The sequence below is a fragment of the Nocardiopsis kunsanensis DSM 44524 genome (genome assembly GCF_000340965.1).
Lineage (GTDB): Bacteria > Actinomycetota > Actinomycetes > Streptosporangiales > Streptosporangiaceae > Nocardiopsis > Nocardiopsis kunsanensis.
Genome location: NZ_ANAY01000023.1, coordinates 1 through 98394, shown reverse-complemented (window position 1 = coordinate 98394; position 98394 = coordinate 1). Strand labels below are relative to the sequence as shown.

Sequence of the window (98394 nt, the reverse complement as noted above, 5' to 3'; positions counted from 1 at the left end):
GACTTACCGGCGTCGGGGTGGGAGATCACCGCAAACGTCCGCCGCTTGGCAGCCTCATGTGCCGCGGTGGCACCCTGCCGTGCCGCGTCCGCCGTGTCCACGCTCATCGCCGCTCGCCCTGTCCCGCTCATGTCGCTGTCGGTCTTCGGCCCCGTCCAGCCTAAGTGCGACGGTTCCCCTCACGGACCACCGACCTCGGTCGCGGCGGCCCGGTCGCAACGCCGTACCCCCGCCGGCCGTCCTGTCCCCACTGCTCCGCTCGGGACGCCTCCGGCGGGACGCCGTCCGGAGCGTTGGAAGAGGCGGAGCACCCCGGCCCTCAGGTGGCGTCGGAGTCCAGGGCGGAACCGATCCGGCGCAGCACTTCTCCGTTGTCGGTGCCGCTGGGGTAGAGGGCGACCAGGACCCGGTCCGACTGCGCACCGGCCCCCGGCTCCAGGAGCGGCCTCGCGGCAGTGCTGACGTAGGCCATCGCGTCGTCGAAGCGCGCCCACACAGCGTCCACACCCTCGTCCGGGTCGCGCAGCCAGGAACGCAGCACGTGGTTGTGGGCCGCGATCACGGACGCGGCCACCACACCCGAGGCCAGGGAGAGCCCGGTGCCGACTCGTTCGGTCAGGTAGTGGCTGAAGGCCGACTGGTAGCGGGCCGTCATCGCCACCTCCCGGTCCCGCAGGCGCGGGTGCGCCCGCACCAGGTGGTAGCGGGGCAGGGTGATCCCGGGGTCGCGCAAGTACCCCTGGAAGACCATGCGCGCGGCCGAGCGCACCGCGCTGAGGGGGTCGTCCGGGGATGCGTCGAGGTAGCGCACCACCGTGGTGAAGAGCTCGTCGTGCTCGGAGAAGAGGATGTCCTCCTTCGAGCCGAAGCGCCGGAAGAGGCTGCGGCGGCTCACCCCCGTCGCGGTCGCGATCCCGTCCATCGTCGTGCGTTCGAACCCGTACTCGGTGAACAGGCCGACCGCCGCGAGGACGACCTCCCGCGTACTCACCCGCGTCTGAGCCACGGCCACCTCCGTTCCACCGCCAAAGAGTATTACCGCGCCACCGGTGTACTTCACACTTTTCACCTCCTATCCTGGCACTGAATGCCATGATTCGGCACGCGGTGCCAGACGGAGGAGAACACGATGAGCGACTTCGATCTGTTCAGAACCACGGAGGAACACGAAGAGCTGCGCGAGGCGGTGCGCGCGGTCTCCGAGGACAAGATCGCTCCGCACGCCGCCGACGTGGACGAGCAGAGCCGCTTCCCGCAGGAGGCACTCGAGGCTCTCGTGTCCACCGACTTCCACGCCCCCCACATCGAGGAGCAGTACGAGGGCATGGGCGCCGACGCGCTGGCCACGTGCATCGTCATCGAGGAGGTCGCCCGGGTGTGCGGCTCCTCCTCGCTCATCCCGGCCGTCAACAAGCTCGGCACCATGCCGGTCGTCCTGGGCGGCTCCGAGGAGATCAAGCAGCGCTACCTGCCCGCGGTCGCCCGTGGCGAGGCGATGTTCTCCTACGGCCTGTCCGAGCGCGAGGCCGGCTCCGACACCGCGAGCATGCGCTCCCAGGCCACGCCCGACGGCGACGACTGGATCCTCAACGGCCAGAAGTCCTGGATCACCAACGCCGGCGTGAGCGATTACTACACCGTGCTCGCCGTCACCGACCCCGAGGGCAAGCGCGGCGGCAACATCTCCGCGTTCGTCCTGCACGCCGACGACGCCGGGTTCACCCTGGGCGAGCCCGAGCGCAAGCTGGGCATCAAGGGCTCCCCGACCCGCGAACTGTTCTTCGACGACGTGCGTGTGCCCGGCGACCGCATCGTCGGTGCCCCCGGTGAAGGCCTCAAGATCGCCCTGCGCACCCTCGACCACACCCGCGTCACCATCGGCGCGCAGGCCGTCGGTATCGCCCAGGGGGCTCTCGACCAGGCCGTGGCCTACGTCAAGGAGCGCAAGCAGTTCGGCAAGTCCGTCGCCGACTTCCAGGGCGTGCAGTTCATGCTCGCCGACATGGCGATGAAGCTCGAGACCGCCCGCCAGATGGTCTACACGGCCGCCGCCAAGTCCGAACGGCACGACGACGACCTGCCCTTCTACGGTGCGGCCGCCAAGTGCTACGCCTCCGACGCGGCCATGGAGATCACCACCGACGCCGTGCAGCTGCTGGGCGGTGCCGGCTACGTGAAGGACTTCCCGGTCGAGCGCATGATGCGCGACGCCAAGATCACCCAGATCTACGAAGGCACGAACCAGATCCAGCGCATGGTCATGGCGCGCCAGCTGCTGAAGTAGACCGCCCCAAACACGAAAAGCCCTGTTCACGGCCGGTCTCTGACAAGACCGTGAGCCGTGAGCAGGGCCGGCGGTCATGTGCCTTCGGAGCGACCTCGGACGCTCCTGTGAAGGGCTTGTCCCGTCTGTGTTCCGTCAGAGGGGCGCGGACCCCGGTCCAGGCGCTCGTCGATGGCCCTTCGGGCCCGCCCGTCCGAAGGGACACAGGAGGACCCCCGGGGTCCGGCGCAGCTCCGGGGGTCCTTATCTCATGCGGTCTCCTCGCGGATGAACTTGGCCACCGGCCCGGGGTCGCGGCCCAGTGCCGCGCGCACGTCCTCGGTGACCTCGGCGGCCCGGCCCGCGACGGCGGCGGCGAACCGCTCGTTGAGGGTGTCGATGTAGCGGTCGCCCCAGCCGCGGTTGCGTGCCCGGAAGTAGAACCCGGCCTCGTCGATCTTCTTGAAGCGCCATACGGGGCTGTCGGTGCCCTTGGTCATGCGCACGAACTGTTTGAAGGTGACGGGCTCGGGCCCGGTGAGGGTGTACTCGCGGCCGGCGTGGTCGCCGACGAGCGCGGCCACGGCGGTGTTGGCGACGTCGCGGGCGTCCACGAAACTCACCGCGGTGTGTTTCCTGACGGGTAGTTCGAGGCGACCGTTGCGCGAACGGGCCAGGCCGGCGAACGTGCCCTCGGTGAAGTCCTGGTGGAGCCAGTTGGGGCGCAGGACGGTCCACTTGTCGAAGACCTTGCGGGCCCGCTCCTCGGCCACGCGCTGGTCGGAGTCGGAGGGTGCGTGCTCACTGCCCATGGACGACATCACGACCGCTTTGTCCACACCCTTCTCGGCGGCCTTCTCGATGAAGCCGGCCACCCGGTTCCCGAGGGAGCGTCCGATGGGTGTGACCACGAAGACGCTCTCGACACCGTCGAGGACCTCGTCCCAGTCGGAGGTGTCGGTCCAGTCCAGCCGCACCTCCGACGTACGTGAGGCACCCGCGGCGGTGATGCCGCGCCTGCGCAGTTCGGTCAGGACGCGTCGCCCGACCATTCCGGTGGGGCCGGTGACCAAGACACTCATGGGCTTCACGGTACCGACGCCGGGGCACGGCCAGGACGCGAACCGCCCGGGCCGGGTCCGGCCCGGCCCGGGTCAGGAGGCCGGCTCGAAGGACTCCGAGATGTGGTCGAGGAGCTGGTGGTTGACCTCCGGCTCCTCCGGGCTCACCAGGAAGAGCGCATATCCCTTCTCGTCGGTGTGGAAGCCCCGGTTGATGGCGTGCCTGTCGCCGTCGGAGAAGGTGAACTCCCAGTCGGCGGCGCTGTTGTAGTCGTCGGCCCACTCGGCGTCGACGTCTTCGATACCGATGAGGGAGTACCCGTCGAAGTTGCCGCTCGCTGCGGGCTCGAGGTCGCGCCAGTCGTCGCCCGCGTCGTCGTTGGGGGCATCGGTCTGGTCGACCATGAGGTAGCCGCCGTCGGGGTTGTGGAAGTAGACCATGTGGCCCTGGCGTTCGATCTCCCAGCCCTCGGGCACGTCGACGGAGAAGCCGCTCTCGTCCTCGTGGCGTTCGAGGAAGTCCCACTCCTCGTCGTCGGAACCGTCCTCCTCTCCGGCCTCGTCCTGGCCGTCCTCGTCCTCCTCGGTGGCTCCGGCCCCGGGCTCGGACGTACTCTCCGCCGGTTCATCCTCCGCTCCCGTGGGCTCCTGGGGTGCTTCGTCCGCCGACCCGGCCTGGCCGCCGCCGACGAGCTGTTCGGTGTCGTCGCGGTTCATGCTGACCAGGGCGGAGGTGACGGCGCCGGCGACGAGCACCACGAGGGCGACCGCGGCGATGACGAGGTTGCGGTTGCGTTTGGAGCCCCGGTCACCGTCCGCCGCGCTCCCTGCGGTTGCACCGGCAGCGGCCACGGCAGGGGGGCCCTGGGCGGATGCGGCGGTCCCGGTGGCGACGGGTTCCGGGGCGGGCCCGGGCACCGGCGCGGGGGCGGCGGCCGCACCCGTCGGCCCCGCCTCGGCGGCCTCGTGAATCTCCCGCAGCCGGGCACGCACCCGGTCACTGGTGGGACGGTCCTCCGGCTCCTTGGCGCAGAGCTCGGCCAACAGCGGCGCGAGCGCCCCGGCTCGGGTCGGCTCCGGCAGGTCCTGGGTGACGATCGCGGTCAGGGTCGACATCGGGGTGGGGCGGTCGAAGGGCAGTGTGCCCTCCACCGCCTGGTACAGGGTCACCCCCAGGGCCCACATGTCGGAGGCGGGGGCGGCCGAGTAGCCGTGGGCGACCTCGGGGGCCAGGTAGCTGGGCGAACCGATGAGCAGGCCCGTACTGGTCAGGTGTGTGGACCCGTCCAGGTGGGCGATACCGAAGTCGGTGAGGACGGCCCGGTCGTCGCCGGCGATGAGCACGTTCCCCGGTTTGATGTCGCGGTGCACGATGCCGCGCCGGTGGGCCTCGGACAACGCCGCGGCCATCTGCTCGCCGATCTCGGCGGCGCGGTGGACCGGCAGGGTGCCCTCGTCGCGCAGGAGGGTACCCAGGGAAGGGCCCCGGACGAGTTCCATGACGATCCAGGGGCGCCCGTCCTCGTCTGCGACGTCGAAGACCGTGATGATCGAGGGGTGGCTGAGCTGGGCTGCGCTCCGGGCCTCCCGGATCATGCGGGTGCGCAGGACCTCGACCTCGTGGTCGGGCAGGCCCGGGGGCGTGGTGAGTTCCTTGACCGCGACCGGACGGTCCAGGAGGGTGTCGGTTCCCTGCCAGACACGGCCCATCCCTCCGGTGCCGATGACGTCGTCGAGACGGTAGCGGTTGACCAGGACACGACCGGGGTCGGCTTCCGAACTGTTCATGCTCGAGTGAGATCCTCTGCGGAGGGAGGGGTGGGCGAAGGGACGAGGGGCGCCGCTCCGACCGGGCACGGGCCGGGCCGCAGCCGGGCCGGAGTCCACTCACACCATAGAGCGCGCGCGGCGGGCACAGGATTCCTGCGCGGCGGAAGGCAGCCACCGGACACACCCTAGGATTCCCCAGCGGGCCCCGGGGTTGACCGCCGAAGACCGGTTCCTCATCACACGTGGCCTCTCGGCGGCCTTCGCCCATGACCTGCGGGGACCCCGCCGGTACCGTTCGCGGGGACGGTTCGCACGGCGGGGCCCGGGGCCGGGCGTTTCCTCACCCGGCACACACGTCAGTCCACTCGCACCGGCAGCGTCCTCACCCCGGAGACGATGATCGACGGCATCGGCTCCAGGTCGGCGTCGCCGACGGCGATCCGGATCTTCGGGAAGCGCTCGAACAGGCGCGGGATCAGTTCGTTGACCTCCATGCGGGCCAGGTTCGCCCCCAGGCAGTAGTGGCGCCCGTGGGAGAAACTCAGGTGGGAGGTGTCCTCGCGTGTGATGTCGAAGACGTCGGCGGTCTCGCCGTAGCGCTCCTTGTCCCGGCCGGTCGATCCATAACCCATGAGCAGGGCCTCGCCCTGGGGGATCCGCACACCGGCCAGTTCCATGTCCTCGGTGGTGTAACGCATCGGGACGTACTCGCCCGGGGAGTCCCAGCGCAGCACCTCCTCGGTGGCGTCGGCCCACTCGGCACGGCCGTCCAGGAGCAACTGGAGCTGGTCGGGATGCTGGAGGAGGGCGCGCACCACGTTCGGGATGAGGTTCATCGTGGTCTCGTAGCCCGCACTGATGAACAGCACCAGTGCCCAGATCAGCTCGTCCTCGGTGAGTTTGTCCTGGTCGTCGCGTGAGGCGATGAGGCCGCTGGTGAGGTCGTCGCCGGGCTGCTCCCGCTTCTCGGCCACCAGTTGGGTGAGGACCTCCCACAGACGGGCGAAGGACTGCATCGCCTGCTCGGGGGTGGTGGACTGGTCGAAGAACGTACTGACCAGGTCGTGCATCTCGCTGCGGATCGCGACCTCGACGCCGAAGAGTTCGCTGATCACGGTCAGCGGCAGCGGCATCGCGACGATCTCCTTGAAGTCGACAACGCCGTCCCCGCTCTCGGCCGCCTGCGCTTCCAGGTCGTTCAGCAGGCGGTCGACGATCCCCACGATGTCGTCGCGCATGAGTTCCACGCGGCGCGGGGTGAAGGCCTTGGAGATCAGTTTGCGCAGCCGGGTGTGGGTCTCCCCGTCCTGCGAGAGCATGTTCTCGTTGATGATCCAGGACATCAGCGGCCAGTCCGGCGGGACCTCACCGGCGTTGAAGGCCTTCCAGTGCTTGCGGTTCTTCTGGATGCGGGGATCGGCGAGTGCCTCGGTGACCCCGGCGTGGGTGGTCACGACCCACGCAGCAACTTCCCCAGGAAGGACGACAGGGACGACAGGGGAGACCTCCCGGAGGTGGGCCGCTTGGGCGCGGAGGTTTCCCGGGGCGATTCGGACGGGCTCCAATGGGTTCCTTCCACTGTTGCGTGGGACAGGGGGGCTTGTGGTTCGAAAACCGTCGGAAGACTGACCGGGACCCAGGAGAGCCCGGTCAGGTTCCACCGCAGTTCCTCCGGGGGAACGGCGAGGCGTAGCGAGGGGAGGCGGTGCAACACCGTACGCACCGCCGCTGTGGTGATGGTGACGGCCTGGTCCCGGGCCGGGCACCGGTGCGGACCGGCCCCCCACGCGACGTGGGCACGGTTGGCCGACTCGGCGATGTGGTCGGCGTTCTCCTCGGCGAAGAAACGGTTCGCGGCCGCGAAACCGAGGAGGATCGGCGAGCCCGCCTCGATGGTGCGGCCGCCCCCGGCGGGCACGTCCACGCGCGGGTAGATCACCGGATAGTTCGTGATCGGCGGGTCCTGCCACAGCACACGGTCGACGAGGGCGCCCAGCTCTCCGTCGGTGCGGTACCGCTCGGGGTTGCGGTCGGGCTCGGTGAGGGCGGCGCGCAGCGTGGAGTTGACGAGGTTCGCGGTGGGTTCGTTGGCGGCGGTGACCATGAGGAGCATCTGCATGATGACCTCCTCGTCCGTCAACGCTGCCCGGTGCTGGACGAGGCGGCTGGTGACGTCGTCGCCCGGAGCCCGGTGCTTGTCGCTCACCGTCTCCGACAGGGCCCGCTCGGCCTCGGCGTTGGCGCGTTCGGCGTCCACACCCGTCCACAGGTCGCGGCTGGCGCGTGCGAAGCGCAGGGCACGCTCCTCGTCCATGCCGAACACCACACTCATGACCAGCAGCGGCAGGAGACGCGCGAACTCGTTGAGGAGGTCGCTCTCCCCGCGCTCACAGAAGGTGTCGACGAGGGAGTCGGCGACCTCACGGGTGACCGATGCCAGGTGCTGTTCGCTGACCGCCCCGAAGCTGTCGGAGATGGCCCGCCGGTAACGCTGGTGCTCGGCCCCGTCGGTGAACAGGGCGTTGGGGCGCGGCGCCATCATGGGCACCACGGCCGCGGAGTCGTCGATGCGGCCTTCGGCGTAGTCCTTCCACAGGCGCGGGTCGTGGGTGAAGCCGGTCGTGTCCCGGCACCAACTGATGAGGGTGTTGTAGTCGGTGACCAACCAGCCGCGCACCCCGGGTTCCAGCTCCACGGGGACGACGGGGCCGTACTCCTCCCTCATCTGCGCGTACACGGCGTAGGGGTCGGGGTGCGGCTCTTCCTGGTACAACTTCGCGTAGGGGCATCCAGATGACACGGGCGCCTTACCGGGGTGGGGGGTGGGGCAGGGTCGGGTCGCGGGTCCGTCCGTCGCCGGGCGGGATGTGGTCCGCGCTCACCCTAGCGCCCCGTCCCCTTTCCGTCACCGTGGGGTCTCGCGCTCTCCGCGTTCTTGCAAGTCCACGGCCTTCCGGTCGCGAGCGCCCCGGCAGGATCACGGTGTCCGGCCGGTTTCCTCCAACGGACGGAACCGGCGCAGGCGCTGGCTGTTGGTCACCACGAACACGCTCGAGAGCGCCATCGCCGCGCCGGCGAGCATCGGGTTGAGCAGCCCGGCGGCGGCGAGCGGGACCGCCGATGCGTTGTAGGCGAAGGCCCAGAACAGGTTCCCCTTGATCGTGGACAGTGTCCGGCGGGAGAGCCGCACGGCGTCCGCGGCTGTGCGCAGGTCCCCGCGCACCAGGGTCAGGTCGCCGGCCTCGATCGCCACGTCCGTGCCGGTACCCATGGACAGCCCCAGGTCCGCCTGGGCCAGGGCGGCGGCGTCGTTGACCCCGTCACCGACCATCGCCACGGCGCGCCCACCGTCCTGCAGGCGCCGGACCACGTCGACCTTGTCCTCGGGCAGGACCTCGGCGATGACCTCTTCGATCCCGACCTCCTCGGCGACGGTGCGTGCGACCGTCCGGTTGTCGCCGGTGAGCAGGATCGGCGTCAGGCCCAGATCACGGAAGCGGCGTACGGCCTCGGCGCTGGTCGGCTTGACCGCGTCGGCGACCACGAGCACCCCGCGGGCCCGGCCGTCCCAGCCGACGGCGACGGCGGTCCGTCCCTTGCCTTCGGCCTCGGCCATCGCGGACTCGAGGTCGGGCGGCAGCGGCTGCGACCACTCCTCCAGGAGCGCGCGGCGTCCGACGAGGACGGCGTGTCCGTCCACGGTCCCCTGCACCCCGAGGCCTTCGATGTTGGCGAAGTCCTCGGATGCGGGGAGGTCACCGACCCGTACGAGGGCGCCGGAGGCGATGGCGCGGGCGATGGGGTGTTCGGAAGCGTTCTCCAGGGCGCCGGCCAGGCGCAACAGCTCCTCCTCGTCGGTGCCCTCGGCCGTGAGTACCCCGTCCAGAGCCATCTTCCCGGTGGTGACGGTCCCGGTCTTGTCCAGGACGACGGTGTCCACGCGCCGGGTGTTCTCCAACACCTCGGGGCCCTTGATGAGGATGCCGAGCTGCGCCCCGCGTCCGGTCCCGATCATGAGCGCCATCGGGGTGGCCAGGCCCAGCGCGCACGGGCAGGCGATGATGAGTACGGCGACGGCGGCTGTGAAGGCGGCCGTGACGGGGTCGCCGGTCCCCAGCCAGAAGCCGAGCGTGGCAACGGCGACCATGATGGCCACGGGCACGAAGACCCCGGAGATGCGGTCGGCCAGGCGTTGCACGGCGGCCTTGCCGTTCTGGGCGTCCTCGACCAGACGCGCCATCCGGGAGAGCTGGGTGTCCGAACCCACTCTGGTGGTACGTACGACCAGGCGGCCGCCGGCGTTGACGGTCGCCCCGACCACGGCACTGCCGGGTTCGACCTCCACGGGCGCCGATTCGCCGGTGAGCATGCTCATGTCGACGGCGGAGCTGCCCTCCTCGACGGTGCCGTCGGTGGCGATCTTCTCCCCGGGCCGGACCACGAACCGGTCGTCGACGGCGAGCTCACCGACGGGGACGGAGACCTCGCGTCCTCCGCGCAGTACGGCGACCTCCTTCGCGCCGAGCTCCATGAGGGAACGCAAGGCCGCACCGGCCTGCCGTTTGGACCGTGCTTCGAAGAACTTGCCGAGGAGGATGAAGGCGGTGACCCCGGCAGCCACCTCCAGGTAGATGTTGGCGGCCCCGTCGGTGCGGGTGATGGTGAGTTCGAAGGGGTGGGTCGTCCCCGGCTGCCCGGCCGTGCCGAGGAAGAGCGCGTAGAGCGACCACAGGAACGCGGCGCTCACGCCCAGGGAGACGAGCGTGTCCATGGTCGCGGTGCCCAGCTTCAGGTTCTTCCATGCCGAGACGTGGAAGGGCAGGGCTCCCCAGACCACCACGGGTGCGGTGAGGGTGAGCGAGGCCCACTGCCAGTGGGTGAACTGCAGCGCGGGGACCATGGACATGACGATGACGGGGGCCGCGAGCAGCAGGGACACGACCGCGCGGGTCCGCAGCGCGCGTACGGGATCGTCGGCCACGGTCCCGGCCGGTGCGTCCTCGGGTGCGGGAGCGGGCGGGGCAGCTGTGTAGCCGGCCTTCTCGATCTGGGCGACGAGGTCGTCGACGGCGGCGGCCCCGTCCTCGATGGAGACGCGGGCCTTCTCGGTCGCGAAGTTGACGGTGGCGGTGACCCCGTCCATCTTGTTCAGGCGCTTCTCGACACGGTTGGCGCAGGCAGCACAGGTCATGCCACCGACGTCGAGTTCGACGGACGCGGGGGTGTCCTGCACTGGCCGGGTACTCATCGTGTTTCCTCTCTGCCACCGTTTCCGCCGGTGTCGGCCGTACTGTCCTGGAGCTGTTCCACCGAGTGCTCCGGGGCGCTCCCCGGGAGCACGGGGCCGACCAGGGAGCCGACCCCGAACATCGCGCCGAACACGGCCACGAGCCCCAGGGCGTAGAGCCCGAGCTTCGTGGTCACCCCCATGTCAGCCCCTGACCTCGTACCCGGCCTCGTCGATGGCGGCGCGCACGGCGGCGTCGTCGACGGTGCCCTCACTGGTGACCGTGACCTTCTTGCCCTCGAGGTCGACGGCGACGTCGGTCACCCCGGAGACCTCGGTGACCTCTTCGGTGACGGCGTTGACGCAGTGGCCGCAGCTCATCCCGTCGACGGTGTAGACAGCGGTGGTCGTGGTGGCCATGTCGCCTCCTGTGTGGTGTGCGGAAGGTTTCCCCAACACGTGAACTATACCCCCGTAGGGTATACAGAAGTCAAGCGTCATGGGCATCCTCCGAACGCCGAAGACCACGTCAGGCTACCCCAGGGGGGTAAAAATCCCCGCACAGAGCCCCCATGCGCGACCCGTCCGCGCACCCCACCCGACACACGAACGGGGCCGTGGGCCGCCTCCGCGACCCACGGCCCCGCGGGGATACCCTCCCCCCGTTCCGTGAGGGAGCCTGTCATCCCTCCTTGAGATTCAGCCGGGCCACCGTGCGTTCACTCGTGTGGTGCTGGGCCAGGCCGAAACCGGCTCGGCGGAACATCTCCACCGTCCCCGTGTAGACCTCGGCACTGGGTGCGCGCCCTCCCGCGGTGTCGACGGGGTAGGCCTCCAGGACCCGTGCACCCTCGGCGCGGGCGTACTCGATGGCCCCGTCCAGCAGACGGCTGCCCACGCCCCGGCGCCGGCGCCGGGGCGGCAGCCAGAAGCACACCAGCGACCACACACCGGGTTCGTCGGGGTCGGCCGGACGCAGGGAACGCGAACGCGACAGGCGGACGTAGTCCTCGCGCGGGGCCACCGAGACCCACCCGCAGGGGCCGTCCTCGTCGTAGGCGAGCAGCCCGGGGACGCGGCCCTCCAGGGTCACCCGGCGCAGTTCCGCCTTGTTGTCCACCCCGCGCATCGACCGGTCGCAGGTGGTGCTCGCCGTGTGGTCCTTGGCCCTCCTACGGAAGAACGTGCACCAGCAGTGACCGTAGGCTCCGGTCGGTCCGAACAGGTTCTCCAGGTCCTGCCACCGCTCGGCGGTGGCGGGCTCGATCGAGACGATGGACATCTGACTCCCTCACCGAGACGCACGACTGGCCGCCACAACTGTGATCCAGAACACTAGCGTTGATCCGCCGTGACCGAAAGAACACAGATGCCCCAAAGATGACCTTCTGTTGAACTTTTTCGTTTCTGGGCCCCGAGCCGCCCAGGGAGGCCCCCCGCAACAGAAGCGGGGCCGGCCCCTGACCACTCGGGTCGGGAACCGGCCCCGCCTGCACGCGAGGCGCCGCGGAGGATCAGCTCGTCGGCCGCTCCTGCGCGCTCTGGCTCGGTGCCTTGGGCTCCCAGCACTCGATACCGCGTACATCGGGCAGACGGTCACGGGTGAAGACGGGATCGAGCCCCTGGCGCCGCTGGTCGTTGTAGTCCTTGAGCAGGCGGCAGGCGATCACCGTCAGCGGTGCGATCGCGATGAGGTTGACCATCGCCATCATGCCCATCGTGGTGTCGGCCAGGGTCCAGATCAGGGAGATCTCACCGAGGGAGCCGAGGAAGGTCGCCACGAGGAACACACACTTGTACACGAACAGCACCCGCTCGTTCGAGGACAGGTACTCGATGTTGGACTCGCCGTAGTAGTAGTTGCCGAGCACCGAGGTGAAGGCCACCAGGAGGATGATGACCGTCATCAGGTGCAGCGCCCACGGGCCCAGCTGAGCGGTGAGCGCGAACTGGGTCAGGTCGCTCTGCAGCTCACCGTTGATCTCCTGCTGCCCGAGCAGGATGATGAAGGCCGTGATCGAGCAGATGACGAGGGTGTCGAGGTAGACGCCCAGGGTCTGCACGAGGCCCTGCTTGGCGGGGTGCGTGACCGAGGCGCTCGCGGCGGCGTTGGGCGCCGACCCCAGACCGGCCTCGTTGGAGAACATACCGCGGCGCACGCCCTGGATGATGACGACACCGAGCGCGGCACCGGCGAACTCCCGGACCCCGAAGGCGTGCTCGACGATGGTCGTGAACATGCCCGGGACCTCGCGCCAGTTCACCGCCATCAGAATCAGCCCGATGACGACGTACAGGCCCGCGAAGAACGGGATGAGCGCCTGGGCGGTGTTGGCGATGCGCCGCACACCACCGAAGATGACCAGAGCCGTCAGGACCACGATCCCCGCGCCGACGACCCCGGCGAACAGCATGCTGTCGCTGGCCTGCATCCCGATCTGGTCACCGGAGTTGGCCAGGGCACCGCTGATGGTGTTGCTCTGCACCGCGTTGAAGACCATCGGGAAGGTGAGGATGAGCACCACCGCGAAGACCACGGCCAGCCAGCGCTGTCCGAGCCCCTTCTCGATGTAGTAGGCCGGACCGCCGCGGTAACCGGCCGGGTCACGGACCTTGTAGAGCTGGGCCAGCGTGGACTCCACGAAGCTGGCGCCGCAGACCACGAGCGCCATGACCCACATCCAGAAGACCGCGCCCGGGCCGCCCAAGGAGATCGCGATGGAAACACCGATGATGTTTCCGGTGCCGATCCGCGCGGCCGCCGAGATCATGAAAGCCTGCAAGGAAGAGACGGCCTTCTTACCGTCCGGTGCGATCTCCGGTTTACTCCTGATGACCCGGAACATCTCCGGGATCATCCGGAACTGCACACCGCCCGTGCGGATGGTGATGTAGAGGCTGACGATCGCCAACAAGGGGATGATCAGCCACAGCCAGAAATAGTCGTTGTTGAAAACACCGATGGCGTCGGTCAGACGATCGACACCGGTGGCTTCCTCTGCCAGTAGCACGTGTGGCGCTCCTCGGTTCGGGTGGACAATCGCTGGCCCTTACCCGCGAAGAGACACAAAACACGCTGTCCGCGGGAACCTACCCCGTCCTGTGTGCCGCCCGCGTCCGGACCGTTATCGACCATCCCACCTGCGACGACCAAGCGTGGCGAACCGGGTGCCGACGGTGTTCCGCCTGGTCCGGAACCGCCTCACCCCTGGTGCACGAGATCGCGGTAGTCGGGGTTCCGTTCCACGAAGGCCTGCGCGAACGGGCAGATGGGCACGACCTTCAGACCCTGCCGCCGAACGTCGTCCAGGGACTCGCGCATGAGCGCGGAAGCCACCCCCTGCCCCTCGAAGGCGGGATCGACCTCCACGTGCGGCAGAGCAAGGACCCCGTCCTCGAGCAGGTGGTAGGCGGAGAAGCCCACCGCCTTCCCGTCCACGCTGACCTCGTACCTCGACCGCTCGGGCGCGTCCTCGACCTTCAGATCCATGATTCTCCCAGTCACTGGTGTGCGCGGTGCAGTCCCTGGACACCACCGCTTGCGGACTGCCACCAGTATCCCCGCTCGGCCCCGGGCCCCCAAGGGGCCCCGGTCACCTCGATGCCCCGCATCTCCCGGGGCGCTCGGGACTGAGAGCACGGGGACGTGCACGGGCGGTTCAGCGCCGGTCCCCGTCGAGGTCCTCCCGACGTTCCGGCTGGGGCTCGCGCGGCGCCGGGACGCGCCCCTCGGCCGCCTCGGCCACGCGTTGCGGTGTGCACTCGCCGTTGCCCTCCGGGGCGCCCTCCCCATCGTTCGGGCCCTGCGCGTCCATGTGCCGGACGGCCCCTCCGGCCGGCTGCTCCCCCGGGGACGGCAGGGTCAGGGAGACCGCGTCCAGGACACGCGCGTACGGGGTGCCGTGCTCCCGCAGGGCCGCGCCGAGCAGTTCCAGGCCGGGACGGAACCGCAGCAACAAGTCGTGCCCGGCCTCGGACCCACCGCGGGCGGAGAACTCGAGGAGCACCGCGAGGTGGTCGGGCAGCTCGCGCGTGGGGACCTGCCAGCCCGCATCGGTGTAGGCGCTCCTGACGTCGCTCAGGGCGGGGCCGTGGCCGTCGGTGTAGTAGGTCATCCGCAGGGCATGGCGGCGGTGGATGTCGAACACCTCGGCGTAGTGCCGGCACAGTTCGGACTCGGGTGTGCTGGAGGCGTGTTCGCAGAACTCCATGAGCGCGGTGCGTACGTTCCCACTCGGCAGTTCGGCGGCGGCACGGGCGGCCAGCGGCAACCGTTCGAAGAACACCTCGTCGGGGTAACCGAGCAGGACCGAGGCGGCTTGGCGGGTGACCGCCCTGCGATGGGCGCTACGGGCGGCGCGGCCCGCGCCGAGCCAACCGGGCCGTCCTCCGGAGTCGGTGGTGGTACTCACGTGCAACCCCCTCATGCGGTGCTCGGGGCCGTCCCGGCACCGCTGTCGTCGACGTCCTTCCTCTACCCCGTGGGAAGAGGGCCTCGCAGACCTCGCGGCGGGGCGCCCAGGCCTGCCGCCCGTGGCGGGACGGCCCGGAGGGCGCCGTACTCGGAGAAAACGTGGCGGCGGCCCCTCCCGAACAGCACACAGTGCGCGTCCGGACGGCGGCCGCGTGCGGAGAGCGCGTGCACCCGTACAGGTCCCGGAGGAACGTGGCGGCGTACGGGGAACGCGCGGTCCCGTGCGCCCCGGGGAGGGTTCCCCTACCGGGGGTTCCGACCGGGCGGAGCGGTCTCCCACACACGGGAGTGCTCCGGTGGCACCTGCGTCCTCGCCCCGAGCCGCCATGGCGAATACACCCCGTTCGTTCACGCGTTGCCCGATGCACACCGACCGAAGTTCTTCCGTGAACGCGTCCCGTTCCGAACATGCCTCGCGCGGAGCAGAATTCACATACTCCACACCGCATTCAGGAGAAATCGTCACAGGTCGCAGAACCGGTCGAGCGTGCTCGGGCCGTGCCCGCACGGCCCCGTTCGGACACAGCGTGGCTCAGGGGGCGACGTCGCGGGCACGCACGAGGGCCCCGGAGCGGGTTCCGACCTTGACGCGCTCCAGGGCGTGCACACCTTCGGGGAGCCCGATCCGGCGGGTCTTGGCGGTGATGACGACGACCGCGTGCCGGGGCAGGACGCCTCCCAGGGAACGCAGCATCGCGCCGACAAGGTCTGTGTCCGGGGCCCGGCCGCCCCAGGTGGTCATCTCGCCGTAGGGGATGTCGGTGACCACCACGTCGGCGTCGACCGGGTCGGTCAGGCCGAACACGTCGGCGGTGAAGGTCTCGTGGGACAGGTCACCGCCCTGCGAGATGAGGCCGCACGCGAGTTCACGTGCGGCCTCGGCGCGTTCGACGTACTCCACCCGGCCGAAGTCGCGCGCCGAGCGGCGCAGTTCCTCCTCCCGCGCGGCGAGGCCGTCGGCGGTGAGGAGTTCGAGGTTGCGGGCGGCCAGCACCACGGCCTCCTCGTCGACGTCGGACACCCGCACGTGGGAGAGGCGGTCGCGGTGCAGTAACCCCAGGACGGTCGCGAGATAACCACTGCCGCCACAGGGGTCCCAGAGCCGCACCGGAGACCGGCCCTGGTCCGTGGTGTGCGCGAGCGCGCGTTGCAGGAGCTCACTGGCGAGCCGGACCGGGAACCCCGGGAACCCGGGCGCCGAGCGCAGCACTTGCCCACTCGCAAGAGCAGAATGGTCGGTCCGCTCGGTGGCGTACCGGTATGCCACGACCAGTCCCCTCGTCCGATCCCCAGTCAAGCCGAAGGCCCGGTGCCTGTTGATGACACCGGGCCTCCACTGTGCGGTCCTGACGGGATTTGAACCCGCGGCCTCCACCTTGACAGGGTGGCGAGCACTCCTAACTGCTCCACAGGACCTCGCTTGCTGCGGTTACTACTCTAACCCGACTTCGGAGTACTTCGAACCATGCCGGCCCTAGAGTGGACGCAGAGGCCACGAGAGACGAGGAGGACGCAGGCGTGAGCGATTCCCGGCCGGCCCTGCCGAACGGCCCCGACAGCACCCGGATCGACCGTTGGTTGTGGGCCGTCCGCCTCACCAAGACCCGCTCCGAGGCCGCTCAGGCCTGCCGTGGCGGGCATGTGCGCATCAACGGGCGCTCCGCCAAGCCGGCCACGGGGGTCAAGGTCGGCGACGAGATCCGGGTACGGCTGCACGGCACCACCCGGCTCGTGGATGTGAGCCACATCATCGTCAAACGTGTGGGAGCACCCATCGCGGTGCGGTGCTACGTGGACCGCAGCCCGGTCCAGCCCGGACCCGAGGCGCGCGGCCCCGTGCTCAAGCGCGACCGGGGTGCGGGACGGCCGACCAAACGGGACCGCCGGCAGCTGGAGAAGCTGCGCGCGGAGCTGCCCACCGAGCTGTGACCTGACGCCCCGCAGGCGCCGGGCAGGCCCGCTCGTGTGCCGGGCGCCCAGCACAGCGGGGGTGTTTCACGCCGGGAGCGGATAGCGGGCGAGGAAGTCGAGCACGGCCTCGGTCGCCTTCGGGTGCCCCTCGTGCAGGTAACCGTGCCGCAGCCCGGGCAGCACCAGTAGTTCGGCCCCGGGGACCCGGGTGGCCAGTAGTTCGGCGTTGCCGACGGGGGTGAGCTGGTCGTCCTCACCGTGGACCACCAGCGTGGGCGACCAGATGTGCGGGAGCAGGTCCCATCCGTCGTGGTCGGTGCTGGCGGCGAAGTGCAGCCGCAGCGCGCGCAGCGGCCCGCGCGGCAGGATGCGTGTCACCTGGTCGGGGTTCCCGGACGCCCACTCCGGTGTGTAGAAGAGCTCCGCGATGAGGTCGCGCCCCTCGTCGGTGGCGGCCTTGCGCAACGCGACCGTGGAGGAGTGCGCACGCGGGACCTCGTTCTCCCCGCCGGGCGCGGTCGCTCCCAGGACGAGGGAGCCCACACGCTCGGGCGCGGCGTGCGCGAGCGCCTGCGCGACCTTGCCGCCCATCGAGAAACCGTAGACGTGGGCGCGTGTGATGCCGAGGTCGTCCAGGACCGCGAGGGCGTCGTGTGCGAACAGCTCCAGTGTGTAGGGGTCCTCGAGCGGGACGTCGCTGCCGCCGGTACCGCGGAAATCCATCCGGACCACCCGGTGGGCGCGTGCGAGCTCCTCCCGCACGCCGTCCCACATCTCGAGGTCGAGGGCCTGCCCGTTGAACAGGAGCAGGGGTTCGCCCTCCCCGAGGACGTCGTACCGGATCCGGGTGCCGTCGGCGGTGGTCGCGTACTTCACGGCATCGGACACTACCGGAGGAACCCCCCGCCTGCCGTGGTGTACTGCACAGTCCGCCCATGACGGCCGTGCTGCCCGGGCGTCATTGCCAACCTCTGGGGGAGTCCCGCCACAGTCGCTCCGCCCGGGCCGCGGACACCGCGATCAGCGCCACGCCCGCCAGCGCACCCCACGGGCCCGGCCCCGCGCCGAGAGCCCCTTCGGTGTCGGAGTGGGCGATGGCCCATCCGAGCAGCCACAGCACCGGGAACGCAGCAGCCGCGCCCAGGACAGCACGGAAGGCCCATTGCCGCTGCACCACGAGAGCGGTGCCCGCCAGAGCCGACAGCGCGAGCACCCCGATCCCGGCGAAGGCCGTCCCTGGGACGGTCCCGGTGAACAGCATCTCCCAACCCGAGAGGGGCGACCTGTTCCGGGAGGCCTCTCCCGAGGACTCCCACACGAGGTACAGCGACATGAACAGCACCGCGGCACCCGCGGAGAGGCCGGCCGTCACCGCGCGGGAGGCCAGCTCGACCTCGTGGCGCAGGGCCAGCCGTGCCTCGATCCGGTTGATCCGGTGGCGCAGGTCGTGCAGGTCGCGGGGGTCTACGGGACCGCGTTCGTGGCTCATGGACACTCCGGGGGCAGGTGCGGGACACAGCGGCACACGGCGCCGGACGGCTCCGGCCGCGGAGAGAGGTACTCCACCGGGTGGAGACGCCCGTGCGGCACGCCTGGTTCGACCCGGAAAAGGGCCGAGTTCGTCGGGACCGCGCGGTACCGTGCCAACGAGTTCCCGATCCCGGTCGTCCCCGGCCGGGTCCCACAGGTCGGGACAGGAGAGAGAAGGAACCGGATGAGCGCTTCCTGGTACACCCGTCCCCTCGCCGCATTCGATGTCGAGACCACCGGCCTGGACGTCACCGGCGACCGCATCGTCACCGCGGCGCTGTGGCACATCGATCCCGCGAGCGGCACCAAGGAACCCCTGACGTGGATCATCGACCCGGGGGTGCTGATTCCACCCGAGGCGAGCGCCATCCACGGCTTCACCGACGAACGGGTCCGGGCCGAGGGCGTACCGGCCCCGAAGGCGGTCCCGGCGATCGGTGCGGCCCTGGAGAAGACCGCCGCGGACGGACTCCCGCTCGTCGTCTACAACGCCCCCTACGACCTGGGCATGCTGCACCACGAACTCGTCCGGCACGGTGTCGACGCCGCGCCGCTGGCCACGTTGCACGTCGTGGACCCGTTGGTGCTGGACAAGCAGACGGACCCGTTCCGCAAGGGCGGGCGCAAGCTCACGGACGTGTGTGCCCACCACGGGATCCCGCTGGCGGCCGACGATGCACACGGTGCGGCCGCCGACGCGCTGGCGGCCGGGAGGCTGGCCTGGCGCCTGGGTGCGAGCCATCCGGAGCTCGGGGAGCTCTCCCCCGCCGAGCTGCACGACTCCCAGGTCCGGTGGAAGGCCGAGCAGGCGGCCTCGTTCCAGTCCTACTTGCGCCGGGCCCGCGACCCGGAGGCGGTCATCGACGGGACCTGGCCCTACGCGGGCAGCTGAGCCCCGCCGACCCGACGCAGAAAAAGGCCCCGGCACCTGTTTTCCCAGGTGTCGGAGCCTTTTCGCATGTCTGCGTACTGTGGCTGGGGACGGGGTCGAACCGCCGACCTTCCGCTTTTCAGGCGGCCACACCGGCACCTGAGGCACCCATGGTGACCTGCATATTCTTCGGTAAGCGGCGTGTGGCCTCAGAACTTGGCCGTGTATTGGACGTAGAGCGTCCCCGGAGAGCGCTCAACCCCATGGCTAGCCATTGGGGGTTGCCCCTGGTACCGGTCTCTTTTTAGAGAGTTAGAAGAACTAGCCTCCGTAGACTCCGCAACGGCGCTAGAACCACTCTTGAACTGCGAGAACGGTTCGGAGGCTGAGTGGTTTTCTCAGTCTCCGCTCAGCATCCGCAGGCTCCGCGTCAGTCTCCGCACAGCAGTAGAGCCCGAGGCGAACCTCGGGCTCAATGACAGGGGCACAGGTGGCCTACCTCAGGAAGTCCATCCCAGGTCGGTCAGCGCAAGTGCTCGGGCTTCCACGATGGCTACACGAGCGGCGAGTTCGGCCTCGTCGACGTGTGGTGCTGCTGCCGTGACCTGACCCTCCCACTTCCGGTAGAGCAGGCCGACTTCCGTGGTGAACCAACCCTGGCTCACCGCATCGAGAGCCAGGAGAAGACCAGTGTCCTCGGACGCGGGGAGGGCCATCCACCCGCCGAGGGCCAGGAGAAGTTCGCGGCGCACGCACAGGGTGGCCGGATGGACCGGGGACCGATGGTTGTTGGCCTGCCAGCTGCGGAGAACGCTGCCCTGGCCGAGGACGCCCTCCTTGGGGTCTCCCGCGAACCCACGCGTCTCACCGTCCGGGTGGAGGTCGAGGACCCTCGACGTCGTCCAGCCAACATGCGGGTTCTGGGTGAGAACCTCGATGTCCCGTGCGAGTGCACCAGGGGTGAGCTGGTCGTCGGCGTCCAACACCCGCACGAGTGAACCTTCGGCCCGGGGCAGCGCAAGGGTGCGCGCCATGCCGGCACGTCCGGAGCGCCCCTGTCCGAAGGAGATGCGGGGGTCATCGGGGACGTGGGGTTCCACTTCTTCCGTCTGGCCGTCCTCCTGCACGACCCACTGCCACTCCCAACCGTCGGGAAGCTCCTGCTTCCACAGCGACTCATAGGCATCCGGCAGGAAGTGCGCACCCGGGGCATGAACTGCGGTCATGACGGTGATGACGTTCTCAGCACTCATGGTTACCACCGCTCCAGCTTCGTGGTGAATACCGACGCTGTCCGGTCACCGGGCAAGACCACCTCGGACCAGTCGGCCACACGGTCGTGGGTGTCGATCGAGCTCTTCTCGATGACCATCACAGCGATGCCGGCGCTCAGATCCAACTCCTCGGACTCTTCGGCAGTCGGCGGCCGTGCGGTCACTCGCTCCACGACACGGTCGAGCTCGATGCCGACGGTGTGGAGCTGACTCTGGGTCCCGCCCGGCCATGGCTCGTTCGCCTCATCCAACAGGTCCGGGTTTCCTTCGATCAGCTCGACAGGCATGTATGAGCGGACCAGGTTGAACGGAGCCCGTTCGTCCTGGTGGCGAGTGCGGTAGATGCGCTCCAGAAGCGCGGCCCCCTGTCCGACCCCGAGAGCTTCCGCGAGTTCGGCGTCGGCCTCCACACGCGTGTACTTAGCGCTGAACACCAACGCGTCGACATCCAACCCCGTGTCGCGCTCAGTGGCCCCGGTGGAGCTGCGCTCCTCCAGTTCGGACCTGACCCGGTCCTTCTCCCACTGGTGACGGTCGTTCGCGCGGCTGACCAAGCGCCGGGGCCGGCGGACGAAGTTGCCCCGGCCGTGCTCCTTCTCGATCATCCCCTCCGCCTGGAGCAGGGCAAGCGCCTGTCGGACGGTGGGAACGCTGGTCGCATGCTCCTTCGCGAGCTTGGTCTCCGATGGGAGCTTCTCCCCCGGTGACAGCTCCTCGGTGCGGATCTGTGCACGTAGGTCGTCGGCGATCCGCTCGAACTTTTTTCCCGTGGCCATCAGCCGCTCACCTGCCCCTTTCTCGACACACCCCGACCCTACTCCTCAAGAGGTGTTGACAACTTCAGCCCCTCCAGGCCATAGTCTCACTCAACTCCTAAAGAGGAGTTGAGGAGTAGACCTCTTCAAGAGCGTTCGGCGCTCTCGGCCTATTCCGGCTTCTTGAGAACTCAACAGCGTGCTTTGCCCCGACCCCATCCCGAGCTGACAAGGGACGGCGACGGGCCCGGCCACGGCACCTGGCCAGGTGCACCGCCTTCACCAGGGCGGTACGGAATGGCCGGCTCGACCGCACCCCTGGGGTGCCTGTCCCCTCCCGACCACGCACCACGAGACCGGGAGGAGGCAGGGACCACCCGGGTCCTCACCCCCGCCCAGCACCACCGGAAGGACCGCAATGAACCACGCACTCACTGACCACTACGCCCCGGTCGACCACCCCGGCACCGACGTCCCCGACCACCTGCGCAACTGGAACATTCCCTGGCCCGGCTACCTGCCGGTGGACATCACCCCTCCCGAGCTGCGCCTCCCGGCGCTGGTCGGCACGGTCGAGAACTGGATCACTGACACCGCCGCCTCCCCCGACCAGATCACCGACTGGGCCCAACGCCGACAGAACGCGGTGGTGCCTTTCCAGGTGAGCGCCCAGGGTTGGCCGCTCAACCCCACCGGCCGTACTGGCCGCTGGGGCAGGAACCTCGGTTCCTGGGGCGAGAACGCCGCCGCCGACCCCGTGGTCGTCGCCGGGGTCGGAGCCCAGCGCCACCTCCTGCTGATCCAGCGCGGCGACATCGGCGTGTGGGCGCTGCCCGGCGGGATGGTCGACCCCGGCGAGACCGCCCCGGCCGCCGTGGTCCGTGAATTGGCCGAGGAAACCGGGGTCGATCTGTCCAGCCGGGCCCCGGACACCATCCTGCGCCGCGGCTACGTAGCCGACTGGCGCAACACCGACTGCGCCTGGGTGGCCAGCACCGCCGCCCTGTACGAGCTGGCGGACATCGTGCCGGCCACGGCCGCCGACGACGCCGTCGCTGCCCGCTGGGTGCCCTTCACCGACATCGACCAGCTCGACGCCGACCTCGCAGACGAGGGCGGCCTCTATGCCGCACACCGGCCGATCCTGGCCGCCGCTCTGGACCACCTGAACTGACCCGTCCCGCCCGTCCGTGTGCTGGCGGTGCCGCCCTTCGGGGCGGTGCCGGGACCACACGGCCCCACAGAAAGGCACACCACATGAAGACCTTCACTACCCCTACCGAATACCTCGACCTCCTGGAGATCCGGGCCGCCAACCTCGAGGTGACCGTGGAGACCGAAGAGAACCTGACTGAGGCAGTCATCGAGCTGACCGGGCCCGAGGAGATCCTCGCCGGGTCTAGCGCCGAACGCACCGCCACCCGGTGGACCCTCACGATCCCGGCCCCTGAGCCCACCATGGTCTCCGGCAGCGGAAACGTCGGAATCGTGGCGGGCAACATCGTCGGCGGTTCGGTCACCATCTCCTCCGGCGATCTGGTCGTCGGCGGAAGCCGGGTCACCAACACGGTGGCCTCCCCCGGTGCTGGCAAGCCGGTCCGGGGCACCATTCGCGTCCCTGCCGGAACCGACCTGACGGTGCCTGACCTGGCCCACGGCTCAGTCACGGCCCCCGGCACCTACGGAGCGGTCAAGGTGAGCAGCGCCAACGCCGAGATCGACATCGGTCACGCCCGCGAGGTCGAGATCGAGGCCACCAACGGTGACGTTGCCATCGGGTCGGCCTCTGAGCTGATCGATGTGAGCACCACCAACGGCGACATCGACACCGGGTCGGCCCCCCGCTCGCGGGCCACCTCCACCAACGGCGACATCTGGGTCCTCGCCTACGGCGACCACCGCATCCGCGCCCGCACCACCAACGGCGACATCGACATCGCTCGCAACGGCCACGCCCGCGCCGAGATCAGCACCAGCACCACCAACGGCCGCGACCGCGTCCGCTGACCAATCACACACCTCACGGAGGCGCCCCCATGACCAACACCCACCTGCACCAGGAACTGCGCGACTGGGCCGACGGACGCAGCGACGACGTGGCCGCGGTCGAGCTGCTCATCGGACACGGCGTCTGGCTCGAGCGCAAGGACTTCGCCCCTTACATCGAGCGAGTCCTCGACCTCAGCGGCCGGCCGATCACTGTCATCGACTGGGAGGGCCTCTCCGAGGTCCGCACCAGCGGCCTGACCGCGTCCACCTCCGAGGTGGCCATCCTCGACACCGCCCTGTCCCTCGCGACGGGCAAGCCGATCTCCCTGGCCGAAGTTCTGGGGCTGGACTCGACCAACACAGCCGCGGTCGCCACCGCCCTCGTGCGGGCCGCACAGCACACCGACACGGTCACCGTCACCCTGGCCGACCCCGACCGGCCCCCATCTGTGTGACGGCGGTGCCGCCCCACGGGGCGGTGTCGGGGCCACACGGTCCACCATCGATGACCCACCACACACCCATCATCACGGCACCGCGAGCGTCGGTGCCACCACAAAGAGAGCCCCGCCCGGTCGCGACCCGGGCGGGGCTCTTGCACACCCAACAGAACTGGAGAAAAGCAGGTGCACCCCACCATCGTGGCGCCCGCCGAGCAGGACGCAACCGCCGACGACCTCACCGCCCTGTCCCCGGCCGCGCTGGATGCCCTCGGCATCACCGACCACGACGATCTGTTCGCCGTGGAACTGGAGGAAGAGACCGCCCAGGAACAGCAGGCCCGCCTGGCCGCCGCCGAGGACATCCTCGACGACCGGCTCACCGAGATCGCCCACCAGACCCTGACCCCCGAGGTCATCGAGGGGTGGATCGCCCGATGAGCTTTCGCACCCTGACCGAGATCCTCACCGGCCGCCGCCCGATCACCATCTCGCGCCGCACCACCACCGGGACCGAGCCCGTGGTCACCGGCCGCCTCCTGCGCGAAGATCCCGGCCGCCTGGTCGTGCTCGACGAGGCCGAGGCCGTGCACCACATCCACACGCACGCCGACCTGATCGTCGGGAGGCCCTGATGCAGCACTTCAACGCGGCCGCCCTCTTCGGCCTGGCCCCACTCGCCCTGGCCTCCATCCTCCTCCTGGCCGCCCTGGCCCTGCACACCTGAAGGGAACGCCCACATGCGCAAGAAGCACCAGCAGGAGCACCTCGACCAGGATGCTCCGGTCACCGCCGACCAGATCCAAAAGACCGTGCAGGACGCCAAGACCCTGGCTTCCATCCCGGACCAGAAGCTGCTGGAAGACCCCGCACTCAACCCCGCCACCCGACAGCGCTACGACCAGCTCACCGCGGACCGGCTGCAAGCCACACTCGATCTGGAGCACCGCCGCAAGCTCCGGGAAGCCGAAGAGGCCGACCGCCGCGAGGAAGACCAAGCGGAGGTGGACCGCGTCATCTCCTCCGCCCGACAGGCCACCTCACCGGCCCGCACGATCCTGACCATGAGCCGCCACCAGACCCGGTTCGGCCGGGTCACCCTCGCTGCGAGCCTGGCCCTGTCGATCGGATCCGCCGTCGGGTTGGCCGCCCTGGTCGCCGAACATGGCGGCCCCCAGCCGGTCGGCTACCTCGCAGAGATCGGACTGACAGGGTTGTCGACGACGGTGATCGTCTGGCGGGGCATCCTCGCCCGTGCCGGCACCGTCATCGACCAGAGCACAAGCCGCCTGTTCCTCACGCTCATGGTGGCGCCCCTGCTGGTCTCGGTCGTCGGGTCCTCCCTGGGGGCCGGGCCAGTCGGCGCCGCGTGCTCGGTGGGATCGGCGCTCTTCGCCGGACTGACCTACCTGATCAACACCTCGGCCTCGGACGCGATCAAGCAGTCGATCACCAAGATCGACCAGGCCGACACCCCGCCCGAGAGCCCATCCGAGCGTGGCGCTCACACCGGCACCGACCGTGCGAGCACCACGTCCGATCCCGAGCCCGCCGACGGCCTTGACGTGGTCGCTGACGCCCTGGCCGACCAGGCGGCGGACTTCCTGCGCTCACACGAGAGCCCGTCCGAGCGCTCGCACGGAAGCGACCGCTCACACGGACCGGACGAGACTCCCACCCAACCGGAGAGCGGGCAGGTTGGAGCGTCTGAGCGCCCGTGGGAGCAGCACCGCTCACACAAAGCCGAACCGGGCCCGCTGACCGCCCAGGAACGCCGACGCCTGGAGGGTCTGCAGAACCGCAAGAGGGTGGCCAACTTCCTGTACGAGCACCCCGACGCCACGGCAACCGAAATCGCCGACGCTCTCGGGCTCGGTGAGTCCACCGTCCGCCGCATCCGTAAGGAACTCGACACCAGGGGCGGCACATGATTCGGCACCGGCCCGAAGCTGTCCTGCCGTTGCTCGGAGCGCCACTGTCCGCTCCGGCGGATGCGCCCCCGCTGAGAAGGAGACACACCTTGTTCCGCGCTGCCATCGAAATCGTTCTGCTGACTGTCGCCGCTGCCCTGCTCATCGCGGGGATCGCGGCCTACCCCGACATCCCGGTCTGGGTACTGGCCACCAGCATCGGCGTGGCCGTGCTGCTGATCGCCCCAGTCGGGGCCGGCCACCGCACAGCCACTCCCGTGGAGGTGAAGTAATGGCCGCCATCACCGAATGGGCCCAGCAGGTGCTGCACCGCGAGTGCGACACCGTCATCGACTACTACGACCGGGCTCGGCAAGCCTCAGCCTCCGCCCACCACGAGGCCGAACAGGCCCTGGCCGCCGAACGCGAGCGCGTGGCGCGCCTGGAAGGCGCCCTGGCTGCGCATCAGGCGCGCGCCGACCGTGCCGAGGCGGCTCTTGCTCGGTCCGACCGGGATCAGGGGGTGGGCGCGTGAGCGTGCTGACCCTCGCCACCGCCACCGTCTGCCTGGCTTTGGCCGCCCTGTCCACCGTTTTGACCTGGGCCGCTCTCCGGTTGGCCCGTCCCCAGACGAAGGAGATGCCCTGATGGCCTCGACAACCCGTCACCCCGCCAAGAAGCCCCTGATGGTGGTGACCGCGGTCGCCACCCTCTGCCTGACCGTGGCCGTGCTGTTCGGTGCCGGCAACGCGGTGGTCTACCCCGTTGCCGCGCTCGCGCTGGCCAGCGTGGGCGCGGTGATCTACCTGACCCAGAACGCCAAGCACTGACCGCTACCTGCACAACCCTCTGGCCGGAGCCGCCCGTCGGCTCCGGCCCGATCTGGAAGGAGCTCACCAGATGGACGCCTTTTTGGCCGCCTGCATGTTCACTGCAGCCTGGTGGATCAACCGGCAGAAATTCAAAAAGAGCGGCCTGCTCGCACTGATCATCGCTTTTGGCGGCAGCATGCTCTTCTACCGCAGCCCGGCCTCGGAGACCGCGCTGGGCTGGCTCAATGACTCCTTGATCGCTTCGGTCTCGGACATGGTCGGCGGCATGCTCGGTGACCCACTGCACTCCTCGGTGGTCTGGGCCGTGGTCTGCATCGCAGGTTTCGCGATCACGATTATGGACTTGGCCAAGAACCACCATTACAACGCCTGGGCCATCGTGGCGCTGGTCATCACCCCCATCGCCGCGCACGGGGCCGGGTCCGGGGCGATTCCCGGCCTGATCGACGGGCTGCACAGCGGGGGCGCCCAGTTCGTCTCCGGGATCGTCGGCGGTGCTCTGGGCACCTGAGGCCGCCTATCCCCTGACCTGTTGTTTTTGCGGGGCCGCCCGAGGAGGCGGCCCCTCACTCGTTCCTGGAGGAACACCGCGATGTTTGAGACCCAGATGCCCGCCCAGCGCCGCCACCTGGCGGCCGTGCCCGATGAGCCCTGCACAGCAGAAGACGGTACTGCCGTAGGTCTGGTGTGGCCCCCGCAGGAGGAAACTGAGCGTGCGCAGGCAGACGAGACCGGCACCGAGGATCCTGCTCCCGCGCTGGGACGGGTGTTGGCCCCCACCGAGACCGACACCTCCCTGACTCCGGCCCAAGCGAGCACAGCCCAGCTCACCGACCGTCTCAAGGCGAGCCTGGAAGCGGCCCACACTTACGCCCTGCTGGCCTGGTCACGGCGGTGGGAGGTGGCCATGGACTACGTCATGGACCCCCAGGTACGCGAGCAGATGCTGGATGCGGCCCAGGAGGAGCTGGAGAGCAAGACCGCCGAGGCCGAGAAGGCCGTGCGCCGCTCGGTCAAGCCCGAGGACACCGCCCGGGCCAACAAGCGCCTGGCGCGGATGCGCAAGCGCGAGATCTCCACCCTGGAGGTCGACGCCCGGGTGCTGCGGGCGCGCACCGCCCGCCTGGCGGGCCGGTGCGTGGTGCCGGCCGCGGTCGTGGTGGGCCCGGTCCTGTTGGCTACGGGCGGGGTCTGGGCCGGGCTTTTGGCCTGGCCCGCTGCCTGGGGCTGGCTCGCGCTGCAGGGGCGGGCCATGGCCCGTGCCGAGACCACCACCACCGTCACCGAGAGGCAGCCCACGCCCGTCGAGCAGCGGGCCCACGCTCTGGCCGAGGCCGCCACCGGTGCGGCCGTGGCTGCTACGGCCGTGGGCGCCACTGAGGAGGAGAACCAGATCCTGGCCCGGCTGGCCCAGTGGCGGGAGGCAGCCCCCCGGCGGGGCCTGGACGGCACCGCTGCGGGGGACCCGACCCTGAATGAGACCGGCCTGCAGGTGGTGCTGACCTGCTCAGGCCGTCTGACCCCCGCCGACCTGATCAAGAAGACCTCCGCGGTGCGGGCACTGCTGGGGGTGGCCGCCGGCACCGCCCTGAACGTGGTGGCCGGAGAGCGCGGCGACCAGGCCGTGGTGCGCATCCGTACACGCACGCCCGAGCGGGACATGACCTGGTACCCGGGCCGCAGTGGTATCGGGGTGGACGTGTCCACCGGCCAGGAGGTGGACCTGCAGGTCTACCACCGCATGCTCATCGCCGGGGCCTCCCGGTCGGGCAAGACCGTGCTGCTGCGTGTGCTCATGGCCAAGGTCGCCGCCGACCCCAACGCCCACCTGGTGCTCATCGACGCCAAACAGGTCGAGGCGGCCCGGTGGCGGCATGTGGCCCGTACCGCCTGCACCCCGGGCGAGATCAGCGCCCTGGCGAACGAGCTCAAGCAGGAAATGGAGGAGCGCTACCGCGAGATCTCCCGGACCGGTCAGGCCTGGAGTCCCAGCCCCGCACACCCCCGCCTGGTCGTGGTCGTCGACGAGGGTGCCGAGGTCCTGGCCATGGACGAGGATGACACCCCGATCATGGAGGATCTTCGCTCCCTGGCACGGATGGGTGGCGAAGCCGAGATGCACCTGTGGTGGTGCACCCAGAAGCCCACCAAGTCCGGTAAGGCCCCCGGCATCGACACCGTCATCGCCGGACAGATGAGCGGGGCGCTGGTGTGCCTGCGCACCGCCACCGCCGGGGAAGGGCGCACCGTGCTCGGAGAGGACTCCGGCGGAGGGGGTTGGTTGCCCCACGAGCTGGAGCGGGCCGGTCTGGCGCTGATCCGCGACGGCGAGCGCGGTCCCGACCCGGTCGCGGTCTGGGACCTGTCCGACGAGAACAAGGTCCTGGACCTGCAGCCGCAGCCGACCTGGTCACGCCGATCCGGGCGCGCCTCCAGCTCGCCCGGGCCCGAGGTTGAACAGGACGAGGAAGCCGGTGCCAAGGGCGCCGGCGCCGATGACTGGATCGGCGCCCAGGGCGCGGTCATGGGCGTGCTCACCGCTCAGGGCCCGCGCACCCTGCCACAGCTGATCGATGAGACCGGCTACTCCAAAACGATGGTGCACAACGCCCTCAAGCAGCTGGCGGGTGCGGGACGGATCCAGCAGATCGGGGGCCGGGGCTCGGCCTGGCAGGCACTGTGAGTGACCAGCGGGGGTGGGGAGTTCACTCGGTTCACCCCAACCGACACCCACCCCCCTCACCCACAGTCACCAGCGAAAACGCGGGGAAGTTCATTGAACCCGCCGTGGGTGGTGAACCAGTGAACGAACCCGCGTTTTCGCAGTTCAAGTGCTATTCACAGCGGTGGACTCGGGTGGTGAACCGCAGTGCACTGGTTCACCACCCGAGTCCACCGACTGAACCACACTCTCGGTAATTACCCGGGTGGTGGCTCTGCCTGCTCCGCACCTCTGCGGGGCGGGCGGGGGGACCGCCTGGTCCATCCATACACAACGACGGCCCCACCCAGTGCCTGCAAGCGGGGGTGGGGCCGTCTCTCTCCACAGAGAGGACCACATCCTATGCGACGCGTCACCCCTCGCTCTCTCCTGTCCCTGCTGATCGACCGGGCCCTGTACCCGGCCGGGGTCATCGTCCAGTGCCCGGTCTGCGGGGCCCACTACGACCCCTCCGACATCCAGGGCTCCTACCCGCACAACAACCACTAGCTCAGCAGCTCGACCCGAGTGGGCGGGCGTGTCACAAGCTGGCACGCCCGCCCCTTGTTCCTGCCGACCACCTCACGCACATGGAGCCCTATGGCCTTCGCACCCGTCGACTATGCCCTAGCCGCCGCACGCCGTGGCTGGCCCGTCTTCCCCCTGACCCCGCGCTCCAAGATGCCGCCCCTGGTGCGGAACTGGGAACAGGTCGCCACCACCGACCCCGACCGCATCCGCTCCTGGTGGCGCCAGTGGCCCGAGGCCAACTACGGCATCGCCACCGGTCCCGCCGGTCTGGTCGTGGTCGACCTCGACACCCCCAAACCCGACCAGGAGGCGCCCGAACGTTGGCAACGGCCCGGCATCACCGACGGAACCGACGTCTTGGCCACCCTCGCCGAACGAGCAGGTGAGCCGCTGCCCCTGGACACCTTCACCGTCCGCACGAGGAAGGGCGGCCTGCACCTGTACTTCACCCACCCCGAAGGGGCCCGGCTGGGCAACACCACGGGCTTCCTCGGCTGGCTGATCGACACCCGCTCCCATGGCGGCTACGTGGTCGGACCCGGCTGCCCTGTCACCGCACCGGACGGCAACGGCAGCTACCAGGCCTTCACGCGCCAGTCCGCTGCTCCGTTGCCGGGATGGATAACGCGCCTGCTCCGCAGGCCAGATTCCCCGGAGAGGCCCACCGCCGCACAGACCCCGCCTACGACGGGCGAAGCGGATGTGCTGTCGGCGATCACCACCAACGACCGCCGCCGCACCGCCTACGTGCGGGCCGCGGTCACCGGCGAGCTAGCCAAGGTTTGCCAGGCTCAGCCCGGCACCCGCAACGAGAACCTCTACATCGCCGCCGCCAGCCTCGGACAGTTCGCCCGCCAAGGCCTGCTCAACCCCGACTGGATCGCCACCGCCCTGCACGGTGCCGCTCTGGAGGCCAACGCCGCCGGAGAGGCGAACAGCCCCGGCGAGATCGAGGCCACCATCCGCTCCGGCCTGAACAAGGGCCTGCGCGAGCCCCGCCGCACCCGGACCCCGACGACACGACTTGGAAGGACCGCCTAAATGAGCGGGAACAGCGACGAGAAGAAACCCTCGCAGGCCACCCTCCTGATCGAGATGGCCAACCGCCGGGTCGACGTGGTCGCCGGCGGCGACGGGCGCACCTACGCCGTGCGCCGCGGCGGGCCCCGGGTCGCGTTCCCCCTCCTGCGCAAAGACGGCCTCCGTGTCCAACTGGCCCAGCAGTACTACGCCGAGCACCACTCCGTGCCCAGCCAGAGCGCACTCACCGATGCCATCTCCGTCCTGGAGGGACGAGCTATGAACCAACCCCCGCAGGACATCCACCTGCGGCTGGCCAATCACCGCACCGAAACCGGCGAACAGATCGTCATCGACCTGGGCATCCCGGAAGGACGGTGCGTGGTCGCAGAACCCGACGGGTGGCACATCACCGACCACTCGCCGGTGCTGTTCCGCCGCACCAAGCTCACCAGCCCGATGCCCGACCCCGGAGAACCCGGCCACACCGACCAGGGCCTGGCCGCCCTGCGCGACATGCTCAACGTCGATGAGGACCACTTCCGGCTGATCGTGGGGTGGCTGGTGGCCGGGATGATGCCCGACATCCCTCACCCCATCCTGGCTGCCAAGGGCGAACAGGGCACCGGCAAGTCCACGGCGCTTGCCATGCTGATCAACCTGGTCGACCCGAGCCCAGCACCGCTGCGTTCACTGCCCAAGGACATCAAGACCTGGGCCACCGTCGCCTCCGCATCCTGGGCAGTGTGCCTGGACAACGTCTCGGTCATCCCGCCGTGGCTGTCCGACACCCTGTGCAAGGCCGTCACCGGCGACGGCATGGTGGACCGGGCCCTGTACTCCGACGACGACGTCTCGGTGCTGAGCTTCCGTCGGTTGATCGCGCTCACCAGCATCGACACCGGATCCCTGGCCTCGGACCTGTCCGAGCGGATGCTGACCGCAGAGTTCCTGCCCCTCAAGGGCGACCAGCGCAGAACCGACAGCGAGGTCAAGGCCGCCTTCACCCGCTCCGCACCGAACATCCGGGCCGCTCTGCTGGACCTGCTCTGCAAGGTGCTGGCCGAACTACCCCGCACCCACCTGGCCGAACTCCCGCGCATGGCCGACTTCGCACGCATCCTCGGGGCCCTGGACACCGTCATGGGATGGCAGACCCTGGACACCTACCGGGCCGCCTCCCAGGTCGGCGCTGGAGACCTGCTGGACGCCAAACCGTTCACGAGCGCGGTGGCCGACTTCGTCGACGAGAAGGGCAGATGGACCGGCTCCATCAGCGAACTGCTCGAGCTGATCCCCGCCCCCGAGACGCGGCCCCGTTCCTGGCCCATCGACGCCACCCGGGCCTCCGGCCAACTCAAGCGCGACGCGCCCGTGTTGCGCGACATCGGCATCACCTACGACAAGGCCGGCCGCTCCCACGACCGGCACCGCAGGCAGCTCTACACCTTCACCGCCCTGCCCACCGGCCCCGAGCCTCCGCACACGCCACCGGCGACGGAGGACGTCGTGACCGGGCAGGACGATCTTTTTTTTGCCCACCGAGTCACATCCGACCCTGCGGAGGCTGGCGGCACAGTCCCCGCAGGCTCCGCACCAGCCACCGCGCAGAAACCCAGCTCACACGAGGCCCTGGAGCCTGCGGAGGGTCCGGAGGCTGACTTCTCCGCACTCTCTGGTGACGAGACCCCGCCGACCGAGACCGGTACCTGCACCGCATGCGGCAAGCAGTTCCGACGCTTCGAGAGCACCACGCACCCGAGCGTGTGCACCCTCTGCGCTCATCGCCACCGCACCTGACACGAGCGGCCCCGGGGACGCCTGCCAGCAAACCCCCGGGGCCGTGCCCCAACCAACGAAGGAGAGGCACCACCAGCATGACCGACACCCGCAAACCCCGTCTGGATCTGGCCAAGGTCCGCGTGATCGGCCCACCCGAGGTCGTCGACCACGTCGTGGACGCCATCACCACGGCGGTGCCGGCCGCCAAACCGTCCTGCCCCTACCCGAGCCATAAGAACCCGGGCCACGTCCGCGTCTACCTGGAGGTCAGTCCCGAATGAGCATCAAGACCCCCAAGATCCCGGCACAGCGTGGCCGCGGGTGGCTGACGGTAGACGAGTTCTGCGAGGAGCTGCTGATCAGTCGCGACACCTTCTACGACTGGCGCAAGAAGGGGCGTGCTCCCAAGTGCGCGAAGCTCCCGAACGGGAGCCTGCGTATCCGCCGGAGCGAGTACGAGAAGTTCATGGCCACTGCCGAGGAAACCGCTTGATGATCGAAACCGAAGACCTGAGCTACAAGGTCGGTGTCTGGAAGGTGACCACCTACAAGGGTGCCCGGGGGACCACGTACCGGGTGCGGTGGAAAGTCGACACGGAGGAGTTCAAGGAGCCGTTCAAGAAGCGTGCACAGGCGGATGCCTTCCGCTCTCAGCTGGTTCAAGCTCAGAGCCGCGGTGAAGCCTTCAGTCTCTCCCGCGGTCTGCCCGTGAGTATGCTCCGCGAGGAGCGACCCGAGACGTCCTGGTACGACTTCGCCGTCTCCTACGTCGATCACAAGTGGCCGGACATCTCGGCCAAGCACCGGGGCAACATCGCGTTCGCCCTGATGATGGCCACGACCGCTCTGTTCACGACCGACCGGGGCATGCCGGAAGCCGAGCTGCTCCGAGCCGCGCTTCGTCGGTGGGCCTTCAGTAAGACTTACAGGGCATCAGACCGGCCCCGGGAAATCGAGGAAGCTCTGCGTTGGGCCTCCCGGCACACTCGATCGGTCGGGGAATTGTCCGACCCGAAGGTGGCGAACGCCGCCGTCCGGGCGGTCACACGGGACCTGGAGGGCAACAAACTCGTCGTCGGCTCCCAACGACGCAACCACGGCATCCTCAGGGCTGCGTTCGCCCACGCAGTGAGTGAGGGGTTGCTCGAACAAAACCCGATCGGTGACCTGGAAGTCACGTCTTCTCGCTCAGTCCACCAGGTGGACCGGCGGTGCGTGGTCAACCCTGAGCAGGCCAGGAACCTGCTCGCGAAAGTGCGGGAGTACGGCTACGAGGAGACCGAGCGACGACAGGGGATGAAGTCCGGTCCTCGACTGATCGCTTTCTTCGGAGCGATGTACTACGCGGCCCTCCGTCCCGAGGAAGCCGTGAACCTGCGCAAGCACAATCTGTCGCTCCCCGCCCCGCGGCTCGACTCCGCCGGCGACCCGGTCTACGACTGGGGTGAGATCTACGTGGAGGAGGTCACCCCCGACGCACGTCCCGAGTTCACCGACAACGGCACCAGCCGCGATACGCGGCGGGGGCCGAAGCAGAGGGCTGAGGGCGAGATGCGACCGGTCCCCTGTTCCCCGGAGTTGACCCAGCTCTTCTGGGAGCACCTGGAGCAATTCGGGACCGACCCCGAGGGGCGCCTCTTCACAGGGGTCCGTGGTGGTCCTCTGGCGACCATCACATACCGCCGTGCGTGGACCTGGGCCAGGGAGCAAGCCCTAAGCGACGTCGAAACCCGCGCACCGCTCGCGAGGCGCCCCTACGACCTACGGCACACGTGCGTGTCCACATGGCTCAACGCGGGCGTCTCGGAGACTCTCGTGGCCCAGTGGGCGGGGCACAGCGTCTCGGTCCTGAAGAAGATCTACGCGAAGTGTCTCGTCGGAGAAGAGGATCGAGCCAAGCGCCAGATCGAGGAAGCGATGCGGCGCCTCTGAACGTGGCCGTGTATTGGCCGTAGATACCCACCGAGACCCACGTCCGTCCACCGACAGCCACCGACGCACGACAAGGCCCCGGCACCTGTTTTCCCAGGTGTCGGGGCCTTTTCGCATGTCTGCGTACTGTGGCTGGGGACGGGGTCGAACCGCCGACCTTCCGCTTTTCAGGCGGACGCTCGTACCAACTGAGCTACCCAGCCGGGCGAACCGGTGTTCCGGCGCCTGCGCGGTCCTGACGGGATTTGAACCCGCGGCCTCCACCTTGACAGGGTGGCGAGCACTCCTAACTGCTCCACAGGACCTTGTTCAGTTTTCGACCCGGGCCTCGGCCCGGCGCCGTGCTGCGGTTCCCATTCTGCCAGATGTTCGGCAGTGGTCTGACCGCTTCGTACCCCCGACGGGATTCGAACCCGCGCTACCGCCTTGAAAGGGCGGCGTCCTAGGCCGCTAGACGACAGGGGCCCGCTCAGACAGACCAAGCATAGGGGAGATCGGCGCCGAGCGCCAAAGTGGAATCTGCGGACAGGGGCGAGAGGCACCGGACGGCCCGGCCCCAGGGCCCGCCTCAGCTGGGCGAACCCCCCTCCGAGGGCTCGTCTGTGGCGTCGTCGCTCTCACCGACGGGCGCGTCGGGATCGTCCTCGATCTTCCGCTCGACCTGGGCCGACGTGAGCCCGACCCCGCCGAGGTCGATGTCGTCCCGGGCCTGGAGGCGCCCGCTCTCCCCGTCGAAGTAGAGCACGGACGCCTGGTACGGGATCGGACGGCCGGAATCGTGTTCCAGGCCACTCAGGCCGGCGCCCCCGGTCGAGCCCTGCACGAGGAACCGGGTCCCCAGGTCGGTGAGTTCGGTGGTCCTCGTGTGTTCGTCCCCCGTGAGCACCAGCGGCACGACCCCGTCGAAGGCCTCCGCCTGGGTTCGGCTGTGCATCAACGCCACGTCCACGTTCTCGGGCCCGTCGGCGACCCGTTCGGCCTCTTCCGCGCCCTGGGCGGCGACCTCGCCCTCGTCGGGGTCCAGGCGGGTCTCGTCAGGGGTGTAACGGGGATCACCCGACCCGTAGAACATGAGGCCCTCGACCTCCTCGGTGTCTCCGTCGAGCACCACCGCGTTGGGCTGCGACTCCACCGCACGCTGGGTACCCATGGAATCGTGCCGGCCCTTCACCCACACGTAGGGCACGTCGAGGTCGGCGATCTCGTCCGCGAAGGCGTCCTCGGCGGGGCTGCCGCGGTCGGTGAGGTCACCGGAGTCCACGACCGCGTCCACCCCGTACTGCTCCTTGAGGCTGGAGATGATGCTCCACGAGGCCGGGTTGAGCTGGATGTCGGACACGTGCAGCACTCGGACCACCGACTCGTCGTCCTCGTAGACGGGCAGTTCGGAGGTGGCCTCGTAGATCATCGAGACGTTGCCGACGAGCCCGGCGAGCTGCTCCTGGTACTGGCCGAAACGGCCCACGACCTCCTCCGCTCCGCCCACGACCTGCGGAGCACCGGCGATGAGGCCGGAGTAACGGGGTTCGGCGATGGCTCCGGGGGTGAAGGTGGCAGCGGCGACCGCCCCCGAGACGGCGAGAGCGCCCAGGGAGACGGCTCCCCCGGCCAGGGCCCGGCGCAGGCTCCGGAAGAGCAGCAGGGCCATGAGGAAGGCCCCGAGGACAGCTGTCAGCAGGGACCTGACGACCAGAGCGACAACACCATCGCGCAGGTCCTGCCCGATCCCGGAAGCCATGCGGTTGATCGCCTCGGGGTCGGTGAACATCTCCTGCGCGGCGGACAGGCGGATGTCGGTGATGGCCGCCTCGACGCGCAGGGGCGCGGCATGGGTCTCGAAGGCGAGCCGACCCAACGGGGCGACGTCGACGACCGTTTCGCCGTTGAGCTGCGGGCTCAGGGAGAAGGTCACATCGGCGGGGCCGATGGGGGTGACGACCTCTCCGGCCAGGGCCAGGCCCAACCATCCGCCGAGCAGCCCCGCGGCCACGACACAACCCCACCTCCATACGCGCCCCTCACGGACGCGGGCGAAAGCGGCACGCGCGCGTTGCAGGGCCTCGCGGAGGTCGTGGCGGTTGATCGCTTCCCAAGAGAACACTCCCCCATCATGCCGCTGTGTCGGCGTGCGCCCAATGCTTTACGCCCGCTCCCAAGTGTTATGTCTCTTCCACAGGGACCGTGGTCCCGTGCGGGTGACCTCCGAGACCTTCCGCTCCCCTTCCCGCGCAGGCCCACGAGGCGACACAATGGCGGGCGTGGTGGAACTGACACGCCGTGAATTCGAGGAACTGGTCGCCGACGCCCTGGACACGATCCCCGAACACCTGGCCCGGTTGATGGACAACGTGGTGCTCACCGTCGAGGAGGAGTCACCCGAGGGCCTGCTGGGCGTGTACGAGGGGGTGCCGCTCACCGAACGCGGAGACACCTACTTCGGTGTGCTGCCGGACGTGATCCACATCTACCAGCGCAACATCTGCGCGATCTCCGAGACCCGGGAGCAGGTGGTCGACGAGGTCCGGGTCACCGTCGTCCACGAGATCGCCCACCACTTCGGCATCGACGACGACCGCCTCACCGACCTCGGCTGGGGTTGAACAACACCGGACAACCGGCACCCCACAGGCATTCCCACCCGACTGCCCGCAGCAACGAATGAGCCACGAAATCTCCGGAACGGCTTGCGGGCAACACCACACTCCGGAACTGTTGGTCATTGGGACACGACACAGCGTGATTACGACCCAGTAACAGACAAGGGAGTGCCGGGTGAGCAATCCGCGCCTCGACAACGAGCCCGACGGTGAGGGCCACGAACCCTCCGAGAACCGGGACGAGAGCCAGGGCACGACCTGGAAGAGCAGTTACCGCGACGTCATGCGGATCCGCGAGTTCCGGTACCTCTGGTTGGGCCACGCCCTGTCCATCATCGGGACCAACCTCCTCAACATCGCCGTGAGCGTCCTCGTGTACCGAGCGACGGACTCGGCCTTCGCCGCGGGGATCACCCTCGCAGTCACGTTCCTGCCCCCGATCATCGCCGGCCCCCTGCTCTCCGGGCTCGCGGACGTCTTCCCCCGCAAGCAGGCGATCATCGTCTGCGACCTGGCACGTGCGGTCTTCATCCTGGCAGTGGGGATCCCCGGTATGCCCGTATGGGCGATCTGGCCCCTGCTGTTCCTGTCGTTCGTGCCCGTCGTCCCCTTCACCGCCGCGCGAGCCGCGCTGCTCGCCGAGATCATCCAGGGCGAGCGCTACGTCGCCAGCACCGCGATCATCCACCTGACCACCCAGGTGGGCATGCTCATCGGGCTCATCGCCGGCGGCGTGGTGGTGTCCTTCATCGGGCCGAACACCGCCGTGATGGCCAACGCCGCGATCTTCGTGCTGTCGGCCCTGCTGGTCATGGTCGGTGTACGCGCCCGCCCCGCCCCGAACGCGGAGCCCGACGGCGACCGCGCCCGGCCCGGCCTGCTCGCCATGGTCACCCGCGGGGCGAAGCTGGTGTTCACCGAGCCGCGCCTGCGCACACTCGCCCTCATGGCCTGGGTGGCGGGCCTCTACATGATCCCCTACGGGATCGCCAACCCCATGGCCGACGAGTTGGGCGCCGGGGCAGGTGCCGCCGGACTCATCATGGCCGGACCCTCCATCGGTACCCTCGTCGGCGGTTTCCTGCTCACCCGTTTCGTTCCGCCGCCCACACGCATGAGGTGGATGGGACCGCTGACCGTGCTCGCATCGGTCCCGCTGCTCCTGTGGCTGCTGCCACTTCCGCTGTGGCTCATGGTCACGGCGCTCGCGCTCAGCGGGGCGGCCGCCTCCTACCAGATCGTCGCCAACGCCGCGTTCGTACTGTGCACCCCGGAGAAGGGGCGCGGGCTGGCCTTCGGGCTGGTCGCAGCCGGGCTCCAGGCCGCGCAGGGGATCGGGATCCTGTTCGGGTCGCTCTTCGTGGAGCTGTTCGGTACCGCGGCGGTCGTCTCCGGCGCCGGTGTGGTCGGGGTGGTGCTCGGGGTCGTGCTCGCACTCACGTGGTCACGCATGGCCGAGCGCACCATCGAGAAGATGAACGAGTCGGAGCAGCCCGCCTGAGCGAGCACACCCGGGCCCGGCGCTCCGGGACGCCGCGGAAGGGCGAGGCCCGGCCCGCCTGGCCTCAGGCGGGCCGGGCCTCGGACACGGCGTCGGAGGAGGGCTCCCGTGCCTCCTCCGACTCGTGCTCCTCACACCGGACACGGAGCTCGCGCCGCTGCCACCCGGGGTGGGCTCGAAGGGTCCATTTCATGGTCACTGGCTCGGCTTTCCTTGGAAGTTGCGGATGATCTGCTCCAGCAGGGAACGCTGCTCACCCTGGGCCGGCATGATCAGCCAGGCCAGGATGTAGACGAAGACCCCGCTGAAGCCCAGCAACGTGAGTGCGACGAACACGATGCGCACGATGTTGGGTTCCCAGCCGAAGTACTCGGCGATGCCGCCGCACACGCCTGCCAGGAGCCGCTTGTCACTGCTGCGTTGGAAGCGTTTGTTGCTCATACCTACAGGCTGCCCGCTCCCTGAGACGATTCCCATCGGGGAGGCCCCTGGCCCTTCCCTGACTTGTCCCGGGGTGCCCCGGGACGAGATGCGGACGGCCCTTGCGACCCCCTCCGACAGCTTGGACGCCGGGAACACGGCACACGTTCCCGAGAAATGGGCCACAGTCACGGAACAGGGGCAGGGAACAGGAGCGCGGACAGTTCCGGAGGCGGAACAGGGGCCGAGGGCGGAACAGGCCCCGGGGACACGCGGCTGCAGGGTCGGTAAGCGGCCCCGGGTCAGGGGTCGTGCGGGCGGAAGGTCTCGCCCAGCCGGTCGAAGGCGCCCCGCATGGCCGTACGCAGACCACCGACGGTCTCCTGCCTCTCCGCGACATCGGCCAGGGCGTAACGCACCACCGTGGCCGCCACACCCGCGATGAGCTTCGGGGTCTCGTCGTCTGCGGCGCCGGTGCGTTCGGCGACCGCCTCGGCGATCCGGACCTCGACGTCGTGCAGGCGGGCGAGCATCCCGGGCAGGAGCTGGGGTTCGCGTTCGGTGAGCTGCCAGTTGGTGCGCGCCTCCTCCCGCCAGGAGGTCAGTTCCTCGGTGTCGGAGAAGGAGCCGGTGAGGAGCTGGACGAGGTCGTCGGTGAACTGCCCGGTGGGGCCGCCCGCGGCGAACGTGCCCACCGCCTTTTCGTCGGGGCCGTGGGGGACGTCTCCCAGGAGCGCGTCCTCCTTGCTGCCGAAGTAGTTGAAGAAGGTCCGGGTGGAGACCTCGCCCGCGAGGGCGATCTCCTCCACGGTCACGTTCTCGAGGCCGTGCTCCAACACCAGGCGCACAGCGGCGTCCCTGAGCGCGCGCCGTGTTGCCCGCTTCTTGCGTTCCCGAAGCCCCATCGGTCCTCTCCGTCACTGCATGGACGACCCGCCTGTCCCGAGGGGGACGGCGGTGCACGGCCGTCATCGGCGACCGTGCACCGTCCATGATCCCGCTCGGTCAGCGTCCGACGAACCGGTCCGGCCGCACGTACACGATGACGCGGGTCTCCTCCGAGCTGTGTCCGGGGTAGTCCGTGCCCAGGTACTTCTGGGCCATGGCGTCGATGAAGGCCTTGTCCGGGTCGTCCTCGACACGGTCGACGGTGCCCCTGACCTCGACGTACATGTAAGGGTCGTCGGGGTCGGTGGCCGATACGGCCACCCGGCCGTCCCGCTCCAGGTTCTTGAGTTTCTGGCGTGTGGTGGTCTGGCTGAACTTGAGGAACTCGCCGTCCCAGTCGATCCACACGGGGCTGCTCTGCGGCTCCCCCGAGGAGCCGAGCGTGGCGACGTGCCCGAGCGCGGGTTTGCGGAGGACGTCCTGCTGCTTCTCCGAGAAGGCCATGGTGCTCCTTGGTGTAGTTGGCTGCCACCGAGTACACCAATCCCGTGCGCCGGGACCGGGACGACTCGCCCGGAGATCCTTCGGGCGAGTCGGTCCGGCCCGACGGTACCGGCCGCACGGCCCGCTCCGGTGGTAGGTTCCGGCGCGTCCGGGACGCAGGAGACCACACGGAGGGGCTGCCATGGACGAGCGAGGGCGAGGGGCCGACGGGAACGGGGACGCCCGGCGTCCGCAGAGGAGCGTTCCCACACGCGGTTACGGGGGCCGCAGCCGCGCGGAGCTGGAGGCCGCGCGGGACCGGACCCTGCCGCACGTGATGGCGGAAGGGCTGGGTGTGGTCTTCTGCGGTATGAACCCGGGGCTGACCACGGCACTGGTGGGCCACCACTTCGCGTCTCCGGGGAACCGGTTCTGGCCCGCTCTGGCCCGGGCGGGGTTCACCCCCGAGCACCTGACCCCCGACCGGGAGCGGGAACTGCTGCCTCTGGGGCTGGGACTGACCAACCTCGTGGAGCGCGCGACCCGGGACGTGTCGGAGCTGTCCCGTGCGGAACTCGTGGCCGGAGGGGAGCGCCTGCGCGCGGAGATGGAGCGGTACCGGCCGACGTGGCTGGCGTTCCTGGGAATCACCGGGTATCGGACGGCCTTCGGGGACAGGCACGCGCGTGTCGGCCCGCGGCAGGAGCGTCTGGGGAGCACACGGGTGTGGCTGCTGCCGAACCCGAGCGGACGCAACGCGCACTGGACACCCGCGGAACTGGCCGACGAGTACGCCCGCCTGCGCGAGGCGGCGGGGCTGCCCGACCTCTCACGCTGACGCGCCCGGCGGTCGGGCCCGACCCCACCGCTGCCGCACCGGCGCCCAGGGCTCCCCCGGCCTCCGCGTCCCTGGACCGCGCTCGTACGCCCGGGACCGGCTCCGCTCGTACGTCACCGGGCCCCGACAGAGCCGGTCTCAGATGGTGCAGACACAGGGCGGTGAGCCCACCACGGTGAGCACGGCCGTACTCAGCACCGCCGCGGGCGGCACGGCCAGCAGGACCATCGCGGCGAGCACGGTCGCCGCGCGGGCGGAGCGCCCGGTCCCGGAGGCCGCGCCGGGCAGCAGGCGGCGGGCGCGCTGCACCGGGCAGGCGCCGGACGCGGCCAGTGTCCTTCCGGACGGGTCCGGTTCGGCCGGCGCCACCATCGCTCCGATGGCGTGCAGCAGAGGGGAGCGGCCCACCGTGCGGGCCGCGTGGTCGTCGGCGGCCCACTCGGCCAGGACCGGGATCTCGCGGACGGCGGTTCGCAGGAGCGGCACCCTCGGGAAGGCGGTGTCGAGCAGGCGGGAGGCGGCCACGAGTACGTGGTGGCGTCCGCGCAGGTGGGCGTCCTCGTGGGCGAGGACCGCCAACAGTTGCCTGTGGGACAGGACGTCGAGGGCCCCTTGGGTGAGTACGACCCCGGACCGGCGGCCGGGCACGCAGTAGGCGTCGGGGCGGCGGGCCTGCAACAGCCACACGTCGCGTCCGCCGAGGCAGCGCTGCCGCGCGCCGGCGGTGAGCTCACGGTGGTGTTCCCGTCGCCACCGCACCGAACCGGCGTAACGGCGCACGAGTATCCAGCAGAGCCGGCCGGCGGCGAGGGCGGCGACCGGGGCCAGCACGGCCACGACCGTTCCCGCCCCACTGCTGCTCACGGCTTGGAGGAGGGTGATGCAGGCGGTCACGAAACCCTTCAGTCCGGGGCCCATGACCTCGGCCACGACGGTGAACACCAGGGTCACCCAGCTCGCGGTCCAGGCCAGGAGCGCGACCGTCCACAGCGTGAGCAGATGCCTCGGCGGCAGGTCGCCCGCGCGTGCGCACCACCGCACGAGTGCGGGGCCGGCGAGGCTGAGCAGGGCCGCCGACCCGGCGGCGGCAGCGATCAGGATCATGCTTCCTCCTCGCGCGGCACGTCCGAGAGCAGATCGCGCAGGACCTCGACCTGGTCGGGCGGCATGTCGTCGACGAACCTCAGGAGGGTGGCGCGGGGGTCGCCGCTCTCGGCCAGCACACCGGACATGCGCTGGGCGGCGTAGGTGGGGCGGTCGCGCACGGGGCGGTAGAACCACAGTCGGCCCACCCGGTGGCGCTCCACCCATTCCTTGCGGCGCAGGTTCTCCAGGACCGTGGAGATGGTGGTGTAGGCGGGGGTGCGTCCCGGGAGCGAGTCCACGACCGAACGGACGCTCACCGGCTCGCCGGCGCCCCACATGACGTCGAGGACAGCCGACTCCAGCGGCCCCAGTCCCGGCAGCGATTCGTCCATCGTCCCCACACCCTCGTGCACCGTCGTCCGGTCCCAGACTAATGATCCCGTTCCACCCTCCTCCGTCCGAGGAGCCCTGCCCGCCTCTGTCCGGGGAGCCGGTCCGTCCGCCCCCGGGCCGGTTCACGGTGCGGGGGCGAAAGCGGCGAAGGCGTCACCGAGCCCTTCCGATCCGACCGGGACCAGGGCCGTACCGTCCGCGGCGGCGGCCACGGGGACCGCCCAGGGCCCTTCTCCCACGGTCTCGCCCGAGCGCACCTCCACCAGCCGGGTGAGGTCTCCGTCGGTGAGGTGCACGTGGTCGCCGACTACCGCGTCGAGCCGGGGTCCGTCCGGGAGACGGGTCCGCCACAGCTCTTCTGCCGGGGAACCGCGCAGCCCGACGAGGAGCTGCCCGCCGTCCGGATGCGGGCCGCTGACCACGGTGAGGTCCTCCTTGTTCCCGACGACGCGTGGTTCTTCCCGGCCGTGGAAGGAGACGAGCCGCTCCCCCGTGCGCAGGTCGTGGACGGTGTGGGCGACCGGTTCCCCGTCGGGGTCCTCCCAGGACAGGGCCACCGATGCCGCGTAGCCGTTCTCCGGAGCGGGGCCGGGGGCGACCGCGTCCGGCCCGGACCCCGTGTGTTCGGGCGGGTCGAGTTCGCCGGAGGTCCAGAGCACGTCGCCGCTCCCGGACTCCGAGGCCCGCAACTCGCCGCCTTCCCTCACGAGCAGGGTCCCCTGGTACTCGTGCAGGAGTTCCGTGCCGTCCTCCTCCTCGTCGGCACTGACCGCCCCGGTCTCCGGGTCCAGCGCCACCTTGGGCCCGCTGGAGCTGCTCATCACCGAGCCCTCGATCGCGGCCAGGAGCAGTCCGGGGCCGACCAGCGTGCCCGGAACGTCGGTGGGGCCCCACACGAGTGACCCGTCGTGGGGGTCGTAGGCGGCGGCCGTGGTCCTGGTCGCCAGGAGACCGCTCGCCGGATCGGCGTCGCTGTCCAGGAGCACCACGAGGTCCTGCCCGCTCTCGTCCTCGGTCACGGCGAACGCCGTACAACTCGGGTTGCGGGGGGTGGACCACCGGGTCCTGCCCTCGGCGTCCACGCCCAGGAAGGTGAGGTCGCCCCCTTCGGACATGGCGATGCCGACGAACCCGTCCCCGGCCGGTCGCGGGGGCGAGGAGTACGGGGCCGCCCACCGGGGAGCACCGGCCAAGGTGGGTGCAGGCTCGGCCTCCGGCGCGGCCGTGGCCTGCACCGGCGGGTCGTCGCGCGGTTCGGCGTCCTCGGGTGCGGTCAGTTCCCGGGAGGTGCAGGCCGCCAGGACCTGGACGAGGACCGCACCGGCGGCCAGCGCTCCGAGGCGGCGGCCGGGGCGTGCGTGCGCGGTCACGGGGTCCGGTCCTCCTGTTCTTCCGCGGGTGTTTCCTCTGCGGAGGACCGTCGGTCCCTGCGCAGCCGGTACAGGCCCACGCCGAGGAGCACCAGTGCGGCCGCAGCGACGAGCAGGAGGTCGGCCGCGCCGCCGAGCCGGGAGATCTGGAGCTGGAGCTGGTGGGCGATCTCCTCCGCGGGCCCGACGAGGGTGGGCAGGGACGCGGTTCCGTCGTAGAGCAGGAACAGCACACCGATGCCGATGAACAACAACCCTGAGATCAGGGACGTCGTGTGCAGGTTCAGCGGTCCGACGGTGAAGGACCGGCCCCGCAGCCACGTGCGCCGTCCCAGGTCGAAACGGTCCCAGAACAGCGCCAGGACGAACAGTGGCAGGGCCATGCCCAGGGCGTAACAGGCCAGCAGGAGTCCGCCGCGGACCGTTCCGCCGGTCGCCGCGACGGTGAGGACCGCACCCAGGATGGGTCCGGAGCAGAATCCGGCGAGCCCGTAGACCGCGCCGAGGCCGAACACGGGCAGGGGCCCGGTACGTCCTGCCAGACGCCCTTGGAGGCGGGTGAGCGGTCCGATGTTCACGCCCAGGCCGATGATCTGCGCGAGCCCGAAGAGGATGACGAGCCACCCGGCGACGGTGATGAGGAGATCGCGGTTGGCGTTGAAGAAACCGCTCACCATCGCCGATCCCGCACCCAGGGGCACCAGGGTCGCGCACATGCCCGCGTAGAACACGGCGGTGCGGGTGGACAGGCCGGCCGTGTCCCGGAAGGCGTAGGCGAAGAAGGAGGGCAGCAGGAGCGCGCTGCACGGGCTGAGCAGTGCGAGCAGGCCACCGAGCAGTGCAGCGAGGTATCCGACGTCCACGGGTCAGCCCTCCTTCTCCAGGGCAGTGTCGATCGCGCCCGTGAATACGTCGAGGGGCTGGGCGCCGAAGACGGGCGTGCCGTTGATGACGAACGCCGGGGTGCCGCTGACGCCGATCCGCTGCCCCTCGGCGAAGTCCTCGTCGACCGCGGCGCTCAGGTCGTCGTCGGCCAGGTCCTCGGCGAAGCGTTCCGGGTCCAGGCCCTGCTCCTCGGCGACCTCGGGGAGCTGCTCGGCGAGTGTCCCGGGGTCCTGGTCCTTGAAGGTGTCCTGGTCTCCGTAGACGGCGTCGTGGTAGTCCCAGTAGCCGCCCTGGGCGCCGGCGGCGTGGGCGCCGACGGCGAGCATGTGGGAGGTCTCGCCCATGTACGGGAACTCGCGCCATTCGATGCGCAGGTCGCCGGGTTCGACGTAGCGTTCGACGAGTTCGGGTTGGACCTCCTCGACCCAGCGTGCGCAGTACGGGCACTGGTAGTCGGAGTAGCCGATGAGGACGATGGGGGCGTCCTCGTCCCCGAGGGCGGCCGGGTCCTCGCCGTCGCGGCGGGCGAGCGTCTCGCCGAAGGCGCGGGCCTCCTCGTAGGCCTCATCGGTCTGTTGGCCCTCGGCCGAGGGGGCGGCGGCCGTGCCGTCCCCGGAGGTGTCCTCGCGGTCGGCGGCCCATGCGGCCAGGCCGATGACCACCACCAGGACGAGGACCGCACTCGCCAGGAGCGGCCACAACGCCCCGGAGCTCGGTGTCCCGTCCTGCTTCTTCTGCTGCGGCATGTGCCGGACCTTCCGTTACGGACCCCGGAGGGTTCTTCTATCCTCCATAGAATCACCTCTATGCTACATAGAAGAAAGGCGCGTCGGACACCGGGACGCACCGGCCGAACTCGGTCCGTTCCTGCATCCTGTGGACGCGCGGAAGAACGAGGGAGAGGGCCGGGCGATGATGCGACTGTGGACGGTACGGCAGTGGACGGCCGCCGCACTGGGGACTGCGGGAACCCTGGTCCTGCTGGGGATCCCGTCGGTGCTGCTGCCCAACGACCTGTTCGCCCGGGAGATCGAGGCGGCCTGGTGGGCCTACCCGGTGTGGGTGGCCACCGCCGTCCTCTGCGGTCTGCTGCTGGCCACCTACACGCGTCCCCACGGCGGCCGGGCCCCGGAGGGCACGGAGGAGGACGAGGACCGTTCGACGCCGCGCCGGGGCCTGGCCGGGGGCCTGCTCGCCTGGTTCGCGATCGGCTGCCCCACCTGCAACGTTCTCGTGATCACGGCCCTGGGCACCTCCGGGGCGCTGAACTGGTTCGCACCCGCGCAGCCGCTGCTCGCCGTCGCCGGCCTCGCGCTCCTTGCCCTGGCGCTGCGCTCCCGGCTGCGCACGGCTGCCGCGTGCAGCATCGATGCCGGCACTCCGGCCGGATGAAGCGGGACCCGTCCGCGCGGGATGGGCCCGAGCGGGCCCGGTGTTGGACGAAAGAGCGGACCGGAGCGGGGAAGGGGACACATGGACGACGGAGAGCGCGACGTCGGCGTCGCGGTCGTGGGCGGCGGCCAGGCCGGGCTGGCCACCGGGTACTTCCTGCGGCGTGCCGGCGTCGACTTCGTGATCCTGGACGATCGCGACCGGCCGGGCGGCGCCTGGACCGAGTACTGGGACTCCCTCCGCCTGTTCTCCCCCGCCGGCCACAGCATGCTCCCCGGATGGTGGATGCCCGCGGAGGAGGGCCACGAGTATCCCAGCGCGCAGCACGTGACCTGGTACCTGACCGAGTACGAGCGCCGGTACGGGTTACCGGTGCAGCGACCGGTCCGGGTGGAACGGGTCGAGCGGGAGACCGACGGGACACGCCTGCGGGTGGCCACCGACCGCGGCGCCTGGCGGGCCCGCCATGTGGTGAGCACGACCGGGAGCTGGGCCGCACCGCACCTTCCGGACCTTCCCGGACGCGAGGTGTTCACGGGACGGCAGCTGCACACCGTCGACTACCGCAACCCGGGCGAGTTCACGGGAAAGCGGGTCGTGGTGGTCGGCGGCGGCAACTCCGCAGCACAGATCATCGCCGAAATCTCCCTGGTCGCCGACACGACGTGGGTCGCCTCACGTCCGCCCCGGTTCATGCCCGACGACGTCGACGCCCGGGCCCTGTTCGACCTGGCGACCCGGCGCGGACGGGGCGAGGGCGGCCCCGGGCTGGGCGACCTCGGCGACATCGTCATGGTGCCGAGTGTGCGGGAGGCACGCGATCGGGGGGTGCTCAAGGCCGATCCGATGTTCGAGCGCCTCACCCCCGATGGTGTCGCGTGGGCAGACGGGAGTTCACTGGAATGTGACGCGATCCTGTGGTGCACGGGCTTCCGTCCTGCACTCGACCATCTGGCCCCGCTGGGTGTGGTCGACGAACACGGGCGGGTGCCGGTGGAGGGCAACCGTTCGGTGGCCGAGCCGCGATTGTCCCTGGTCGGGTACGGGGACTGGACGGGTTTCGCTTCGGCGACCCTCATCGGCGCCGGACGCACGGCCAAGGGCGCGGTCGCCGCGATCACCGACGCACTGGCACACGAGGACGGGAAGTGAGCCCCGAATTGCCCCGCCCGGCGATCTGCGGCTCAACAGCCGGTGCGACGCTGGGGTAGAGTTGTCCCGGCCGACGCACGACGTCGTTGTTCGACGTGGGTCGTGGGCACGGGGCCTTAGCTCAATCGGCAGAGCAGCGGACTTTTAATCCGCGGGTTCGGGGTTCGATCCCCCGGGGCCCTACCACTTTTCACCTGGGCGTTCCTCTTCTGCAAGGAACGCCCTTCGTCGTTCCCGGGGGTTTGGGAGCCCGTAGGGAGCCCGAGGGTGCGGGCAGTGTCCCCCACCGCGCGCCGACGGGGCACCACAGCGGCCGACGCTTCGGCCGCGCGCTTGGCCACCTCCGGCACCACGGACGTGTACGTGTCCGCCGTGATAGCGATCGAGGAGTGGCGAAGCATCGCCTGGACCACCTTCATGTCGACGCCCCCCGCCAGGGCGATGGTCGCCGCTCCATGCCGAAGGTCGTGCAGCCTGATCGGGGGCAGCCCCGCATCGAAGGTTGCCCGCTGGAACTCCCCGGTGAGCGTCGCCGGATGCAGCGGTGCCCCGTTCTCCTGGGCGAAGACGTGACCGTCTCCCTCCCACGCCTCACCCCACGCCAACCGCTCCTCGTTCTGCCTGGCGCGGTGTGCCTTCAACACCTCGACCGTGGCCGTGTCGAGGTGGACCGTTCCCTCGCTGCCTTCGGTCTTGGTGTCGGCCTCATCGACCTCCCAACCGAGTTGCCGACGCTGCTTGCGCACGGTGAGGGTGCCTGCGGTGAGGTCGACGTCCGCCCACCGGAGCCCGCACGCCTCACCACGCCGAAGGCCCTGGAAAGCGACCACGTGGAAGGCCGCGTAGAGCCGGTGGTGGTCCGCCGCGTGGTCGAGGAATACGCCCGTCTGATCCGGGGTGTACACCATCACGGGAGAGGGGCGTTCCATGCTCTCCCACAGCTTGAACCCGACGACGTTCTTCCCCCACGGCCGGTTGCGGGCCTGGTCGAGGGCGGCCTCGTACTCGGCTTGCCACAGCTCGGTACGTTCCGGCGACCACAGCACGGGCTTGGGCCGCTTGCCGGTTTCCAGGTCCACCAGGGTCGCCACGTTCACCGACACGAGTTGCTGCTTCAACGCCGCGGTGAGGCATGATCTCAAGGTCGCGCGAATGCGCTGCTGTGTGGCTGGCCCGGTGATCCGGTGGCCCTTCACCGACGCCCGCACCTGCGGGTCGGGGGATGCCTGGGCCGCGCGTACCCGGTCGTTGTCGGCCTCGATGGCGTCGAACATGGCGGACACGTGCCCGACCCTGAGCCGGTCGAGCTCGACGTGTCCCAGGTGGGGTTTCAGGTAGAGCCGGCCGTGTGAGGCGTAGGCGATACGGGTCGACTCGGTGAGCTTCTTGTTCCCATTGAGCCATCCGTCGAAGAACGTGCCGAACAGCAGCTTCGCCGTCACGTCCTGGCCGTGGCCGTGCTTGACCTTGGCTTCGTCGAGGGCGCGCTGTGCGTCGTCCTGGCTGTTGAAGCCGCCACGGCGGACGGTGCGGCGCTTGGCGTTCTTACCGGCCTCGGTCTCAAGTCGGAAGTACCAGGCGCCGTGTCGAGGGTTCCATGTGCCGTTCTTCCTGCGGATCTTCGGGCAGGACTGGCCGAGTTCCTTGCCGTTGTCGTCACGGCACTTGCACCGCTTGTACGTCGAGCCCTTCACTGTTCATCACCAGCTTCCTTCGGGGTGCTCTCCCCGGGACGGAACACGGGAAGGGCGTCGGGGCGCGCGATGAGCCCTGTGGAGATCAGTTCGTTGTGCCAATCCTCGGTGTACGCAGGTGGCTTGAAACCGGCGCTGATCAGGTCGTTCAACGCCCGCGCGAACTCCTGCAAAGCGGACTGCCGTGCCTCCCATGACGTCTTGGCGGCCGGCGAATCCGCGCCGTATGCGGCTTCGCTGTGGAGGTACCGGTTGGCTTCGCGCCTGAACCGGTCTTGGGCAGGCTGTAGGCCGTTGTAGAGCTTGGCGGGTAGAGCAGCTCGTTCCCACACCTCTTGGCGCCACTGTCGGGTTTCTCCGATCTCTGAGAAGTCGGCGTAGGGACGCCCGTCCTCTCCGGTGAACCCCGGTTCGTCCTCTCCTACGGCCCATTTCCATGCCGCATGGGGATGCCGCCCGCGCCAGTTCGGCGGGAGTAGGACCTCGTCCTCTGTTCCCAGGGGGAATAGGAGCAGCAGCGGGGGGGTCGCGAGAACGTGAGCCAGCACTAGAAGTTCTTCGACAGTGACATCTCGGCGCCGCTGCCCTTCCTTGGTTCGCCGGCCGGTTTCGATGTTGGTGAGGGCGGCGTAGGTCAGTTCGGGGGCGCCCAGCTTGGCGCACTCCTGGGCGAGTTGCTCTCGGTTCAGGCCAAGCTGACCCCGGCGCTTCCGGATCTGGTCGGCGATGATATCGCTCGGCTTGCGATGCATATCGACAAACTACACGTCTATTCGGATGGTGTCTAGTCGAGGTGGACTTTATCAGCACGTCCCTGCTATGTTTCGAGGAGTCGTCCTGTAGCAACGGGACAGTGCATATAGACGAGTAAGGATGCACTCGGATGCCTAGAAAATCCACAGGGGACGGGTCCGGCATGGCGCCTCAGGAGTTGCTCGGTCTCCCCCTCGCTGTCGACCTCACCACCGCCGGGCGGGCATTCACCCTCGGACGTACGAAGGCCTACGCCCTCGCAAAGGCCGGTGAGTTCCCCGTACCAGTGCTGCGCATCGGCAACAGCTACCGCGTGCGCCGCGCCGACCTCCTCGACGCCCTCGGCATCACCGACCAGCCCGAACCGGTAGCCGCATGACCGCCAAGACCACCTCACACAAGCGAGTGGCCGGGGCTGCCACCCCGGCCACTCAGAAGACGCAACCTCAACACAAGGACGTCATGACCAGCGTACGACAGCACCACGACCGGGCCCCGGCCCTCACTGGGACAGTGGTCCTCACCTGCAAGCTTCACCGATCCCACCCCGGCATGCTCCTTGCCGGGATCGATGGGGCCGCTGCCCCCGCGCCGCCGTCCGACTCCGGTCGATTCCTCGAAGCGGACGTTCTCGCCGGGGCACACGTCATCCTCGACATCGGAGATGCCCCCGGGTTCCGTGCCGACGCCGGTTGGGAAGCATCCATGACCGCGCGCATCGTTCACCGGGCCGCATCGGTCGAGGTGCGCGGCTCCAACCCTCTCGGCATCGCCCGCGTCCGCTCCGATCTCGCCCACGCTCTCGCCCACCAGAACGACGACGGCACCCCCGCGCCCCCGTGGGCGGTGAGGCAGTGACCGCTCTCGCCCGCGTCCGTGACGCCCTCGACGCGCACGGACACGCACCCCACGGAGACAACCAGATCTCCGCCCAGTGCCCCGCACACGAAGACCGGGCACCGTCCCTGTCCGTCGGCTACGACGGCGGTAAAGCCCTGCTGTCGTGCAAGGCTGGGTGCGACACCGAGGCCGTCGTCGACGCCCTCGACCTGCGTATGAGCGACCTGTTCGACGAAGACACCGAACGTCGCCCCGAGTGCGACCACACCCGCCCGTGGCAGTCGTGCGACCTGGTCGCCAGCAGCGACTACGTCGACCAGGGCGGGACGGTGCTCTACACCCAACGCCGCTACCGGTGCCGCACCTGCGCACAGAAGACGTTCCTGCCGTACAACCCCGCCATCCGTAAGGTCGGCCTTCCCCGTGGTGTGCGGGTTCTCTACAACCTCCCCGCCGTCATCGAGGCCGCGGCCGACGGCGGCACGGTCGTGGTGGTCGAGGGAGAGAAGGACGCCGACCGGCTCAACGAGCTCGGGCACGTCGCGACGACCGCCGTCAACGGCGCCAACGCCAAGTGGGAGCACGACTACACGACCGCGTTGAAGGGCGCCCATGTCGTGGTGATCGCCGACAACGACACCCCAGGGCACGAGCACGCCCACAAGGTCGCCCAGGCCCTCGACGGCGCCGCCGCCACCGTGCGCGTGCTCCGGTCCCCCCTCGACCGCACGGGCGCCGACGTGTCCGACCACCTCGCCGCCGGCCTCACCCTCGACCAGCTCGTGTCCCTCGACCAGGCAGCCGAGGAAGACCTCAACGAGACGCCCGCCGACGGCTCCCAGGACCACGACAGCGCCGAGGGAGACGAGGAACGGGAGCCCCCGTCAACCTGGCAGCCCATCAATCTCGAAGCGATCCTCAACGGCACCTACGAGCCGCCACAACCCACCGTGGGCACCCGACAGGACGGGGTCGGCCTGTTCTACCCCGGGCGCATGCACGGCGTCATCGGTGAATCTGAGAGCGGCAAAACCTGGTTCATGCTCTCCGCCTGCGCAGAGGAGATGTGCAACGGCAACCCCGTCCTGTACATCGACTTCGAGGACGACGAGGGCGGCGTCGTCGGCCGTCTCCTCACTCTGGGCGTGGTCCCCGACGTGATCCGGCAGCGCTTCCTGTACGTGCGCCCAGAGGCCCCCATCGGCTACGGGGAAGGACGCGACCATCTGGCCGCCGTTCTCGCCATCGGCCCCACCCTGGCCGTCATCGACGGCATCACCGAGGGCATGACGATGCACGAGCTCAACCCCCTCGACAACGCCGACGTGGCCAAGTTCGGGCGCCTGCTGCCCCGCTGGATTGCCGACCACGGCCCCGCCGTCGTCTCCCTCGACCACGTCACCAAGACCACCGAGGGGCGTGGCCGGTACGCCCTGGGCGGCGTACACAAGCTCAACGGGATCAACGGCGCCCAGTACATCCTCGAAAACCGGCACTCCTTCGGGCACGGGCTCACCGGCCGGTCGACAGTGTCGATCGCTAAGGACCGCCCCGGGCAGCTGCGTAGGAACGCCCGCCCCCGTGCCGGCCTGCACTGGTTCGGCGACTTCGTCATGGAGTCCCACCCGGCCGGGTTCAACGACGCCGCCATCCTCCCGCCCACCGAGGAAGTGCAGAACACCGCGCCCATGCGGCCGACAGCGCTCATGAGCAAGGTGTCCAACCACCTTGCCGCCAACCCCGAAGGGCTGTCGATGAACGGCATTGAGAAGGGCGTGAGGGGCAAGCGCGATTACGTCCGCTATGCCCTCGAACTCCTCGTGAACGAGGGCTATGTCACCGAGGAACGGGCGGGCCAGACCAGGAAGCACAAACTCGCGAAGCCCTACCGAGGAGCGGCCGACGACGAGGACCCGTAACCCTCTCGCCCCTTCGCCCCGACTTCGCCCTTACCTCGCCCCGGGCGAACCCTCCGAACCTCGCCCCCTCGCCCCTCTCCTTAAGGGAGGGGCGAGGGCGAGGCGAGGAAGACCCCCGGAATCCAGAACAGACCTCGCCCCGAACGGAGCACCACCACATGAGCGACCTCATCCGCTCCCAAGTCGACGGCCACCACGCCCTCTCCGTCGTCCCCGACCTCTCCGAAACCCTCCCCGCCCCCATCCGTGAAGGCATCGCCCGCCGCCGCCTGGTCGCCACCGGCCACCCCTGCCCCTGCGGCGCCGCACCTATCCGCCTCAACCGCACCCACCGCCGCCGCATCGCCGCCCAACGACGTACCGGCACCACCACCCCCGTCGTCCGCCTGGCCGTCGTCCACGAAGACGACTGCCCCGCCGCCGACGACGTCCTCAACGCTCTCGCCACCCGCCACGGCCTCACCCCCACGAGGTGGACATGAGCACCCGCAGCGACGCCGCACGCGTCCGGATCAAAGCCGTCGCCGCCAACCGCGCCGCCGAACCCGGATCACTGGAGTTCAAGGCCGCCAGCAGCCTCGCCGCCGCCCTCTACGTCACCGACAACCTCGACCGCGCCCGAGCCCTGATCACCCGCGCCCGGCACACAAACCCCACGACCCGGACCACCGCACTCGACCTGCTCCACCAACTCACCGAAGAGGAGAACACCACCCAATGAACAACGACCCGATCACCACCGCCGACAACGAAGCCGCCGAAGCCGACCGTCGCGTCGAAGACCTCGAAGAACAGGTACGCAACGGCGACGACACCATCACCGCCGACCACATCGAGCAGCAGCGCGGCCTGTCCCGGTTCGCCAAGCTTCGGGCCGAAGCCGCCCGACGCAAGGCCGCCCGCAACCAGGCCAAGCAGCGCCGCCGCGACATCGACGCTGTGGCCGCCGACATCGACGCCCAGGGCGACGACACCGCGCGCCTGATCGAACTCCGCAACCAGGCCGAGAGCGCCATCGAAGCGTTCGCCGCCGCCTGCGAGGAACGCAACCAGTGGGTGCGTCATACCGCCGCCCGCCTGCGTTCCCTCGACGTCCCCGCCCGCAACGAGGGAGAGCCCGACCCGTCCGGGGCCACCTGGCACACCGGCGCCGTCGGCGCCCAGGTGACCACCCCGAACGCCCGCTTCGACGAAATCAAGACCGGCGCGCACATCGCCGACGCTGTCCACCAGGTCGCCCGCCGCCACGGCGGACTCCCCGCCGGTGGCAAGGACCTGGACGCCCTCACCTACAACCACACTGCCCCCGCCCAGCGCATGGAGACCAACCGATGACCACACCGCCCCGCATCTTCACCCGCGAGCAGATCGCCCGCATGACCGCCGACGAATACACCGCCAACCGAGACGCGATCATGGCGCAGCTCAAACGAGACGGAGCCCCACCCCGACCCCGGGCACTCCCACGACCCAACCACCGACCGCCCACCGGCGACGAAGCCGCCTAACCCACCACCCCACACAGCCGCCCCGCGCACACCCTGCGGGGCGGCTTTCCCACACCCAGAACAGGAGCACCACCCATGCCACCCAACCTCGACCGGTCGACCACCCCACCCACGCGCGCGCACGACGTTAGGCACCACTCACCAACGACCACCCTCGACCAGCGGGCGCTCGGTCGCCCCTCCCCGCGCTACGACGTTGAGCACCAAGCTGCACAGGCACCAACGACCACCCTCGACCGGTGGGCGAACGGCCGACCCGGGCCGGACGAAGCCGCACAGCTGGCCGACACCTTCGGTGCGATGCTGCGGCGCCTGCGCACCAACCAGGGGCTCTCTGTCCGAGGGTTGGCCGCGCGCGGTGGTCGCTCACACGACCGTGCTCCGGCTCGAATCCGGCCAGCGCCGGCCCCGCCCGGTGGTCATCGCAGCGTTGGCCAACGCCCTCGACCCCCACGGCCCCGAACCTGTCCGTGCGGCGTTGACGGATGCGGCCGGTGTGTCGCTTCGCCCGGACACCCCACGGGGCGTGAGGGCGCACCACAGGCGTGTTCGGAGGATCGTGGACGAGCGCGGTCTCATGGACGCTCTCGCCCGCCAAGTGGCCGACCTGGTGGCCGCTGGTGAGGGGGACGTCGTGGTCATGGGAGAACGGAACCGGTGAGCCGTCCCGAAGAACTCATGGAGCGCCTCGCAGAGGTGCGGGAGCGTCTTGGCCACAGCCCGGCCCAGGAACGCCTTCGGCGGCTGCGAGCGGGCAAGACACCGCCGCGCACCATGGAGGAGCTGGCCGAGTGGCGCGTGTACGTCGACGCCCCGGCACCGACCCTGCGCAAGATCACTCACGACACGGTCCCGAAGCGGGGGAAGGTCGTGGCCACCCCCGGGCCACGGGAAGGCGAACGGGTGTGGTGGGTCGATGGGGTCACGTACACCGCTGATCCGGAAACCATCCGGGTGTTGGCGCACCGGCGGTGGGTCGTGATCGAGGACGCCCCGGACGGTATCCCGGCCGGCCACACCAAGCGTGTGGAGGAGGAGCAGCGGCGCCGGGCAGAGGCCGAACGACGCCGTGCCGAACGTGCGGCCAGACGTGAGGCCAGGAAGCGCCAGAAGGACGCCCCGACAACACCTTCGTGACGTTTGCGCAGGTCATAAGGTAGACCAATTCCATGGTTCGAAGTGGTCTATCCAGGACACGTGCTATGTCCGATTATCGACCAGTTCTGACATCCGGGAATGCTGGCTTATCGGAGGCCAGGAATGGTTACCGCGGTTTCCGTCAGGGATCGTGACGGTATCCCGCACGCGCTGGGCAGCTACTGGCCACCAGGGGTGTCGCGTATCGCTACCCCGTATCTCGCACGCGCGGGCAGGTCCGGCCCAGGGGTACGCGCTCAGTGCGTACCCCTGGGGCATGCGCGTGCGCCCAGGTCAGAACCATATTGAGGCCGGGATGCACATGGTCTCGTAGTGCTCGTGCGCGGGATGCTCCCAAGTCAGCCAAGGGTACCGAATCGGTACCCAGTGCGCGTGGTGAAACCGCAGCTCAGGCCAATATTGAGGCCGACCTCAACATGATCCCCACGGGGAAGGACGCCGTGCAGGTGAACTCGCGCCCCGGGTGTGTCGACCAGTACTTTCCCCACGTGTACCTGGAACCCGGGGCGCGGGAGCTGTTGGCCTACCTGGGGTAGGGCGGGGCGATATGCGGCCCGGGGTCGAGCATCTTCGCTTCCAACGCGCCCGGCGTCGGTTCCATCAACGTCGGTTCGACACCGGGCACGCGGGCGGTCGCCATCCAATAGTTCGGGGTGCGCCACACGCGCCACTGCTGGCCGTGGTCGGCTTGCAGTCGGGCGAGTTCCTGCTCCTCCACGCGCACGAGGAGACCGGCGGGGGTGTCAGCGGTGAGGCGGGTGTTGCCGCGCGTGGCGCACCAGGGGCCGGCGTGGGGTTCACGGCTGGTCTGCCATGCCGGAAAGTCGGCCGCGATGACCTCGATTGCGGACGGGCGGGCACGACGCGCTACCTGTTCTTCCACGCGCTGGTCGGTCATCATCGGTCACCTCAAAGGGGGGAAGCCGTGTGTTTGATGACACGAAGCTAAGCGCGCACACCCGCAACGGAGGGCACAAAATGTGCCCCCTCCATGTCAGGCGGTCAACAACCCCAACCGGTCCGCCAACTCAGAGGCGCGCCGCTGCCTACGCCCATCGCGCTCATCCAGCTCTTCCAGGACGATCCGCCGCGCGTACCCGTTGAACCGGATGGTCTCCGGCGCCGCTTCGTGCGCGGCTTCCAACACCGACAACGCCGCTTCGGGCTGAGCGTCGAGGTAGTAGGCGCGCGCCTGCTCGATCTCGTGCCGCGCCCGACGTGGACGCGACGGGATTCGTGCCGCAACGGCACGGGAGGCTTGCCGCACCGACTCGCCACCAGCACGCAGCTCCACAGCGATCGTGACGGCGTGCGCGCCCATGACCGCCTGGGAGAACGACGTGACCGGGTGGAAGTAGTCGCCGGGCAGCTGCGCGGCAACCGTGTTTGCCGTGTCCCACCGACCCCATGCCGCGCCGATCTCGCCGCGCCGCGCGGCCGTGTAGCCGTCCTCGAACAGCAGAGCGCCACGGATCGCTGCAACGTTCACAGGGGCGCCGTCGGTGTGCTGGTCGAGGAGTTCCAGGGTGCGCACGGTCACCACCTCGGCCGCGTCCCAGTCGCCGGCATCACGGTGTGCCTGCGACATCAACCAGGAGGCAACACCGATGGCGTGCATGTCGCCGGAATCGTGGGCGGCGACCATGCCGCGCTCTGCGACACGCCACAGGAGATCCTGTGCGGGTTGGTAGGCGATGAAGAACTGAGAGAGCGCGTACACCTCGGCGAGGAGTGCTTGGGCCGCGCGCCGGGTGGTGCGGTCGTCGGCCTGGTGGGCGGCAAGCTGGGCATCCTCGATCAACGCGGGCAACAGCTGTCCCAGGACCTCCCGATGGTGGGGGGAGGAGTGGCGCGCCGCCCATGCTTGGTCGAGTCGTGCACGCAGGTGGGCGACGGGTGGCGCCTCACGTGGGGACAGGGCGGGCAGCGCGTTGATAGCCGCTCGGACTTGGGGCAACCGGGGATGCCCGGGGCCGGTGAACAGGTTGATGGGCATGGACTGGTCGCCGGTGAGCTGGGAGAGGTCGCGCACCCGCAACGCCTCTGCGAGCCGAAGGAGGATCGCCAGCTTCGGTGTTTGGAGACGGCCGGTCTCTACTGCCTTCACCCACGAAGCGGACTTGCCCACCAGGCCGGACAGGACCTCACGGGTCATGCCGCGCCGGGTGCGTTGGATCTTCAACCGCTGCCCGAAGGTGAGGGCTGCGTCGGCGGGGTCGGGGGTAGGCTGTGGCATATCGGGCCTCGTCTTCTCTGGGTTGGTCGCGCTTCTCAGAGTAGGGCGGGGCCTTCGCCATGTCAGGAGGTCGACCGCACCGACCACAGGCCCGGACAGCAGAAAGGGCCGGCCCCGTGGTGGGGACCGGCCCTGTTGTGCGCTCTACATCGTGCGGCACTCTCGGATGCGGGTTCGGCCCCACGATGCGGACCGCCCGTACCGTGCGGCAAGCGCCTTGCCGTTGAGCGCCACGCCTTCGGCGAGGGCGGCACGGTAGGTGTTCCGCGCTCGGGCGCGTTCGTCGGTCTCCTCGCCGTCGTGGTCGTGGTTGTCGCCGACCGGCACGGTCACCGCCTCGTGTGTGTTGCGTGCGGCAAGCACCGGCACAGGAGCGGCAAGGGCAGGAGCCGCGCGCGCACCGTCGGGCTCCTCCTCGGCCGTCTCCTCGACGTGGTCGTGCCGCGCGTGCGTGTCGTCGAGCCCCTCCTCGACAACCTCCTCGACGTCCTCGTGCCGCTGCTGCGTGTCGTCGGGGGACGCGAGCGCCAGGGAGGCGACCAGCAACAGGCCGTCAACTGACAGCGGCAACAGGTGGGCGACCAGCGCGGTCTCCCCGTAGGACAGCAACAGGTCCCGCATGTGCCCATACGAGACGATCGCAGCGACCGCGGCGACCACGCCCGTACCCGCCCACCGGAGCGCGGCAATCCACCACGGTCCGTTCTGCCGTGCACGCACCACCAGTTCGGCAACGAGCAGCAGCGCGACGGGCGCCCACCCGGCAGCGACCAGACGACCGAGGTCGGCCGGCTGGTCGCCGTCGAGGGCGTCGAGCAGCAGGGAACGCACGGGGCCGTTCAAGTGCTCGGAGATCTCGACGACACGGTCGAGGGTGACGTCGTGGGCGACCACGACCAGGTGGTGCGTGTAGTCGTCGGTGACGGGGATGTCGTAGGTGCGCAGGACGTCGCCGGTGGGGAGTACGCCGGGGGTGATGGACAGCGGCACGGTGGTGGCCGGGGTAGCGTTGTTCACAGATGCCTTCCTGGCTGGTTCAGGTGGGTGTTCAGGCCCCGGCCGGTGCTGGAATCACCGGTGCGGGGCCGCTCTTGCTCACGGCTGGTGTGGGTTGTTCTGTGGGAGCCCGGGGGGAGCCCGGACGGACCGAACACGCCCGGTCGAGTCGGGGGAGAACGACACGGAGCATCACGCCGGATACGGCGCTGATCAGCTAGAGCGACAGAGGGCGGAATCATCCGTCATCCCCCGGCACGTCTTCCCAGGGACTTTTAATCCGCGGGTTCGGGGTTCGATCCCCCGGGGCCCTACCAGGGAAAACCCCAGGCCAGAGCGCGTTTTTAGCCGCTCAGACCTGGGGTTCTCGTGTGTCCGGGGCCCGGGTGCGCTCCGCGTGCGCTCCACGGCTTCGCCGACGCCCCACCTCGTCGAGGAGCTCGTTCCGCAACCCTCCGGCCGGCCCCGGCTTCGAGGCTGTCAGGACGGTCCTACCCCACCGCTGCGATCGGGCGCAGTCAACGAGCTTCCCGGGAACTCTGCGTCTGAAGCCTTGGCCGTCAAAGCCATAGAAAGACGCGCCACAGCACGTTCTCGCCCGCGAGGTTGCACACATCCTCGTTACGCCCCTGCACGGCGAACCGCATCGGACCTCGGCAGGCCCACGAGGCGGCCCCGCCGGGAAGTGCGCGAGGCCTTAGTTTTTTCCAGGGGATGATGCGCTGCCCGAGCCGTGCATCGTGACGGTGCAGTCGGGCTCACGTCCCGGACAGTCCTTGAGGGGGAAGATTCTGAGGACGGTATCGCTACGTGTGGCTCGCAGCGGCCAGGAGCTTCATCCACTCTTCGGAGGACACCTCCAGTTGTCCCGAACCGGGGTATTGCGTGTCGCGCATCTGAACACGGAGACCGGCGATATCGCCCGCGGCGCACGCTTCCACACAGTTGCCTCCCTCACCGTTGCTGTAGCTGGACTTCTTCCAACCGTCGGTGATCATGTGCTGCCTCGCATCTCTTCCATCCGCGACCGCGACGCGCGGACCGGCAGAGCACAGCTGCGCAGGTCCGCGAAAGTGCGCTCGTAGCTTGCCACGATCTCGGGTTCCTTGAGGGTCATGCCCGTCTTCTGGCCCTCAACGTAGGCGAAGGGGTTGCTGTCAGGGGCAGTACTCAGCCTAAAGGACCCGCTCAGACCCACGTGGTCCTCGGTGTCCTCGGGGATGATCTGGATGGTGATGCGCGGGCGATGGCTCAGCTTCAGCAGATGGCTGATTTGGGCAGGCATCACTTCGGGGTTGGCGAATCGGCGCAGAAGAACCGACTCATCCAACAGCACGATGAGCACGGGCGGGTGCTCACGGTCCAGGATCTGCTGCCGATACAGGCGTGCCTGGACGATCTGATCGATCTGCCCCGGCTCTGCATAGGGGGAAGCGAGTTCGCTGATCGAGCGGGCGTACGCCTCGACCTGCACCAGCCCGGGAACCAGCCCCAAGGCGTACTCGCGGATCTCCAGAGCCACCTGTTCGTCCTCTGCGACTTCTCGAAAGTATCCGATCATGCCCGTCGGGGAGAACGCAGCGTCCCAGGCATTGAGCAGAACCCCATGAGCGATAAGAGCATTGTCGATTCGCTCGACTTGCTCCCGTCGTGTCCCTTTCCTGCCTCTCTCCAGGTCGCTGATAGTGCTTTGCGCGATCACAGCCGCCTTCGCCAGGTCCTGTTGTGTCAGACCTGCTTGAGCACGGGTTTTCTTGAGCAACTTTCCGAATCGCTCCCGGGTTGGATCGACTGATCCCACGTCCCACCACCAGTATCGCCGATTTATCAGCTCGGATCGCCTGACATACGAGCACGACCGTTCTTAGCGATGAATATAGACCGAAGCTCGTCCAGGGTGGAAGAGTTTTTCTCAGATGAATCAGGGCCCCGGATCATCGTCCTGGTTTTCGATCCCCGACACACAAAGCGGCCCTGTCCGGGTGCGGGCACACCTGGACAGGGCCTTGGCCCACTACCTGAAAGCACCAGGTGAGGACTCATGGTCAAACGTACCGTTTCCGTCCCCGGACCGCGTCGGCTGCTGCCCCTGCGCCGCCGCTCTCCCCGGTTCATCGGTCGGCCCGAGAGCGTCAAGGAGGCTCGGGACTGGCTCGACCGCGCCCTGTGTGTGGAGGGCACTCCGCAGGAGACCGCCGATACCGCGCTGCTCCTGCTCTCGGAGCTGGCGAGCAACAGCGTCGAGCACGCCCCGGACCGAACTGCGGTTCCCGGGGACTTCTACGTGGGTGCGCACTTCTTCCACTGCCGGGTGCGTGTGGAAGTCCGCGACGCCCACGCCAGGCGCCCGGTCCTGCGGACCGTCACCCCCGACACCCTGGCCGAGAGTGGGCGCGGCCTCGTTCTGGTGAACGCACTCGCCGACTGCTGGGGACGCTTCCGCTCGATCCTGGGGCCGGGCATGTTCTTCGAGCTGCGCTGGGGCACCCCGGAACCCGTCGCACCGGTGGTTCCGCTCCAGAGGAAGGGACGGTGACCACCGTGGAGGGCTACCACCTCAGGCCCAGCGCGACCGTCCTGCGGCTGCGCGAGGACTTCCCCGACTTCCTCATCTTCGAGCTGCGCAACGAGCGGTGCCTACCGAGCTTCGTGGCGACCTGCACCCGTAACGGCGACGGCCGGCCCGAGCTGATCGTGCGGGGCTGCGCCGAGCAACTCCGGCAGGCGTTGGAGACCCTGGGAGGTGACCAGGCATGAGCACGATGACGCCGGCGACCCCGGGAGCGCCTACCGATCCACAGCTGAACCGTCTGCGGGCCGTGTACCGGCGCCGGGGATGGACGATCTGGCACGGCAACACCACCGGACAGTACTGGGCGGCCCACACCAAGCAGATGGTGCTGCTCAGCGGCGACAGCACCCAAGAGCTGCAAGCCGGGATCGAACGGCTGGAGCAGAGCAGCAGGCCGACGAAGACCGCCTTCTCCCATCTGGTCCGGGACCGGCGGACCGGTGCCGTGCGCCTGTCCCCGAGGCTCGAACCGCGCGGCTCCCGGCATCGCCCTGGCCTGCGCGAAGGACCGGCCCGTCAACCTGTCTTCAGGTCCTCGACGATCCGGTCGACGGCGGCCTCGGCGGTGTGGCCGGCGCCGAGCAGCGTGTCGGAGGCGGCCCCGGTCCAGTCGCCGTAGCCGAGCAGGTGCAGGGACGGCTCCTCGAGGCAGCGGTTCCCGTCGAGAGGGATCCGGCCGTCGGGGTCGAACAGCTCCAGCGGGGCCAGATGGTCCAGGGTCGGGCGGAAACCCGTGCACCACAGGACCGCGTCGGCCGCCCACTCGCCCCCGTCGGACCAGGCCACGCCTGTTCGGGTGAGCCGCTCGAACATCGGCCGCGCCTCGAGCGCGCCCCGGTCCCGCGCTCGGCGCACACTCGGCACCATGACGATGCCGTCCAGGGAGCCGCTGTTGCGATCCGTTCCCCCGCCCTGGACGCGGCCGACGGCCGTGTCGCACAGCGCGCGGTCGTACACGTCGTCGGTCATGAAGCGGGGAGGGCGCCGGGTGACCCACGTGGTGTGCGCGACCTCGGAGATCTCGGCCAGGAGCTGCGCCGCGGAGTTGCTGCCGCCCACGACCACCACCCGCTGCCCGGCGAACTCCTCCGGGGTGCGGTAGTCCACCGTGTGCAGCTGCCTGCCTTCGAAGAGCTCCCGGCCGGGGTGGTCGGGTGTGTGGGGACGCCGCCAGGTTCCGGTCGCGCTGACCACGTGCCGGGCCCGCCAGGTCCCCGTGGAACCGACCACTTCCAGCACCCCGTCGGCGCGGCGCACCTCGCTCACGGTCACCGGGCGGCGCACGGGCAGGTCGTGGCGGCGCTCGTACTCGGTCAGGTAGTCGGCGACGTGCCGTGCCGAGGGGTGGCTCTGTCCCGGTTCCTTCGGCATCGGCCAGCCCGGCAGGGAGCTGTGCTCGGCCGAGGAGAGCAGCCGCAGGGAGTTCCAGTACTCGTTCCAGTACTCGTTCCAGAACCCGCCCGGGTCCCCTTGCCCGTCGAGGATGACGCAGTCCGCCCCTGCCCGACGGAGGAAGTACCCGGCCGCCAGCCCCGCCGGGCCGCCGCCGATGACGACGACGTCGACGATGTGCGCAGGCGTGTCCAAGATGTCCTCCTCAGGGCCGGGGCGAGGCACAGTATCCCAATCACATGTTCGATCCTTGTGCCGGGCCCCGGTCTTCAACGACAGGTTGTCGTCCGTGAGCTCGCTGCTGCCAGGTCACTGTTCAGGTGTTCCGGGGAAGGCTCCAGCGGTTCCGGGCCTCCAGCACTCGCCCTCGGCCAGGCGGACCAGGGCGTCGAACACGCCGGTACCGCGCTTGGCCGCGGTCGCCGCATGAGAGTGTTTTCGGGCTGGATCCTCCCCCGGCCCTTACGATGCCCGGGGCCGCACCTGACGGATGTGCGAGCCTGCCCGCGGGGGCGGTCGAGGGCGCCCGAACCGAACACGAGAGGGACGGTCCGATGGACCCGACTCAGGTCGGCCGGGTGGTCGGCGAGCATTACGCGTTGGAAGGGCTCGAGCTCGCACCGGTCGACGGCGGCGCCGACCTGGCAGCCACCCTGTGGAAGGCGGTCGACGCCCGGGGACGGCGGTTCGCGGTCAAGTGGAGCACCGGCGGCTCACCCGCGGGGACGGTGCTGCCGGCCGCGCTCGCCGCGGCGCGCCCCGGGAGCGCGCCCGCCCCGGTTCCCGCACGCGACGGGTCCCTGTGGACCGACATCGGCGGCGCACGCCTGTCCGTCACGGAGTGGCTCGACGGCACCAGCGGCTTCGACGCACCTCTGGACGAGCGGGGATGGCGCGCGTTCGGGCACCTGCTGGCGGACCTGCACACACTCCCCGTCGAGGGTGGTGTGCGCGCGGTGTTGCCACGGGAGGCCTTCGATCCGACCCGGTGGGCGGATCAGTTCGAGCGGGTCGATGCCGAGCTCGACGCCGTTCCCTCCGAGAAGAAGGTGCGGCGCCTGGCCGAGTTGTGGCATCCCCACCGCGCGGAACTCCGCGAAGTCCATCAGCACACGCACAGCTTCGCGGAGCGGCTGCGTTCCCGGGGCGACCTGCCCCGATACGTCCCTTGCCACGGCGATCCGCACCTGGGCAACCTCGTGCTCACCGACGGCGGCCGCTTGGCCCTGCTCGACTTCGACGACGCCGTGCTCGCCCCGCCCGAACGCGATCTCATGTTCGTACTCGGCGGCGGGGTACTGGCCGACCTGGCCGCGAGCGACGAGCAGCAGCGCTGGTTCATGGAGAGCTACGGCACACACGCGGTCGACGCCGATCTGCTCGTCTACTACCGAGGGCTGCGGTTGCTGGAGGACACCTCCGAACTCGCCACGATCGTCCTCGCCCCTTCGAGCACCGAGGACGACCGGGACGAAGCACTGGGCCACCTCACCAACGTCTTCTCCCCCACCGGCATGCTCGTCCAGGCCCGGTCGGGAACACACCGACCTTGAGAGTGTCCCGGCCCGATCCTCTGTGGTCCGCAGTGTGCCCCGACGGCACAGGGTGCTCGCCGGTCAGGGCTTACGGGCCACGATCACGTCGCGCATGATCGCCTGGTCCACACGGTGCTCGAGGTCGAGGTAGGGCCCGGTGTCGCAGACCTCGAGCCCGGCGGCTGCCAGCGCCTCGGCCAGTTCGTCCCTGCCCGCGACGAGGTTGTTCCAGGAGATCCCGACGGCGCCGCCGGGCCGCAGCAGCTCGGTCCACACGGGCGCGGCGGTACGGATCAGCTCCTGGGGGCCGCGTTTGAGCCCCTCCTTGTCGGTGCGGCTGCCGTGCTGGACCCCGTAGGGCGCGTCGGCGACGACGAGGTCGAAGCTGCGGGCGGCGTAGACGGCGCGGGCCTCGCTGGTGTCCACGTTGGCGTACTCGAGACGCTGGGTGCGGCCGGCCTTGAAGTCCTGCTTGGTGGGCGCCAGCGTCGCCTCCAACCGCTTGCCGAGCACCCGCTTGTTGCGGCGCACCTGGGTGACGTCGGCCTGGTGCTTGAGGCGCTTGCGCTTGAGGTAGGTGCGCACGAAGCCCGAGTAGGCCTCGAAGTCGCGTTTGTCGGTGTCGACCCCGGTGGCGTCGTAGCCGTACATGAGCGCCTGGTTGAGGGTGGTGCCGCGCCCGCACAGGGGGTCGAACACGTGGAAGTGGCGGTCGAGCATCTCTGCGCCGTGCGCCGAACTCCACAGGGTGACGTTGAGCAGGAGCTTGGTGAACTGCTCGTTGGTCTTTCCCTGGTACTTCTGGATCGTGATGAGGTCGTCGTCGTAGCGGTCGAGCCGGTGCAGTTCGACCGGGGCGAGCAGGTCCCCCTCGATCCGGAAGAGGCCGTAGATGGAGGAGAGGTTGGCGATCAGTCCGGTCTCGGCCTCGGAGAGCGCGTCCGACTCGAAGGTCAGGTAGGGGATGCCGCCGATGGTGGTGCGCGTGAGGTCGCTGATGCGGCCGCCGAGGACGGTCCGGTCGAGCACACCCAGTTCCGCGGCCATGAGGCGGGCGGCGGAATCGGTGTAGACGCGGTTGGCCGCGGGGTGCAGGAGGATCGCGTAGGTGGTCATCGGGTGTCCTTCGGGTTCGGTCCGGGCCGTCGCGCCGTACGGGCGTGCCGAGCACGCACGCGGCGGCGAGGGCGTGCTCGGAAGAGGTCTTCCATGTTCCCCGACGCGGACCCGCAGGGGCGAACCGGAGCGTGGCCCGCCGGGGCAGCCGCCGCTAGCGCGCGTTGTCGGCGAAGGTCCGGATCACTCCGCCGACCTCGTGGAGCCAGTCGGCGATGGTCTCCAGTTCCGCCTCGCTGTACCGGTCGTGGAGCTCGACCACGGGTTCACCGAAACCGGGCAGGATCCCGGTTCCTCCGACCGCGCCGCCCGTGACGGGGTCGTCGACGGGGCGGACCACGACGCGGCGCCGGTCGTCGGGATGCCGGTCCCGGTAGGCGAGTCCCTGGTCTTCGAGACGGTCGAGGACGCTGGTGACGGTGCCGGTGGCGAGTTTGAGGCGGGTGGCGATCTCACCCGGGCTCAGGGGGTCGCCCAGACGCAGCAGCACCAGGCACTGGAAGTCGGTGGGGTTGAGCTCCGAGGTCTCGGCCGCCGCGTGCAGTAACTGGATGAGTGAGGCCGCGAGCCGGTGTCCGTCGTCGCGGATCGCATCGTAGAGCTCGGACCGCCGTCCACCGTGCTCGCTGGGCGGCCCCTGGGCGTGGCCCTCCGCGTCGTCCATGGGACACGATGGTATCGGCGCGCGGCCGTGTCTCACCCGGCCGAGTTCAGTTGCCACAGCGAGAAATTGAGGGCGGACGCGTAGGCCACCCAGACCCAGTACGGGACCATCAGCACGGCGGCGGTGCGGGAGATCCGGGCGAAGGCGGCGATCATCGCGGTGATCACGGCCAGCAGCGCGATGATGTCGATGAAGGCCGCCAGGCGCATCCCGCCCGCGAAGAACAGGGGCGGCCAGGCGGCGTTGAGCACGAGCTGGGCCGCGAACAGGGTCATGGCCGTGCGGGCGCCGGACACCCCTGCCCCTCGCCACACGAGCCACCCGGCCACCGCGATGAGCACGTATAGGGCGATCCACACGGGACTGAACAGCCACGAGGGCGGTGCCCACGCGGGTTGGACGAGCTGTCCGTAGACGTCGCCGGCGCTGCTGGAAGCCAGGCCCCCGATGGCCGCGGCGACCGCGACGGCCAGGGCGAACCCCAGGAGGGCGAGGAGGGATCGGGCTCCGGTGCGTGGTACCTGGTGAGTGTCGGGCATGGTCTCCCCCAAGAGGCCGGGTCGGCGCTCGCAGCGATACCTTGTCTCTCGAATATCTTGTTTTCCGAAACACATGCGTCGAATCACCCACATGGAGGTCTCTTCGATGCGTCGCCTGCTCATCTGGGCCGCGGGGACCCTCGTGGTGCTGCTCGTTCTGGGGGTCGGGGTGTTCGCGCTCTGGGTGAGTGACCCGTACGAGGCCCTCCCGGGCTCGGTGGAACGGGCCGAGGAGGCCGTCGAGGTGACCGTGGGCGAGGACGGCGTCGTCCTGGAACCACCGGAGGGCGAGGTGGAGCGGGCCGTCGTCTTCTACCCCGGCGCACGTGTGGAGCCGGAGGCCTACGCCGCCACCTGGGCGCCGGTGGTGGCCGAGACCGGGGTGGGTGTGGTCATCGCGCGCATGCCGTTGAACCTGGCGGTCCTGGCGCCCGGCCGTGCGGAGGAGATGACGGACCGCTTCGAGGCCCGCGAGTGGTACGTGGGAGGACACTCGATGGGCGGGGCCATGGCCGCCTACGCCGCCGGGGGTGATGGTCTGACCACGGAGGGTCTGATCCTGTGGGGTTCCTACGCCGTGGCCGGGGCCGGTCTGGCCGAACGCGGAGACCAGCGGGTGCTGTCTGTGTCGGCCTCGGAGGACCTCCTGGTCGACCCCGGAACGGTCCGCGACCGGAGTGGTGACCTGCCCGACGGCGCCGTCACCGTGGAGATCGACGGGATGAACCACGCTCAGTTCGGCGACTACGGGCCGCAGACCGCGGACGGCACTCCGCAGATCCGGAACGCCGAGGCGTGGGAGCGGCTGGCTGAGGAGACGGCGGAGTTCCTGAGGGCCGGATGAGTCCCGTGTGCCCCGGGATCGTCTGCCACGGCGCGCCCTCTCTGTAGACGCTCAGTGCATTACTACACTTTGGTGTGTGGATGATGCGGATTTGACAAGCGGAACTTCTCTCCTGACCCAAGCCGAACGAGAGGAGGCGGAGAAGCTCGGCCATGTGACCCGCTACCCCACGGGTTCGATCCTGTTCGGCGCCGGCGAGCTCACCGACTTCGTACTGCTCATACGGCACGGACACGTCAAGGTCACCACGCACTCCTCCGAGCACATCGTGGCGGTGCGCGGCCCCGGCGAGACCGTCGGCGAGATGGCGGCGATCGGCCAGGAGGCCAGATCGGCGAGCGTGTACGCGTTGAGTGAGGTCGAGGCGCTGTACCTGCCCGGAGACGTGTGGCTGGACTTCCTGTACGAGCATCCGAGGGTCATGCGGGCGCTCCTGCGCCACCTGCACGCCCGGCTCAAGGAGGCCACCCGCAAACAGGCCGAGCACGGGATCATCGGTGCCGAGCAGCGGCTGGCGCGCGGGCTCGTGGAGCTGGCAGCCAAGATCGGCACCCCGGAGGAACGCGGTGTGTGCGTGTCCCTGAACCAGCGCGAGCTCGCGGGCCTGGTGGGAGTGTCCCGCGAGTCCGTGTCCCAGGTGGTCAAGAGGCTCAGGGCGATGGGCGCGGTGACGACGGGACGGGAGCGCATCATCATCACCGACGAGGCGGTACTGGCGAGCGTCGCGGACGGCAATACAATTTCTTGACTTTGTTATGTGGAGTATTGCACACAACTTGGCCGGGAAGTACGCTTGGTAGCGTCGCTGTACCTCTCCGCTCAGGGAGAAGAACCGTGTCCCTCCGCGCCATCGGTGCACTCGTCATCGTCGCCGCCCTGATCGGAGGTGGACTGGAAGTGGGCGACGTCGCCGTCCCCCACATGTCCACCTCACGCCTCATCGTCCTCGCCGCCGCGGGCGCCGCCCTGCTCGCGATCGGTGTGGCCGTGGAACGCCCCTCTCGGCGCTGCCCCGCCGACCACCACCACGGCAAGGTCTACATGAACGTCCGTCTCTCCTTGGACCCGAGAGAGCGCATCCATCCCGGAAAGAGCAGAAGCGATGGTGAGGACCCCTGACCGCAACGCCGGTGAACACTCCCCCTCTTCGAACGAGGAGGGGGAGTTCACTGCGCTGTTCGCGGACATGCGCGGATCGACGGGGATCGTGGAGTTCGTGGAAAGACACCACGGGCTCAACGCGGCAGCGGAACTCTTCCAGGTCTTCCTCTCCCAGTGCGTGCGTCTCGTCGAGGACATCGACGGGGCCGAGGTGCACCTGCGCGGTGACGGCGTGCTCATCCTCTTCTCCGGGGCCGACCGCGTCCAGGACGCTGTGGAGTACACACGGCGGCTGCGCCGCATGGTCGACGATCCACCACCCGAACTGGTCCGTCACCTGAACTGCAGCTGCACGGCCTGCCCGGTCTGCGGGGAGCGGACCCCGCTCTCCCTCGAGGTCCGTTGCGGGATCGACGCCGGTCCGGTCGCACGCTTCAAGGTCCAGACCCTGCGCGACACCGTCGAGGAGCTCGTCGGCAGCTGCATCAGCGTGGCCGCCAAACTCAGCGGCGCGCTGGGCGAGGCCCACCGCGTGGGGATGTCCCGGCGCGCCTGGCGCCGCCTGAACGAGGAGACCGGGCCCGACGCCCGCCTCACCCGAGAGTGGACCCCCTCGGCCGGGCGGATCGGCCGGCGCAGGCGACGTTTCTTCGCCTCCTGAACCCCGGCCCCCTCTCCCCTCCCCTCGTGTGTGTCGTGCCGACCGAGAGCGGCGGCCCGTCGACAGCAGCAGCGGCGCGGCGACAGCAGGGGCGGCGCGGCGACAGCAGGGGCGGCGCGGCGACGAGCACCGGGAGCGAGGAGGGGGATACGCTCTGGAGTCCGTCCTCGGGTTCCCCGAGGTTCCCCGCCGCCGGGCCTCCAACGACGTGGGCCCGGCGGTTGGGGTCCCGGACCCACGGGTAGTGCCTCCGGAGAAAGCGAAGCCACACCGGCCCCGCCCTACTCACCCCCCACGGGGCCCCGTTCCAAGGGGGAAGCATGGGAGTCAAACGCGGACTCGATGGACTTCGCGACATCCTCGGCGAGGTGGATTTCCCCGTCGACAAGGACGCCGTCGTCCAACACGCGCTCGATGCCGATGCGGACACCGAGATCGTCAGTGCGCTCCGGGCCATGCCACCGGCCGAGTACAACGAGCCCAACGAGGTCCTGCGTTCTGTGCCTCTGGAGGGATCCGAGGAAGGTGCACAGACCGAGGCCGCACGGGTCCGCCAGGCCCGCGAACGGAAACAGTCGGGCATGGCCGAGTCCGCCATGGAGGACCGGCCCGTGAACCCGATCGAGGAAGAGCTCGGTGAGAACCGCAAGGCCTGAGGAACACAGCTTCCACACCGCCCCGCGCGGCCAGCACCGGCGGGATGGGTCCTCATGTGCGCAACGGTGATCGGCGGGACCGGCGTCGCCCTCCCGGAGACCGTGATCGACCAGCACAACCTCTCGTCCCTGCTTCCCGAAGGGCACGGGGCGACGAAGGCGCTGGACAAGATCGTGGCCGGGTCCGGGATCGACCAACGCCGGCTCGCCGTCGACCCGCGGGTGGAGGACGTGGCCTCGTGGCCGACCTCCGAACGGATGGAACGGTTCCAACGCGAAGGGCTCCCGCTCGCACGCGCGGCGGTGGCCACGGCGTTGGGCGAGGCTTCCGTCGAGCCGGAGGAGATCGGACTGCTGTGCCTGGTCTCCTCGACCGGGTACGGCACGCCCGGGGTCGAGTCGCGGCTCCTGTCGGAACTGGGGATGCGCCCCTCGACCCGCCGGCTGCACGTGGGGCACATGGGCTGTTTCGCGGCACTACCGGGGCTTGCGGCCTGCGACGACCACGTACGCGCCCACCGGAGCCCGGCGGTGCTGGTCAACCTGGAGCTGTCCTCGCTCCACCTGCAACCGCCGCCCTGGGACGTGGAACAACTGGTCATCAACGCTCTGTTCGGGGACGCTGCAGCGGCGATGGTGCTGCACGCTCCCGAACACGGCAGCGGCCCCGGTGTGGTGGACCTGGTCTCGCTCACCGACCGCGAGCACGAGGACCACATGAGCTGGTACGTGGGCGACCACGGGTTCGTCATGGGCCTGTCGTCGCAGGTGCCCGACCTGATCGGGCAGGCGCTGCCGACCCTCGTCTCGGATCTGCTCTCACCGTACGGACTACGGCCCGAGGGAGTGGACTGGTGGGCGATCCATCCCGGTGGGCGCCGCATCGTGGACGCCGTCGAGCATTCCCTGGCCCTGGACCCGGCGCAGGTGAAGAACTCACGGGAGGTCCTGCGCCTGTCGGGCAACTGCTCCTCGTCCGGCCTTCCCCTGGTTATGGACTCGATGCTGCACTCCTCGCCCCTGGCTCCGGGGGAGCACGGGGTCGCGATGACCTTCGGCCCGGGGTTGACACTGAATGCCGCGCTCCTGCGGGGGCAGGAGGGGACGGGGCGCAATGGCGGACCAGGCGACCACCGCTGAACAGGACCGCGTCTCGGTCCTGGACCTGCTCGCCCGCTTCGTGCACCGTCTGGACCGGCGTGACTTCGACGGGTACGCGTCCTTGTTCACCGAGGACTGCCGGTTGAGTCTGCCGCACGCCACCCACCACGGCCGGGCCGGGCTGGCCGCGTTCGTCGCCGCCGACGTGGGCGAGCACGCTGCGACCCACCACTCCACCTCCGACCACCTGGTGCGTCTCGACGGGGGGACCGCCCTGGTGTGGTCGCAGATGCGTGCGGTGCATCTGCGTTCGGAAGGGGACCCGACCGACTGGTGGGCGGTGGGCGGCCACTACGAGCACGTGTTCCGGCGCGGGTCGGACGGATGGCTCATCCACACGGTGACCGTCACTCCGGTGTGGCTGGACGAGGGCCCGTGACCGGGTCGTTCCACGTCCCGGAGCCCGGCAACCGGCCCCGGCCCCGGCGGCCCCGGGGCCGGCGTCACGTCCGGGAAGGCTTCTCGGGTCCGGGAACGGTCTCCCCGGGGACGGCCTCGACGACCCCGTAGCGGGCGTCGGCGTCCCGGACCGACTCCAGGCGCAACCCGGCCCGGTCGAACAACGCGGCGTAGTCGCTGCGGGTGCGCTCGCGTCCTCCGGACAGCACGAGCATGGCCAGGTCCATCGCACGGGAGGGGTGGGGGCCGTCCCCGTCGGGCAGGACCGACTCGACCACGAGCAGGCGCGCGCCCGGGCCCATGGCACGCCGGCAGGAGCGCAGGATCCGCAGTGCGTCCTCGTCGGGCCAGTTGTGCAGGACCCATTTGAGCAGGTAGACGTCGCCCCCTTCGGGGACGTGTTCGAAGAAGTCCCCGGGCACGATCCGGCAGCGTTCGGCCGTTCCCTGGTCCCGGAACCGGATGCGCGCGGTATCGGCCACCCGGGGGGTCTCCAGCAGTACCCCTTCGGCCCGGGGGTGGGCTCTCAGGATCTCGGCCAGGAGGGTCCCGTTGCCGCCGCCGACGTCGACGACCCGTTCCGTGCCGGACAGGCCGCACACGGACAGCAGCCCGGGCACCACGACGCGGGTGAGGTCGTCCATCGCCCTGTCGAAGACCTCTCCCTGTTCGGGGTGGGCGTCCAGATGGTCGTAGAAGTCGCTGCCCAGGGCCTGCGGGAAGGCCGGTTCCCCCGTGGCGACGGTGTGGCCGGTCGCGCCGATGACCAGCGGGGCGACCGCGCCGTCCATCGCCAGGACCGAGCGCACCGAGGCCGGGTGGTCCGAGCTCAGGGGGCCGCCGGCGCGGGTGAGTTCGAAGCGGTCGTCACCGACACGGGCGACGACGCCGTCCCCGGCCAGCAGGCCCAGGAGCCGACGCAGTGCATCGGGCTCACAACCGGCGGCCTCGGCGAGTGCTCCGACCGTACGGGGGCCGCCGGCGAGCAGGTCTCCCAGGCCCAGTTCCGCGGCGGTCTGCAACGCCCGGGCGTGCACGATCAGTTCTCCCTTGGCGAGCAGGGCGTAGGCGTCGTCGGCGTCACCCGGGTCCATGGGCCCTCCCCTGGGTCTTGGCGGCGCCGAACAGCTTCCCTGACCGCGGCGCCGGTGTCAGGGTCACACGCCCGGTCGACGGACACTGAGCGGAATGGGTCGACTGCCGTGGGCCATGTGAGCCACACCTCAGGGGGCCTCGACTTCCACCTTCTCAAGAAGTTAGGTTAGGCTCCCTTTACCTCTTAACGTGAAGGAGCTCCCCCATGTCGTCATTTGTTCGCCCTGTGCCAGCGCTCTCACTCATTCTGGCATCGTCCCTGGTACTCGTCGGTTGTGCCTCCGGTCAGGAGGAGGGAGCCGACCCCGCCGCGGACGGCGCCACGGTCGAGATCGAGGACAACAACGGCACCCAGACGGTGAACGTTCCTCCGGAGTCGGTGGTCGCCCTCGACAACCGCACCTTCGAGACCCTCTCGGACTGGGGAGTGGAGCTGTCCGCCGGCGCGGTCTCGCTCATGCCCGAGACCATCGATTACACCCAGGACGACTCGATCCTCGACGTCGGTTCGCACAACGAGCCCGACCTGGAGTCCATCGTGGCAGCCGAACCGGACCTCGTGGTCAACGGACAGCGTTTCTCGCAGTACCAGGACGACATCGCCGAGCTGGTGCCCGAGGCCCCGATCCTGGTGCTCGACCCCGAGGAGGGAGAGCCCTTCGACGCCGAACTCAAGCGACAGACCGAGGTACTCGGCGAGGTCTTCGAGAAGCAGGACGAGGCCGCGCAGATCACCGATGAGTTCGACGCGGCCGTCGAGCGGGTCGACACCGCCTACGACGAGGGTGAGACCGTCATGGCCGTGACCACCTCGGGCGGCGAGATCGGTTACCTGGCCCCCGGCGTGGGCCGCACCCTCGGACCGGTCTTCGACATCTTCGGCCTCACCCCGGCCCTGGAGGTCGATGACGCCAGCGACGACCACCAGGGCGACGACATCTCCGTCGAGGCGATCGCCGACTCCGACCCCGACTGGATCCTGGTGATGGACCGCGACGCCGCCGTGGCCGCCGACGAGGCCGATTACGAACCGGCCGAGGACGTCCTCGCGGGTTCCGAGGCCCTCTCGGGCGTGACCGCGGTCGAGGAGGAGCAGATCGTCCACATGCCCGCCGACACCTACACCAACGAGGGCATCCAGACCTACACCGAGTTCTTCGAGACCCTTGCCGGCGCGCTGGAGGAGCAGGGTTGATTCCGCTGGACCGGAAGGCACGCGCCGACAACGGGGGTCCCCGCACCGTCGTCGGCGCGTACCCGCATGCACGAGAGGCCCCGGCATGGCGGCAGTGACCCGAACCCCGCGCGCCCGGAACAAGGGGCGGCTCTTCGACGGGAAACTCCTCGTCGGCATCGCCGTCGTGGGTGCGCTGCTGGTGCTCTCCCTGTTCGTCGGCGTCTACGACGTCTTCGGTGCCGAGGACGGCGACGAGATGTTCGCCATCACCCGCATCCCGCGCACCATCGCCCTGGTCCTGGCCGGGGCCGCGATGGCGATGTCGGGGTTGGTGATGCAGTTGCTGACGCAGAACCGCTTCGTCGAGCCGACGACCACCGGAACCACCGAATGGGCCGGCCTCGGGCTGCTCACTGTGATGCTCCTGGTCCCCGGGGCGAGCCTCACCACCCGCATGGTCGGCGCGGTCGTGGCCGCGTTCATCGGCACGATGGTGTTCTTCCTCTTCCTGCGCCGGGTCACCCTGCGCTCCTCGCTCATCGTCCCGATCATCGGCATCATGCTGGGTGCCGTCGTCAGCTCGGTCTCGACCTTCGTCGCATTGCAGACCGACATGCTGCAGAACCTCGGTGTGTGGTTCGCCGGCAGTTTCACCTCCGTACTGCGGGGCCAGTACGAAATGCTGTGGATCGTTGCGCTGGTGGCCGTCGCGGTGTTCCTCATCGCCGACCGGTTCACCGTCGCCGGGCTCGGTGAGGAGATCTCGACCAACGTCGGGCTGAACTACAACCGGATCATCCTGGTGGGTACCGGCCTGATCGCGATCGCGACGGGTGTGGTGACCGTGGTCGTGGGCAATCTGCCCTTCCTCGGGCTCATCGTCCCCAACGTCGTCTCGATGTTCCGCGGTGACGACCTGCGCAGCAACCTGCCGTGGGTGTGCCTGCTCGGCGTCGGCATCGTCACGGTCTGCGACCTGATCGGCCGGACCGTCATCATGCCCTTCGAGGTTCCCGTGTCCCTCGTCCTCGGGATCGTCGGGGCCGTCGTATTCGTCCTTCTCCTGTTGAGGCAGCGCCGCCGTGGCTGAGACGACCACTTCTTCTTCCCAACGGAGCACACCGACCGCCACGCGGCCCGTGCGCTCGTCCCGCAGCCTGCCCACCAGGCGCAACCGCATCCGCTACTGGACGGTCGTCGGGATCCTGGCCGTGCTCGCCGCCGGCTTCGGGTTCGGCCTCCTGGCCTGGGACAACCCGATGCCGATCGGTTCGGAGGGTTTCTGGCGCATCGCAGAGATGCGCTCCACGAACCTGGTGGTCATGGCCGTGGTCGCGATCTGCCAGTCCATCGCCACGGTGAGCTTTCAGACCGTGACCAACAACCGCATCATCACCCCGTCGATCATGGGGTTCGAAGCGCTCTACGTCGCGGTGCAGACCGCAGGGGTGTACTTCATCGGTGCCGCAGGGGTCGTGGCTCTCCAGGGGCTCCCGCAGTTCACCCTCCAGATCGTGGTCATGGTCGGCTTCGCGATGGTGCTGTACGGGTGGCTCCTGTCCGGAAAGTACGCGAACCTGCAGGTCATGCTGCTGATCGGGATCGTCATCGGTGGCGGACTCGCCTCGGTCTCCACCTTCATGCAGCGCCTGCTCACCCCGAGTGAGTTCGACGTGCTCGCGGCGCGGCTGTTCGGCAACATCGCCAACGCCGACTCCTCCTACCTGCCGGTCGCGATCCCGCTGTGTCTGGTCGCCTCGGGTCTGCTGCTGGCGAGTTCCCGGCGTCTCAACATCGTCGCGCTCGGACGCGACGCGAGTACAGGCCTGGGGCTGGACCACCGCCGCGAGACCATCAGGGTGCTGCTCCTGGTCTCGATCCTCATGGCGGTCTCGACAGCGCTCATCGGACCGATGACCTTCCTGGGCTTTCTCGTGGCCACCCTCGCCTACCAGTTCGCCGACACCCACGACCACCGGTACGTGCTGCCGCTCTCGGCTCTGACCTGTTTCGTCGTACTCAGCGGGGCGTACTTCGTCATGCGGAACATCTTCTACGCCCAGGGCGTGGTCTCGATCATCATCGAGATGGTCGGCGGCGTGGTGTTCCTGATCGTCATCCTCAGAAAGGGGCGTCTGTGATCACGCTCACAGGTGTGCGCAAGGACTACAACAGCGACGTCGTGATCGGCCCCGTCGACCTGAAGATCCCCAAGGGCGGGGTGACCGCGCTGGTGGGCCCGAACGGTGCCGGGAAGTCGACCCTGCTGACCATGGCGGGCCGGCTCCTGGGCCTCGACTCCGGGGTGATCGAGATCGCCGGTTACGACGTGGCCCGGACCGACTCGAAGGACCTGGCCAAGATCGTCTCGATCCTGCGCCAGGAGAACCACTTCGTCACCAGGCTGACCGTGCGCCAGCTGGTCGCCTTCGGGCGCTTCCCCCACTCCAAGGGCCGGTTGACCGCCGACGACGAGGAGGTCGTCAGTCGGGCGATCGACTTCCTGGGCCTGGGCGACCTCGAGGACCGCTACCTCGACCAGCTCTCGGGCGGTCAGCGCCAACGCGCCTACGTCGCGATGGTGCTCTCCCAGGACACCGAGTACATCCTGCTGGACGAACCGCTCAACAACCTCGACATGCGCCATTCGGTGCAGATGATGCAGCACCTGCGCCGCGCGGCCGAGGAGCTGGAACGCACCATCGTGATCGTGCTCCACGACATCAACTTCGCCGGTCACTACGCCGACCGGATCTGTGCGGTCAAGGACGGGGCCGCCGTCGAGTTCGGTACACCGGACGAGATCCTCACCGACGAGGTTCTCACCCGGGTGTTCGACACCCCGGTGACCGTCATCGAGGGGCCGAAGGGGCCGCTCGCGGTCTACTACTGAGCAGGCCCTCGCCGGGCACACCCGAGTCGCACGGGCCCCTGCCGGGCACGCCCGCGCTCCGGAGCACCGTTACCGGTCCAGGCGGCCGAGGAGCTCGGCGATGCGTTCGGGCTGTTCGTAGGGGGACAGGTGCCCGGCCCCCTCCAGTTCCACGACCTCGGCGTTCAACAGGCGCAGAGCGGGGCCGTACAGGCGGGACGGTGAGTAGAGCACGTCCTCGGATCCGGTCGCCAGCACCGTGGGGGTGTCGTGCCACGGACGCAGGGACTCCATCTCCAGGGGCGGCGGGGACAGCACGTAACGGCAGTGGGTGCCCACGAGTGTCCACCAGCGTGCCATGGGGTCGGAGGCGTCGATCCGGTGGTCCTCACCGTGCAGCAGGTTGAGCACGCGGGCGCTCTTGCTGTCGCGCGGGCCGATCATCCACGGCAGCACCGCACGCATGAGTTCGCCCCCGGCGCCTGCGGCCGAGAGCCCGGCCGGGTCGACCAGCATCAGCCCTGAGACCAGGGGTGAGGGGGCGGAGTCCAGAACCATCGCCGCACCCAGGGCGTGGCCGAGCACGATCACCGGTTCGGCCACGAGCTGGGGCAGGAGTTCACCGAACCAAGCGCCGTAGACTGCCGTCCGGTCGCCACGGGGGCGCATGGGGCCGCTCATCCCCGGCTGTCCGGGCGGGTCCACACTGATGACCGGCCGGTCAGCGGCCAGTACCCGTAGGATGTCGACGTTGGTGGCGGTATTGAAGTTGGTCCCCGGCAGCATCACCACAGGGGTGCGCTCACCGCCGGGAGCAAGGAAAGCACGCGTGGTACCCAGAGCGGTCTCCACTGCAGGGAGACGTTCGAGTTCGGGCCAGGTGGCAAGACGCTCCTCGCACCAGGCCCGGATCCTCTCCTCGCCGGAGGGCGTGCGGTAGATATGCGTCCCTCGGGACACCCTCTCACTCATCACAATCGTCGATCTTCCCATGGAGATCGGTCTCTGGCCACTGGGGGCATGCGCCCCGGACCAGGCGTGATGTCCGCTTCGTTCGGTCTCGAGCGGTTGGTAGAGTTCCGACGACGTACACGCGGCCCGGGAGAGGAGGGACCATGGTCGCCACACGCAGCCACGACAGGCACCGGGTACCCGCTTCTTCCCGCTCCCCCCGCGCCGCCGACACCACGCGGCGCTGCCGCTTCGCCGAGGCCGAGAAATGCCCGGTCGGCCATTGCCTACCGCTCGGCACCAACGGCTACACCACCTCTTGGGGCACCAACGCGCACGGCGAACTCGCCGCGTGCCCGCCGGGACGCCGCTGACCGAGGGCCGCCCCCGCCACCGCACACCCGTGCGCAGGTGGCGCTGCGGCTCTGCGATCCCAGGCTCTCCTCGATCCTCTCCCCTGCTCCTACGCGTATCCGCCGCCCGCGGGATCGCTGTGTCGACTGGAGGAGAGGCGACAAGTCGTGAAAGGACAGTAGCGTGCTGCTGCTGACTTCGATCCTGGTGCTCGCGGTGACGGTGCTGAGCATTCCACTGGTGGAACGCGTCCTCGGACGCAACACCGGCTGGTTCGCCGCGGCAGTGCTGGCCGCACTGACCGCTCTGATCGCCGCCCAAGCACCCCAGGTCCTCGGTTCCGGTGAGGCCCTGACCTATTCCGTGCCCTGGATGCCGCAGATCGGCGTGGAGTTCCATCTGCGCATGGACGCCCTGGGGTGGATGTTCACCCTGCTGGTCACGGGTGTCGGTGCGCTGATCATGGCCTACTCCACCCGGTACTTCCCACCCGGGCGCCGACTGGGCTTCTACCTCCTGATGACCCTGTTCGCGTTCGCGATGACGGGGCTGGTGCTGGCCGACGACGTCGTGCTGCTCTACGTGTTCTGGGAGCTCACGACCATCACGTCCTTCTACCTCATCGGGCTCTCGGGCCCGGGAGCGAGCCGACCGGCCATCCGCACCTTCCTCATCACCGCGCTGGGCGGGCTCGCCCTGCTGGGCGCGGTGGTGCTGCTGGTGGTCCGCACAGGCACCACACAGCTCAGCACGATCCTGGCCGACCAGAGCTGGACCCAGGACACGTCGTTCACCGCACTGGTCGCGTTCCTGGTCGTGGGCGCGGTCTTCACCAAGTCGGCGCAGTTCCCGTTCCACTACTGGCTGCCCGACGCCATGGCCGCCAGCACCCCGGTCAGCGCCTACCTGCACGCCGCGGCGATGGTCAAGGCCGGCATCTACCTGGCCATGCGGTTCACACCCGCCTTCGGCGAGGTGCTCGTGTGGAACACCGCGCTCATCGCCTTCGGGCTGATCACGGCGGTCGTCGGCGCGGTCTTCGCCCTGCAGCAGCACGATCTCAAACGCCTGGCCGCCTACTCCACCGTCAGCCAGCTCGGTTTCCTCATCGCCGTGATCGGCATCGGGACCCCGGAGGCCCTGGTGGCGGCGGCCGCACACACCGTGGCGCACGCGCTGTTCAAGTCGGCGTTGTTCATGGTGGTCGGTCTGGTCGACCACGAAGCCGGGACCCGCGACCTGCGCGACCTGGGCGGCCTGGCCCGCCGCATGCCCGTCACCGCGGGGATCGCGACCCTGGCCTCGCTGTCCATGGCGGGTATCCCGCCGCTGCTGGGCTTCGTCAGCAAGGAGTACCTTTTCGCCGGGCTCCTGGGTGCTCCGGGCGGTCCTTGGGCCGGTGTGCTCGCCGGGGCGGTGGCCGTGGGCGCGGCCGCGTTCACCTTCGCCTACTCCTTCCGCTTCGTGCACAGCGCGTTCTTCGGTGAACCCCGCGGCAAGCGCCGGGCCGAACAGGAGGACGTGCACGAGGCCCCCGTGGCCTTCTGGGGCCCGGCCTCCCTCTCGGCACTCGGCGGGTTGGTCCTGGGACTGGCCGTTCCGGTCCTGGACCCCCTCGTCAACGGGGTCTCACAGGACACCACCGGTACCGCTGCCGAGGCCCACCTGCTGCTGTGGCACGGCTTCAACCCCGAGCTGGCGATGTCGGCCCTGGCCATCGGCCTGGGCGCGCTGCTGGTGTGGCGCACCGCCTCCGGTGATTCCTACGCCGGTCGGGCGCTGCTCCCGGTCGACGGTCCCTCGGTCTTCGAGCGGATCCACAGCGCGCTGATCAGTACCGGACGCAGGGTCGGCGACCTGACCCGCACCGACACGGTCGCCTTCCACCTGGGTACGCCGGTCGTGGTGGTCCTCGTCCTCGCCACGGCGGTTCTGTGGCTCGGCATCGACATTCCCGCCCCCGCCGGCCAGACCAGCCGACCTCTGGACTGGCTCCTGGTGGGGCTCATGGGGGTGGCCGTCCTGGGTGCCGTGCTCACCCGCTCCCGCCTGGCCGCTCTCGCCCTGATCGGCGTGGCCGGGTTCACCACGGCTCTGTGGCTGTTCTTCCTGGGTGCGTTCGACGTCGCCCTGACCCAGTTGCTCGTCGAGGTGCTCACCGTCGTCGTGGCGGTGCTGGTGCTGCGGCGTCTGCCCCGGCGTTTCCATCCGGTCACCCGCAAGAGGTCGGCCCTGACGGCCGTCATCGCGATCGCAGCCGGCTCGGTGGCCGGTGTGGCCGCGTTCGCGCTCACCGGGCGGCGGGAGCTGTCCTCGGCCGCGAGCTACTTCCTCGACAATGCGCCGGAGGACACCGGCGGCACCAACGTCGTCAACACGATCCTCGTCGACTACCGCGCCTTCGACACCCTCGGGGAGCTCGTCGTCCTGGGTGTGGCCGGGCTCATCATCATCGCGGTGCTCAGGAGCACCGACCTGCTTCCCGTGCACCAGGCGCGGAAGCCGTCCGTGCCGGTCACCAACCCGGTCTTCGAGGCGGTACCGAACACCGTGCTCATGCGCACGGTCGCCAAGTACCTGCTGCCGATCCTCGTCGTCTGGTCGCTGTACCTCCTGGTTCGCGGACACAACGAGCCCGGTGGCGGCTTCATCGGCGGCCTCGTCGGGGGGTCGGCGTTCGCGCTGACCTATCTCGCCGCGTCCAGTGACGCGGCCGCGCGTATCCGCCTGGCTTACCCGACGATCATCGGCAGCGGCGTCCTCGTCGCCCTGGGAACGGGTCTGCTCGGCTTCCTCGAGGGTTCGTTCCTCCTGCCTCTGCACGCCGAGATCCCGCTGCCCGGCGGGGAGTACTTCCACTTCACCACCGCGCTGATCTTCGACGTCGGGGTCTATCTCGTCGTTGTGGGCGTGCTGTTGGCCGCCCTGAACGAGTTGGGCCTCGAGAGCGGCGACGGGACGGACCGCGCAGCACCACCGCCGTCGCCCCCCGGAACGTCCGGGGGCGGGAACGCGGACGAGACGGCTCCCTCCTCCGAGGGCAGTGGAGCCACGGCCGCCGGCGTGGACACGACCACCACCGGAGGTGCCCGATGACCCTCGCTGTCACCATCGCCATCATGGTCGCCGGAGGCGTCTACCTGATGCTCCAGCGCGGCATGGTCCGCATCGTCCTCGGGCTGCTGCTCGTCGGCCACGCCGTGAACCTGCTGATCATGTCGGCCGGCGGTGTCTTCCGCCGTGATCAACCCCTGCTCGGCATCAACCCGCCCGACTGGGCGGCCGATCCGTTGCCGCAGGCGTTCGTGCTCACCGCCATCGTGATCGCCTTCTCCATCGTCATCTACATGCTCACCCTCGCCGCCTCCGGTAGCGACGACGACACCGAGGACGTCTCATGAACCCCGCGCTCCTGCCCCTTTTCGTGGGGGTGCCACTGGCCGTGGCCGGGCTCATGGCCGTGTTCACCCCACCGATGCGGGCCCGCAGCACCCTGATGATGGTGCCCAGCGGTCTGGGTCTGGCGGCCTCCTCCTTCCTGCTCTGGCAGACCCGGGACGGACAGATCTTCGCCCACAACGTCGGTCTGTGGCCGGACGGGATCTCCATCCCGTTCGTCGCCGACACCTTCACCGCACTCATGCTGTGGACGACCTCCCTGCTGGTGCTGGTGACCTCGGCCTTCGCCGCGGCGGTCCACGACGATCGGAGCCCGTTCTTCCCCTCGCTGGTACTGGTCCTGTACGCAGGTGTGTCCGGTGCGCTGCTCACCGGGGACATCTTCAACCTCTTCGTGTTCATCGAGGTCATGCTGCTGCCCTCCTACGGGTTGCTGGCGATGATGGGTGCCTTCGGGCGCCTCAGGGCAGGGCGGATCTACGTCACCGTCAACCTGCTGACCTCGACGATCTTCCTCGCCGGTGTCGCGCTGGTCTACGGCACCGCCGGAACGGTGCACATGGGCGAACTGGCCGGTGCGGCCTCCGAGTCGCCCATGGTCGCCGTCGGTATGGGCGTGGTGATCCTGGCGCTGAGCATCAAGGCGGCCGTCGTGCCCGTACACGGGTGGCTGGCCCGGACCTACCCGCGGGCCTCTCCCGCGGTCACCGCGCTCTTCTCCGGTCTGCACACCAAGGTGGCCATCTACGCGATCTACCGCCTGTACGCGCTGGTCTTCGACGGCGACTCCACCTACCTGTGGATCGGCGTGGTGGCCTTCAGCGCCACGATGCTCATCGGCGTCCTGGGCGCGGTGGGCGAGGACACCACCCGGTCGATCCTGGTCTTCCACATGATCAGCCAGATCGGCTACATCCTGTTCGGGGTCGCGCTCTTCACCGAGATCGGCCTCATGGCGGGCATCTTCTACCTCGTCCACCACATGATCGTGAAGGCGTCGCTGTTCCTCTCCACGGGCGCCATCGAGCACACGTACGGAACCGGTGCTCTGAACGAACTCGGCGGGATCGCCCAACGCCAACCCCTTCTGGGGCTGATCTTCATGGGCGCGGCGCTGTCCTTGGCCGGGCTTCCGCCCTTCTCCGGCTTCGTCGCCAAGTTGAGCTTGGTCATCGGTGCGGTCGACGCACAGCAGTGGACGGCCGCAGTGATCATGATCGTGGTCAGCATCATCACGCTCATGTCGATGCTCAAGATCTGGGGCGGCGTGTTCTGGGGCAAGGACCCCGCGCGTGAGACCGAGCACGAGGACGCCGGAGCAACCTCGGACCCGGACGGCTCCACCACCGTGACCACTACCCGTGTACGGCCGATGGTGCTCGTGCCCGGCCTGATCCTGACCGCGACGACCCTGTGCATCGGGCTCGGTGCCCAGGTCCTGCTGGCTCTGAGCACCGAAGCGGCCCAGGGCCTCTTGGACACCTCCGGTTACATCGAGGCGGTGCTCGGCTGATGACCTATCTGCTCTGGGTGCTACGCACCCTCCGTTTTCCGTTCTACTTCGGGTTCGAGGTCGTCAAGACCACCTTCGTGGTCCTCTACGACGCCCTGACCCGCGGAAGCTCGTCGACCCCCGCCTTCGTCGAGGTCCCGACGCGTTGCCGTACCGATTTCGAGACGACCATGCTCGCCAACATGATCTCGCTGACGCCCGGAACCGTGACGGTGGCGGTCGGCGAGGACAGTCCCGTCACCCTGTGGGTGCACAGCCTCTACGTCGACGACCGGGCCTCCTTCCGCGCCGACATCCACACCATGGAGGACCACCTGCTGGCCGTGACACGTCCCCGCGCCGGTGTACCGTCCCGTCCGACCACAGCGGAGAGCACAGAGCGGGGTGAACGCTGATGCAGCCCATCGACATCGGGATCGTGGCCATCGTCCTGGGCATGGCCGTCGCCGCGTACAGGATCTTGATCGGCCCCTCCAGCGCCGACCGCGGGGCCGGGGCGGATGTGGTCTTCTACGGTTTCGTGGGCCTGATCGCCCTGCTCGGTTTCCGTCTCGGCACCGACCTCGTCGTGGACATCGTGCTGGTGTGCGCTCTGGTCGGTTTCCTCTCCGCCCTGTCCGTCGCCCGACTGATCTCCGGAGGTAAACGATGACACCGTTGGAGATCGCCAGTCTGGCGTGCATGATCGCCGGTTCCCTGGTGTTCTTGGCCGGAGCGTTCGGGCTGTTGCGCCTGCGCGACTTCTACGCACGGCTCAGCGGCGTCACGATCGCCGGCGGGCTCGCACCCGCGCTCGTCTTCCTGGGGCTTTTCCTGGACTACCCGACGCTGGAGAACGCCTGGAAGATCGCGCTGGCTCTGCTGATCCAGCTCGCAACGGCCGCGATCGGCGGCAACGCGATGGCGCGGGCCGGGTACCTGGCCGGGACCGGGACGAGCTCGGCGACCCTTTTCGACGACCTCGAGAAGGTCGGCCGAGAGCCCTCCACGGAGGGTTCGGAGAACGACCCGGGCGAGGACGGAAAGGCCTGAGAGAGCCGGGCGCGAAGCCCTGGCGGCACGACTGCCCCCTTGTCGTCCACCGACGGACGGCAAGGGGGTTCTTATTTCCGGGAAAGACCGGACCAAACATCCCCTGAAGGGGCCGTGCGGTTTCCCACCAATCCCCCTCCGGAGTGTCAATACACGGTCATCCATTGATACGGTCGCCGACGCAGCGACCATTCGACCGCCTTCCGGCGGCGCCGCCACGAGCACTCGACCAGCGCCTTCTGGCCACCGGAATCCCCCGCAGCGCTGATACGCAACCAGGACCGGGCACCACGCCCGTCCTTTCCGGGCACGGACCCCAACAAAAATAAATGACAAATTCAAAGAGTTGGTACTGCCGTGTACACCGGGTCTCTCCCGGGCGCTGTGTCGCCTAGTACTCCAGTTGTAGATCCGGTTTGTCATGGTTCTCGGATGGCCTGTCTGCGGTAATGGCACTGGCGGGCGATGGCTTGGTGCGAGCGTCTGAACAGTGACCAGCCCAGCACGTGCTCGGTATCGGTCTCTGCGGCGAACAGAGCGTTGAGTAGATGAGCGATCTCATTGCAGGTCAACGCGACCAAAGCACTCGAAGGCGGGGTCTGTTTGCGGCCCTCGGCGGCGGCCATGGCCGCCACAAACGCATAGGCCAGCATCGAAAACAGGCTCCACCGGTGCCAGGAAGTCCACGTCCTGACCTGGTGTTCGTCCAGTCCGGCCAAGCCCTTGCCCTGCTGGAAGCCTTCCTCGACCACCCACCGGCGTCCAGCAACAGCCACCAAACGGTGAAGAGGTACCACCTGAGATGCGTAGCACCGATAGAAGGCCAGCTCACCGCTGGTGCGGTTGCGGCGTATCAAGACCCACCGGCGCCCGTCGGGGCAGGGCTCGGCCTCGATGAGGGCCCACTCGTAGAAACGTTGGCCTTTGGCGCCGCTACCGGCCGAGCGCTTCTGCCAGGCCTGGCGGGGCAGAAGTACCGCCAGCTCACCGACAGTGGCCGGCCCGCGGGGTAGCAGGATGCGCTCGGTGCGCGGCACGGCCATCACGTAACCGATCCGCTGTTGCTCCAAGGCTTGGCGCAGAGGGGGATTTTGGCCGTAGACCTCGTCGGCGGCCACCCACGCCGCTGGTGTGCCGTTGGTCCGGGCTGCGGTGATCATCTGCTGGGCCAGTGCGGGTTTGGTTGCGAAATCCACATGGTCAGGGACCCCGGCCGAGTGGAGGCGCTGGGGATCCTCGGTCCAGGCCCGGGGCAGGTAGAGGCGGTGATCGATCAGGGCGTGCCCTGCGCCGGTGGCATAGGCGAGATAGACCGCCACCTGGGCGTTCTCGATACGCCCGGCAGTGCCGGTGTACTGGCGTTGGACACCGACGGTTGTGGTGCCTTTCTTCAGGTCGCCGGTCTCGTCCACGACCAGGACCGCATCCTGTTCTCCCAGGTGGGTGCAGGCGTAGGTATGCAAGTCGGCGATCAGGCCTTCTTCGTCCACCGAGGCCCGTGCCAGCAGGTGTTGGAAGCGGTAGGGGCTGGGGTGGCCGGCGTGTTCGGCCAGGCTCCAGCAGTTCTTGCGGACCAGTGGGGCGAGCAGGCCGCGGATGAGCTCGCCGGCTGTGTGGCGGGTCTCAGGGCGGGCCAGGCTGGGGGAGACGGTGTGGATCATTTCGTTCAGCCGGTGTGGCCAGCGCTGGGCCGCTACGCTGAGTTCAGCGGCCACCGCCAGGTTCTTCGTTGTCTTCACAACCATCGATGATCACGCGGTGGCCGTCTGTGTGTCCGGTGAACCCCCAGATCAGCGGCTTGCCGTGCTGCCATCTCAGACAAATGGTTTCAGTCCAGAGCAAACCGGATCTACAACTGGAGTACTAGGTGGAGACCCTTCATTGTGAAATGACGGTGACGTGGTACTGCTGATACTGCTTCTGGTCCTCGCCGCCGCCGTGATCGGTACGCCCCTGGCCGACCGGGCCCTCGGGCGCCACGCGGGATGGCTGTTCGCGGGTGTCCTGCTGGCCCTGGCGGGGGTCGTGCTGGCCCTGGCCCCGAGCGTGCTCGCCGACGGGCACACCCCCGGGTTCACCCTGCCGTGGATGCCGCAGATCGGTGTCGGGCTGAGCCTGCGCATGGACGGCGTCGGTTGGTTGTTCACCCTGCTGATCACCGGTGTGGGCGGACTGATCATGGCCTACTCCACCCGGTACTTCCCACCCGGGCGCCGACTGGGCTTCTACCTCCTGATGACCCTGTTCGCGTTCGCGATGACGGGGCTGGTGCTGGCCGACGACGTCGTGCTGCTCTACGTGTTCTGGGAGCTCACGACCATCACGTCCTTCTACCTCATCGGCCTGTCCGGACCAGGGGCCGACCGTCCGGCCGTGCGCACCTTCCTCATCACCGCGCTGGGCGGGCTCGCGCTGCTGACCGCGGTCGTCCTCATGGTTCTGCGGGTGGGGACGACCCGGTTGAGTGAGATCCTCGCCGATCCGGTGTGGTCCCAGGACCCGGCCTTCGCCACCACCATCGCCCTGCTGGTCGCCGCGGCCGCCTTCACCAAGTCGGCGCAGTTCCCGTTCCACTACTGGCTGCCCGACGCCATGGCCGCCAGCACCCCGGTCAGCGCCTACCTGCACGCCGCGGCGATGGTCAAGGCCGGTATCTACCTCCTGATGCGCTTCACCCCTGCCTTCTCCGACCTCGCCGTGTGGAACGCGGCTCTGATCACCGTCGGCCTGATCACGGCGGTCGTCGGCGCGGTCTTCGCCCTGCAGCAGCACGACCTCAAACTCCTGGCCGCCTACTCCACCGTCAGCCAGCTCGGCCTGCTCGTCGCGGTGATCGGTGTGGGCAAGGAGGCCGCGCTCATCGCGGCGACCGTGCACACACTCGCGCACGCGCTCTTCAAGTCCGCGCTGTTCATGGTGGTCGGTGTCATCGACCACCAGGCCGAGACCCGCGACCTGCGTGAGCTCGGCGGTCTGGCCCGCCGCATGCCGGTCTCGGCCGGCGTGACCGCCCTGGCGGCACTGTCCATGGCGGGCGTTCCACCGCTTCTGGGTTTTGTGACCAAGGAGAACATCTTCAAGGGCCTGTTGGAGGCGCCCGGACCGATGTGGGTCGGACCGTCGGCGGCCACGGCGGCGGTCCTGGCGTCGGTCTTCACCTTCGCCTATTCGTTCCGGTTCGCCTACGGCACGTTCTGGGGCACGCCCCGTGGCAGTACCGACGTGCACGAGGCCGGGCCGGGTTTCCTCGCCGGCCCCGCCGTGGCCGGGGTCGCCGGGCTCGTTCTGGGACCGGCCGTGCCCGTGCTGAACCGGCTCGGGGAGCGAGGGGCCGCCGACACCACCGGTACGTACTATCCGGCCGGGCTGTCCCTGTGGCACGGGTTCTCGGTCGACCTGTTCATGTCGTTGGCCGCCATCGGGTTCGGTGCACTCCTGATCCGGTGGACGGCCTCCGGCGAGCGCATGGCCGGGCGAACCCTGTTCCCGGTGAACGGCCCCACGGTCTTCGAGTTCCTCCACGAGGGATTGGTCGGGCTCGGACGACGCGTCGGCGACCTCACACGCTCCGATTCTCCCACCCGCCACCTGGTCATGCCCGTCCTGGTGCTGACCGCGATGGCCGGTGTGGCTGCCGGGGCCGGTATCGAGGTGCCCGACCAGTACGGCGGCACCACACATCCCCTGGACTGGCCGCTCGTCGTGTTGGCCACCGTCGCCGTCGTCGGCGCCGTCATGACCGGATCGCGCATGGCCTGCCTCGTCATGGTCGGTGTCGCCGGGTTCACCACCGCGCTGTGGCTTTTCCTCCTCGGAGCCTACGACGTGGCCCTCACCCAGCTCGTCGTGGAGATCCTGACCGTGGTCGTCGCGGCCCTGGTGTTGCGCCGTCTCCCCAGGCGGTTCCACCGGGCTCCGCGCTCGCGCACGGTGCTGACCGCGCTGATCGCGGCGGCTGCAGGTGTTTCTGCGGCGCTGGGGACCTACTTCCTGACCGGGCGCCGCGACATCTCCGGACCCGGCCAGTACTTCCTGGACCACTCCGAGGAGGACACCGGCGGCACCAACGTCGTCAACACGATCCTCGTCGACTACCGCGCCTTGGACACCCTGGGCGAACTCATCGTCCTGGGTGTGTCCGGGCTCATCATCATCGCGGTGCTCAACTCCAGTGGCCTGCTGCCCTCGCACGGCTCCCGCTGGGTCGTGGTCAGCCGGCGCAGTGCCGCCTACGACGCGGACGACAACACGCTGATCATGCGTGCGATCAGCCACGTGCTGCTGCCGCTGATCGTGGTCTGGTCGGTCTACCTCACGGTGCGCGGCCACACCGACGTCGGCGGCGGGTTCGTCGGCGGTCTGGTCGCCGGCGCCGGGTTCGCCCTGGTCTACCTGGCCGCCCCCAGCGCTTCCGTGGCCCGGATCAAGCTCGCCTACCCGAAGATCATCGGGGCCGGGATACTCGTCGCGCTCTCCTCCGGGGTCCTCGGCTACGTCGACGGTTCCTTCGTCAAGCCGCTGCACACCGGGGTCTCCCTCCCGTGGGGCGGGTCCTTCCACCTGACGACCGCGTTGATCTTCGAGGCCGGGGTCTACCTGGCGGTGGTCGGCGTCGTCCTCACCGCCCTCAACCAGCTCGGGCTCGAGGAGTCCAGGCCCGGTGACTCGACCCTGGGCCTCATGGCGCCCACACCGGACCAACCCCCCACGAACGCGCCCGAAGAGGGTTCGGGGGACCACCCCGAGGACCCGCTCGGCACCGTCCCGAACGGAGGTACACGATGACTCTGGCCCTCACGATCGGCGTCCTGGTCTTCGGAGCGGTCTTCCTGATGCTCCAACGGGGCCTGGTCCGGATCATCCTGGGTTTCGTCATGTTGGGGCACGCGGTCAACCTGATGCTCATGTCGGCCGGAGGGGTCTTCCGCAGGGCCCAGCCCCTGATCGGCTACAACCCCGCCGACGTGGTGTCCGACCCTCTCCCGCAGGCCTTCGTCCTGACGGCGATCGTCATCGCCTTCTCGATCACGGTCTACATGCTCACCCTCGCCGCCACCGGCAGTGACGACGACACCGAGGACCTCTCATGAGCGCAGCGCTCCTCCCCCTCATGGTCGCCGTGCCGTTGTCGGCCGCGGGGCTCCTGGCTCTGGCCGGACTCCCTCCGTGGCTGAACCGTGTGCTCCTCCTGGCTCCCAGCGCAGGCACCCTCGTGGCGAGCACCGTCCTGCTGTGGATCACCAGGGACGGTACCGTTCTGTCCCACAACGTGGCCCTGTGGCCGGACGGCATAGCCGTCCCGTTCCTCGTGGACGCCTTCAGCGCACTGATGCTGTGGACGACGTCCCTGCTGGTGCTGGTGTGTGCGGCCTTCGCCATCGCCGTGGGCGACGACCGGACGTCCTACTTCTGCCCGCTGGTGCTGGTGTTGTCCGCAGGCGTGGCGGGCGCACTGATGACCGGCGATCTGTTCAACATGTTCGTGTTCATCGAGGTCATGCTGCTCCCCGCGTACGGGCTGCTGGCCATGCTCGGCTCCCTGCGCCGTCTGCGCTCCGGCCGCGTCTACGTGACACTGAATCTTCTGACCTCGACGGTCTTCCTCGCCGGCGTGGCACTGGTCTACGGTGCCGCCGGCACGGTGAACCTGGGCCGGCTCGCCGGGGCGGCTGCGGACTCGTCCATGGTCGCCGTCGGCATGGGCGTGGTGCTCCTGGCCCTGTCGGTGAAGTCGGCGGTCGTGCCCGTGCACGGTTGGCTGGCCCGTACCTATCCGAGCACCTCGCCCGCGGTCACGGCGCTGTTCTCCGGCCTGCACACCAAGATCGCCATCTACGCGATCTACCGCCTGTACGCGGTCGTCTTCGACGGCGACTCCACCTACCTGTGGATCGGCGTCGTCGTCTTCGGCGCGACCATGGTGGTGGGGGTACTCGCCGCGGTCGGGGAGGAGACAACACGATCGATCCTGGTCTTCCACATGATCAGCCAGATCGGCTACATCCTGCTGGGCGTGGCCCTGTTCACCGAGCTCGGTCTGACGGCGGGCATCTTCTACCTCGTCCACCACATGATCGTGAAGGCGTCGCTGTTCCTGTCGACCGGTGCGATCGAGAAGGCCCACGGGACGGGGGCGCTCGACCGACTCGGCGGTATCGCCGCACGTGAGCCCCTGTTGGCGATCGCCTTCATGGTGGCCGCCCTCTCGCTGGCCGGGATACCCCCCTTCTCCGGGTTCGTCGCGAAGCTGGCACTGGTGGCGGCTGCCTTCCAGGCCGGTGAGTGGGTCGTCGCGGTGGTCGCGGTGGCGGTCAGCCTCGTCACGCTGATGTCGATGCTCAAGATCTGGGGCGGTGTCTTCTGGGGCGTGGCCCCCGAGGAGGCCGACCGTCCTGTGCACGGACCGCACACGGAGGCAGGCTCCACACCTGTGCTCGTCCGTCCGGAGGTCCCCGCGGCGATGCTGGCGCCCTGCGTGGTGTTGGCCGCCACGACCTCGGGCATCGGCCTGGGAGCGGCCGTCCTGCTGGACCTGGGTTCCACGGCGGCCGCCAACCTCCTGGACACGTCCACCTACGTCGAGGCGGTGTTGGGATGAGGGCCAAGAACGTACTGAACCGGATCCTGGGCATTCTCTGGATGCCCGTCTATCTGGCCTACGACCTCCTCACGGGGTCGCTGCGCGTGGGGTGGGAGATCCTCACCCCCGGCAGCCGGATCTCGCCGGCCTTCGTGGAGGTACCGCTGCGGTGCCGCTCCGACTTCGAGATCTCGATGCTGGCCAACCTGGTCTCACTCACACCGGGTTCTCTGACCGTGGCTGCCCGGCAGGACCCGGCCACGGTGTGGGTGTACTCGATGTACACCGAGAGCCACGGTTCGACCCTGCGTTACGTGCACGGGATGGAGGACCGCCTGCTGCGGGCGACCCGGCTCGAGGGGGCCCCGCCCCGGCCACAGGATCTGGAACGGGGCGAGAGGGGGCAGCGCCGATGAGCATCATCGACATCGCCCTGGCCGCAGTGGTCGTCTCCATGATCATCGCGACCTATCGGGTCCTGCGCGGCCCGAGCGGGGCCGACAGGGGTTCGGGGTCGGACATGGTCTTCTACGGGTTCGTGGCGTTGGTCGCGATCCTCGGCATCCGGCTGGGAACCGCACTGCTGGTGGACATCGTGGTGGTCTGCACCCTCGTGGGTTTCCTCGCCGCGATCTCCCTGGCCCGCCTGACCGCAGGAGGGAAAAGATGACCCCCACCCAGATCGCCGGCGACGTGCTCATCCTCGCCGGTGCCCTGGCCTTCCTGGTCGGGGCGATCGGCCTGCTGCGGCTGCCGGACCTGTACTCGCGCCTGAACGGCGTGACGATCTCCGGTGCGTTCGGCCCGGCGCTGATCCTGATCGGGCTACTGGTGCAACAGCCGTCGGTGGGCAACGCGCTCAAGGTCGGCCTGGCCCTGGTCATCCAGTTGGCCACGAGCGCCGTGGGCGGATCGGCCATGGCCCGCGCGGGATACCTGACCGGTGCCCCGCAGGCGGAGGAGACCCGCTTCGACGACCTGGTCGTGGAGCTCGACGAGCAGGCCGGGAAGGAACACCCGGGCTACTCCCGGCCCGACACCTGAGAGGGCACGGAGAGGCGCCGCCGGATCCTCCGTCCGGCGGCGCCGCACCCGCGTGTCAGGGGCCGGGGTCAGACGTTCACACCCAGGGCCCAGCCGACGAGGCCGTACATGGTGCCCACGATCATGGCCAGTGCGACCAGGTTGAGCCAGACCCCGCCCTTGAGCATCTGCCCGATGTTGACGTAGCCGGAGCCGAAGGCGATCGCGTTGGGCGGGGTGGCGACCGGAAGCATGAAGGCCATGGTGGCGGCCAGCACCGCGGGGACGATCAGGACGAGGAGGTCGACCTCCATCCCGACCGCGACACCACCCAGGATGGGCAGGAACGTCGCCGCGGTGGCGGTGTTGCTGGTGAGCTCGGTCAGGGCCAGGACCAGCCCCGCGACAGCGAGGACGAGCACCCAGGTGGGCACACCGGCGAGCACGGAGACCTGGCTGCCGATCCACTCGCTCAGGCCGGACTCGGTGAACTGCGCGGAGAGGGCCAGGCCCCCGCCGAAGAGCAGGAGGATGCCCCAGGGCAACTTGACTGCGGTGTCCCAGTCGAGGAGGCGGGTGTGGCGGTCCACCGGGATGAGGAAGAGGGCCACGGCCACGTACATGGCCACCACGGCGTCCTCGATACTGGCCAGCCACGGCAGGGCGCCGCCGATCAGTTCGGTGTCGGCCAGCACCGGGACGAAGATCCAGGAGAAGGCCGCAATGGCGAACACGAGCAGCACGAGCTTCTCGCCGCGCCCCATGCGGCCCATCTTCTGCAGCTCGTCACGGATCAGCTCCTGGGCGCCCTCGACCTTCTTGACCTCGGGGCGGAAGCAGAGCTTGACCAGCACGAACCAGGCGACGAGCAGGAACACGACCGCCAGCGGGACGCCGACCAGCATCCACTGGCCGAAGCCGATGGACATGCCGTGGACATCGTTGAGGTAGCCCACCATGAGCACGTTCGGTGGGGTACCGATGAGGGTGGCCACCGAGCCGATGGAGGCCGAGTAGGCGATGCCGAGCATCAGGGCGGTCGCGAAGTTGGCGTCGGTGCGGCCGTTGCGGAACTGTGCGATGACGGTGATCACCGACAGGCCGACGGGCAGCATCATCACGGCGGTCGCCGTGTTGGAGACCCACATCGAGATGAAGCCGGTGGCGATCATGAAACCGCCGACCAGCCCGGCCGTGTTGGAACCGACCTTGGACACGATCGTCAGTGCGATGCGCTTGTGGAGGTTCCACTTCTGCATCGCCAGGGCGAGGATGAACCCGCCCATGAACAGGAAGATGGTGTCGGAGCCGTAGGAGGGGGCGACGTCACCCACCGCGACGCCGTCGAGGAGGACGGGGAAGAGCACCAGTGGGAGCAGGGAGGTCGCCGGGATCGGGATGGCTTCGGTGGCCCACCAGACCGCGATCCATGCCGTGACGGCCGCGACCGCCGAGCCGTTGGCGGAAGGTGCGGTCCCCCCGTCCCCGATTTCCATGGGCATCTCGGGCAGCAGGAAGTACACCGTCGCGGCCAGCAGCGGGCCGAGAACGAGCCCGACGATCTTGGAGCGGGTCCAACCACTGTTGCTGGGCTGCCCCTCCTGGGTGGACGATGATGCCTCCGGCACCTCGGCCCGGGTCTGGGTCGCCATGAAGCCTCCTGTCACGGGGGAGTTCGCGGTACTCCCCTGCTGCGGCCCGAGTCGAACCGCCGGTTTCCCGACGGTTTCCTTCGAGTTACCTCTTTCTGACCCTGTGATCCTGGTTACTCGGTTCTGGTGTGTGCAACGCAACCGGGGAAGACTTGGGATTCCCCTGACATTGCGCCACCCCGGGTGATCCGTTCCGGACCCTCCGTGCCCTCCGTCACGCCGGCCGGTTCTCCGGGAAACCATGCCTAAGCTGCGTCCATGCACCTGAGTGGACCGACGCGCCGTGACGCGCTCCTGACCCTCGTCGGCGGTGCCGCCGCCGTCGGGGTGAGCGGCTGCACACGTGATCCGGTTCCGGGGACCGGAGAGCTGGTCGTGGCCACCGGCCCACCCGGCGCGGTCTACCGGGAGATCGGGGCACGGATCGCGATGCTGCTCGACGACGAACTCGACGGCACCGAGGTCACTTCGGTCGAGACCGGCGCCTCGCACGACAACCTGGTTCTGCTGAAGGGCTCGGAAGCCCAGCTGGGGCTGGCCAACCTCGACTCCGTGCTCTCCACCGGGGTTGCGGAGGGAAGCGGCATCAGCGCGGTCGGACGCCTCTACGACAGCTTCGTGCACCTGGTCGTCCCGGGTGAGGCCCCGGTGCGCTCCATCGAGGACCTGTCGGGACGGCCGGTCTCGATCGGCGAGGTCAACTCCGGGACCGAGTTCACGGTCGAGCAGGTCCTCGACGAGACCGGCATCGAAGCCGATACCGTGCGCCTGGACCAGGCCGCCTCGGCGCGTGCGCTCGCGGACGGTGAGATCGACGCGATGTTCTCCCTGACCGGGCTGCCCACACCCGCCGTCGCCGGCCTGGCCGAGGACCACGACGTGCGGTTGATCGACCTGTCCGGGACCGCCGATCTCATGGCGGGGCTCCGCCCGGACACCTACTTCCCGGCGAACATCCCCGCCACGACCTACGTCGGGTTGCCGGCCTGCCCCACGATGTCCGTCCCCAACCTGCTGCTGTGCCGCACCGGCCTGCCCGGTCCGCTCGTCGCACGGATCACCGGAATCCTGTACAGAGGCGCGGACACGCTCGCCGAGGAGCGGCCCGAGGCCGCGCAGATCAACGTGCGCACCGGGATCTCCACCGGTGTCGTGCCCCTGCACCCCGGCGCGGCCGAGTGGTACCGCCGGAACAAACCCGCTTGAGCCGGCCTGGCGCGGACACGGGTCGGGGGTCCGCCGCGCGGCGGACCCCGGGGTGGGAAGGGTGGGTCAGGCGGAGTGCAGGCCCAGACGTCCCCGGGTGGCGAGCACGAGTACGCCGGCGGCGAGGAGGACGAGGGCGACCTCGGTGATCCCGGCCGGGTCGTGCACGACCACCGCCTTCAGCCCCGAGACGACGTTGACCCCGGCGTGGACGAGCACCGCGGCGAGCACACCGCCGCGTGCGGAGTTGAAGACGTGGGCGAGCACGATCGTCAGACCGACGCAGAGCACGGTGTAGGCGGGGAAGGACATCTGCGACTGTATCGTGCCCGCCAGGACGAACAGGGGCGCGTGCCACACGGCCCAGATGATGCCGAGGACCACGTTCGCGCCGAGTGGGGAGAGCGCCCCCTGCAGCCGGGGCTGGGCGAAGCCCCGCCACCCGAGCTCCTCGTTGCCTCCGCCGGCCAGGGCGATGACCAGGAACTGCACGGGCACGGTCACCAGAGCCGCCCGCAGCCCGGCCTCGTCGAGCTGCACGCTCCCCGTGTACACGGGCAGGGCCGCGGTGGCTGCGATCGCGACCAGGGCGAGGGACCCGATCAGGTACGGCACGGGGCCGCCCCTGCGGCCGATCGAGTACCGCCGGAACAGGGCGCGGACACCGGCCCAGCCCTGCGTGGCGGCGGTGACCACGACCGCGGCGACCATCGGACCGAACCCTCCGGCGACGACGAACGGCATCGTGCTGTCCGCGGCGATCACGTGGGGCGCGGCCCACCAGGCGGTCCAGGAGAAGGCGAAGGCGATCACGAGGAACGCGGTGAGTCCGTGGGGGTGCACGGCGGTCGTGCGCGCGGGGTCGGGGGTCTGTGCGGGAGAGGGGGAGTGCGGTCGCTGGATGGAGGGATCGTTGATCATGGGCACCAACATACACTGTTGGAGAGCAACATACAACGTAGGAGTTCCTATGCTGGCGATCATGAGCGACCCCGGATCCGCACAGCAGTTCGACAGCGTCTTCCACCGAACGGAACGCCGCCGTTCCCAGCCCTCCCTCACCCGCGAACGCATCGTCGAGGGCACCATCGCGCTGCTCGACCGCGACGGTGCCCGGGCACTGACCATGCGCAAGGTCGCGACCGAGCTCGGCGTGCACGCGACGAGCCTGTACTGGTACGTCAAGCGGCGGGAGGACCTCGTCGACCTGGCCGTGGACGGGATCCTGGCCGAGGCCGCCGCTGACCTCCCGGCCCCGGACGCACCCTGGGACACCGCCCTCAGGGAGACTGCCCGCCGCTACTACGCGGCCCTGACCGCTCACGCCTGGGCCGCGGAGTTCGCCGGTTCCCGCCCGCTCATCGGACCGAACGCGGTCGCCCTGGGACGCCGGATCGTCGACGCGCTCCACGGGCTCGGCGACGGGGAACAACAGGCCGTTGCGATCCGGGCGGTCTCGAATCAGATCATCGGCGCGGCCACGTCGGCCGTCGCCATGCAGACCACGAAGGCGCATGCCTCGCACGAGCACGAGGCGGCGCTGGACACCGCGGTGTCGGAACCGGACGGGCTCGCCGTCGAGCACACCTACTTCGACCAGGTCCTCGACCTGATCGTGGAGGGCATCACCGCACGCCACGACAGGTAGCGGGGCCGGACGCGCGCTCTTCTCGCGCCCGGCCCCGCACACCGTCCCCTCAGGCGACCGGCGGGCGGCGCAGGGCGTGCACGGCCGGCACGAGCGCCGCGGCGAGGGCGATGGCCAGGGAGGCGGGCTGAGGAGGCCTGTTCAGCCACACGAAGGGGCGAGCCCCAGCCCTTCACGTGGCTGAGCGTCCGGGTTTCTTATGGCCGGGGAGACCTTGCACCGTGCACCTGCCCTGGGGCCGAGCCTTCGCGCGGTTGAGCGCTCTGTTCTTACAGCCGACCGTCTGCCCCCTCAGGCCGGCGGGAGCTCGATGAGCACACCGAAGCCGGGGCGGTCGCCCTCACCGATGCCGTCGGTGAGTGAGAGGCGGCCGCCGCTGTCGCGCACGAGGTCGGCGACGATGGCCAGGCCCAGCCCCGTGCCCTCGGTGTTCTGGTGGCGGGTGGAGCGCCAGAACCGGTGCAGGGCGGGCTCGCGCTCGTCCTCGGGCAGGCCCTGGCCGTCGTCGAGCACCCACAGGCGCACGGGGTCGCCCGCGCGGGCGCGCACCACGATCCGGGTCCCGCCCGAGAGCCGGGTCGCGTTGCTGACCAGCTCGTCGAGGATGCTGCCGAGCCCGCCCGCGGGCGCGAGCGCGCGCAGCCCGTCGGAGACGTCGGTGTCGACCTCGATGCCGCGCGATCCGCCCAGGGCGCGCCAGCGTTCGACGCGGGTGACCAGGACCTCGGGCACGTCCACGGGCTCAGAACCGGTGATGCTCTCCAGCCGGGTCGCGGCCAGCAGCGAGTTGAGCATGCGGTGCATGACGGTGGCCTCGTCCACGGCGATCGCGTGGGCCTCGCGGGCGTCCTCGGTGCGCAGGTGCGGCGCGAGGTTCTCCACCGCCAGACGCAGGCTCGCCAACGGGTTCCGCAGCTGGTGCGAGGCCTCGGAGACGAACGCGCGCTGGCGTTCGAGGGCTCCTCGGACCACCGAGACCATGGTGTTGAAGGAGTAGGTGAGCTCGCGCAGCTCCGGCGGCCCGCGTTCTGCGTCCACGCTCACCTCCAGGTCGCCGGCCGAGACCGCCTCGGTGGCCTCGTCCAGGCGCCGGATCGGGCGCAGCACCCACCTGGACAGCGGCAGCGCCGCGGCCACGAGCAACGCCAACGGCATCAGCGCGACCAGAGCGGTCCAGGCCCAGGCCTCGAGCACCTCCGAGCCGAGACGGTCGGTGGGCGAGACCAGGACGACGGCGCCGGCGACCTCGCTGTCGCGGCCGACGGGTTCGACGACGACGAGGGGGTCGTCGGTCCAGGGCCACACGGTCTTCGGCGGCGGGGGCCGTTCCCCGGCCAGGGCGGTACGGACCTGTCCTTCCAGGGGCAGGGAGTCGAGCAGACCGGTGAGACGCTCGGTGTCCTCGGACCCGGTGACGACCCCACCGTCGGGGGCGACGACGATCACGGGGCTCCGGTACAGGTCGTGGTAACGCTCGAGTTCCTGGTCCAGAGCGGCCAACCGTTCGGCTTCCAGAGCGCTCCGGGCCAGGGAGGCGAACCGTCCGGCGTCGCCGGTCCGGTCGACGTAGGAGTCCTGGGTGTGCTGCTGAGCGATCATCGTGCCCAACGGCAGCAGGACCGCCATGACCAGGACCACGGCGGACGGTACGAGGACGACGAGCAGGCGCTTCAGCACGGGTCAGGCCCCGTCGAGGACGTAGCCCACGCCCCGCAGCGTGCGGATGCGCACCGAGCCGCCGAGTTTGTTGCGCAGCGACGCGACGTGGGTGTCGAGGGTGCGTGAGGAGGCTTCCCAGACAGTGCCCCACACCTGGTCGAGGATCTGGTCGCGGGCCACGACCGAGGGTGAGCGTCCGGCGAGCAGGGCCAGCAGGTCGAACTCCTTGCGGGTCAGACGCACGGGTTCCCCGGACACGGTCGCCTCCCGGGAATCGGGGTGCAGGACCACCTCGCCCACACGCACCGGCGGCTCGGCCTCCTCGGGTTCGGCACGGGCGGGGCGGGTACGGCGCAGGACGGCATCGACGCGGGCCAGGAGTTCGGCCACACCGAAGGGTTTGACCACGTAGTCGTCGGCGCCGGCACGCAGTCCCCGTACCCGGTCTCTTTCCTCGCCCCGTGCGGTGACGGCGATGATCGCGGTCCGGGGGCGGTCGCGGAGCCGTCGCAGCAGGTCGATGCCGTCGGCGTCGGGCAGCCCGAGGTCGAGCAGGACGACGTCGGCGGGAGGAGCCTCGAGGGCGCGTTCGGCGGTGGCCACCCGCTGGACGTCGAACGAGGCCGACCGCAGTGCGGTCACCAGCCCGCGTGCGACCCGGTCGTCGTCCTCCACCACGAGAATGCGCATGAGCAGCATGGTAGGCAGAACCGGCGACCTCGGGTGGAGGCCGGAGGGGGTCGGCGGGTGGGATCGGGGCCGGGCCGGTGCAGTACACGCCCCAGCCGCAGCTCGCGGGAGATCTGGTGGGCCAGGCCGGACTTGCCGACCCCGGACGGGACCACCAACAGCAGGGGGCGACGCAGGTGGATGGCGGCGTTGACCTTGTCGAGCAGATCCTTGCGCTCCGGTCCCGAGGGGATGGCGAAACCCCGGGTCCGCGCCGGTCCCAGGTAGCGTCCGCTGGTCTCGTCGTGGGGTGGTTCGCAACGATCGGGCCGCCCCGAAGGTCCGCCACTGGGGTGGGGGCGGCAACTGGGTGGGCAGGTCAGGTGCGGACGGGGCTGGCCCGTTCCGTGGAAGATCCACCACTCCGGCACTTCCGGCACGGGATCGGTCGGTCCTGATTCGGTTGGTGTCGTCATGGGGGTAGTGAGCCTTTCCGGGTAAGCGTTGCTCACGCACGGTTACAACATGGGTGGAGAGAGAC

Annotated in this window: 107 protein-coding genes, 6 tRNA genes and 1 pseudogene; 63 read left to right on the top strand and 51 right to left on the bottom strand. The window is 69.4% G+C overall.

The annotated features are described in order from the left end of the window. Positions 1–319: 319 nt before the first annotated feature. Positions 320–1012 (bottom strand): TetR/AcrR family transcriptional regulator, encoded by a 693-nt coding sequence (locus tag D456_RS0116200; protein ID WP_017577231.1) that lies wholly within the window; start codon positions 1010–1012, stop codon positions 320–322. A 117-nt stretch (positions 1013–1129) separates the two neighbouring features. Between D456_RS0116200 and D456_RS0116195 the strand changes: the two genes are divergently transcribed. Continuing rightward, positions 1130–2284, top strand: coding sequence for an acyl-CoA dehydrogenase family protein (locus tag D456_RS0116195; RefSeq protein ID WP_017577230.1), 1155 nt, complete (start codon positions 1130–1132; stop codon positions 2282–2284). 248 nt (positions 2285–2532) lie between these two features. On the opposite strand, the gene D456_RS0116190 is transcribed toward D456_RS0116195, so the two are convergent. The 13 genes from D456_RS0116190 to D456_RS0116130 all read right to left on the bottom strand — a co-directional run bounded on the left by D456_RS0116190 (position 2533) and on the right by D456_RS0116130 (position 16211). Further along, positions 2533–3345 carry an SDR family oxidoreductase gene (locus D456_RS0116190; RefSeq protein ID WP_017577229.1) on the bottom strand — a complete coding sequence of 271 codons (813 nt, stop codon included), beginning with the start codon at positions 3343–3345 and terminating at the stop codon, positions 2533–2535. Positions 3346–3417: 72 nt separating this feature from the next. After that, a complete protein-coding gene (locus tag D456_RS0116185) occupies positions 3418–5112 on the bottom strand; it encodes a serine/threonine-protein kinase (RefSeq protein WP_017577228.1) in 1695 nt (564 codons plus the stop codon). 338 nt (positions 5113–5450) lie between these two features. After that, positions 5451–6548 carry a cytochrome P450 family protein gene (locus D456_RS0116180; protein WP_017577227.1) on the bottom strand — a complete coding sequence of 366 codons (1098 nt, stop codon included), beginning with the start codon at positions 6546–6548 and terminating at the stop codon, positions 5451–5453. Further along, on the bottom strand, positions 6545–7831 hold the full coding sequence (locus tag D456_RS0116175; protein WP_026115937.1) for a cytochrome P450 family protein: 1287 nt from the start codon (positions 7829–7831) through the stop codon (positions 6545–6547). The genes D456_RS0116180 and D456_RS0116175 overlap by 4 nt, the downstream gene beginning before the upstream one ends. A 240-nt stretch (positions 7832–8071) precedes the next feature. Beyond that, positions 8072–10342 (bottom strand): heavy metal translocating P-type ATPase, encoded by a 2271-nt coding sequence (locus D456_RS0116170; protein WP_026115936.1) that lies wholly within the window; start codon positions 10340–10342, stop codon positions 8072–8074. Continuing rightward, a complete protein-coding gene (locus tag D456_RS0116165; protein ID WP_017577224.1) occupies positions 10339–10524 on the bottom strand; it encodes a hypothetical protein in 186 nt (61 codons plus the stop codon). The genes D456_RS0116170 and D456_RS0116165 overlap by 4 nt, the downstream gene beginning before the upstream one ends. A gap of 1 nt (position 10525) precedes the next feature. Continuing rightward, the gene (locus D456_RS0116160; RefSeq protein WP_017577223.1) at positions 10526–10741 is read right to left on the bottom strand and encodes a heavy-metal-associated domain-containing protein; all 216 of its coding nucleotides are present in this window, start codon (positions 10739–10741) and stop codon (positions 10526–10528) included. A 262-nt stretch (positions 10742–11003) separates the two neighbouring features. Continuing rightward, the gene (locus tag D456_RS0116155; RefSeq protein ID WP_017577222.1) at positions 11004–11603 is read right to left on the bottom strand and encodes a GNAT family N-acetyltransferase; all 600 of its coding nucleotides are present in this window, start codon (positions 11601–11603) and stop codon (positions 11004–11006) included. Between the two features lie 232 nt (positions 11604–11835). Then, on the bottom strand, positions 11836–13332 hold the full coding sequence (locus D456_RS0116150; protein ID WP_017577221.1) for an alanine/glycine:cation symporter family protein: 1497 nt from the start codon (positions 13330–13332) through the stop codon (positions 11836–11838). A 191-nt stretch (positions 13333–13523) separates the two neighbouring features. Then, the gene (locus D456_RS0116145) at positions 13524–13811 is read right to left on the bottom strand and encodes a GNAT family N-acetyltransferase (RefSeq protein ID WP_017577220.1); all 288 of its coding nucleotides are present in this window, start codon (positions 13809–13811) and stop codon (positions 13524–13526) included. A 169-nt stretch (positions 13812–13980) separates the two neighbouring features. Beyond that, a complete protein-coding gene (gene narJ, locus D456_RS0116140; protein ID WP_017577219.1) occupies positions 13981–14733 on the bottom strand; it encodes a nitrate reductase molybdenum cofactor assembly chaperone in 753 nt (250 codons plus the stop codon). Positions 14734–15327: 594 nt separating this feature from the next. Further along, positions 15328–16062 (bottom strand): rRNA methyltransferase, encoded by a 735-nt coding sequence (locus tag D456_RS0116135; RefSeq protein ID WP_026115935.1) that lies wholly within the window; start codon positions 16060–16062, stop codon positions 15328–15330. A gap of 74 nt (positions 16063–16136) precedes the next feature. After that, positions 16137–16211: transfer RNA gene (locus D456_RS0116130), tRNA-Asp, on the bottom strand. Between the two features lie 102 nt (positions 16212–16313). Between D456_RS0116130 and D456_RS0116125 the strand changes: the two genes are divergently transcribed. Then, complete coding sequence (locus tag D456_RS0116125; protein WP_017577217.1) at positions 16314–16724, top strand: RNA-binding S4 domain-containing protein; 411 nt, start codon at positions 16314–16316, stop codon at positions 16722–16724. A gap of 66 nt (positions 16725–16790) precedes the next feature. Here D456_RS0116125 and D456_RS0116120 read toward each other — a convergent pair whose 3' ends face one another. Then, entirely contained in the window at positions 16791–17582 is a 792-nt protein-coding gene (locus tag D456_RS0116120) for an alpha/beta fold hydrolase (RefSeq protein ID WP_017577216.1), read from the bottom strand. 82 nt (positions 17583–17664) lie between these two features. After that, entirely contained in the window at positions 17665–18195 is a 531-nt protein-coding gene (locus D456_RS0116115; RefSeq protein ID WP_017577215.1) for a hypothetical protein, read from the bottom strand. A 225-nt stretch (positions 18196–18420) separates the two neighbouring features. Between D456_RS0116115 and D456_RS0116110 the strand changes: the two genes are divergently transcribed. Beyond that, positions 18421–19128: an exonuclease domain-containing protein gene (locus D456_RS0116110; protein WP_017577214.1), complete on the top strand. Its 708-nt coding sequence runs from the start codon at positions 18421–18423 to the stop codon at positions 19126–19128. An 80-nt stretch (positions 19129–19208) separates the two neighbouring features. Here D456_RS0116110 and D456_RS0116105 read toward each other — a convergent pair. The 3 genes from D456_RS0116105 to D456_RS0116095 form a co-directional block, all read right to left on the bottom strand. Next, positions 19209–19278 (bottom strand) — tRNA-Phe (locus D456_RS0116105). A gap of 329 nt (positions 19279–19607) precedes the next feature. Next, positions 19608–20360, bottom strand: coding sequence for a glycosyltransferase family 2 protein (locus tag D456_RS0116100; protein WP_017577213.1), 753 nt, complete (start codon positions 20358–20360; stop codon positions 19608–19610). Between the two features lie 2 nt (positions 20361–20362). Further along, positions 20363–21157 carry a GntR family transcriptional regulator gene (locus D456_RS0116095; RefSeq protein WP_017577212.1) on the bottom strand — a complete coding sequence of 265 codons (795 nt, stop codon included), beginning with the start codon at positions 21155–21157 and terminating at the stop codon, positions 20363–20365. A gap of 397 nt (positions 21158–21554) precedes the next feature. Between D456_RS0116095 and D456_RS0116090 the strand changes: the two genes are divergently transcribed. The 17 genes from D456_RS0116090 to D456_RS0116000 all read left to right on the top strand — a co-directional run bounded on the left by D456_RS0116090 (position 21555) and on the right by D456_RS0116000 (position 34274). Continuing rightward, entirely contained in the window at positions 21555–22310 is a 756-nt protein-coding gene (locus D456_RS0116090) for an NUDIX domain-containing protein (protein WP_017577211.1), read from the top strand. Between the two features lie 83 nt (positions 22311–22393). Beyond that, positions 22394–23143 (top strand): DUF4097 family beta strand repeat-containing protein, encoded by a 750-nt coding sequence (locus D456_RS0116085; protein WP_017577210.1) that lies wholly within the window; start codon positions 22394–22396, stop codon positions 23141–23143. Between the two features lie 29 nt (positions 23144–23172). After that, positions 23173–23580, top strand: a complete 408-nt coding sequence (locus D456_RS24320) for a hypothetical protein (protein ID WP_017577209.1) — start codon at positions 23173–23175, stop codon at positions 23578–23580. A gap of 171 nt (positions 23581–23751) precedes the next feature. Beyond that, positions 23752–24006: a hypothetical protein gene (locus D456_RS0116075; protein ID WP_017577208.1), complete on the top strand. Its 255-nt coding sequence runs from the start codon at positions 23752–23754 to the stop codon at positions 24004–24006. Beyond that, a complete protein-coding gene (locus D456_RS0116070; protein ID WP_017577207.1) occupies positions 24003–24200 on the top strand; it encodes a hypothetical protein in 198 nt (65 codons plus the stop codon). The genes D456_RS0116075 and D456_RS0116070 overlap by 4 nt, the downstream gene beginning before the upstream one ends. 105 nt (positions 24201–24305) lie before the next feature. Further along, positions 24306–25496: a hypothetical protein gene (locus D456_RS0116060; RefSeq protein WP_017577205.1), complete on the top strand. Its 1191-nt coding sequence runs from the start codon at positions 24306–24308 to the stop codon at positions 25494–25496. Between the two features lie 89 nt (positions 25497–25585). Further along, positions 25586–25768, top strand: coding sequence for a hypothetical protein (locus D456_RS0116055; RefSeq protein ID WP_017577204.1), 183 nt, complete (start codon positions 25586–25588; stop codon positions 25766–25768). Beyond that, on the top strand, positions 25768–26010 hold the full coding sequence (locus tag D456_RS0116050) for a hypothetical protein (RefSeq protein WP_017577203.1): 243 nt from the start codon (positions 25768–25770) through the stop codon (positions 26008–26010). The genes D456_RS0116055 and D456_RS0116050 overlap by 1 nt, the downstream gene beginning before the upstream one ends. 112 nt (positions 26011–26122) lie before the next feature. Next, entirely contained in the window at positions 26123–26305 is a 183-nt protein-coding gene (locus D456_RS0116040; RefSeq protein ID WP_017577201.1) for a hypothetical protein, read from the top strand. A 70-nt stretch (positions 26306–26375) separates the two neighbouring features. Further along, entirely contained in the window at positions 26376–26819 is a 444-nt protein-coding gene (locus tag D456_RS0116035) for a hypothetical protein (RefSeq protein WP_017577200.1), read from the top strand. Between the two features lie 81 nt (positions 26820–26900). Then, positions 26901–28991 carry an FtsK/SpoIIIE domain-containing protein gene (locus D456_RS0116030; RefSeq protein ID WP_017577199.1) on the top strand — a complete coding sequence of 697 codons (2091 nt, stop codon included), beginning with the start codon at positions 26901–26903 and terminating at the stop codon, positions 28989–28991. 381 nt (positions 28992–29372) lie between these two features. Continuing rightward, positions 29373–29519: a hypothetical protein gene (locus tag D456_RS26885; protein ID WP_017577198.1), complete on the top strand. Its 147-nt coding sequence runs from the start codon at positions 29373–29375 to the stop codon at positions 29517–29519. A 90-nt stretch (positions 29520–29609) separates the two neighbouring features. Continuing rightward, positions 29610–30581 (top strand): bifunctional DNA primase/polymerase, encoded by a 972-nt coding sequence (locus D456_RS0116020; protein ID WP_017577197.1) that lies wholly within the window; start codon positions 29610–29612, stop codon positions 30579–30581. Beyond that, on the top strand, positions 30582–32360 hold the full coding sequence (locus D456_RS0116015; RefSeq protein WP_017577196.1) for a hypothetical protein: 1779 nt from the start codon (positions 30582–30584) through the stop codon (positions 32358–32360). A gap of 77 nt (positions 32361–32437) precedes the next feature. Beyond that, positions 32438–32623, top strand: a complete 186-nt coding sequence (locus tag D456_RS0116010) for a hypothetical protein (RefSeq protein WP_017577195.1) — start codon at positions 32438–32440, stop codon at positions 32621–32623. Further along, entirely contained in the window at positions 32620–32835 is a 216-nt protein-coding gene (locus D456_RS0116005; RefSeq protein ID WP_017577194.1) for a helix-turn-helix transcriptional regulator, read from the top strand. Before D456_RS0116010 ends, D456_RS0116005 begins: the two co-directional genes overlap by 4 nt. Next, on the top strand, positions 32835–34274 hold the full coding sequence (locus tag D456_RS0116000) for a tyrosine-type recombinase/integrase (protein ID WP_017577193.1): 1440 nt from the start codon (positions 32835–32837) through the stop codon (positions 34272–34274). The genes D456_RS0116005 and D456_RS0116000 overlap by 1 nt, the downstream gene beginning before the upstream one ends. 129 nt (positions 34275–34403) lie before the next feature. Here D456_RS0116000 and D456_RS0115995 read toward each other — a convergent pair. The 4 genes from D456_RS0115995 to D456_RS0115980 form a co-directional block, all read right to left on the bottom strand. After that, positions 34404–34477, bottom strand: a tRNA-Phe gene (locus D456_RS0115995). Between the two features lie 27 nt (positions 34478–34504). After that, a tRNA-Asp gene (locus tag D456_RS0115990) sits at positions 34505–34579 on the bottom strand. A gap of 87 nt (positions 34580–34666) precedes the next feature. Further along, positions 34667–34739, bottom strand: a tRNA-Glu gene (locus tag D456_RS0115985). A gap of 103 nt (positions 34740–34842) precedes the next feature. Further along, on the bottom strand, positions 34843–36375 hold the full coding sequence (locus tag D456_RS0115980) for a metallophosphoesterase family protein (protein ID WP_017577192.1): 1533 nt from the start codon (positions 36373–36375) through the stop codon (positions 34843–34845). A gap of 148 nt (positions 36376–36523) precedes the next feature. On the opposite strand from D456_RS0115980, the gene D456_RS0115975 reads away from it, so the two are divergent. After that, a complete protein-coding gene (locus D456_RS0115975) occupies positions 36524–36874 on the top strand; it encodes a metallopeptidase family protein (protein ID WP_017577191.1) in 351 nt (116 codons plus the stop codon). A 172-nt stretch (positions 36875–37046) separates the two neighbouring features. Beyond that, positions 37047–38372: an MFS transporter gene (locus tag D456_RS0115970; RefSeq protein WP_017577190.1), complete on the top strand. Its 1326-nt coding sequence runs from the start codon at positions 37047–37049 to the stop codon at positions 38370–38372. Positions 38373–38436: 64 nt separating this feature from the next. Here D456_RS0115970 and D456_RS27795 read toward each other — a convergent pair whose 3' ends face one another. The 4 genes from D456_RS27795 to D456_RS0115950 form a co-directional block, all read right to left on the bottom strand. Then, entirely contained in the window at positions 38437–38571 is a 135-nt protein-coding gene (locus tag D456_RS27795) for a hypothetical protein (RefSeq protein WP_017577189.1), read from the bottom strand. Then, the gene (locus D456_RS0115960; RefSeq protein WP_017577188.1) at positions 38568–38813 is read right to left on the bottom strand and encodes a PspC domain-containing protein; all 246 of its coding nucleotides are present in this window, start codon (positions 38811–38813) and stop codon (positions 38568–38570) included. The genes D456_RS27795 and D456_RS0115960 overlap by 4 nt, the downstream gene beginning before the upstream one ends. 281 nt (positions 38814–39094) lie before the next feature. After that, positions 39095–39697, bottom strand: coding sequence for a TetR/AcrR family transcriptional regulator (locus tag D456_RS0115955; RefSeq protein WP_017577187.1), 603 nt, complete (start codon positions 39695–39697; stop codon positions 39095–39097). A gap of 100 nt (positions 39698–39797) precedes the next feature. After that, complete coding sequence (locus D456_RS0115950; RefSeq protein ID WP_017577186.1) at positions 39798–40184, bottom strand: PPOX class F420-dependent oxidoreductase; 387 nt, start codon at positions 40182–40184, stop codon at positions 39798–39800. Positions 40185–40365: 181 nt separating this feature from the next. On the opposite strand from D456_RS0115950, the gene mug reads away from it, so the two are divergent. Next, a complete protein-coding gene (mug, locus tag D456_RS0115945; RefSeq protein ID WP_017577185.1) occupies positions 40366–41001 on the top strand; it encodes a G/U mismatch-specific DNA glycosylase in 636 nt (211 codons plus the stop codon). A gap of 138 nt (positions 41002–41139) precedes the next feature. On the opposite strand, the gene D456_RS0115940 is transcribed toward mug, so the two are convergent. From D456_RS0115940 to D456_RS0115920, 5 genes are all read right to left on the bottom strand, one after another. Next, positions 41140–42105, bottom strand: a complete 966-nt coding sequence (locus D456_RS0115940) for a M56 family metallopeptidase (RefSeq protein WP_017577184.1) — start codon at positions 42103–42105, stop codon at positions 41140–41142. Next, a complete protein-coding gene (locus D456_RS0115935) occupies positions 42102–42479 on the bottom strand; it encodes a BlaI/MecI/CopY family transcriptional regulator (protein WP_026115934.1) in 378 nt (125 codons plus the stop codon). The genes D456_RS0115940 and D456_RS0115935 overlap by 4 nt, the downstream gene beginning before the upstream one ends. Before the next feature lie 123 nt (positions 42480–42602). Further along, on the bottom strand, positions 42603–43850 hold the full coding sequence (locus tag D456_RS0115930) for a PQQ-binding-like beta-propeller repeat protein (RefSeq protein ID WP_017577182.1): 1248 nt from the start codon (positions 43848–43850) through the stop codon (positions 42603–42605). Next, the gene (locus tag D456_RS0115925; protein ID WP_017577181.1) at positions 43847–44713 is read right to left on the bottom strand and encodes a cytochrome c biogenesis CcdA family protein; all 867 of its coding nucleotides are present in this window, start codon (positions 44711–44713) and stop codon (positions 43847–43849) included. The genes D456_RS0115930 and D456_RS0115925 overlap by 4 nt, the downstream gene beginning before the upstream one ends. Positions 44714–44716: 3 nt before the next feature. After that, positions 44717–45481 (bottom strand): DsbA family protein, encoded by a 765-nt coding sequence (locus tag D456_RS0115920; protein WP_017577180.1) that lies wholly within the window; start codon positions 45479–45481, stop codon positions 44717–44719. A 169-nt stretch (positions 45482–45650) separates the two neighbouring features. Between D456_RS0115920 and D456_RS0115915 the strand changes: the two genes are divergently transcribed. The 3 genes from D456_RS0115915 (at position 45651) to D456_RS0115905 (ending at position 47465) form a co-directional block, all read left to right on the top strand. Further along, on the top strand, positions 45651–46127 hold the full coding sequence (locus D456_RS0115915) for a hypothetical protein (protein WP_040699483.1): 477 nt from the start codon (positions 45651–45653) through the stop codon (positions 46125–46127). 81 nt (positions 46128–46208) lie between these two features. After that, the gene (locus D456_RS0115910; RefSeq protein WP_017577178.1) at positions 46209–47279 is read left to right on the top strand and encodes an ArsO family NAD(P)H-dependent flavin-containing monooxygenase; all 1071 of its coding nucleotides are present in this window, start codon (positions 46209–46211) and stop codon (positions 47277–47279) included. A gap of 110 nt (positions 47280–47389) precedes the next feature. Further along, positions 47390–47465: transfer RNA gene (locus D456_RS0115905), tRNA-Lys, on the top strand. A gap of 224 nt (positions 47466–47689) precedes the next feature. On the opposite strand, the pseudogene D456_RS27560 reads toward D456_RS0115905, so the two are convergent. Together D456_RS27560 and D456_RS26295 are read right to left on the bottom strand one after the other, a co-directional pair. After that, positions 47690–48187: pseudogene (locus D456_RS27560) on the bottom strand (site-specific integrase); the annotation flags it as partial. Positions 48188–48969: 782 nt separating this feature from the next. Beyond that, positions 48970–49725 carry a helix-turn-helix domain-containing protein gene (locus D456_RS26295; RefSeq protein ID WP_017577177.1) on the bottom strand — a complete coding sequence of 252 codons (756 nt, stop codon included), beginning with the start codon at positions 49723–49725 and terminating at the stop codon, positions 48970–48972. Between the two features lie 131 nt (positions 49726–49856). Here D456_RS26295 and D456_RS0115890 point away from each other — a divergent pair, with 131 nt between their 5' ends. From D456_RS0115890 to D456_RS0115850, 8 genes are all read left to right on the top strand, one after another. Then, positions 49857–50105, top strand: a complete 249-nt coding sequence (locus D456_RS0115890; RefSeq protein ID WP_040699462.1) for a MerR family transcriptional regulator — start codon at positions 49857–49859, stop codon at positions 50103–50105. Between the two features lie 83 nt (positions 50106–50188). After that, a complete protein-coding gene (locus D456_RS0115885; protein ID WP_152442591.1) occupies positions 50189–50584 on the top strand; it encodes a hypothetical protein in 396 nt (131 codons plus the stop codon). After that, positions 50581–52485, top strand: a complete 1905-nt coding sequence (locus tag D456_RS27790) for an AAA family ATPase (protein WP_152442590.1) — start codon at positions 50581–50583, stop codon at positions 52483–52485. The genes D456_RS0115885 and D456_RS27790 overlap by 4 nt, the downstream gene beginning before the upstream one ends. A gap of 158 nt (positions 52486–52643) precedes the next feature. After that, positions 52644–52967 carry a hypothetical protein gene (locus D456_RS0115875; protein ID WP_017577173.1) on the top strand — a complete coding sequence of 108 codons (324 nt, stop codon included), beginning with the start codon at positions 52644–52646 and terminating at the stop codon, positions 52965–52967. Then, positions 52964–53206 carry a hypothetical protein gene (locus tag D456_RS0115870; RefSeq protein WP_017577172.1) on the top strand — a complete coding sequence of 81 codons (243 nt, stop codon included), beginning with the start codon at positions 52964–52966 and terminating at the stop codon, positions 53204–53206. The genes D456_RS0115875 and D456_RS0115870 overlap by 4 nt, the downstream gene beginning before the upstream one ends. After that, on the top strand, positions 53203–53820 hold the full coding sequence (locus tag D456_RS0115865) for a hypothetical protein (protein ID WP_017577171.1): 618 nt from the start codon (positions 53203–53205) through the stop codon (positions 53818–53820). The genes D456_RS0115870 and D456_RS0115865 overlap by 4 nt, the downstream gene beginning before the upstream one ends. Then, on the top strand, positions 53817–53993 hold the full coding sequence (locus D456_RS26880; protein WP_017577170.1) for a hypothetical protein: 177 nt from the start codon (positions 53817–53819) through the stop codon (positions 53991–53993). The genes D456_RS0115865 and D456_RS26880 overlap by 4 nt, the downstream gene beginning before the upstream one ends. A gap of 657 nt (positions 53994–54650) precedes the next feature. After that, entirely contained in the window at positions 54651–55130 is a 480-nt protein-coding gene (locus tag D456_RS0115850) for a hypothetical protein (protein WP_017577168.1), read from the top strand. A 544-nt stretch (positions 55131–55674) separates the two neighbouring features. On the opposite strand, the gene D456_RS0115840 is transcribed toward D456_RS0115850, so the two are convergent. From D456_RS0115840 to D456_RS0115820, 5 genes are all read right to left on the bottom strand, one after another. Then, positions 55675–56052 (bottom strand): hypothetical protein, encoded by a 378-nt coding sequence (locus D456_RS0115840; protein ID WP_017577166.1) that lies wholly within the window; start codon positions 56050–56052, stop codon positions 55675–55677. Positions 56053–56145: 93 nt separating this feature from the next. Next, a complete protein-coding gene (locus D456_RS0115835; protein WP_017577165.1) occupies positions 56146–57387 on the bottom strand; it encodes a helix-turn-helix domain-containing protein in 1242 nt (413 codons plus the stop codon). Between the two features lie 144 nt (positions 57388–57531). After that, positions 57532–58404 (bottom strand): DUF2637 domain-containing protein, encoded by an 873-nt coding sequence (locus tag D456_RS27785; RefSeq protein WP_026115931.1) that lies wholly within the window; start codon positions 58402–58404, stop codon positions 57532–57534. Between the two features lie 785 nt (positions 58405–59189). Next, positions 59190–59381, bottom strand: a complete 192-nt coding sequence (locus tag D456_RS0115825; protein ID WP_017577164.1) for a DUF397 domain-containing protein — start codon at positions 59379–59381, stop codon at positions 59190–59192. Further along, entirely contained in the window at positions 59378–60184 is an 807-nt protein-coding gene (locus D456_RS0115820) for a helix-turn-helix domain-containing protein (RefSeq protein ID WP_026115930.1), read from the bottom strand. Before D456_RS0115820 ends, D456_RS0115825 begins: the two co-directional genes overlap by 4 nt. A gap of 240 nt (positions 60185–60424) precedes the next feature. On the opposite strand from D456_RS0115820, the gene D456_RS0115815 reads away from it, so the two are divergent. Both D456_RS0115815 and D456_RS0115810 read left to right on the top strand, forming a co-directional pair. Beyond that, positions 60425–60919 (top strand): ATP-binding protein, encoded by a 495-nt coding sequence (locus D456_RS0115815; protein ID WP_017577162.1) that lies wholly within the window; start codon positions 60425–60427, stop codon positions 60917–60919. Beyond that, positions 60916–61140 (top strand): hypothetical protein, encoded by a 225-nt coding sequence (locus D456_RS0115810; protein ID WP_017577161.1) that lies wholly within the window; start codon positions 60916–60918, stop codon positions 61138–61140. Before D456_RS0115815 ends, D456_RS0115810 begins: the two co-directional genes overlap by 4 nt. A gap of 331 nt (positions 61141–61471) precedes the next feature. Here D456_RS0115810 and D456_RS0115805 read toward each other — a convergent pair whose 3' ends face one another. Further along, positions 61472–62542: an ArsO family NAD(P)H-dependent flavin-containing monooxygenase gene (locus D456_RS0115805; RefSeq protein WP_017577160.1), complete on the bottom strand. Its 1071-nt coding sequence runs from the start codon at positions 62540–62542 to the stop codon at positions 61472–61474. Positions 62543–62901: 359 nt separating this feature from the next. On the opposite strand from D456_RS0115805, the gene D456_RS0115800 reads away from it, so the two are divergent. Beyond that, positions 62902–63900, top strand: coding sequence for a phosphotransferase (locus D456_RS0115800; RefSeq protein ID WP_026115929.1), 999 nt, complete (start codon positions 62902–62904; stop codon positions 63898–63900). A gap of 63 nt (positions 63901–63963) precedes the next feature. Here D456_RS0115800 and D456_RS0115795 read toward each other — a convergent pair whose 3' ends face one another. The 3 genes from D456_RS0115795 to D456_RS0115785 all read right to left on the bottom strand — a co-directional run bounded on the left by D456_RS0115795 (position 63964) and on the right by D456_RS0115785 (position 66201). Beyond that, on the bottom strand, positions 63964–64998 hold the full coding sequence (locus D456_RS0115795; RefSeq protein WP_017577158.1) for a TRM11 family methyltransferase: 1035 nt from the start codon (positions 64996–64998) through the stop codon (positions 63964–63966). 154 nt (positions 64999–65152) lie between these two features. Beyond that, a complete protein-coding gene (locus tag D456_RS0115790; protein ID WP_017577157.1) occupies positions 65153–65662 on the bottom strand; it encodes a MarR family transcriptional regulator in 510 nt (169 codons plus the stop codon). Positions 65663–65694: 32 nt separating this feature from the next. Next, the gene (locus D456_RS0115785; RefSeq protein WP_026115928.1) at positions 65695–66201 is read right to left on the bottom strand and encodes a TspO/MBR family protein; all 507 of its coding nucleotides are present in this window, start codon (positions 66199–66201) and stop codon (positions 65695–65697) included. Positions 66202–66292: 91 nt separating this feature from the next. Between D456_RS0115785 and D456_RS0115780 the strand changes: the two genes are divergently transcribed. The 7 genes from D456_RS0115780 (at position 66293) to D456_RS0115750 (ending at position 71003) form a co-directional block, all read left to right on the top strand. After that, complete coding sequence (locus D456_RS0115780; RefSeq protein ID WP_017577155.1) at positions 66293–67045, top strand: alpha/beta hydrolase; 753 nt, start codon at positions 66293–66295, stop codon at positions 67043–67045. Positions 67046–67136: 91 nt separating this feature from the next. After that, on the top strand, positions 67137–67793 hold the full coding sequence (locus D456_RS0115775; RefSeq protein WP_230479970.1) for a Crp/Fnr family transcriptional regulator: 657 nt from the start codon (positions 67137–67139) through the stop codon (positions 67791–67793). Positions 67794–67879: 86 nt separating this feature from the next. Beyond that, the gene (locus D456_RS0115770) at positions 67880–68164 is read left to right on the top strand and encodes a hypothetical protein (RefSeq protein WP_017577153.1); all 285 of its coding nucleotides are present in this window, start codon (positions 67880–67882) and stop codon (positions 68162–68164) included. Continuing rightward, positions 68148–68807 carry a hypothetical protein gene (locus D456_RS0115765; RefSeq protein ID WP_017577152.1) on the top strand — a complete coding sequence of 220 codons (660 nt, stop codon included), beginning with the start codon at positions 68148–68150 and terminating at the stop codon, positions 68805–68807. The genes D456_RS0115770 and D456_RS0115765 overlap by 17 nt, the downstream gene beginning before the upstream one ends. 320 nt (positions 68808–69127) lie before the next feature. Beyond that, positions 69128–69463: a DUF2795 domain-containing protein gene (locus D456_RS0115760; RefSeq protein ID WP_017577151.1), complete on the top strand. Its 336-nt coding sequence runs from the start codon at positions 69128–69130 to the stop codon at positions 69461–69463. A 54-nt stretch (positions 69464–69517) separates the two neighbouring features. Further along, positions 69518–70603 carry a type III polyketide synthase gene (locus tag D456_RS0115755; protein ID WP_026115926.1) on the top strand — a complete coding sequence of 362 codons (1086 nt, stop codon included), beginning with the start codon at positions 69518–69520 and terminating at the stop codon, positions 70601–70603. Next, a complete protein-coding gene (locus tag D456_RS0115750) occupies positions 70578–71003 on the top strand; it encodes a nuclear transport factor 2 family protein (protein ID WP_017577149.1) in 426 nt (141 codons plus the stop codon). Before D456_RS0115755 ends, D456_RS0115750 begins: the two co-directional genes overlap by 26 nt. A 64-nt stretch (positions 71004–71067) precedes the next feature. Here the strand turns inward: D456_RS0115750 and D456_RS0115745 are convergent, their stop codons facing one another. Continuing rightward, positions 71068–72117: a methyltransferase gene (locus D456_RS0115745; protein ID WP_017577148.1), complete on the bottom strand. Its 1050-nt coding sequence runs from the start codon at positions 72115–72117 to the stop codon at positions 71068–71070. 206 nt (positions 72118–72323) lie between these two features. Here D456_RS0115745 and D456_RS0115740 point away from each other — a divergent pair, with 206 nt between their 5' ends. The 4 genes from D456_RS0115740 (at position 72324) to D456_RS0115725 (ending at position 76188) form a co-directional block, all read left to right on the top strand. After that, on the top strand, positions 72324–73313 hold the full coding sequence (locus D456_RS0115740; protein WP_026115925.1) for a siderophore ABC transporter substrate-binding protein: 990 nt from the start codon (positions 72324–72326) through the stop codon (positions 73311–73313). An 85-nt stretch (positions 73314–73398) separates the two neighbouring features. Then, positions 73399–74385 (top strand): ABC transporter permease, encoded by a 987-nt coding sequence (locus tag D456_RS0115735; RefSeq protein WP_017577146.1) that lies wholly within the window; start codon positions 73399–73401, stop codon positions 74383–74385. Positions 74386–74434: 49 nt separating this feature from the next. Then, positions 74435–75436, top strand: coding sequence for an iron chelate uptake ABC transporter family permease subunit (locus tag D456_RS0115730; protein WP_017577145.1), 1002 nt, complete (start codon positions 74435–74437; stop codon positions 75434–75436). Beyond that, positions 75433–76188 (top strand): iron ABC transporter ATP-binding protein, encoded by a 756-nt coding sequence (locus D456_RS0115725; protein ID WP_017577144.1) that lies wholly within the window; start codon positions 75433–75435, stop codon positions 76186–76188. Before D456_RS0115730 ends, D456_RS0115725 begins: the two co-directional genes overlap by 4 nt. Before the next feature lie 69 nt (positions 76189–76257). Here D456_RS0115725 and D456_RS0115720 read toward each other — a convergent pair whose 3' ends face one another. After that, positions 76258–77139, bottom strand: a complete 882-nt coding sequence (locus D456_RS0115720) for an alpha/beta fold hydrolase (protein ID WP_026115924.1) — start codon at positions 77137–77139, stop codon at positions 76258–76260. Positions 77140–77282: 143 nt separating this feature from the next. Between D456_RS0115720 and D456_RS0115715 the strand changes: the two genes are divergently transcribed. The 7 genes from D456_RS0115715 (at position 77283) to D456_RS0115685 (ending at position 83416) form a co-directional block, all read left to right on the top strand. After that, positions 77283–77492: a hypothetical protein gene (locus tag D456_RS0115715; RefSeq protein WP_017577142.1), complete on the top strand. Its 210-nt coding sequence runs from the start codon at positions 77283–77285 to the stop codon at positions 77490–77492. Positions 77493–77655: 163 nt separating this feature from the next. Beyond that, on the top strand, positions 77656–80568 hold the full coding sequence (locus D456_RS0115710; RefSeq protein WP_017577141.1) for a DUF4040 family protein: 2913 nt from the start codon (positions 77656–77658) through the stop codon (positions 80566–80568). Then, positions 80565–80873 carry a sodium:proton antiporter gene (locus D456_RS0115705; protein ID WP_017577140.1) on the top strand — a complete coding sequence of 103 codons (309 nt, stop codon included), beginning with the start codon at positions 80565–80567 and terminating at the stop codon, positions 80871–80873. Before D456_RS0115710 ends, D456_RS0115705 begins: the two co-directional genes overlap by 4 nt. Continuing rightward, complete coding sequence (locus D456_RS0115700; protein WP_017577139.1) at positions 80870–82384, top strand: monovalent cation/H+ antiporter subunit D family protein; 1515 nt, start codon at positions 80870–80872, stop codon at positions 82382–82384. Before D456_RS0115705 ends, D456_RS0115700 begins: the two co-directional genes overlap by 4 nt. Next, on the top strand, positions 82384–82779 hold the full coding sequence (locus D456_RS0115695; protein WP_017577138.1) for a Na+/H+ antiporter subunit E: 396 nt from the start codon (positions 82384–82386) through the stop codon (positions 82777–82779). Before D456_RS0115700 ends, D456_RS0115695 begins: the two co-directional genes overlap by 1 nt. Next, positions 82779–83036: a monovalent cation/H+ antiporter complex subunit F gene (locus tag D456_RS0115690; protein WP_017577137.1), complete on the top strand. Its 258-nt coding sequence runs from the start codon at positions 82779–82781 to the stop codon at positions 83034–83036. The genes D456_RS0115695 and D456_RS0115690 overlap by 1 nt, the downstream gene beginning before the upstream one ends. Continuing rightward, complete coding sequence (locus tag D456_RS0115685; RefSeq protein WP_017577136.1) at positions 83033–83416, top strand: cation:proton antiporter; 384 nt, start codon at positions 83033–83035, stop codon at positions 83414–83416. Before D456_RS0115690 ends, D456_RS0115685 begins: the two co-directional genes overlap by 4 nt. 419 nt (positions 83417–83835) lie before the next feature. Here the strand turns inward: D456_RS0115685 and D456_RS0115680 are convergent, their stop codons facing one another. Further along, the gene (locus D456_RS0115680) at positions 83836–85131 is read right to left on the bottom strand and encodes an IS701 family transposase (RefSeq protein ID WP_040699454.1); all 1296 of its coding nucleotides are present in this window, start codon (positions 85129–85131) and stop codon (positions 83836–83838) included. 184 nt (positions 85132–85315) lie between these two features. Here D456_RS0115680 and D456_RS0115675 point away from each other — a divergent pair, with 184 nt between their 5' ends. The 6 genes from D456_RS0115675 to mnhG are packed head-to-tail and all read left to right on the top strand — an operon-like array spanning position 85316 to position 91040. Continuing rightward, positions 85316–88201, top strand: a complete 2886-nt coding sequence (locus D456_RS0115675; RefSeq protein WP_017577134.1) for a DUF4040 family protein — start codon at positions 85316–85318, stop codon at positions 88199–88201. Then, on the top strand, positions 88198–88506 hold the full coding sequence (locus D456_RS0115670) for a sodium:proton antiporter (RefSeq protein WP_017577133.1): 309 nt from the start codon (positions 88198–88200) through the stop codon (positions 88504–88506). The genes D456_RS0115675 and D456_RS0115670 overlap by 4 nt, the downstream gene beginning before the upstream one ends. Beyond that, positions 88503–90014 carry a monovalent cation/H+ antiporter subunit D family protein gene (locus D456_RS0115665; protein WP_017577132.1) on the top strand — a complete coding sequence of 504 codons (1512 nt, stop codon included), beginning with the start codon at positions 88503–88505 and terminating at the stop codon, positions 90012–90014. Before D456_RS0115670 ends, D456_RS0115665 begins: the two co-directional genes overlap by 4 nt. Next, a complete protein-coding gene (locus D456_RS0115660) occupies positions 90011–90412 on the top strand; it encodes a Na+/H+ antiporter subunit E (RefSeq protein ID WP_017577131.1) in 402 nt (133 codons plus the stop codon). The genes D456_RS0115665 and D456_RS0115660 overlap by 4 nt, the downstream gene beginning before the upstream one ends. Next, positions 90409–90666: a monovalent cation/H+ antiporter complex subunit F gene (locus tag D456_RS0115655; RefSeq protein ID WP_017577130.1), complete on the top strand. Its 258-nt coding sequence runs from the start codon at positions 90409–90411 to the stop codon at positions 90664–90666. Before D456_RS0115660 ends, D456_RS0115655 begins: the two co-directional genes overlap by 4 nt. Then, positions 90663–91040, top strand: coding sequence for a monovalent cation/H(+) antiporter subunit G (gene mnhG / locus D456_RS0115650; protein ID WP_017577129.1), 378 nt, complete (start codon positions 90663–90665; stop codon positions 91038–91040). The genes D456_RS0115655 and mnhG overlap by 4 nt, the downstream gene beginning before the upstream one ends. A 68-nt stretch (positions 91041–91108) precedes the next feature. Here mnhG and D456_RS0115645 read toward each other — a convergent pair whose 3' ends face one another. Next, the gene (locus D456_RS0115645; RefSeq protein WP_017577128.1) at positions 91109–92671 is read right to left on the bottom strand and encodes an SLC13 family permease; all 1563 of its coding nucleotides are present in this window, start codon (positions 92669–92671) and stop codon (positions 91109–91111) included. Between the two features lie 258 nt (positions 92672–92929). Here D456_RS0115645 and D456_RS0115640 point away from each other — a divergent pair, with 258 nt between their 5' ends. Next, the gene (locus tag D456_RS0115640) at positions 92930–93877 is read left to right on the top strand and encodes a TAXI family TRAP transporter solute-binding subunit (RefSeq protein ID WP_017577127.1); all 948 of its coding nucleotides are present in this window, start codon (positions 92930–92932) and stop codon (positions 93875–93877) included. Between the two features lie 66 nt (positions 93878–93943). Here D456_RS0115640 and D456_RS0115635 read toward each other — a convergent pair whose 3' ends face one another. Then, a complete protein-coding gene (locus D456_RS0115635) occupies positions 93944–94810 on the bottom strand; it encodes a CPBP family intramembrane glutamic endopeptidase (RefSeq protein WP_017577126.1) in 867 nt (288 codons plus the stop codon). A gap of 37 nt (positions 94811–94847) precedes the next feature. On the opposite strand from D456_RS0115635, the gene D456_RS0115630 reads away from it, so the two are divergent. Beyond that, entirely contained in the window at positions 94848–95525 is a 678-nt protein-coding gene (locus D456_RS0115630; protein WP_017577125.1) for a TetR/AcrR family transcriptional regulator, read from the top strand. 291 nt (positions 95526–95816) lie between these two features. Here D456_RS0115630 and D456_RS0115625 read toward each other — a convergent pair whose 3' ends face one another. The 3 genes from D456_RS0115625 to D456_RS25735 are packed head-to-tail and all read right to left on the bottom strand — an operon-like array spanning position 95817 to position 98329. Next, positions 95817–97202 carry a sensor histidine kinase gene (locus D456_RS0115625; RefSeq protein ID WP_017577124.1) on the bottom strand — a complete coding sequence of 462 codons (1386 nt, stop codon included), beginning with the start codon at positions 97200–97202 and terminating at the stop codon, positions 95817–95819. Positions 97203–97205: 3 nt separating this feature from the next. Beyond that, the gene (locus tag D456_RS0115620; RefSeq protein WP_017577123.1) at positions 97206–97883 is read right to left on the bottom strand and encodes a response regulator transcription factor; all 678 of its coding nucleotides are present in this window, start codon (positions 97881–97883) and stop codon (positions 97206–97208) included. Further along, a complete protein-coding gene (locus tag D456_RS25735; RefSeq protein ID WP_193373841.1) occupies positions 97823–98329 on the bottom strand; it encodes a hypothetical protein in 507 nt (168 codons plus the stop codon). The genes D456_RS0115620 and D456_RS25735 overlap by 61 nt, the downstream gene beginning before the upstream one ends. Positions 98330–98394 lie beyond the last annotated feature (65 nt).

Bases quoted from the DNA above. Each gene is read 5' to 3' on its own strand.
- D456_RS0116085 (WP_017577210.1), top strand. From the start codon at position 22,394: ATGAAGACCTTCACTACCCCTACCGAATACCTCGACCTCCTGGAGATC.
- D456_RS0115910 (WP_017577178.1), top strand. From the start codon at position 46,209: ATGGACGACGGAGAGCGCGACGTCGGCGTCGCGGTCGTGGGCGGCGGC.
- D456_RS25735 (WP_193373841.1), bottom strand. From the start codon at position 98,329: ATGACGACACCAACCGAATCAGGACCGACCGATCCCGTGCCGGAAGTG.
- D456_RS0115755 (WP_026115926.1), top strand. From the start codon at position 69,518: ATGTGCGCAACGGTGATCGGCGGGACCGGCGTCGCCCTCCCGGAGACC.
- D456_RS0116060 (WP_017577205.1), top strand. From the start codon at position 24,306: ATGCGCAAGAAGCACCAGCAGGAGCACCTCGACCAGGATGCTCCGGTC.
- D456_RS0115915 (WP_040699483.1), top strand. From the start codon at position 45,651: ATGCGACTGTGGACGGTACGGCAGTGGACGGCCGCCGCACTGGGGACT.
- D456_RS0115780 (WP_017577155.1), top strand. From the start codon at position 66,293: ATGGAGGTCTCTTCGATGCGTCGCCTGCTCATCTGGGCCGCGGGGACC.
- D456_RS0115765 (WP_017577152.1), top strand. From the start codon at position 68,148: ATGGTGAGGACCCCTGACCGCAACGCCGGTGAACACTCCCCCTCTTCG.
- D456_RS0116070 (WP_017577207.1), top strand. From the start codon at position 24,003: ATGAGCTTTCGCACCCTGACCGAGATCCTCACCGGCCGCCGCCCGATC.
- D456_RS0115695 (WP_017577138.1), top strand. From the start codon at position 82,384: ATGACCTATCTGCTCTGGGTGCTACGCACCCTCCGTTTTCCGTTCTAC.
- D456_RS0116005 (WP_017577194.1), top strand. From the start codon at position 32,620: ATGAGCATCAAGACCCCCAAGATCCCGGCACAGCGTGGCCGCGGGTGG.
- D456_RS0115975 (WP_017577191.1), top strand. From the start codon at position 36,524: ATGGCGGGCGTGGTGGAACTGACACGCCGTGAATTCGAGGAACTGGTC.
- D456_RS0116110 (WP_017577214.1), top strand. From the start codon at position 18,421: ATGAGCGCTTCCTGGTACACCCGTCCCCTCGCCGCATTCGATGTCGAG.
- D456_RS0115665 (WP_017577132.1), top strand. From the start codon at position 88,503: ATGAGCGCAGCGCTCCTCCCCCTCATGGTCGCCGTGCCGTTGTCGGCC.
- D456_RS0116050 (WP_017577203.1), top strand. From the start codon at position 25,768: ATGGCCGCCATCACCGAATGGGCCCAGCAGGTGCTGCACCGCGAGTGC.
- D456_RS0115620 (WP_017577123.1), bottom strand. From the start codon at position 97,883: ATGCTGCTCATGCGCATTCTCGTGGTGGAGGACGACGACCGGGTCGCA.
- D456_RS0115920 (WP_017577180.1), bottom strand. From the start codon at position 45,481: ATGCCGCAGCAGAAGAAGCAGGACGGGACACCGAGCTCCGGGGCGTTG.
- D456_RS0116195 (WP_017577230.1), top strand. From the start codon at position 1,130: ATGAGCGACTTCGATCTGTTCAGAACCACGGAGGAACACGAAGAGCTG.
- D456_RS0115785 (WP_026115928.1), bottom strand. From the start codon at position 66,201: ATGCCCGACACTCACCAGGTACCACGCACCGGAGCCCGATCCCTCCTC.
- D456_RS0115835 (WP_017577165.1), bottom strand. From the start codon at position 57,387: ATGCCACAGCCTACCCCCGACCCCGCCGACGCAGCCCTCACCTTCGGG.
- D456_RS0116155 (WP_017577222.1), bottom strand. From the start codon at position 11,603: ATGTCCATCGTCTCGATCGAGCCCGCCACCGCCGAGCGGTGGCAGGAC.
- D456_RS0115735 (WP_017577146.1), top strand. From the start codon at position 73,399: ATGGCGGCAGTGACCCGAACCCCGCGCGCCCGGAACAAGGGGCGGCTC.
- D456_RS0115870 (WP_017577172.1), top strand. From the start codon at position 52,964: ATGAGCACCCGCAGCGACGCCGCACGCGTCCGGATCAAAGCCGTCGCC.
- D456_RS0115795 (WP_017577158.1), bottom strand. From the start codon at position 64,998: ATGACCACCTACGCGATCCTCCTGCACCCCGCGGCCAACCGCGTCTAC.
- D456_RS0115655 (WP_017577130.1), top strand. From the start codon at position 90,409: ATGAGCATCATCGACATCGCCCTGGCCGCAGTGGTCGTCTCCATGATC.
- D456_RS0116020 (WP_017577197.1), top strand. From the start codon at position 29,610: ATGGCCTTCGCACCCGTCGACTATGCCCTAGCCGCCGCACGCCGTGGC.
- D456_RS0115740 (WP_026115925.1), top strand. From the start codon at position 72,324: ATGTCGTCATTTGTTCGCCCTGTGCCAGCGCTCTCACTCATTCTGGCA.
- D456_RS0116185 (WP_017577228.1), bottom strand. From the start codon at position 5,112: ATGAACAGTTCGGAAGCCGACCCCGGTCGTGTCCTGGTCAACCGCTAC.
- mnhG (WP_017577129.1), top strand. From the start codon at position 90,663: ATGACCCCCACCCAGATCGCCGGCGACGTGCTCATCCTCGCCGGTGCC.
- D456_RS0116170 (WP_026115936.1), bottom strand. From the start codon at position 10,342: ATGAGTACCCGGCCAGTGCAGGACACCCCCGCGTCCGTCGAACTCGAC.
- D456_RS0115715 (WP_017577142.1), top strand. From the start codon at position 77,283: ATGGTCGCCACACGCAGCCACGACAGGCACCGGGTACCCGCTTCTTCC.
- D456_RS0116160 (WP_017577223.1), bottom strand. From the start codon at position 10,741: ATGGCCACCACGACCACCGCTGTCTACACCGTCGACGGGATGAGCTGC.
- D456_RS0115690 (WP_017577137.1), top strand. From the start codon at position 82,779: ATGCAGCCCATCGACATCGGGATCGTGGCCATCGTCCTGGGCATGGCC.
- D456_RS0116015 (WP_017577196.1), top strand. From the start codon at position 30,582: ATGAGCGGGAACAGCGACGAGAAGAAACCCTCGCAGGCCACCCTCCTG.
- D456_RS0115750 (WP_017577149.1), top strand. From the start codon at position 70,578: ATGGCGGACCAGGCGACCACCGCTGAACAGGACCGCGTCTCGGTCCTG.
- D456_RS0116190 (WP_017577229.1), bottom strand. From the start codon at position 3,345: ATGAGTGTCTTGGTCACCGGCCCCACCGGAATGGTCGGGCGACGCGTC.
- D456_RS0115875 (WP_017577173.1), top strand. From the start codon at position 52,644: ATGAGCGACCTCATCCGCTCCCAAGTCGACGGCCACCACGCCCTCTCC.
- D456_RS0115640 (WP_017577127.1), top strand. From the start codon at position 92,930: ATGCACCTGAGTGGACCGACGCGCCGTGACGCGCTCCTGACCCTCGTC.
- D456_RS0115635 (WP_017577126.1), bottom strand. From the start codon at position 94,810: ATGTTGGTGCCCATGATCAACGATCCCTCCATCCAGCGACCGCACTCC.
- D456_RS0115705 (WP_017577140.1), top strand. From the start codon at position 80,565: ATGACCCTCGCTGTCACCATCGCCATCATGGTCGCCGGAGGCGTCTAC.
- D456_RS0115660 (WP_017577131.1), top strand. From the start codon at position 90,011: ATGAGGGCCAAGAACGTACTGAACCGGATCCTGGGCATTCTCTGGATG.
- D456_RS26295 (WP_017577177.1), bottom strand. From the start codon at position 49,725: ATGCATCGCAAGCCGAGCGATATCATCGCCGACCAGATCCGGAAGCGC.
- D456_RS24320 (WP_017577209.1), top strand. From the start codon at position 23,173: ATGACCAACACCCACCTGCACCAGGAACTGCGCGACTGGGCCGACGGA.
- D456_RS0115670 (WP_017577133.1), top strand. From the start codon at position 88,198: ATGACTCTGGCCCTCACGATCGGCGTCCTGGTCTTCGGAGCGGTCTTC.
- D456_RS0116030 (WP_017577199.1), top strand. From the start codon at position 26,901: ATGTTTGAGACCCAGATGCCCGCCCAGCGCCGCCACCTGGCGGCCGTG.
- D456_RS0115645 (WP_017577128.1), bottom strand. From the start codon at position 92,671: ATGGCGACCCAGACCCGGGCCGAGGTGCCGGAGGCATCATCGTCCACC.
- D456_RS0115685 (WP_017577136.1), top strand. From the start codon at position 83,033: ATGACACCGTTGGAGATCGCCAGTCTGGCGTGCATGATCGCCGGTTCC.
- mug (WP_017577185.1), top strand. From the start codon at position 40,366: ATGGACGAGCGAGGGCGAGGGGCCGACGGGAACGGGGACGCCCGGCGT.
- D456_RS0115955 (WP_017577187.1), bottom strand. From the start codon at position 39,697: ATGGGGCTTCGGGAACGCAAGAAGCGGGCAACACGGCGCGCGCTCAGG.
- D456_RS0115720 (WP_026115924.1), bottom strand. From the start codon at position 77,139: ATGAGTGAGAGGGTGTCCCGAGGGACGCATATCTACCGCACGCCCTCC.
- D456_RS0115760 (WP_017577151.1), top strand. From the start codon at position 69,128: ATGGGAGTCAAACGCGGACTCGATGGACTTCGCGACATCCTCGGCGAG.
- D456_RS0116090 (WP_017577211.1), top strand. From the start codon at position 21,555: ATGAACCACGCACTCACTGACCACTACGCCCCGGTCGACCACCCCGGC.
- D456_RS0115745 (WP_017577148.1), bottom strand. From the start codon at position 72,117: ATGGACCCGGGTGACGCCGACGACGCCTACGCCCTGCTCGCCAAGGGA.
- D456_RS0115700 (WP_017577139.1), top strand. From the start codon at position 80,870: ATGAACCCCGCGCTCCTGCCCCTTTTCGTGGGGGTGCCACTGGCCGTG.
- D456_RS0115825 (WP_017577164.1), bottom strand. From the start codon at position 59,381: ATGATCACCGACGGTTGGAAGAAGTCCAGCTACAGCAACGGTGAGGGA.
- D456_RS0116010 (WP_017577195.1), top strand. From the start codon at position 32,438: ATGACCGACACCCGCAAACCCCGTCTGGATCTGGCCAAGGTCCGCGTG.
- D456_RS0115885 (WP_152442591.1), top strand. From the start codon at position 50,189: ATGACCAGCGTACGACAGCACCACGACCGGGCCCCGGCCCTCACTGGG.
- D456_RS0115890 (WP_040699462.1), top strand. From the start codon at position 49,857: ATGCCTAGAAAATCCACAGGGGACGGGTCCGGCATGGCGCCTCAGGAG.
- D456_RS0115840 (WP_017577166.1), bottom strand. From the start codon at position 56,052: ATGATGACCGACCAGCGCGTGGAAGAACAGGTAGCGCGTCGTGCCCGC.
- D456_RS0116165 (WP_017577224.1), bottom strand. From the start codon at position 10,524: ATGGGGGTGACCACGAAGCTCGGGCTCTACGCCCTGGGGCTCGTGGCC.
- D456_RS0115940 (WP_017577184.1), bottom strand. From the start codon at position 42,105: ATGATCCTGATCGCTGCCGCCGCCGGGTCGGCGGCCCTGCTCAGCCTC.
- D456_RS0115630 (WP_017577125.1), top strand. From the start codon at position 94,848: ATGCTGGCGATCATGAGCGACCCCGGATCCGCACAGCAGTTCGACAGC.
- D456_RS0116035 (WP_017577200.1), top strand. From the start codon at position 26,376: ATGGACGCCTTTTTGGCCGCCTGCATGTTCACTGCAGCCTGGTGGATC.
- D456_RS0115790 (WP_017577157.1), bottom strand. From the start codon at position 65,662: ATGGACGACGCGGAGGGCCACGCCCAGGGGCCGCCCAGCGAGCACGGT.
- D456_RS0115800 (WP_026115929.1), top strand. From the start codon at position 62,902: ATGGACCCGACTCAGGTCGGCCGGGTGGTCGGCGAGCATTACGCGTTG.
- D456_RS0116145 (WP_017577220.1), bottom strand. From the start codon at position 13,811: ATGGATCTGAAGGTCGAGGACGCGCCCGAGCGGTCGAGGTACGAGGTC.
- D456_RS26880 (WP_017577170.1), top strand. From the start codon at position 53,817: ATGACCACACCGCCCCGCATCTTCACCCGCGAGCAGATCGCCCGCATG.
- D456_RS0115865 (WP_017577171.1), top strand. From the start codon at position 53,203: ATGAACAACGACCCGATCACCACCGCCGACAACGAAGCCGCCGAAGCC.
- D456_RS0115960 (WP_017577188.1), bottom strand. From the start codon at position 38,813: ATGAGCAACAAACGCTTCCAACGCAGCAGTGACAAGCGGCTCCTGGCA.
- D456_RS0115815 (WP_017577162.1), top strand. From the start codon at position 60,425: ATGGTCAAACGTACCGTTTCCGTCCCCGGACCGCGTCGGCTGCTGCCC.
- D456_RS0115935 (WP_026115934.1), bottom strand. From the start codon at position 42,479: ATGGACGAATCGCTGCCGGGACTGGGGCCGCTGGAGTCGGCTGTCCTC.
- D456_RS26885 (WP_017577198.1), top strand. From the start codon at position 29,373: ATGCGACGCGTCACCCCTCGCTCTCTCCTGTCCCTGCTGATCGACCGG.
- D456_RS0116040 (WP_017577201.1), top strand. From the start codon at position 26,123: ATGGCCTCGACAACCCGTCACCCCGCCAAGAAGCCCCTGATGGTGGTG.
- D456_RS0115950 (WP_017577186.1), bottom strand. From the start codon at position 40,184: ATGGCCTTCTCGGAGAAGCAGCAGGACGTCCTCCGCAAACCCGCGCTC.
- D456_RS0116000 (WP_017577193.1), top strand. From the start codon at position 32,835: ATGATCGAAACCGAAGACCTGAGCTACAAGGTCGGTGTCTGGAAGGTG.
- D456_RS0116100 (WP_017577213.1), bottom strand. From the start codon at position 20,360: ATGAGTGCTGAGAACGTCATCACCGTCATGACCGCAGTTCATGCCCCG.
- D456_RS0116115 (WP_017577215.1), bottom strand. From the start codon at position 18,195: ATGAGCCACGAACGCGGTCCCGTAGACCCCCGCGACCTGCACGACCTG.
- D456_RS0116095 (WP_017577212.1), bottom strand. From the start codon at position 21,157: ATGGCCACGGGAAAAAAGTTCGAGCGGATCGCCGACGACCTACGTGCA.